Below are 115343 nucleotides of genomic sequence, written 5' to 3'. Positions count from 1 at the left end.
GATGTCGGTGTTCAGGTGCGGAGAAACGAACAAAGCGAATCGGCACATGATCAACGCCGATAAACTCACCTTCCTCACGCTGCGACCAAAATCTCAACAGTTCACCGGTAGCGAAAGCTGAAAACTGTGCTTCTCGCGTTAACAGGCTATGGTGATACGGCATCATCACATGTCTCCGGCACGGGCCAATACCGCTAACAGAAAGGCTTTTTGAAACACCAATATCGGCGTATTGTGACATAAAAAATCGCATGGAGCGATTTTCAACGTTGCAAGCAATGACCAACACTATTTAGAGAGTATACGTAAATGACCTTAGACTGGTGGCTGACCTATTTACTCACCACAATCATTCTTAGCCTCTTCCCCGGCCCCGGTGCGATTAATACAATGAGCACGGGTATCAGCCATGGTTACCGTGGTGCGATCGCATCCATCTGTGGATTACAGGTCGGTTTGGCGATACATATTGTCCTAGTCGGCATTGGGCTTGGCGCACTGCTTGCCAAATCCATGCTGGCATTTGATATTCTCAAATGGCTGGGTGCCGCTTATCTGATCTGGCTGGGTATTCAGCAATGGCGCGCCGCTGGTGCACTGGATTTGCAAGCCATCGCCAGCGCAATACCGCGCCGCCGACTCTTTAAACGCGCCGTTCTGGTCAATCTGACCAATCCGAAGAGCATCGTTTTTCTCGCCGCACTGTTTCCACAGTTCATCATCCCCCATGAACCGCAAGCCGCACAGTATCTGGTTCTGGGCATTACGACCGTAGCAGTCGATATCGTAGTAATGATTGGCTATGCAACACTGGCGACACGTATTGCTGGTTGGCTAAGAGGTCCACGCCAGATGCGTACATTGAGTCGGCTATTCGGTTCAATGTTTATTTTGATTGGCGCCCTGTTGGCGACGGCCAGAAAAGCCTGACATATTTGACTGCCAGTTTCCTCTTTGCCCCCGCTCCATCGCAGATGGAAAAGTAGGCGTTATCGCATGGCTGGAACGTGTATTCAACCATGCGGTAAGAGGCTAGCTGTCTACTTCTTGTGTTAAAACTGCGAGTATTAAAAACTATGGGTATTAAAAACTGCGGACATTAAAAACCGCAGGCATAGAAATATTAGCGCGAAAAGATCAGATGTAGGCCAAATCCAGTAAACAAAATACCCGCCACGCCATCCACCCATTTTGCCATACGTTGATAGCCACGACGCATTGCAGGTAAGGCGAAGACCAATGCCACCAGGCTGAACCACATAAACGTTTCAATGGTAATCAGTGCGAAAATCCCCCAGCGCTCCACGCTGCCAACGCTGTCGCCGACAAAAAGGGAAAATACGCTACCAAAGTAAATCAGCGCTTTCGGGTTAGCCAGATTCGTCAACAGCCCGCGAATGAATGTCTTACCACGTTGAGGCAACACAACGGCGCTTTCCTGTGTGGTTTCCAACTGTGCTTTACGGCGTGCAGAACGCAGCATCTGCCACCCCATCCAACACAGATACGCTCCACCGCCAAGGGTGATCGCACTATGCAGCCACGCCATTTGCTGAAGCAACAGATGTAAACCAAGTAAAGCCACCGCCGCCCAAACGACGACACCTAACGAAATACCCAGCACCCCCATCATCGCTTCACGGCGAGAGCGGCTTGCCGCCGTTTGAGAGACAAAAAAGAAATCCGGCCCCGGACTCATCAGCGCGATAAAATGCACCAGTGCAACAGTCAGAAACAACATGTTATTTTCCTGTTTTTCAATATGTTAAAAAATACTGTGCAACACGACTACTCATCACCATTATCAACATGATCGCGAATCATGGTCATGAAAGGCGAACCAAAACGTTCCAGCTTGCGGTGACCCACACCGTTAATGTTGAGCAGTTCACCAGCGGTAATCGGCATCAGTTCAGCCATCTCCAGCAAGGTGGCATCGCTGAACACAACATAAGGCGGGATATTCGCTTCATCGGCAATGGACTTACGCAATTTACGCAGTTTGGCAAACAGTTTGCGATCGTAATTGCCACCGTAGGATTTCTGGCTGACACGTGGTTTAAGGTTAATGACTCGCGGCACAGCCAACTGCAAAGGCTGTTCGCCACGTAAAACGGGACGCGCCGATTCCGTCAACTGCAAAGCCGAATGCATCGCAATATTCTGGTTCAGCAAACCAAGATGAATCAATTGGCGCAGTACGCTAACCCAATGTTCTTGCGATTTCTCGCGCCCAAGACCATAAATCGGCAATTTATCATGGCCGTATTCGCGAATACGTTGATTGTTCGCCCCGCGTAACACCTCAACGATATACCCCATCCCAAAGCGTTGCCCTACACGATACACACAGGAAAGCGCTTTTTGCGCATCAACCAAACCGTCGTAGCGTTTGGGCGGATCGAGGCAAATATCACAGTTACCACACGCCTGCTGGCGACCTTCACCAAAATAGTTCAATAAAACCAGACGTCGGCACGTTTGCGCTTCCGCAAACGCCCCCATCGCATTCAGCTTATGGCGCTCAATGTCCAATTGTTGCCCGGCAGGTTTTTCTTCCAGACAACGACGCAGCCAAGCCATATCCGCCGGATCGTAAAAAAGTACCGCCTCAGCAGCCAGCCCATCGCGTCCGGCACGCCCCGTTTCCTGATAGTAAGATTCGATATTACGCGGAATATCAAAATGCACCACAAACCGCACGTTTGGTTTGTTGATGCCCATCCCGAATGCAACTGTCGCCACAACAACCTGTAGGTCATCACGTTGAAAGGCTTCCTGCACCTGAGCCCGACGCTCATTATCCAGTCCGGCATGGTAAGCCGCTACGCTCAACCCACGGCTTTGCAAACGAGCGCTGATATCCTCTACTTTTGCCCGGCTGTTACAGTAAATAATACCGCTCTTGCCGCGCTGGCCCTGAACAAACATCCAAAGCTGATCGAGTGGTTTGAATTTCTCCACCAGCGTATAGCGAATATTGGGCCGATCAAAGCTGCTGACCTGAATGAGCGGCGACTGAAGATCAAGCAACCGGGAAATGTCGCGCCGTGTGGTCTCGTCTGCGGTTGCCGTTAATGCAATAACCGGAAGATGGGGGAAATAGTGTTTAACCTGCCCCAATGCACGATATTCCGGGCGGAAATCATGGCCCCATTGAGAAATACAGTGCGCTTCATCAACGGCAATCAGGGAGGGCTGCCAATGCACCAGATGATCGAGGAAGCTGTCTGTCGTCAGACGTTCCGGCGCAATATAGAGCAGCTTGATTTGCCCGCTACGACATCCCGCCATCACTTCAAGCTGTTGCTCGCGCGTCTGGGTCGAATTCAGGCATGCCGCAGCAACGCCGTAGGCCTGAAGCTGATCGACCTGATCTTTCATAAGAGAGATAAGCGGCGACACAACCAGCGTCAGACCATCCATCACCAACGCAGGTATCTGATAACAGAGTGACTTTCCGCCCCCTGTCGGCATCACAACCAGACAATCCTGACCGCCGATCGTCGCGTTAATGATCGCTTGCTGACCCGGACGGAACTGCTGGTAACCAAACGTCTCCCGCAATACCTGAACCGCAAGCGCTTCCTTATTCAATACTTCCGCCGTAGACACACGTTCCCCAATCCGATAACACCAAACAGGCGCTATTTTCAGCGTCACCCGCTGAAACTGCAATGTTTTAAATGACAACGCCCCATGTTATGCGAGCGCCACTGAGAAATGTCCTGTATCCGCAAGATGGCGCAGATAAAAAACGGTCAGATCGTCACGCAGGTCAGAACATATCGTTCAGCGTGATGCCAACGCCAAAACGTGTCTGCCGATGGTCATAATCAATGAGAGACTCTCCATATCCGCTGAAAACTTTGGTATAAAATCGCACATGCTTCGTTAATGGGTAACTCCACCCCAACTCACCGCCACCATAACCACTATTCCAGTTATAACGACCTTCCGCGCTAAATACGCTATCGCCCCAGACATAACCAATGCGTAAACGGTAATGCCCCATGTATTTCGTGATATCCGGATTATCGTCATTACTGTCTGAAAAACGAAGCCACGGCTTCACATCTACCTGCCAGTTGCCATTTTGCGCCATCAGACGGGCATACGCACGATTCCAGCTACGCGATGTTGGTTCAGAACGGCCATTAGATTGATGATTGAAACCAACCTCAACATCACGTAGCGTCCAGCCAGCAAGCGTATAATCTGTCGCCCATCCCAAAAAAACCTGTGGTTCATAGTTGGTTTCGCGAAAAGGAGAAGACTCGCTTTTATTGGATAACTGCCACCAGGATCGCTGCGTATAGGAAGCACCCAATAAAGAATTGTCACCGAGAATACCGCGCCAAATCGGGAACCCTAGGCTAATCTGAAAATTCACTTCATCCTTACGAGCCTCATTACCCCAGTTGTAGCTCTGTATTGCCGTTTTATTGATATCGCTAGTATAGGTATACAGAAGGTAGTTACTTTCATAAGGATTGAGGACAAACGGACTTTCATGTTCTTGTAACAGACTGGCGATAATGCTGCCGCGCACGGCGGGCTTATCCTGCCCTGACGCAATTTGAGCTTCCTCTGCATGAGCAGACGCCGCCAGTAACGCAACCAACATCCCGACTATCTTGCGCATTCACTTTTTCTCCAAGAGCATTCACGATCGCAGTGCCAAGATTGGCAATCAGTATCAGTTCAAAAATAACATTTTACACGGTTCACCCATGTTTGAGTCGGCGTTAGGTGTTTTCTCAGTTATTTCTGGAAAGAAACAAAATAGCTCCATATATTAAACAATAAATTAACTTTTATATTTTTATCATCGCCTCTTCAGGTAGGAAACCATGTCCAATACACCCTCTACGCAAGGCCGGGTTTCACATCAGGAAACCGTTTTAACTCGCGAAAGCGTTCGCCAACTTGTTGGTGATATCTTCATTTACAAAATGCCCTTTAACGGTGAACTCGGGCTTGAGCTACAAGAATTTGAAGTCGATCACGCGATACTGACATTTGCTCGTCAGGACAAACTGATCGGCAATGTTCTGCAAAAAATTTTGCACGGCGGCGTCATTGCCGCAGGGTTGGATGTTGCCGCAGGTTTGGTTTGCGTCGGCAACACACTGCTGCGACACGAAACTATCAGCGAACAAGAATTTCATCACCGTCTCTCACGAATGGGAACTATCGATATGCGCGTCGATTACCTTCGCCCTGGCCGTGGCGATCATTTCACCATAACGAGTCAACTATTGCGTGGCGGCAACAAAATCGCAGTCGCCCGCGCTGAATTACACAATGAAAAAGGTTTACACCTTGCGAGTGCCACTGCGACCTACATCGTCGGTTAACCGATGGATGAAAACACCACTTATTTTAAGTAGAATAGAGCGTTTCCCGCCTCCGTCATCGAGTCACCCATGAATGCTCAACAAACCCGTAAAGGGATCTTTTTCGCCCTTGGCGCTTATTTTATTTGGGGAATTGCACCGGTTTACTTCAAATTGCTGGCTCATGTTCCACCCAACGAAATACTGACTCACCGTATCATCTGGTCATTTTTCTTTATGCTGATCCTGCTGACTATCAGCCGTAAGTGGCGTCAGGTTCGCTATGCTTGCCGTAACGTCAAACATTTACTGCTACTGGCCCTTACTGCCGTACTGATTGGCGGCAACTGGTTACTCTATATTTGGGCGGTGAATAACAATCATATGCTGGAAGCCAGTCTGGGATACTTCATCAACCCACTCGTTAACGTGATGCTGGGGATGTTGTTTCTGGGAGAACGCTTTCGTCGTCTGCAATGGATCGCCGTCTTATTAGCGGTGGTTGGTGTGCTGGTACAGTTGTGGACATTCGGTTCACTCCCCATCATTGCGCTAGGGCTTGCCTTTAGTTTCGCACTATACGGTTTACTGCGTAAAAAGATCGGGATTGACGGCCAAACGGGTATGTTGATCGAAACATTGTGGCTGTTACCAATGGCGATCATCTACCTGTTCTTTATCGCGGAAAGCCCCAGCAGCCATCTAGAGAACAATGCCTTATCACTGAATTTGCTGTTGATCGCCGCGGGTATCATCACCACGGTACCGTTACTGTTTTTCACGGCAGCCGCGATGCGATTACGCCTCTCAACGTTAGGTTTCTTCCAATACCTCGGGCCGACCATGATGTTCCTGCTAGCCGTGATTTTCTACGGCGAAACCATGGGCAGCGACAAACTGGTGACATTCGCCTTTATCTGGAGTGCATTAGCCCTGTTTATTCTGGATGCGCTGTATACGCAACGTAAGCTACGCCGCCTTTCCGTTACACCGCACCAGATACCACACGACGCGAAATAAAGCGTGATAAAAGCGGGCTAAAGAGCAGGGTCGAAAATAATCTCAGCGTTTGCATCGCAATGACAAATGCCATATCGACCCTGCTGCCTGCCGCGATAATGGCTATCGAATCCAACCCGCCGGGGCTGGTCGCCAGATAGGCCGTCAACATATCCACAGGCAGCATCCGCGTGACGCCCCACGCCATCGCACCGCAGAGCAGCATCAATCCGACGATCGAAACCATCATGTGTGGCAAGGTTCGCAACGCCAGAAAAAATATCGGACGGGTAAAGCAAAGCCCGACGCTCCAGCCAATAAAAGCATAAGCTAGCGCCAACAGCCATTCTGGCGTGACCAGATGTAGAATTCCCGTTGCATGTAGAGATGAGCCAACGATCATCGGCCCTAATAACGCACCGGAGGGGATACGCAATCGCCGCCCCACCCACGCGCTACCAAACGCCACGCCCAGCGTCGCCAGGAAACGCCAGTCCAGCGACGGGAACCAAACCAGCATGGCATTATTTTCAGCGGCAGCATCCCCGAGGCTCAGACGTGCAACGAATGCCGCCGCCGCCGTCACCATCAACACTCGCAGATACTGCATAAAAGCAACCAGCCGCACATCCGCGCCAAATTCAGCCGACATCGCAACCATTGCAGACGCCCCACCGGGAGACGCTCCCCAGGTTCCAGTCGTACCAGGCAGCTCGCTATACTTCACCAGCAACCAGCCGGAAATCCCACTGGCAGCCAACGTCGCCAGTAGAATAAACAACACCAACGGCCATTCACTGACTAACGGGCTAAGAATAGAAAAAGAGAGACTCTGTGCAACCAGACACCCCAGTACTGCATTGCTACCAGCAAAACAGACCGGCGGGATACGGATAGTGGCACCGTTCACCCCCATCACTACACCAACTAACATGGGGCCCAGCAATAAAGCTGCTGGAACATGGTAAACCTGTAGCCCGAATCCCAAAACCAGTGAAACCGACAACAGAATTCCCCATTGCACCAAGGGGGCAACCCTTTTCATCCACACAACCCGTTTTTATCGATAAGACAAGAGGCCTCATTCTAAACAGAATCAGACGGGGAAAAATATGGTTATTATCATAAGGTGATAGAAAAACAGCGAACGAACAACACCACGTCATCCGTTCGTCGCTAACGGCAGATTACAGCCAGTTTTTACGTTTGAAATAAAGATAAGGGGCCAGTCCTGCGAGGATCATCGCCACAATCGCCGCTGGATAACCAAAGCTCCAATGCAGCTCCGGCATAAATTCAAAGTTCATACCATAGCTGGACGCTACCAGCGTCGGCGGCAGGAAGACAACGGACACCACCGAGAAAATTTTGATAATCCGGCTCTGCTCGATGTTGATAAACCCCATCGCGGCCTGCATCAGAAAGTTAACCTTCTGAAATAAGGATTCATTATGTGGCAACAGGGATTCGATATCGCGCAGGATCTCACGTGCCTGCTCCAGTTGACCTGACGGTAAGCGAGCTTTACGCACCAGAAAGTTCAATGCACGCTGGGTATCCATCAAACACAATCGCACCTTCCAACCCACGTCTTCCAGTTCTGCCAATGTGGAAAGTGCTTCGTCATATTCCTCGCCCTGACGCCCTTCCATAATCACGCGGCTGAGTGATTCCAGATCGCTATAGATGTTCTCGATCTCATCGGCCAACTGCTCAATTTTGGTTTCGAATAAATCCAGCAACAGCTCATAGGCATTGCCATCCACCAACGTTTGATTACGCGCCCGCATGCGATACAAACGAAATGCGGGCAGTTCGCGCTCACGCAACGTATACAAACGGCCATCGCGGATAGTAAACGCTACCGTGGCATTACCAGCGTGATCTTCCGCATCTTCAAAAAAGAAGAAGGAGTGAATGTGCAAACCATCTTCGTCTTCGAAAAAACGCGCAGATGCTTCAATGTCTTCCAATTCTGGCCGGGTCGCCAGACTTTGTCCCAGTTCCTTTTGTACTTTCTCACGCTCATCGTCCTCTGGTTCGATTAAATCGACCCAAACAGACGCGGTGAGATCATCGGAGTCATCCAATTCCAGACGAGATAAACGGCAATTATCCAGTTTAAATGCGCTCAGCATAGGCCATAGCTCCCTTGCAGTAACAGAGATGGACAACGCGATTGAAGCACAGAAACAAAGGTGAGCATGTCACCGGCAGGTTTCAGTCCGTTCGACGGAACTGACTCGTAGCGACATGAATAACATCGCTGACAACCACGAAGGCTATCAGCAAAACAACGGAGATAGCCTTAGAAGTTGTACCTAATGAGCAGGTTATTGAGCCAGTATCGACTGGGTGTGTCCAAGGCGTAGGTCCTCCGGGAATAATGATGCGCGCATGTTACGCCGAGATGAAAAAGACTTCAACTTTAAAACCAAGGCTGAAATACGCTCCCTCTGTCAAGATAGTTGCCCCTCTCAGTGGACTTAGGCTGCTTATTTTTCCCGCTCCGTTCAGCCGGAATGCCTGTTCACCCCACATACGCCTCCGTCTGCACTTGATTTAAATTCGAAATACTCACCCATAAAGGTAATCACTTCTGACAAATTAAAATTCCTGATGTTTTTATCGTCTATGCATTTCCACCAGTATGACAAGGCTAGCTTTCTATCTTCATCCGTTATTAATCCGCCTACATATTTTTTCGTTATTCTAATGGGATTATTATCCCCATCGAAATCTATATTCAACAAATCAGTCACTTCAATTAAAAAATTCAGATACAATCTAACCGATAAGGTTTTATCATCTGGCCATCTAATCAAACCAATGCTTATATACCCGTCATACTTCAAGTTGCCTGTGCGTTGGCTGCGTTCAGTCACCCGAATCACTTACTCAAGTAAGCTCATCGGGATTCCTTCGCTTGCCGCCTTCCTGAAACTTGAATTATTTTGGGTATAGTCACCTAACAATAACTCCAAAATATTTAAGTGTATCGTTACAAGATATAATACACTACTTTTGCTGTATGATGTCCAGCCCCTAAAGGCGCTATCTGGAAGAATCGGGGTTCATGACTAGGGTACCCATCACTGTTACCGTGGAGCGGGGAAGGATAGTGATTGAGACCAGGATTAACCTCTGAGCATTGAACTAAAAAACTGGTAAAAATAGCCGAAAAGATCGTGGGTTCGCTCCCTGCTTATTATTTTATAACCGAATAGATTCTTTTATTTCGTTTTTGTTCTCTTTTGATGGAGAGAAGGATAAATATATTTTATTGTCAATTTTTTTAAATCCCACAGAATAATTCCCTGGAGAAAGATTTATAAAACGACCCGATACACTGTTTATGTCATCTGGTTCTAAATCACCACCGGTAGTATCCTCACCCGCGCCAATAAATATATTTCCGGAAGGGGAACTTATGTATGCAGAGCCATTATAACCGTTTAAAGATTCAACAACATTTATAGAATATTCGCCATCACTACCTAAATTTAAAAAAATAGCATTCCCATTATTGATCTCATCTATTTCATCATCTTCGATACTCCACCAATCTGGAGTATCAGTGATGCGATGTTTAAGTGATTGTAAATCAAATATAACCACTGTAGCTGTATCAGTGAAAATCTTGAAGCTAATATTCATTTCATGCCTCAATCAAATATTATCGCACTTATTTTATCGCAAGGTTGAAAAACAGTGCAGGGCTTTTAGTCAACGCGCTTGCGTCAACATGACCGACTTTCATATCACCTCATCTTACCAGAGATGGGGAATGGTGGGCTTTGGCTCCAAAGCTATGAGTGACATGACGGAAATGGCGCTACACACATGCGTTATACCGTCCCCAGAAAACCCACCATCCGTAGCAGATAACCGCCATCAACCCCAAAGAATAAGCGACGGCTTTGAAATAATCTCTTAAGAAAAAATCACGGATGAAGACAATCACGAGAGGCATACCGAAAATCACCATTAATACCGGCCCGGTGATATCTTTCATATTGTCTTCCAGAGGCAACTCACACACCGTTCCCCCCGCCGGCTCTAGCATCCAGTCATATTCTCCAATACTAAAGATATTCATAAAGAAACACGTCATAAGGAAATAACCGATGACGGATAATCCCTCAACTAACCTGTTTTGAGCCGCTTTCATCCGTGACCATCCATCTTTATATCTATACGGTCTCCAATCTGGCATAGGCGGCGACCAGCCACTTAATCCCCTGCCCCTGAAAAGCGACCTGAAGACGACAGTGATCGCCACTGCCCTCCAGATTCACGATCGTCCCTTCACCGAACTTACTGTGCCGCACACGCTGCCCTAGCGTATAGCCGCTGTCGTTCTGATTAACTGGCGTGCCAAGCCGCTGGTGATTTACCGGTCGTGCGACGCTGGCCCGCAAACGCACTTCTTCAATGCATTCTGCAGGCAATTCGCCCACAAAGCGAGAAGGACGATGATAAGCCTCTTTACCATATAAACGACGGGATTCCGCATAGGTCAGCGTGAGCTTTTGCATTGCCCGGGTGACCCCCACATAAGCCAGCCGACGCTCTTCTTCCAGCCTGCCGCCCTCGTCAAGCGACATCTGGCTAGGGAACATGCCTTCTTCCATTCCGACGATAAAGACCTGAGGAAACTCCAGACCTTTCGCCGAGTGTAGCGTCATCAACTGCACCGCATCCTGATTGGCGTCAGCCTGACCTTCACCCGCTTCCAGCGCCGCATGCGATAAGAAGGCTTGTAATGGCATCAAATCCTGATCTTCTTCCTGATAGCTAAACTGACGCGTTGCAGTAACTAACTCTTCCAGGTTTTCTACTCGCGCTTGCCCTTTTTCGCCCTTTTCCTGCTCATACATTCCCCACAAACCGGAATCCTTAATTGCCCGGTCTGTCTGTACATGTAAAGGCAGTTCAGACGTTTCATAAGCTAACGCATCAACCAGCTCAACAAAGCGTTGTAACGATGCGGCGGCACGGCCTGCCAGCACCTTGTCCTGTAATAACAACCGTGTGGATTGCCAAAGGGTGAGTTGTCTGTCACGAGCCGTTTGACGCACCACATCCAGCGTTCTGTCGCCAATGCCGCGCGTCGGCGTATTCACCACTCGCTCAAATGCCGCATCATCATTACGGTTAGCGATCAGACGAAGATAGGCCAGCGCATCTTTGATTTCCTGGCGTTCAAAAAAGCGCATTCCGCCGTATATGCGGTAAGGCATATTTTGCTGTAACAGCGCCTCTTCCAACACGCGTGACTGGGCGTTACTACGGTATAAGATCGCGCTGTCGCTCAGAGAACCGCCATTTTCCTGCCAGGCCTTAATTCTATTGACAACGAACCGGGCTTCATCCAACTCATTGAACGCGCAATAAAGCGAAATTGGCTCGCCTTCAACACCGTCCGTCCATAAATTTTTCCCCAGTCTCCCACCGTTGTGTTCGATCAGCGTGTTAGCCGCTTTGAGGATATTGCTGGTTGAACGGTAATTCTGTTCCAGTCGGATCGTCTCTGCACCGCTGAAATCCTTCAGGAATAGCTGAATGTTCTCAACCTGCGCGCCACGCCAGCCATAAATAGACTGATCGTCATCACCCACGATCATGACTTTGGCACTCTCGCCAGCCAGCATTCGAATCCACGCGTATTGAATGCGGTTCGTGTCCTGAAACTCATCCACCAGAATGTTGGTAAATCGCTCACGGTAGTGGTTCAAAACATGTGGCTTGTTCAGCCATAGCTCATGCGCACGCAGCAGTAATTCAGCAAAATCTACTAGCCCGGCGCGATCGCAAGCTTCCTGATAGGCCTGATAGACCCGCTGCCAGGTTTGCTCTACAGGATTACCATAGCTTTCAATATGTTGAGGCCGTAACCCTTCATCTTTCTTCCCGTTGATGTACCACATCGCCTGACGCGGCGGCCACTGCTTTTCGTCCAGATTCAACGCTTTAATCAGACGCTTGAGCAATCGGAGCTGATCGTCGCTGTCCAAAATCTGGAAATCCTGCGGTAACCCCGCATCCATGTGGTGCGCCCGTAACAGGCGGTGAGCCAAACCGTGAAAAGTCCCGATCCACATGCCGCCCTGACTGGTACCAATCAGTTGGTTGATGCGATGACGCATTTCCGCGGCCGCTTTATTGGTAAACGTCACCGCCATGATGGAATAAGGGGAACAATTCTCAACGGATAGCAGCCAGGCAATGCGATGCACCAATACGCGGGTTTTACCACTGCCAGCACCGGCCAACACCAATAAATTACTGCGCGGTGCGGCTACCGCATCACGTTGTTTGTCGTTGAGGCCATCAAGCAGTTCAGAAACGTCCATAGATACCGGTTATCCGTTGACGGGAAACCGTGCCATCACAAAGAAGACACCTTCCCACTGGTTATTTATACAGATGAGTAGAACGATTATAGCAACGCTGTCAGCGATGCCAACCGTGAAATTTCGATATGGGGCAGCAGCCGGGCATCATCACTTTGCATAAGATTCCCTTCCCGCAAATTGATCCAACATGCCTTCATGCCGCAACGCACTGCGCCGCCGACGTCCGTAGTAAGATCATCCCCTACATGCAGAATCTGCGCCAAAGGGAGATCGAATTTTGCCGATGCAAGATGATACATATCATCAAACGGCTTTGAACGCCCATCCGGGCCTGCGCGGAGAATAAAGCTGAAATACTTCTCCAATCCAAACAGACGAGGTTCCGCATTCCCGTTGGTGATCGCTGCCAGAGGAAAACGCGCGGCTAACGCGGTTAACGTGAGATGAGTTTCCTCCGTCACATGGATTTGGCTGCGCCAATGCGCAAAATTCGCCATCGCCGCTTTCGCGCCTTCCAACGCTTCATCAGCCTGCAAACCAACGTTTCGCATCATCAATTCAACGGTACGGCGTCGCCATTCCGTGACATCGTGATAAATCTCTGGTTCCTGCGAACGTAGTTCATTGCGCAAACGCTGAAAATCACTCACCTGCACATCACATAACGCCGGATGATACTGCTGTAAAAAATTCACCGACTCCCGTTCTGTTCGTCGAATCACGTCATGATTGTCATACAGCGTGTCGTCTAAATCGAACGTAATCGCACGGATTTTCCCCAGTGGCCGGTAAAAATGCATCAGGTTTTTCCTCGTTTGGCGCGTGGATGCGCGGCATCATACACCGACGCTAAATGCTGAAAGTCCAAATGGGTGTAAATCTGGGTTGTCGAAAGATTTGCATGCCCAAGCAACTCCTGTACCGCACGTAAATCGCTGCTGGACTCCAACATATGAGTGGCGAAAGAGTGCCGTAATTTATGTGGGTGGACATGACTGTTAAGGCCTTGTTTTATGCCCCACTCCGCAAAACGCTTCTGCACGTTGCGCATGGAAATGCGTCGTCCCTGATTAGAAATGAAAATAGCGTCATCCTCTGGGCCAAACAACTCGCGCTGCGCCAGCCAGTGTTCGAGCCAGATGACAGCAGTTTTCCCCATCGGTAGCCGACGCTCTTTACTTCCTTTTCCGATCACCCACACTTCACCCGTATCCAGATTAATATGCTGGCAATCCATACCAACCAATTCGGCCAAACGTAGCCCAGCACCGTACATGACTTCCATCATGGCGCGATCGCGCACCGCCAGCGGATCGTTCAGATCGATATCCAGCAAGCGATTCATTTCATCAACGTCCATATTCTTAGGCAAATGACGCCCCGCCCGTGGCGTGGAAACGCCTTTAGCCGGATTCGCACTCAGCTCGCCACACGAGACCATCCAATCGAGGAAACTACGCAACGCCGATAGCCTCAACGCCAGACTGGACGCATGCAACCCCTCTCGTTTACTGCGAGCCACCACCGAGCGAACACCCGCAGCATCCAGCGTTTTCCAATCCGTGACGCCAATAGCCGATATCATCGAAATCGTGGCAGACAACTGGCGGGCATAGCTGGTCTGCGTCAACGGGCTTAGCTGACGTTCCACTTTCAGATAACGCAGGAAATCATCCACGCGGAGCTGCAAAGGCGTATCGGGCGAACCTGACTGACTCATACCCGTTCGACCCAGCGTTCCAGCATCGCTGGCAGCATGGTCGCCAACTGCTGCAATAACACCGTTCCCATCCCATCCTGATAGTGATGCGTATCGCGACTGCTGAAAATCAGTAGTCCCAAATCATGACGTTCACCCATGAGCGATAACGCGACCGATCCTACCTGCTTGGCCTGCGGCAACAGCATCAGTAGTTCAGGCCCGTTCAGGCTGCCCAGATAATGATTGGATTGACCAAACCGTTGGATTCGCAAAGGTTCGAACAGCGTCCGATTCAAAGCAAGATGAGTAAAATCAGAAGGCGCGCCAATACGCCATTTATCACTGAACAGCCGAACGGATGCCCCCGCCAACCCTAGCTTACGCGCCCAGCGTTGAAGCCGATCAAGCATATCCAATAGGCTATCCGCAGCGGCCAACTCCGTTTGCAAACTGAGCAACCGTTTAAAGAGCACCTCGTTTGCACCAGCCTGTTCCATTAACAACGTAATTTCTTCTTCAAGCTGGGTAATATGGTTTCGTTGTCGGGCAAGTTGCCACTCGACCAACGACACGGTTCCTCGAACCGGGTGCGGGACACGCATTTGCTCGACAGGTCGGGCATTACGGATAAAAAAATCCGGATTCTGTTGCAGGAACTGCAAAACCATCTCGTCACTGAGTGCGATTTGGCGCTCTGCCTGCTCCTCGACATTCTTCATAAATGAATAAATCCATCGTAAACATGCGTTGCTGGGCCAGTCATAAACAGCGGGTGCCCCGGCCCATCCCAGTGAATATCCAGATCGCCGCCGGGCAGCGATACACGAACCTGTGCAGAGAGCAGATTTTGCTGTATCCCCACCGCCACTGCAGCGCATGCACCGCTACCACAAGCCTGTGTTTCGCCTGCGCCACGCTCATACACGCGTAAACGGACCGTATCGCGATCGACTACCTGCATGAATCCGATATTAGCACGTTCTGGAAAACGCTCATGACTTTCCAGCAAAGGCCCGATCCCTTCCACGTTCGCCGTATCGACATCATCAACCTGAATCACGCAGTGAGGATTCCCCATGGACACTACACCACACAGTATGGTGTGTTCTCCTGCACGCATGATGTAGGTTTTCTCCGCTTTTACTGCCCGAAACGGAACCTGCTGCGGTTCAAAATTAGGCTCACCCATATTGACGCGAACCAATTCATCATCAGTAACGGAGAGAATCATACGTCCCGTTTGGGTACTCACGGCAATATCACGCTTGTTGGTCAGCCCTTTCAGACGAACAAAACGAGCAAAACAGCGAGCGCCATTGCCACATTGCGCCACTTCACTGCCGTCAGCATTGAAAATGCGGTAGTGGAAATCCAATTCGGGATCGTAAGGCGGTTCAACCACCAAAAGCTGATCAAACCCAACACCGCAATGCCGATCTGCCAAACGCCGGATCAACTCGGGGGAAAAATAAACATTCTGCGTGACAGCATCAACAACCATAAAATCGTTGCCTAAGCCGTGCATTTTAGCGAACTGCATGATCCTGACTCCGCTAGCTTAACCAGGCGCGGTAAAAATCTATCCCGACATTTTTCCTGTTGTCGCACACTGCGTACGGCGAAATCTGTCGGGTATATCGTGACCAGTTATAAAATAATAATGATGAGTGGACACACCGTCACGCTCTAACGTCGCATGGAAACTTTTTGATGTGGTGCCTGATTCGCATGTTTCTCAACGCCTGTCGATGCGTCTTTCTCGTCTGGCGGCATATAAAGCGGCCCTTTTAAGCCGCAGCCAAACAGGCTGAGCAGCGATAACGCCAGAAAAAACTGACGAAATACCTTTTTCATAACATTAAGACCTGTGATTCATACTCGTATGCTCTCTATAATCGCAGGTGGATCATGAAAATCAATAGGAATCGAAAATGAACGATAGCGAGTTCCACCAATTGGCCGACAAATTGATGGGCCAGTTAGAGCAAACACTGGATCAATTTGATGGCGATGCGGATATCGATTATGAAACCAACGGCGGCGTCATGACACTCGCTTTTGAAAACGGGAGCAAAATCGTGATTAACCGTCAGGAACCTATGCATCAGGTGTGGCTGGCGACCAAAGCCGGAGGCTACCACTTTAATTATCAGGATAGTCGTTGGATATGCGATCGTAGCGGCCAGGATTTTACCACGCTGCTATCGGAAGCGTGTACGGCGCAAGCGGGCGAAGATATTCGTTTCGACTAAGCACGACGCCAACGCTAGGTAACGCTGGCGAATGCAAACCGGATGATATGGGCAACTAGTCAGACCGTTTTCGGGCGAAGGCCAACAGTAACGTCATCAGCAGCAGTACACCGATACCAAACACATTCACTAGCGGCCAGCCGCTAGTGAGCGCCATCATGCTTCCGGCCGACAAAGACGCCAGCGCATTGGGAAAATAAATCGCCAGCGAGTTAATGCCCTGTAATCTGGATTTATGCACAGAATGAGTAAAGGTATTCAGCATGAACGTGCCGCCGTTGAACATGAAAGCCCAGCCGATACCGAACATAATCAGTGCGATCAGGAAATTCCAGAACGCCAGCCCACTAAGGGCGACCAAAACACCGATCACATTACAAAGAATGCCGGTCACAATCACCTGCGTGGCGCTCATTCGCTTCGCCAAAAACACCAGTAATAGGGCTGGGGCATACATTGCAACAAAGTGCCACTGAAGCACCGTCGCACTACTTTCTACAGAGAAGTGATGCTGGTGCATCGCCAACGGCGCAGAGTTCATCAGTAGCGTCATGACGACAAAACCGACCATGCAACTGGCGGTTCCCAACATGAAAGCACGACTCTTCAGGATGGAAGACAGCGATGCCTCATTCTTATCCGCTGCGGCAACAGGAAGAAGATGAGGTAATCTCAACCCCAGCAACAATAGTGACGTCACCGTGCAGATGCCCGCCCCAGCGATGAAACTGCCAAAAAAAGGGTACGTCGACCACAGTTGAGCCGATTGGCTCGCCGCAAACGGCCCGAGAAAGCCCCCCAAAATGCCGCCACTGATCACCCATGAGATTGCGCTGCTTTTTTGCTGGTTATCCGTAAAAATTTCAGCCGCTGCAAAACGATAGTATTGGTTAAACGCGCAGGACATCCCCAGCACAAACGTAGAAAACACAAACAGGATAAAGCTGTGCAGCACTATCGCCAAAGCGGCCAGCAGACAGCCACCTAACCCTAATAAGGAACCAATGATGAATGCGTTTCGTCTGCCATATTTTGCCATCAATGATGAGACCGAATAAATCATCAGCGCAGCACCACAAACGGTTGAAGTAATCGGCAAGGTCGTTAACAACGGGATCGGCGTCATCATCACTCCCACCAGCGTGGAAGAGAGGGTCATTAATGAAATGATGCTTCCCGTTAGCCCCTGGCCTAATGCCAGCAATATCAGATTTCTTCGTTGCAAGGCATCCATAGTGAAATCCTTTTCTAAAGGAGGAGAAAAGCTATATTTGGGTTTAAAAACGAGGAATGTCAGCGAATTACAATATCTGTAATCGCTGTTTTACCACTAAAGACGCCCCTTCCGCCGCTGGCGTAATACATAAATGGGAAAGCGCGCTGCTACGGAAAGGTATCACCTGAGCACGGCCATCCAACTGTACAATCTGATAAAACTGCGGCAGGTTGAAATTAATAAAGCTCGAACCATAGGTAAAGCGATCGTGAGACGAAGAATAGAACCGGCTAACATCACGCACCAATTCTTCCTTACTGCCTTCACAGTGATGATAAACTTCAACCCGATTGGATTCATCCAGAATATAGATATTAAAACCCTGATTTTCATTCAGATCTTCAAAGAAGAACTGGATAATCCCTTCACTGGCTACACCGTCTACCACCGGGGGCAAATGCACATGGTTGGTTTCAACCTGAACCGGTAGCCCTTGCAGCTTGTTGTTAGAAATCGCGCCATAGAACTCGACGGCGTTTTCCAGCTTCTGCACGGAAACGCTGAGGCGCTCAAAGAACAACCCCCAGGTTTGTCCGGCCACTTTAACCGCTTTGAAACGTCCCGGCTCCTGACGCGTACTGGTTAAACGCAACTCAATACATTCTGATACCAACTGCTGAACCCGAGTCCGAATCAGACCACGCAAATGCTGGCTATAGCAGAAAACTTCCAGAGACTCAGGCAGCGCGGCATCCTGATGCATTTTACCCAGAATGGTTTTCAGCGCTTCCAGCACCGCTTGTTCACCGCTGAAGTGCAAGGTACGAACTTCATTCCATGAGTTGCGATACAGTAAGTCGATGCTGCCGACCAGACACTGCTGCTGTTGACCGAAGCTGAAAACATCCAGTTGGCGGAAATCAAAATGCACCACCTGATTACGGAACGCCGCCGTCGGATCGTGTTCCAGATTGACGATAATCGCCAGATGGCGAATCTCGCAGGGGCTGTACAACGCTTTCGGCGTTGGGGCAGGCAAGCGCAGTGGAAAGTGGCTTGATACATCGTCAACCAATGCCTGTAACCGATTAATATCACACAGCTCATTGCCCTTGATATACAAACGCGTACTCGGTGCCAGCAGCCCATTAAAATAGGCCCAGGCCACCAGTTTGTTCAGATAGCGGTTATATTCCAGCGGTTGGTGACTAATAATGGCATCCATTGACGGCGCCTGATTGTAGAGATACCACCCAGAGCGATTAGCACGCCCGGCAGGAACATAAATAAACGTCAGGTTCGGTTCGGATAAATCAGGTGAAATCTGCGGATTCAGCAGCGTGACTTTACCCGGCAACGCCTCAAATGCGGCGTAAAGTTTACGGGTTAATACACCGATGTCCTGTGGGCTGGCGCTAACACTCAGGTTATTACGACGAGCAAAGCGGATCAGGTTACGGTAAGTCTGCATCATGGCATCAAGCAATTCGTTATGTGCTTCACGTACTCGCTCGATCTTCCAGTTGGCCCGATTATCCAACATCGCCAGATGTTCCGCACTCCATCCCCATTCTTGAACCAGTTGGCTCAAAATCTGGCGACGCCAGCCTACGCACGCGCGTTCCCGAGATAACTTTTCACAAACTTTTAAATAAAAACATCGACGGGCCAGATCCAGACGCGTCAGATCGTTAATTGCCACCAGATAATGCGTCACCCGCTCCAACATCATGCAGTAAGGATCGAGACCAAAAGAAACGATCTCGCCTTTATGCAGGCGCTTTTTAATATCCATTGAAAGCAGGTGCGTATCCGGGTATTCCCAGGAATAGGCTTCTAGCAACAGCGTTTTCAGCACTGCTTTATAAGGGGAATCAATACTTTTATAGAGTTGCCACAGGCTGGCACCAAAATATTCTTCCGCCGAGAGCGTACTTAACCCGCCTAAATCCAGCCATTCGTTGGGCGCCAGCGCCCCTTGGGCATACAATGATAAAACGTATTCGTCGTAGTTTGATTCTTCTTCTACTGGCACCATGTTCCACAGAATACGTTTGCCCGCCATGCGAACAGCCGTGCGATAGAACTCATCCAGTAACAAAATATGCTGTGTAGATCCGCAATCTTCGCCGCCGAGGCTACCGCTTTCGTTATGACGGAAACGGTTTTCATCCATCACGAAGAAACTGACATCAACACCTTGTGCGGCGGCCCACTGTTCAAGCAGCGTACACTTTTGCTGTAACCGCAAACGCTCTTCATTATCAAGCCAGGACTGGTGACAAACCCAGATATCCAGATCGGAACTACAGCTCTGCCCAATGGAAGCGGTGCTGCCCATAGAGTAGACGCCAGTAATGGGTAACTCGCCTTGTTCATGCGAATTCTCCAACTGACCCCATCTTAATTCGATGTTATCCAGGTAGTGCTGTTGTTTTTCATCGGGCGTGTAGAAACAGATGCCGTGCGGAACCTTGCCGTCAAGGTAGCCTGGCATCAACGGGTGATGATGATGTAATAAAATCGGCAGAAGACTGTAGACCTGCTGAAAAGCGGGCTTCATTGCTCCCAGAGCACGGTCAACACGCAGTTGGTTGATCGCATCCAGTCTTTGCTTCAAAGTCTCGATGTAGAAGTACAAGACGTCTCGCCTGATTGTCCCAGTGCCTAGAAAAAACCCCGTATTCCAAATTTGCCAATGATGAAATTAGAAGAATGTTTGGCAAAATATTGCTGGAAACGTGATCAATTTAACACCTTGCTGATTAAGCGTAAAGAAAGTAAAGAAAGTTAGATTTATCTCACTTGCTTTCATTGCGTTTTTTCCTGTACGAAACCAGCCCGACTTCTCATCTCCACCTTCTTGCGCAATCCCGGGATTCACCACTCCGACCTGGTTTTAAAGGCGCACCGCGAATGTCTGTTACCTGACACTCGCGCACCATCAATGATACGATGGTGGAAAATGATAAAAACGGTATCAAGCATGTTAGACAATATTATTAGAATTGCCACCCGACAAAGCCCGCTTGCATTGTGGCAAGCACAATATGTTCAACAGCAACTGATGCACTTTCATCCCACGCTTCAGGTCGAACTGGTGCCAATGGTGACCCGTGGCGATGTCATTCTGGATACCCCGCTGGCGAAAGTTGGCGGCAAAGGTTTGTTCGTCAAAGAATTAGAATTGGCGTTGCTGGAAGGACGCGCTGATATCGCTGTTCACTCCATGAAAGATGTTCCCGTCGAGTTTCCTGAAGGGCTGGGGTTGGTCACGATTTGTGAGCGGGACGACCCTCGCGATGCCTTTGTTTCCAACCACTATGCCAGTCTGGATGAATTGCCCGCAGGCAGTTGTGTGGGCACGTCCAGCCTGCGCAGGCAATGTCAATTGCGGGCCAGACGGCCTGACCTGATCATTCGCGATTTGCGCGGCAACGTGGGTACTCGACTGTCAAAATTGGATAACGGCGAGTACGACGCCATTATTCTGGCTGTCGCGGGTCTAAAACGATTGAAACTCGATAGCCGTATACGCAGCGCACTCAGTCCAGAAATGTCATTGCCGGCTGTAGGTCAGGGCGCGGTAGGGATCGAGTGTCGTCTAAATGATGCGCATACCCGTCAATTGCTCAAGCCGCTCAATCACACGGCGACCGCGGCTCGGGTTCAGGCCGAACGCGCCATGAATTTGCGTCTGGAAGGCGGATGTCAGGTGCCTATCGGCAGCTATGCTGAATTACAAGATGATGAGTTATGGCTCCGTGCACTGGTTGGTGCACCAGACGGTAGCCAGATCATCATGGGCGAACGCCGCGGAAACATTGCCGATGCTGAAAAAATAGGCATTTCATTGGCGGAAGAACTGTTAGCAAACGGGGCCAAAGCAATTCTTCAAGCCGTCTATCAGGAAGCGTCTTCATCATGACCATCCTGGTGACGCGTCCGTCTCCGGCGGGCGAACAACTGGTAACCCGCTTGAGGAAACTGGGTTACAGTGCCTATCACAGTCCGCTGATTGAGTTCGCTCCCGGCAGAGAACTCAATCAGTTGCCCGACATGCTGGCAAACTTGCGCCCCGATGATATGGTATTTGTGCTCTCACAGCATGCGATAGCGTACGCCAATCCGCTATTGGTTCGCTCTGGGGGCGGTTGGCCCGCGGCGTTGTCTTATTATGCAATAGGCCGAACCAGTGCGTTAGCCTTACATAAAGTCAGCGCACAACCCGTTTCCTATCCTCTGGATCAAGAAACCAGCGAAACATTATTGCAGCTCCCCGAACTTCAGCATGTTAATGGCAAACAAGCGCTATTATTACGAGGTAATGGTGGCCGGGCGTTGCTGGGAAACACTCTCGGTGAACGCGGAGTCAACGTCACTTACTGTGAATGTTATCAACGCAGCGCCGTACATTACGATGGGCTGGAGCAGAGCCGACACTGGCAGCAAGCTGGCATTGACAGGCTAGTGATCACCAGCGGAGAAATGTTACAACAGATCTATAATTTAGTTCCTGATTACTATCGAATGTCCTGGCTACTTGAATGTCAGGCGATCGTCGTCAGTGAACGTTTGGCAATACAGGCCCGCCAACTCGGCTGGCACCGTATTCGAGTTGCCGATAACGCCGATAACGATGCGCTCGTTCGCGCACTACAATAAACCTGATCATGGGATGTACCATTATGACGGAACACAATACCCCAACAGCCCCCTCTGAAGAGGTTGCCGCGCGGGTTGAGCCCGCTCATCAACAACAGGATGCCGCACCGCAACCGACCAAACGGACAGGAACGTTGCTGGGGGTTATCGCGATTATTATCGCATTGGCACTTAGCGGTGGCCTCTATTACCACGGTCATCAGCAAGCGCAGCAAGAATCAGCGACCATTCAACGTTTGGAAGCGCAATTAGGCACACTGCAAGCACAGCAACAACAAGAGCGCCAACAGTGGCAAAACGCCCAGCAGCAGTACGCCAAAATGCAGGACGCGGCCGAACAACGTCTTAATACGCTGACGCGTCAATCGGATGAGTTGCGTGAGAAACTGTCGACCTTATCTAATCACGACACCAACACCTGGCTGCTGGCACAGTCTGATTTTCTGGTAAAGCTGGCCGCCAGAAAGCTCTGGAGTGATAAAGATGTTACGACCGCTGGTGCATTACTGAAAAGTGCGGATAACAGCCTCGCGGAGATGAACGATGCCAGCGTGATCGAGATTCGCCGGGCGCTAACCAATGACATCAGCACACTGGCCAGTGTCAGCCAGATTGACTTCGATGGCATTATTCTCAAAGTAAACCAGTTGACCGATCAGGTGGATAATCTGCAATTGGCCGATATGAACACCGATGACGCGCCAATGGATGAACACAGTTCTGAGCTCTCCGCTTCGCTGAATGAATGGCGTCAAAATCTGACTAAAAGCTGGAACAACTTTCTGGCCGATTTCATTACTATTCGTCGCCGGGACAGTACAGCAGAACCGCTATTAGCGCCCAGTCAGGATGTTTACCTGCGTGAAAATATCCGTTCTCGCCTATTGGTTGCAGCTCAAGCCATTCCACGCCATCAGAACGAGGTGTACAAACAATCACTGGAAACGGCGGCAACATGGGTAAGAGCGTATTTTGACACAACCGATCCCACGACCCAGGCGTTTCTCGATCAGTTGGATGAACTGAGTCAACAATCGATATCAATGGACGTGCCTGCTGAATTGCAAAGCCAGCCGCTACTGGAAAAACTCATGCAGACAAGAGTTCGCAACTTACTGGCTCAGACGCCAGCGCCCCAACAGGAGGGTTGAATATGCTGAGAGTCTTGTTGCTATTTCTGATTCTGGTTGCCGGTGTCGTGCTCGGCCCGATGATGGCGGGTCACCAGGGTTACGTATTCATCCAGACAAGCAACCACAACATTAGAACCAGCGTGACAGGATTGGTCATTATGCTGGTCCTGTTGTTCATTGCTTTACGGGTTATCGAATCCATTATCCGTCGGATTTTCCGTACCGGAGCCCGGACGCATGGCTGGTTCCTTGGCCGCAAACGTAGCCGCGCCAAAAAACAAACCAAAGCCGCATTGCTAAAACTGGCGGAAGGCGATTACTTACAGGTCGAGAAATTGCTGACCCGCAATGCCGATCATGCAGAACAACCCGTGGTTAACTATCTCCTGGCGGCGGAAGCCGCTCAGCAACGTGGCGATGAATTCCGTACCAAACAATATCTGGAACGGGCTGCTGAAATCGCCGATACCGATCAGCTACCGGTAGATATCACGCGAGTGCGTATCCAATTGGCTCGCAATGAGGATCACGCTGCACGCCACGGCGTTGATCGCCTGCTGGAAGTCGCGCCGCGCCATCCTGAGGTTTTGCGTCTGGCTGAGCAGGCATTTTTGCGAACTCACGCCTACAGTGCGCTGCTGGACATCCTGCCTGCGATGCGCAAATTGCCCACTAATAATGAGGAGCACGTGCAGGCGCTGCAACAGCAAGCCTATATTGGTCTGATGAATCAGGCCATGTCAGATGGCGGTAGCGAAGGCTTAAAACAATGGTGGAACAACCAAAGCCGTAAAATTCGCACTGAGGTGCCTGTACAGGTGGCCATGGTTGAGCATTTGATTGAGTGTGACGATCACGATACCGCGCAGAAAATCATTCTCGATGGGCTCAAGCGCCAATACGATGAACGTCTGATATTACTCATGCCACGGCTAAAAACGGGTAATCCCGATCAGCTTGAGAAAATGCTGCATCAGCAAATCAAGCAGCAGGGAGCCACGCCATTGCTGAATAGTACGCTGGGTCAATTACTGATGAAACATGGCGAATGGCAGCAGGCTAGCGATGCTTTCCGTGCAGCATTGGAACAACGTCCCGACGCTTATGACTACGCATGGCGAGCCGATGCGCTGGATCGACTTCGTTTACCCGAGGATGCCGCGCAAATGCGCAGAGAAGGTTTGTTGCTTACCTTGCAACAACCATCGGAGTAAACCGCTCGGGGCTCCAATCGGAGTCCCGAGGTTAATATCCCACCGCCACCATCGTCATATTCAAACTACAGACCATATTCAAACAACAGACCAAAAAAAACGCTTACCGATAAACGGTAAGCGTTGAAAATATCAGGTCTATAAGACAATAGTCTGGTGCCTCACTCAACGTTATGTCCGAAAAGGCCCGATGAAGATAATCAAACCTTCATCTGGAGTTGGACGATAGGCACCTCAAAATGGCTCTGCGTCATTCCCAGGATTATGAAGCCGAAGCAAACATAGGAGGTGGAATGAGCATCTACAACTGAATTTAAGCACGAATCATGCCAAAATACAAATTCCAGATATCGCTGCCACTTAAAATCCGCTAACAATTTAATAATTAATGACTTTTTAATTCATTAAAGACTATCTTATCGCCATGTTTTACCCATCAAAAACGAGAGGTTACTCACAAAAAATGTCGTGATTAAGAGACGAATTATACGAATAAAAAATATAACGTTATTTATCAAATAATTAAACGTCTCCATTTTGAGACAAAATAAATGGCAACTGTCTTCAAATCCCAACAGAAATATCAATCCGTCCTTTTGTCCCTCATCACCACAGGCATGAATCAGATTTTTCTTAACATTTCTTTTTTAGAACGGTTGTACCCAATGTCCCGAAGCGACTTCATCATATTGCACAAGCGGTATCACGGCATTTGGCGGATAGATTGGGCTAACAATCTCAGTATTATCAATCGTGCCCATCATCTGCCGCCGAGTAGGATCGGGAATCGGCACGGCGGCCATCAAACGGCGAGTATAAGGGTGCTGTGGTCGGTTAAAAATGGCTTCACGCGAACCTGTCTCGACAATCTGCCCACGATACATCACGGCGACCCGATGGCTAAAACGCTCGACGACGGCCATATCATGTGAAATAAACAGGTAGGCCAACCCCAGTTTCTCCTGTAGATCGAGTAACAGATTGATTATCTGCGATTTCACTGACGCATCCAACGCCGATACTGACTCATCGGCGATCAACAGCGCTGGTTGCAGGATCAACGCTCGTGCGATACAGATACGCTGCCGCTGCCCCCCCGAAAACTCATGCGGATAACGGCTAGCCATGGCCTCGTTTAAACCGACCAGCGTCAGTAGTTCAGCCACTCGTGCTCGCGCCTGACGTTTGTCGCCCAACCGATGCACCAAAAACGGCTCGGCGATCGCATCACCCACCGTCATACGACTATTCAGACTGGCATAGGGGTCCTGAAAGACCATTTGCACCGATTTACGCCAATCGGCCAGCTGTTTCTTTCCACCAACTAACGCCGGATGTCCATTCAACCATACCTTTCCGGCAGTGGGCGTCACCAACCCCATCAGCGTCCGACCGATCGTCGATTTACCACAGCCTGATTCACCGACTAACGCCAACGTCTCCCCCGCACGTAACTGGAAAGATACCTGTTCCACGGCATGTACCCTTCCCACCAAACGGGAAAAAAAACCACGTCGAATCGCGAAACGCGTCGTCAGATTTTGCACCTCCAGCAGCGGGGGTCGATCGAAAACCACAGTCGAAGCGCTGGGTTCTACCGTCGCAATCTGTCCATTTTCCGGATTCACCGCTGGGTAACGCAGTGGCTGCGCAATGCCATCCATTTGCCCAGGCAATGGCACAGCAGCCAACAACGCTCGCGTATAGACATGTTCTGGCGTCGTGAACAGTTGCGACGTCTGATTAAACTCGACACTGCGTCCCCCTTTCATCACCAGGGTGCGATCGGCGATTTCGGCCACCACCCCCATATCATGAGTAATAAACAGGACGGCCATCCCCTCTTCGCGTTGCAGCGTTTTCAGCAGGGACAGAATCTGAGCCTGAATCGTGACATCCAACGCGGTCGTGGGTTCGTCGGCAATCAGCAGCTTAGGCTGTCCGGCTAATGCCAACGCAATCATGACGCGCTGGCGCATACCGCCGGAAAGCTGGTGAGGATATTCATGAAAACGGGCATCAGCCGCGGGGATACGCACCTTTTTCAGCAGTTGTATCGCTTCCAACTGGGCTTCTCGCCGAGATAAAGGGCGATGTAACAGCAAAGCCTCGACTAATTGGAAACCAATGGTAAAAACAGGATTCAAACAAGGTTCCTGAAACACCATCGCAATGTCACTGCCGCGAATTTGCCGCATCTGATCCGCATCCAGTGCCAGCAGTGACCGTTCGCCAAGGCGGATTGTTCCGCGGATCCGCGTCCTGTCCGGCGGTAGCAGTTGCATAATCGCCAACGCGGTTACGCTCTTGCCCGACCCCGACTCTCCAACCACCGCCACGGTTTCCTGTGCGCCGATATCAAACGACACCTGGTGTACAATAGGCAGCCAGTGGCCATCCTTACGAAAAGCGACGTCCAGATTGTTAACTGACAACACGGGCTGCATACATGGCCTCATTACGATGAAATAACACAATCAATCATTAACGGCTGCGGGGATTAAGCACATCACGTAACCGATCGCCGACCAAATTAATCGCGGCAATCACAATCAGCAGCGCAATGCCAGGGTAGAAACAAATCCAGTATTGCCCCGCCAACATGTACTGATAACCGCTGGCAATCAGTAGACCCAGACTGGGTTCAGTAATCGGCACACCCAGCCCCAGAAAAGACAGCGTCGCCTCCAATGCAATCGCACGCGCCACTTGCACAGTGGCAATCACAATCAGCGGCGGCAGACAATTTGGCAACAAATGACGAAATAAAATGCGACCAAAAGGAATGCCCAAGCAGGCTACTGCGTCAATGTACTCTTTACGGCTTTCCGCCAGCGCGGTGCTACGGGCTGCTCGAGCGTAGGTTGCCCATTCGACAATCACCAACGCCAGCACCACGTTAACCACGCTCTTACCCAGAAAGGCCAATAGAATCAACGCGACCAGAATAGAAGGAAACGAGAGTTGCAGATCCACCAACCGCATAATCGCGTTTTCTGTGCGCCCCCCCATCCTTGCAGCCAGCAGGCCCAGCGTCACACCCAGCGACGCGGCAGCGAATGCAGACAAGACGCCGACACCAAGAGAAATACGCAATCCATATAAGATCGCCGATAGCATATCCCGGCCTTGATCATCAGAACCTAGCCTGAAGGTAAATCCCTCTGACGTCACGCTACCGGGCGGTAGCTGCCCGTTCATGATATCAAGCTGCATCAAATCGTAAGGATTCTGGGGAACCAGCCATGGCGCCAACAGCGCCAGCATAACCAACAGCAGCAATACCGCCAGTCCGAAAACCGCCAACGAGGATGCCGAGTAATGTTGCCAGAATCGACGCAAGCCGCTACGTCGCCCCCGACTGGTTTGCTGTTCATTCCGCAATGCGTCAACCATCAGGATTTCCCCTGTTCTCTCAGCCGCACACGCGGATCTAATAGGGTATAGACAATATCCACGACCAGATTAATCCCCACAAATAGCAGCACAATCATCATCAGATAGGCGACGATTACCGGACGATCGAGCACATTGATACTATCAATAATCAGTTTGCCCATTCCCGGCCAGGCAAAAATGGTCTCCGTCACAACAGAGAATGCGATCACCGAACCAAACTCCATCCCTATGACTGTCACCAACGGAATCAAAATATTCTTCATCACATGCACCGCAACAATGCGCCAATAGGGTAATCCCTTCGCCTGCGCCAGACGGATATAATCCTGCGGCAACACTTCTTGTACACCTGCTCGCGTCAGGCGTAACAACAGCGCAGCTTTAAACAGCGCCAGATTGAACGCGGGCAATAGCAGATGTTGTAATCCGTCCAATGTCAAAAATGACCAGGAGGCTCCGAAGAGTTGTACTGTTTCACCTCGCCCACCGCTGGGCAGCCAACCCAGCCAGACAGAAAACAGCATGATCAGCATCAGACCGACCCAAAAAGTGGGCAGCGAAAATCCCAGAATACTGCCTGCCATAATGGCTTTAGCGAGCTTACTATCTGGCTTCAAACCAGCGTACAGCCCGAGCGGAATTGCAATCACCACCGCCAGCAGCATCGCGCATACCGCCAGTTCCAATGTCGCGGGCAGACGCTGCCAGATGACCTGTAATGCTGGCAGATTGAAAACATAGCTAGTACCTGCATCGCCATGCAGCAACCCTCTGACAAAGAACAGGTATTGTTGCAGCAGTGGTTTATCCAGCCCTAAATCGCGGATCAAACGCTGACGATCGTGTTGGTCGGCGTCCGCTGGCAACAAAATATCCACCGGATTACCGATCACATGCAGCGCGGCAAAGACGATAACCGTCATCGCCAACACCACCAACAGCGCTTGAAAAATACGTTGTAGTAATGAATTAAGCATTTTTACGCGTCTCCGCTCGGCGACACTGAGCCAGCGTTCTGGCGTGAAAACAGGGAGATATCCCCTAAATCTGTCTTGAAGTATGACGGGCACCACCGTGGGCTATTTGCCGCACAACCGAAAGTGAGACGAGTGAAAAATCGCCCGCAACGCTTGGCCGCACAGCAAATAATACATTTGTATACCATCAATAAAACGATTCTATTGGTGGTATACAGACACGACAAATATAAAAACCAGATAAGCTATGCCCGTTTTCTGCTTAACGCATCGAAAGGCTTAGCCGTAGCGACTTGAGTGGATGAAGGGAAATGGCGTTGACTGCTTAAAAATCCCGTTGGCTCAAAATCCCCAGACGAGCGCGATAACCATTTCTGATGTGTTGACAGGCAGCCTCCTGCGCCGCATCTCGATCGCGCCGCGCCAGTGCGTCAACGATCAGTTGATGCTCCTTTTTAGCTTCGGTGCGCCGCTCCGATAAATCATAAGTGGTGCCACGTAACAGCGATAAATGAATGCGCAGATTATCCAGCATTTCATTCAGGTAAGGATTGTGCGTCGCACGATAAATTTGTCGATGAAACAGTCGGTTGTGATCGTGCAGTTGCTTACTGTCAACGATATGCTGCTCCGCGTTGACCATCTCCTGTAACAAGCCGATCTCTTCCTCAGAGGCCGATGTCACAGCAAGTTCAATTGCCAGACGCTCTAACCCTTCACGCACGGCAAACAGTTGGCGCAATCGTTCGTAACTGATTTGCGCAATCATCAGGCCACGCTGCGGCCCCGGTTCTACCAGCCCCAATGTTTCCAACCGGTGTAATGCTTCACGAATCGGCGTGCGGCTTAAGCCAAACTGCTTCGCCAACCGGGCTTCCTGTAAACGTTCCCCCGGCAATAATTCTCCTCTTTCGATAGCGGCTATCAGGGTATCAAACGGCGACAAAGCGGCCTCACGATCGGTCAATTTTAAGTTCATAATCCATCAATCAATGATTTAACAATATAATCAGGCGTACACCAAAGCAGGCCATAGAACCAACCAATCCAACAGAATGGTTCAAATACCGGGATGACTGACGCCAGTGAGGTGAAAACATTTCAAGTTTGCCCGACATCGCGCCGTTGGCAATATCCTGTAATGCTTATTTTGTTCTTAACTTAGCTAAAAAGCATCTTTGCGCAGGCAATTTCTGTTGTTATTCTGCGTTATCTACAACGGTATACAATTGAATGCAAAAAGCGACCACGCGTGTTCTCTGGCATTGAAGCTATCTTCATCGTTAACGTCATCGCGTTTTCGCGTAAGGAGTCACTACGATGACCACCACCACTACCCCCGCCTCTTCTCGCGGAGAACAGCTTAGCCATTTTATCAGCCATGCTTCCCAGCTTGCCATTCCAGATTCGGTTCTACACGAAGCCAAACGAGCTCTGATTGATTATCTTGGTGTCGCACTGGGCGCAGCCAACGATGGTGCCGTACAGGCGGTACGTCAGATGGCTAAGCGCTGGAATTCACAAGGCGATGCACAAATCTTTCTTGACGGAAAAACCACGCCAGCCCTGGCCGCACTGATTAATGCCACCATGGCGCACGCCGCCGACTACGATGACACCCATCCGGCTGGAGCCGGGCACCCAAGTGGCCCTTGCTGGTCTACCGCATTGGCGATGGCACAGGCTTACCAGGCCGATGAGCGCTCAACATTGATCGCCTTTATTATCGGCTTTGAGGTGATGGCGAAGCTGGGGGGAGGCTGGGTTCCCGGTGTGGGGCGAAACTTACAACGACGCGGTTTTCACCCCACCTCGGTAGTGGGTCGTGCAGGTGCCGCAGCCGTTGCAGCATCCATCCTCAAATTAACGCCAGAACAGATTGCCAACGCACTCGGCGCAGCTGCCACCATGATGGGCGGCCTCCAGAAATCATCCGGTACACACGGCAAGCCCTTCCACGCAGGTAAAGCTGCAATGGACGGTATCATGGCTGCCGAACTGGCTGCCGAAGGTTTTACCGCCGCGCACCACTTTTATGAAGCGGACGGCTGGGTAAAAATCTTTATTCAGGACGGTAGTGCAGACATTCCTCCGCTGGATTTCGGCCATACTTGGGAATTACTGACTAACGGCTACAAACTCTACGCCAGCTGTCGCGGCACCCACGCCTCAATAGAAGCCGCTCGTAGCTTATACCCACGTCTCAAGGGTCGGAAGATCAAACGGATCCATGCCAAAGTACACCCGATGGGGATGGTTAACGCTGGCATTCCCAATCCCAAAACGCCATTAGAAAGCAAATTCAGTATCCCTCATTGCATCACGCTGGCCCTGAGTGGTTATGCATTAACCGATACCGATTTCACCCAGCAAACTGTTGACGATCCGCTTCCGCGCCAACTATTGCCACTGTTAGAGATCGATGCCATCGAGGGCCAGTCGGCCAGTTCCGCCTTTATTGATATCTGGCTAGAAGACGGTGAACAGTTGCATGGTGAAACACTGGTCTACCGTGGACATGCTCAAAATCCGCTTACCGAAGCGGAGCTGCGCGCAAAATTTGATACGCTGACGATCCCTGTATTAGGCGCAGTCAACAGCGACAAACTCTATCAGGCCGCCGCCAATTTTGAGCAACCGGGCTCGCTCGCGATCATCACAGAACTTCTGGCCGGACGGACGTAAGCCATCGTCAACAGCCTAAACACGATAGTCTGGTTAGTATCCGCTAACCAGACTTTACTCCCTTGCTTGTATAGAGAATTCGTTTCATGACTATTGCCCGTCAATTCGCTCATAACCTGCTGGCATTTTCCCGCCAGACCTTTCCTTCCGATGCGCTGGCCCAAGCTCGAACCGCAATCATTGATACCCTGGGGGTAACACTGGCTGGTGGAATACAAGACGGCGCAGAAAAGCTTCGTGCGGTTATTGTCCCCTCAGCGGCAACAGGAAACAGTCGGGTATTCGGCACCGAGCTACGCCTCAATGCACTTGATGCTGCCCTATTGAATGGAACATCCGCACATTTACTGGATTTCGATGATTCCAACTCCTGGCTACACGGCCATATTTCCGTCGTCGTTCTGCCTGCGTTACTGGCGCTGGCGGATGAGCATCAATCCAGCGGTGAGGAGATTTTACGCGCTTATTTGTCCGGTTATGAAACCGCCGTTCGCATGGGACAAACCGTGAGTCCCTTTCAGTATCGTCACGGCTGGCACCCGACCACCTCGGTTGGCATTTTTGCTGGCGTCGCGGCCTGTGCAGTGCTGCTCAATCTCAACGAAGAGCAGACGGCAACCGCATTATCGATTACCGCGTCTCTGGCCTCGGGCATTAAGTCCAATTTTGGCAGCCAAACCAAATCACTGGCGGTCGGCCATGCCAACCGTAGCGCAGTCATGGCCGTATTGCTGGCGCGTCAGGGATATACCGCCGGACAAACGGCGTTCGAACATCATCATGGTTATTTCAACGTCTACAACCGTGAACCGGAAAATTATGATGCGACGCCACTGACTACACCGTGGGATGCGCCTTCCCATATCCTCGATCCAGTCAAAGGCAACAACTTTAAATATTTCCCTTGCTGCTACGCGATCCTCTCACCACTGGATGGCCTGTTGGCGCTACGTGAACAAACCAAACTCCCCGCTGATCAGATCGAACGTATTCAGGTTGCCGTACACCCGATCCGTTTCCCACATATCAATATACCGCGGCCCAATATCCCGTTGGCTGGGAAGTTCAGCCTACATTACTGTATTGCTCGCGCCTGGGTCAGCGGCCAGTTAACGCTGGACGACTTTATTGACGATGTGATATTTAACGATCCGGTCACCAATGCGCTGATGGCAAAAGTAGAACTGATCTGCCACGATGAGAGCACGACACACACGGCACAAGTCACCGTCGTCAGTCAGGATGGTCAACAGATTACCCGCCACGTCGCCGGAGCATTAGGTTCCAGCGCGGACAACCCTCTGCCGGAAAATCTGATCGAGCAGAAGTTCCTCGATTGCGCCAGCCAAGTGTTGTCCCCGACTGCGGCATCTGCGCTGTATCAACGCTTATTACGGGATGATTTTCTCTAGGCACTGACCGTCAGATAAAAGAGAGAATCGGTACGAGGGGCCACAACAGCCCCTCAGCACCTTTCATCACACAAGTTCCAGGGAAAAATCGCCCCACGTTTATCACGAGATCGCCGACTATGCTCAATTTGATCCCACCAGAAATTTCGCCGCTCTTTGCCGGCATACTGGTGTTTTGTAGTTTCCTCACCTCGGCGCTGACTGCCGCATTAGGATTAGGCGGCGGTGTTACCCTGCTGGCTATCATGGGGTTAGGGATGCCAGTCAGCAGCCTGTTGCCCGTCCACGGCATTGTGCAACTCGGTTCAAATTTGAGCCGAACGCTGATTCAACGCCTGTACGTTGTATGGCCGCTGGTTCTGTGGTTTTTTATCGGTAGCGTAGTGGGGATCGCCCTTGGCGCACCGGTCGCGGCATGGATACCGGACAGCATTGCGAAAATCGCACTGGCGCTGTTTATTCTGTGGTCAGTGTTTCGCCGACGTGGCCCCGCGAAAAAAGTGAATCGACTTTATTTCATTTTCGGCGGTGCCATCACCAGCCTCGGCACCATGATTGTTGGCGCGACGGGGCCATTGGTTGCCGGGTTGATCAGTTCACAAGGCATCACCAAACAGCCGTTAATCGCCACACACGCGACCTGCATGGTGCTACAACATAGCCTGAAAATTCTTGCGTTTGGTCTGATGGGGTTTGCCTATGCCAGTTGGTTGCCCATGTTGATCGCCATGATTGCCAGTGGCGTACTGGGCACTGTGCTCGGTACCCGACTGTTAGATAACCTGCCGGAAAAGTTATTCCGTACCGCTTTTCGTCTGACGATGGCGTTTCTTAGTGCGCAGTTAATCTGGCAGGGCATCACCGGACTCTTGTCTTAACCCGCGACACCGCGCCCGATACGCTATGTTCGGGCGCAGTGCAAATCAGTACCAGAACAAGTTTAGCCTTGCGTGCGACGCAATAATCGCGTCGCAGCAGCATCCACCTGATGATGCGCATCCAAAACCACATGATAGACCTGACGCGCCGCCGCCGGGCTGACATACCCCGCCAACACATCCTCTGCTACACGTTGCGGGTCGCGCTCAGTCGCATCGCCATAACCTCCCCCACCGGGCATATCAATCACGACCCGATCGTCGGCGGGGATCGGCTGCATCCCTTTTGCCTTCAACACCGAACCAGAAGCCAGCGCCACGCGGCCCGTCATACCACTAGCGCCGCCTGCATAGCCTCTGGCTGGGTGATCGACCCGATCAAAACGCGCATACAGCGTTAGCGGAACCGGATAGCGATTACCAATAATCATGGTTTGACCTAATCCACCGCGAAATCGTCCGGCACCGCCGGAGTCCTGACGCAGCGATTTTTCCCAAACCACAACAGAAGTCATCGCCTCAGTAATTTCAACCGGTACGTTACGTACGCCAGAAGGAAACGGCGTCGCCGACAGGCCATCCAACGTCGGACGCGCACCCGCACCGCCGCTGTGGAAACTGGTGACCATAAACGCCGGGTGATGCTCACTGCCAGCGGCGGCTAAACGCACATTCCACAAACTGCCCGTGCTTTCCGCTGGCGCACGGTCAGGTAACGCCTGCTGGAAACAGCCAAAAATCAGATCGGGCAAAAACATGCCAATCAGCGAACGCGCCACTACCGGACGCGGGAAAGCGGCGTTGGCAATACAGTCTTCAGGTGCCGTCAGGGTGATACAACTCAGCGTTGCAGCATTATTCGGCAACGCGGGCGCAATCAGGCTCTTCACACCAAACGCCGCATAGGCCTCGGTATAACACAACGGGCAGTTAATACCGTAAATCGATGGCCCCGATGTACCGGTCATATCGATCCGTACCCCGGTTTCATCAACGGTGACCGTTGCCACCAGATCTACCGGTTTTTCATAGCCGTCGATACGGATAGCGTTACGCCATGAACCGCGCGGCAGTGACGCGATGGCTTCCATCATCGCCTGTTTGCTATGCGCCAAAATCTCGTTGCCGACAGCATCGATATCTTCTAATCGATATTCATCCATGATTTTCTGTAAGCGCCGTCCGCCAATATCGTTACAGGCCATCAGTGCGAACACATCGCCTTCCACCTGAACAGGCTCGCGCACATTGGCTCGGATAATTTGCAGCAGGCTTTCGTTTACCCGGCCACGCTCCGCCAGTTTCATGATGGGAATAAACAATCCTTCGCCGTACACCTGTTTCGATTCTGGCGACGGCCCATTACCGCCAATATCCACCACATGGGTAGTACAGGCGAACAACGCCACCACCCGCGCCTGACGGAACACGGGCGTAACCACCGTGATATCGGAGAGGTGTCCGGTTGCTTTCCACGGATTATTGGTGATCAACACATCCCCTTCCGCCAGCGTCGCTAACGGATAATCCGCCAGAAAGTGACGGACTGAACGAGCCATCGAGTTAATATGGCCCGGTGTGCCGGTTACCGCCTGAGCCAGCATGTCTCCCTGCGGTGAAAAAATGCCAGCAGAAACATCCCCCGCTTCACGCGTTGAAGTGCTGAATCCTGCGCGGATCAGGCTGCGGGCCTGCTCTTCTACGGCAGCAATCAAACGACTCCAGATAATCTGTAACTGAATGGACGCGGTAGCCTGACTCATACATGTTCCTCCCAGGTCAGAATAATTTGTTGCAGCGTATTTACCGTCGCGTTGAACCCAACAGGCACCAGCGTATTGGTTTCCGCCTCCGCGATAATGGCTGGCCCCGCGATCGACATCCCTGGCTGCAAGGTATTCCGATGATAGATAGCGGCGACCGACTGACGCATTAGTGCCAAATCGATCAAGGGTTGATGTCCGACAGCGGTCGGTGTTGCCGTCGGTGTGGGAAGATCGGATGGGGGTAAAGCGGCGTCTATCACTTCCGATAAACGCAGCGTCCAGGTCAGGCACTCAATCTCCATGCCAGGAATAATGCGGCCAAAGTGGCGAATATATTCCTCTTCAAAACGCTGGCGCAGCAAACCCGTGTCCTCAGCCTGAAACGATTTTTCGGGTAGCACGACCGCAATTTCATGCCCCTGCCCGCGATAACGCATATAAACAGTTCGTGTTTCCTGCACCGGGCGTTCCGGTGCCAATGCCAGATATACCGTTGCTTCTGCTTCATGGCGCAGATCAGTGAAAATCTGGTTGACCCCGGCCGCATCGAATCCATTCAACGCCATAAGGTGCGTGCGCACGACTTCGCTGGCCACCGGCGCCAGCAAAAAGCCGTGTGCCGACCCCACCCCCGCCCCTTTCGGGATCACAACCCGACGTATCCCCAGTTTCTGAGCGATACGCGCGGCATGCAGCGGAGCGGCACCGCCAAACGCAATCATGGTACGCCCTTCCAACTGCGCACCGCAGTCGGTGGCATGTACGCTGGCGGCGTTAGCCATGTTTTCATCCACCACTTCCACCATTGCCATCGCGGCAATTTCGCCATTCTCGTCCTGCTCATCCGAAACGTGCTGCCGCAAAGCCGCTATTGCACGATCCTTATTCAACGCGATCTTACCGTCGGCGAATAACGCCGGATCGATTTTCCCCAAGACCAGATCGGCATCGGTCACCGCCGGGCGTGTTCCACCACGATCGTAGCTGGCCGGACCCGGTTCAGATCCGCAACTTTCCGGACCAACCGCCACCCGATGCAACGCATCACGGTAGCCGATCGACCCACCGCCCGCGCCGATCTCAACCATATCGATCACCGGAATACGTAGCGGCATACCGCTCCCTTTTAAGAAACGATAGGCGCGTGCAACTTCCAGTTCTCGCCCATATTGCGGTTGACCGTCGTCAATCAAAACCAGTTTGGCCGTTGTCCCTCCCATATCGAAAGCAATGGCCTGCGCAATATTGAGTTGCCGCGCCACATGCGCCGCCAGTACCGCACCGCCAGCCGGACCAGACTCCACCAGCATGACCGGAAAGGCACAGGCTTGCTCCAGCGTGGTCAAACCGCCGCTGGACATCATTAGCATAATCTCCCCACCAATCCCCAGCCGGGCCACACCTTGCGCCAATCGATGTAAATAACTGTCCATAATCGGCTGCACATACGCATTGGCGCAGGCGGTAGATATCCGTTCATATTCCCGGATTTCAGGGCAAACCTGGTGAGATAACGTAATTTTCAGATGGGGCAACGCCTGCTGTAACAGTTCGCCTGCTCGTTGTTCATGACGACCATTGGCGTAGCTATGCAGGAAACCAATCGCAACGGCATCAATACGTTGTTCAATCAGTTGCGGGATCAGATCTCGAACAGACTGTTCATCCAGCGGCAATAGTTCGCTACCATCCGCCGCCAGACGTTCTCGCACTTCCAGCCGTAAATGGCGCGGCACCAACGCGGCGGGACGTTGCATATACAAGTCGGACACCTCAAAACGGTGCTCGTGTGCAATCTCCAGCGTATCGCGAAAACCTGCCGTGGTAATCAGCGCCACTCTGGCACCTTTGCGTTCAATTAGCGCATTCGTGGCTAGCGTTGTGCCATGAATAACCAAGCGCACCGCTTGTGCCGCTACCCCGGTTTGCTTAAGCAAGTCAGCCATTCCGTCCAACACCGCCCGTTCCGGTGCCTGATGTGTCGTAAGATATTTGGCTGACGTTACCGTGCCGTCGCTCTGTTCCAATACAATGTCGGTGAACGTGCCACCGATATCGACGGCAAATCGTGTACCTTTGTTTAACATGGCCCTGCCTTGTCGTTATCGTGATCGGGTGATGGATGTGTAAATAAAAAGGGGATCGAACAACCGCTATTCGCTGTCCAATATTGCCAACGCTATCCGCGTCAAGGCGGCGACGCCGCTGACAATACAGCCTTCATCAGGCTGATAATCCGACGTATGCACGCGGTCGTTTCGACCCGGCTGCGATGAGCCAACGTGTAATCGAAACCCTGGGACGCGCTCGGACAACAGTGCAAAATCTTCTCCCCCCATACCGGGCGATACAGGATCAATGACCGCACCAAACTGCGCACGTACCGCCCGATCGGCTAATGCGGTCAGCCCGATGTCATTGACTGCGGCGGGAACACCTTGCTGATAATCCAGTCGACAGGTAACCCGATGGCTTTGTTCCAACGCCAGACACAGGCGACGCAGCGTTTGCGCCGCTTGCTGTCGCGCCGTTTCACTACGCGCACGGACAGTACCCTGCAAACGTGCCTGACCTGGAATAATATTTGCCGCGTGACCAGACTGAAACGATCCCAACGCCACGGCGCAAGCATCCAGCGGATCGATCTCATTACCGACAATCGCTTGAATCTGCATCACCAACTGCGCCCCCGCGACTAACGCGCTACGCGCCTGAAAAGGCCGGGCTGAATGGCCGTCTTCACCTTCGATCACGATCTCAAATCGATCCGACGATGCCGTCGTCGCGCCAGCCATTACCCCAAAGCGCCCCACGTCCAGAGACGGACGATTATGAAACCCCAGAACATAATCCACTTGCGCCAAGACACCATCGGCAATCATCGCCGCAGCGCCTTGAAAGGTTTCCTCTGCTGGCTGAAACATCAACCGAACCCGCCCTTTCAACAACGATGCACGTTGATGCAATAACATGCCGACCCCAAGCAGAGTGGCACAGTGCAGATCGTGCCCACAGGCATGCATCAGCCCCGGTCGCTCACTGCGCCAGGCGAGTTCATTGATTTCCTGAATCGGTAACGCATCCATATCCGCGCGAACCAGCAGCGTTTTCCCCTCCTGACCGCCATCAATATCGACAACAAGCCCTGTCTTGCCGATACCGCCGCGAACCGTCATGCCACGATCGCGTAGCGCATTGGCAATCAGTTGCGCGGTTTGCACCTCGTCAAATGCCAGTTCGGGGTAGCGATGCAGTTCCCGTCGTAGGGCAATTAACTGTGGTTGCAATGTCAGTGCGGCGGTCATCAGAGATTGCGCCAACGCGTCGGGTTGCCATTCCGCTCCCGCCGCGCTTGGTCTGTCAGGTGACACTTCCTGAAAAGACATTTATTTCATCACCTTATATCGTCATTTCAGTCGCCAGAGTTCGTTCATCCGTTCGCCCTGGGTAGGTTACCGGCTGACGTAGCGCCCAAACGTTAATCGGGTAATAGAGCGGAATAATGGCCACATCGTCGATAGCCAAATCGGTTGCCTGCGCAAACAATGCCTGACGTTTGGTGTCATCAAGGGTCACCAACCCTTGTTCCAGCAATTCGTCAACCTGCTTATTGCTGTAGCGAACACGGTTAGTCGCACCGAAACCACGCGTTTTATCGTAACTATGCAGTACTGATTTCAACGCCGGAGAGGCCTCGCCGGTACCCCCCCCAAAACCAACCAGGAAGAAGCTGAATTCACTGCCTTCACTACCACCGGAAACCCGTTTATAAAAAATGCTGCTGGGCATGGCATCAACCTGAACTGAGATACCAATACGTGTCAGCATCTGTGCTACTGCCTGTACAACGGCGGCATCACGAATGAAACGATCGTTCGGCGCATGCAATGTTATTTGGAAACCATTTTGGAAACCAGCATCGCTGAGTAATTGTTTGGCTTGTGCCACGTCAGCCAGTCTCAACGGCAGGTTAGGGCTATGGCCAAAAATTCCCGGTGGAACGAGTTGTGTCGCGGGCTGCCCGTTGTCTTCCAGAATGCGTGTGGCGATAGCCGCTTTATCAATCGCGAGCGAAAATGCCTGACGGACGCGCCGATCAAGAAATGGATTAGGAATCTCGCTACCATCTTTGGCACGAATAAACGGTGACACCGCGCGTGACTGATCGAGGCTCAAGAAAATGGCACGATTGGTGACGCTACGCGTTAACGCAATGCCGGCGGTTTTACTCAGACGAGCCAGATCCGTCGGCGGAACATTGTCAATCACATCCACATCACCAGACAGCAGTGCCGCAACCCGAGCGCCCGCCGCCGGGATCGGACGGATAATCACTCGCCGCCAGGCTGGCTTTGCTCCCCAATACTGCTCATTGCGCTCCAACACTACCCGATTACCCGGAATAGATTCCACCAATCGGTACGGCCCGGTTCCGACCACCGCTTTACCGCTGTTGTAATCGGCGCTGGTCGCACCGTTACCCACCCGATGGGAAATAATCGACACCGTACTTAGCTCATTAGGGACGATAGGGTTAGGTGCCTTCGTGCGGATACGAATCTGACGATCGTTGATTTTTTCCACCGTTTTATCACCCAGATAAGCCCGCATGGAAAAAGGCGCACCCGGCACATTTTGCGCACGCTCATAGGTGAAAAGCACATCGTCGGCCGTGAACAAATCACCATTGTGGAAATGAACATCAGGACGGAGATCAAACTCCCAGGTCAAATCATCAATGGCTCGCCAGGCGGTTGCCAGACCAGGCTGTGGATTTTGCTGTGCATCGGGATACACCAGTCGATCGAACAGATGGGTCGAGAGCGAGGCATTCGCACTGACGGTATGCCAGTGCGGATCTAACGATGAGGGCTCGGTACTGAAAGCCAGCGTTAATGTTCCATCCCGCTGTGCCGCCCACGCCGAACCAGGAAAAATGGCACCGAGTGGTAATAATGTTGACGTCGCCAGTGCAGCCATTCCGCCAATAAACGTTCTTCTTTTGATATTCATAATAGGATTACCCCGGTTTGCTAAGAGCCTAACGAAAAAAAATAACAGCTATCGCCCGCTAAAAATAAATAGGGTCTGAGACAGATATTAGGTAGAAATTTAATCCCGCATAAAGCATAAAAAAAAGAAAAGCAAAGCTATTTTTTAGATAAAGATATATTTGAGAAGATCAATAAAAACGAAAATAATAAAAAAAACGTACCAAAATAAGACGCCACGATAAAAATCAGTGGCGAAAAAATGTGCGATAAAAAGACAAGCGACATCTGTAGCTAACGTCCCTACTGACATATATCCATTATTCTTCTTTACATAGTCAAATTTGCTATTTGTCATTTCATCCCAAGACTGAGAACATTGGTATACAAAGGAACACATAAAATAAAAACACTTATTTTACAGTACATTAAACAGAAATAGCCTGCTATAAGGACTTTTCATGCTGAAAAAATCATTTGTCGGGGCCATCGTCATACTCATGGCGTTAGGGAATGCCATACTGCCCGCACATGCGGAAACGGCGGCTTCTGGCCATGGCGAAACGCTGAAGAAAATCAAGGCCAGAGGGGAGCTCATCTGTGGTGTCCACCCTGCGCGGCATGGATTTTCCTCAATCGACAGCAAAGGGCAATGGAACGGACTGGATGTGGATTATTGCCGTGCGTTAGCCGCTGCCGTATTTGGCGATGCCAGTAAAGTCCGTTTTGCGGCATTGTCTACTGCGCAGCGTTTCCCGGCGATTCAATCCGGTGAAGTGGATGTTTTATCGCGAAACATCACCGCCGACCTGTCGCGCGATACTTCGCTGGGCCTGAATTTCGCCCCGCCAACCTTTTACACCGGAACCGGGTTTATGGTGCGTGCGAATGCAGGGGTGAAGAAAGTAGAAGATCTTGATGGCGCGACGGTCTGTATCACGCCAGGCAGCAGTACCGAGCGCAACGTGGCACAAATTTTTGCCTCGCGGAAGCTGCATTACACCCCGGTCGTTATCGAAAATAACAAAGAGTATGTCGCCGCTTACTTGTCGGGACGCTGTGATGTCATTGCCCGCGATAAAGTCGCTTTACCCGGCGTTCGGACATTCGATGCGGAAAATCCTTCCGACCATGTGATTTTGCCAGGTATTTACTCGAAAGAGCCGCTGGCGATGGCTGTCCGTCAGGGGGATGATCAGTGGTACGACATCGTCAAATGGGTGGTTTATGCCACTTTCAATGCCGAAGAAATGGAAGTCAGCCAGAAGAATGTCGACGACAAACTGACATCAACCGATCCTGACGTACAGGGATTGCTAGGCGTCACCGGTGATTATGGTCAGAAGCTGGGGCTAGACAACAAGTGGGCTTATCACGTCGTAAAACAGGTGGGTAATTACGGCGATATCTACAACCGTTATTTCGGCCCAGAGACGCCAGCGCCACTCGATCGCGATCTGAATAATCTCTGGACAAAAGGTGGTTTGTTATACGGTTTACCGATCCACTAACCGCTGATAAATAGGCCCGATGGTATTCGGGCAATGTTCCACTGAAAATATCCCCGATGATTGCATTGTCGGGGAAATCATATATTTCAGAGGATGCGTTATTGCCTGAAATCAGACAAAAATTAAGCATGAAATCATCGAAAAAAATAACTACCACATCCTTGTCACGTTTATTTATGACAGAGCCGCTTAGCCGTAACGATATGTTTTCAATACTGCTAAATAAGACGTTTCGATCCTGGTTTTATCAAATCCTACTCGGCTCGCTCATTATTTTATTCAGCTACTGGCTGTATGATAACGTCGTGAATAACCTACGTTCGCAAAATATTGCAACGGGTTTCCGGTTCCTGAACCATACGGCGCAGTTCGCCATCGGCGAAAAACTCATCGATTTTACCCCTCGTGATAGCTACGCACGGGCCGTTATGGTGGGGTTACTCAACACCCTTTATGTCACGCTTTGCGGTATCATTCTCGCCACCGTTCTTGGTTTCGCTGTCGGTATTGCGCGGGTCTCTCGCAACTGGTTACTCGCCAGACTTGCCGGGGGATACATCGAAATCATGCGTAATATTCCGGTCATTCTCCAGGTGATCTTCTGGTCGGTTGTCATCCGCAACCTCCCCTCGCCACGCGAGGCCATTGAGCTGGGCAATCTGGGGTTTCTCACTAATCGCGGATTATTTTTCGTGCAACCCTCCGCACACACGGGCTGGCTGTGGGTTATGCTTGCAGTATGTGCCGCGTTGGTCATCAACCTGATACTCGCACGCGTAGCGCGTTACCTGCGTGAGTACCATGGCCGCACATTACCGATTGGCCGCCTCTCTTTGGCACTGATGATCGGCATTCCCTTGTTGACATGGTGGCTTTCCGGCAGCCCGTCACAGCTCGATCGCCCCGTCCTGAGAGGGTTCAACTTTCAGGGTGGTTTCACCATCAGCCCTGAATTCACCGCGTTGTTATTAGGCATTGCGCTCTATTCATCCGCTTTTATTGCAGAAATTGTACGCGCGGGTATCCAATCCATTCCCAAAGGTCAACTGGAGGCTGCCCGTGCATTGTCATTTTCACCCTGGCATATGATGCGTTACATCGTCATCCCACAGGCTATGCGCGTCATCGTTCCCCCCCTTACCAGTCAATTCGTCAGCTTGTCTAAAAACAGCTCGATTGCGGTCGTTGTGGGGTATCCGGAACTGGCCAATATCAGTAACACGCTGATGAATCAAACGGGTCAGGCGTTGGAGGTGATCGCCATCATGATGGTGGTTTACCTGACCGTCAGTATCGTCACGTCGCTGTTGATGAATATCTTTAACCGCGTTGTTGCGCTCAAAGAGCGTTGAGGTATACGTATGTTAACTCCGGCTTTGCCACTCACCGCCGTTACGCCGAGGCTGCGTACATCCCTATTGTGGTTACGACGCCATTTATTCAGTAGCGTACCGCAAACCTTGCTAACGCTGTTATTGCTGGCGTTCCTGGTAATAATCGGTGAAAAACTGATCCGCTGGGGCGTTATCGATGCCGTCTGGCAGACAAGCAATCCTGATGTTTGCCGGGCGGCCGCAGGTGCCTGCTGGGCCGTCATTACCGAGAAACATCGGCCCATTTTGTTCGGGCTCTACCCTTATGACCAGCACTGGCGTCTGGTGATTGCCATGCTGATTTGGTTTGTGGTACTCGGTTTATCGCTAATGCCGCGATTTTGGCATTCCCGAATCCTGCTCCCCTTGTGGACTGTCGCCGTCATCGTGATAGCGATCTTGATGAGCGGCGGCGTTTTCGGTTTGACTGACGTTCCCTCGACAGAATGGGGCGGGCTACCGCTCACCATCTTATTATTTAGCGGCACCGTGGTCATCGGAATGCCGGTTTCCGTTCTGTTAGCGCTCGGTCGTCGTTCACCCCTGCCGTTTTTACGCGGACTCTCGGTCATTTTCATCGAATGTTTACGTGGCGTACCGCTCATTACCATTCTGTTTGTCGCGGTTAATATTTTTCCGCTGTTCCTGCCGCAGGGAATGGAAATTAATAAACTGGTGCGCATCATCATTGGTATTGCCCTGTTCTTTGCCTGCTATCAGGCGGAGGTGATTCGCGGTGGGTTGCAATCCGTACCACGCGGGCAATATGAGGCCGCAACCGCACTCAACCTGGGATATTGGCATACCACGACCAAGATCATCCTGCCGCAGGCATTGCGCATTTGTTTACCGGCAATGACCAACCATATTATCGCCGCGATGAAAAACACCTCGTTTGTCATCATTATTGGGCTGTTCGATATTCTGACCGCAACAACATCGGTCATGCAGGACCCCTTATGGCGACGCTATTACATTGAAACCTATATTTTTATTTCGGCTATCTATTTACTGTTCGGCTTTTTACTTTCCCGTTATGCGCTGTGGGTAGAAAAGCGTATTGATGCCAGCCGTAACCCTGAAACACATAACCACGGAGCGTTGTCATGAGTAGTTCACTTCCCGCCGAGCCAGTGATTGAAATCAAATCCGTTAGTAAATGGTATGGTGACTTTCAGGTACTCAATAACGTCTCGCTGAATGTGGCAAAAGGAGAGCGTGTCGTAATCTGCGGCCCTTCCGGTTCCGGTAAGTCCACGCTGATTCGCTGCATTAACCGACTGGAAGAACACCATCAGGGGCAAATTTTGGTTAATGGTATTGAGATGAATGACAATCTCAAGAATATCAATCGGATCCGCCTGAGCATTGGCATGCTGTTCCAGCAATTCAACCTGTTCCCCCATCTGAGCGTACTGGATAACCTGATCATCGGCCCGACGTTGGTCAGGCAAATGAAAAAGCAACAAGCAACGGAACTGGCTATGCACTATCTGGAAAAGGTGCATATCGCTAATCAGGCACATAAGTTCCCACTCCAGCTATCGGGAGGACAGCAGCAACGCGTGGCGATCGCGCGTGCCTTATGTATGCAGCCGGAAATTATGCTGTTCGATGAACCCACCTCGGCGCTCGACCCGGAGATGATCAAAGAGGTATTGGATGTCATGCTGGATTTAGCGGAATCAGGGATGACGATGATCGTCGTCACTCATGAAATGGGATTTGCGAAAACCGTCGCCGATAACGTGATTCTGATGGCTGACGGCAGCATTGTTGAATCTGCGCCGCCGCAAACCTTTTTCAATATGCCATCACACCCACGGACCAAACAGTTCCTGGATCAGATACTAAGCCATTAATCTCGACGTGCTGTTGTCTCACGACAACAGCCTGCCATTAATGCGTGTTTAACTTTTTCTCCAACTGCCTTGTGATACGAGAAATCGGGTAGCAGTAATAGAAGAAAAACATCAGCAATACGAAATAGACCAAAATCGTGAAATCAATACGAGCCACGGTATTGCTGGCAATGGTTGCCATATCCACCACATCATGTACCCCAACCAACGAAGCCAACGACGTACTCATGGTAATGCTGGCATAGAGGTTCATCCATGGCGGCAGCATACGCCGAACGCACTGCGGCAAAATGATATAGCGAAAAATCTGGTTACGGCGAAATGCCATCGACTGCGCGGTTTCCCATTGAGCACTGGGGATCGACTGCACCGCTCCGCGAAAAATCTCCGCAACGATAGCGCTGGCTGGCAGACCGAGGCCAATGACTACTTTGATCCAGTCAGGGAAAGGGATATACCAATGCATCAGAACGATTTCAAAGGGAAACACGTAGGTCGTAAAGTAAATTAACACCAGCACCGGAGCATTGCGAAAAGCCTGAACCCAACCATGCGTAACCGCTCGCAACAGACGTGAAGGTGCCAACGATAGGCTACCGATAACCAACCCCACCAACGTTCCCAGCAGCATGGCGAGTGCGCTAATTCCGATATTGACCCCCAATCCCTGAAACAAAGAAGGTAGCCAGCGCCACAGTTGTACCACGGCAAACGGCGCACTCTCCGTCACCGCCCAAAGTGCATTAATCACAACAACGGCCAGCAGGACAATCACCCAAAAATCGGATAACACGGCTCCGACAAGGGGACGATACCCATTCGGTAACGGGATATTTCTCACCGCGATTTCATTGACCATAACCCGGCATCCTCAAACGATTTTCCAGCCACCGCCCACTCACGCTGACTAACCAAGTCAATACGGCGAAATAGATCAGAATAAGCAGAATCAGCTCCAGTACATTGTCACGCTGTGACCAAATCATGATGGATTGATAGGTCACATCGCCCACGGCAATAGCTGACGCGATTGCCGTCATTTTCACTAAATCGACCAGATTATTGATGAGCGAAGGAAGAGAAAAACGCACCGCCAACGGTAGCTGTACATACCAGAAAATTTGCCTGCGACTGAATGCCATGGAGCGAGAGGCTTCCAACGTAATCGGCGGTACGGCTTCAATACCCGCGCGCAATGCTTCGGCATGGAACACGGCCTTATGTATTGATACCACCAGCACAACCCACATCAGTGGTGAAATGGGGCTACTTCCCTGACCAATATGCTGACTAATCAGCATATTGAGCACCAGAAAGGCACAGTATAATTGCACCAGCGTTGGCGTATTGCGCACCAGTTCAACAAAAGTACCGATCGGAGCGGCCAGCCAACGCGACTGACTACTCAATCCCGCCGCCATCACCACGCCAGTCAGTAGACTGAAAGGTATCGTCAACAAACACAGCTCGAGGGAAACCGCCATACCGCTAAGAAACGCGGCACGATCAACCGGATCCAGCACAAATGAGTAATTCAGGCCCAGCGGCTTGAAAAATGCCACCAGTTCGGTCAAAAGAAACTGAATCATCGCCGCCCCTTTGGTATCACACTGCCACCGCCTTCATCGTTTCGTCTCTTCATCTTTCATCATTTTCCGAAACACATCAGGAAGCGGGTTCTGGCGGTGCCGCATCGAACTCACCCCGTTGGGCTTTCGTATTGGCATCGCGGAAATATTCGTCCGGCACGCCGTAACGCTGCCCCAGTTGCAATAACGATCCGGAACGATGCCAATCGTGAATGACATCATCGACAAATTTGCGAGTATCCGCTTCCCCCCGTCGGGTCCAAATCACCGTGGGCGACGGAATTAATTGGTCTGGCGTTCCTATCCGATAATCCTGCCACTGTGATGCGCTCTCTCCCACCAACACCTGGCGCATGGCTGGCGAGATATGAACCGAGGCGTCACACGTCCCGCCTTTCAGCGCCAGCAACGACTCGGGGATACCACGGAAACCTTTGACGATCGCACCAAGCTCTTGTAGCGGGCGGGTAAAATTACTCCCTTGAGACACACAGGCTACTTTGCCTTTTAAATCCTCCCAGCGTTGTACCTGACTGTCTTTACGCACCAATGCTGCCCCACCGACCAGGTTATAAGGCGTCGGCGCATAGCTAAGTGCTTCACTACGTTCCTGCGTCCACTGGATATTCGCTATCAGCAAGTCGACTTTCCCAGACTGCAAGAACTGCACTCGCGTGGACGCCGTGACCGGCACGACCTCTAATTTAGCGCCTAAGCGCTGAGCAATATCCTGCCCTAGGTCGGTCTGAAACCCGCTGATTTTACCGGTTGCCTGATCGAGGAACCCAAACGGTGGTTCAGGCCCATCAACACCAACAACCAACTTACCGCGTGCCTTGATCTTATCGAGCGTGGCATCAGCCTGGCTGATTGAAGAAACCAATGGCATCAGCGTAAGAGCCAGTACCGCACGTAAAAAAAGATTTTTTTTCATCATATTCATATTCCCTGTAGTCACCCAACCCGCCCGATATGTGTCATCTCGGCGAGCTTGAAAGTTATATCTATCAGCGACTCGCGGTGCTGAATTTGGTATGTAATTCCTGTAATGCAGGCTGAGGTGGCGTAATGCCCAGCCGTTTTTCTGTTTCAATCAACCAGCCTGTGCGATGCCAGGATTGGACGATACGATCGACAGCGGCGATGGTGTCGGCCTCACCTTTTCGCGTCCAGACGACGGAATCAGCGGGTAAGATCTCTGCGGCAATCGGCGCATGATAGTCAGCCCACTCTCCGCTTTTACGTACCAGCGGTTGCAGCAGGGTAGAATCATGAACGGCCGCCACACACTGTCCCCCTTTCAGGGCTAGCAATGAATCTGAAGAGCTTTTGTATCCTTTAGGTTCGGCGCCATAGTCCGCGACCAGAGGACGGGTGAAACTGCTTCCCTGAGAAACGCACACGGTTTTACCACGTAGATCCTCCCAGCGGGTGATGCCGCTATTGCGCAGCGTTAAAGCCGTGCCGCCGACGCGGTAAAACGGTGTCGGAACATAGCCCAAATTCTGGGCTCGCTCCGCATTCAACTCCATGGACGCAATCAATAGGTCCACCTTACCGGCGATTAAAAACTGAGCGCGAGTCGCGGTTTGTACCGGGACTAAATCAACCTCAACCCCCAAATCGCTAGCCAATTGCCGTGCCAACTCCGGGTTCCAGCCAATTAACTGCTGAGTCGTGGGATCGATAGAGCCAAAATCACCGCCATTAATCAAAACACCAATGGCAACGTTGCCGCGGGAATGTATTTTGTCCAACGTCGCATCTGCTTGGACCATTCCCGATACGGGCAATACCAGCGCTAATGAAATAAGCCATTTTTTCCACGATATTTTTTGATGTTGCTTATTATTATTCATCCGGTGCTCTCATCTTCCATTACGTTAAAATAATAAAAATATCATTCATGGATTCCCACATACTGTGAAATCATTATTTATGCTATGAATAGCGAATATTCCGCTAAATAATTTAAACTCAGCCATAGGGGGAAATATATTCCGATGTATCCACTAAGGTGGTAATCGCGTGAACCGATAACGACCAATATCTATACACGGATAACGTTATTCACTTATCACTTTTACCGCCAGTGCCCGATCATCATCATTCAGCCTGACACCTTCTGTCATTCGCTTATAATAAGAATGACTCGTATTCAACGCACCAATAGGGTTATGTGCCAACACCCGATCTTTTACAATAAGATAGGTAACCGGTGCTTCAGAGTGTTTAATAAATAACGAATCATGGCCGACACACAGCCCGCTAATCACATTCAGATCCGTCTTTTCCTGATTACATAATTCAGCCTGCATGATTGGATTACACATCGCCTCATATTGGCCTGGCTGGATTTTGTCTTGTTCATCAATACCAACATTTCCCTTATCTTGTGCGCCCACTTTACACAATACGCCAAACGCCTTTAGACCATTGGCCCGCAGAATATCGGCAAAGATGCGATTCTCACGAATCAACCCGGCACAGGAAGCGATACCAATTTTTCTCGCGCCTATCTTTTTAGCAAAAACAATAATTTCTTCTACCCGCGTCAACTGACCGTAATACTGCCCTTCAACCTGTGCAGAAGCATGCATAATCTTTTCTACCAGCGGATCGCTGGTATATCTGACCAGGCTATTCTGTAGCAGGCTATCATTACCCTGTGCCGTCGTCAGACACTTCCTCGGATATTCACTTTCCTGAGTCTGGCAGTTAAGAAAATTACATTCTGTACAGCTGAATTTATTGGCCACGGTACAACCCCGTTATGCAATCATGAGTATCCCTGTAAATTAAAGGGAAAATAACAAGATTGAAAACCAATGATTTCTCATATCAATAGCATGAAAATAAAAATGACACCGTAGGATGCTATGCTAAAAAACGGTATTAAATATTAATTTTAATCCTATTGAAAAAAGACGATTTTATTATCTGATATTGTCGTTTGACTCTACATTTGATCCATGAAGAGAATAATCATTCGGTACCGAAAATATAAATAGGAAATTGGCTACGTCGATTTAAACACTGTTTGCTGCGACCTGTCAGAGCGAGAGTGTGGTAGCCGATGAGTATTGCCAACGCACATACAACTTGAAGTATGACGGGTATACCCAAAATAATTCGAGTTGCATGAAGGCGGCAAGTGAGGGAATCCCGATGAGCTTACTCAGGTAAGTGATTCGGGTGACAAATCTGCCAGGAGCAGATTTGAACGCTGCTTGCAGCGGCCCCAACGGGGCGAGGCTCATGGATGAGCCGAGTAATGAGCGCAGCCAACGCACAAGCAACTTGAAGTATGACGGGTATATATCAATTCATGAAAAAGGAATCCCCATGTCTATAGCATCTTTTCCAACCACTTCTCCGCCACTTCAATCACTCACACCACAGGAATTACTGGCCAGACTCAATACCGCGGAGGAAATCGCCCTGATAGACGTTCGGGAACACGGACTCTATACCCAGGGCCATCTGTTACTGGCGGCCAATGCGCCACTATGGCGACTGGGATTACTCATTGGTGATTTAGTACCACGCCGCTCAACACCGATCGTTTTGATCGATGAAGACGGTTCATTGCTGGAAGAGGCTGCCGACCGACTTCAAAGGCTCGGTTATCATCACCTTGCTCTATTGAGTGGTGGAACACTGGCTTGGCAAGCTGCCGGACTGGAAATTTTTATCGATGAAAACGTACCCAGTAAAGCGCTGGGAGAAATCATTGAGGTCACGGCGCATACGCCGAACATTTCCGTCAACGAACTGCGCCAACGTCAGGCTAACGGAGAGAACTTAATCATCGTCGATGGACGGACGCCGGAAGAGTTCGAAAACTTCAGCTTGCCCGGTGCCTACAATGTCCCCAACGGTGAACTGCCTTACCGTATCCGAGAGTTGGCTCCCGATCCCCAGACGCTGATCGTCGTGAACTGCGCCGGTCGTACACGCAGCATCATCGGTGCACAAACGCTTATTGATGCAGCACTGCCTCATCGTGTCGTTGCATTAACCAACGGCACGATGGCATGGCTGCTGGAAAATCAGCCTCTCAATCAGGGAAAACAAACGACGCTGCCTCAACCACGCGACGAAAACCTGCAAGCGGCTCGTCAGCAAGCGTCTCAACTGGTACAGCGGGCTGGGATCACCACGCTGAAGACGTCCGATCTAGTCGGATTACGTTCCGATCCCAATCGTACGCTGTATCAATTCGACACGCGCACCCATGACGAATATCAGGCCGGACACTTACCGGGATTCCGCTGGGCCCCCGGTGGACAGTTAGTGCAGGCGACCGATCGCTTCGTCGCAACGCGTGGTGCGCGTATTGTTCTGGCTGACTGGGACGGTGTACGCGCCAGGCATACCGCCGTATGGCTAAAACAACTAGGCGGATTTGATGTTTTTCTCTATGAGCCAGCAGCACATGAGGAACAAGAATCAGGGCCGTCGTCACCCCATGTACTGCACGATACGACATTGGCACCTGTCGATGAGATCTCACCACAACAGTTGCACCAGCGATTAGAACAACGGGCAGCACAGGTTATTGATGTAGATGACAGTTTACGCTTCATACGCCAGCATATTATCGGCGCACGTTTTATCGCACCGCATCGCCTGACGGAATGGCTACCGAAACCAGGAGACGCCGATATTCAACACCCGTGGGTCTTAACATCCAGAGACGGTGTTCTGGCTAAGCTGGTGGCGAGCGAATTACAGCGTTATGCGATCAACGTTATCGTGCTAACGGGCGGAAATCAGGCTTGGTTTGACGCCAATCTACCGACAGAAAGCGGAAACGATGCCATTCTGACAGGCGAGGAAGACCAGCGGCTCAGCGGCTATAACGTTAGCGACCTTGTCAGGCGCAACCAACTGTTTCAGGATTATCTGGATTGGGAAATTGGCTTAGTACAGCAATTGAAACGCCCCGGAGGCGAGTTATCTTTTAATCTGCTGTAATGTCTACCGACGTATGTGAAATACGATAACACCCGCCTTAGCGCGGGTGTTCGTTTTAGGAAAGGTGGTGACTTCTCTCGTTACTACGGTTAACGAGCCACGTGAATATTTTCAGCACTACGCGCTCTTTTTGACCGGTTTCATCTGTGTCGCGTTGTAATTACTCACTTTTCCGGTTTGTGGATCGATAGCCACTCGTCGCACCAACGTCTCCAATGGCCGACCGTACAAGTGTAAATGTCTGGTAGTTTGGTCTCCGGTGACATGAATGCTATGGATATCATCCGGCAAAAAGGCAAGTGGCTCTCCAGGTCGAACAACCACTTCACGCACGAGTCGTAAATCCGCTTGATCGGGTTGGCTACCGTCATCAGAACGCTGGTAAATACGGTTTAATTCCTCTCCATCAACGGCCACGATCACGGCCCAGGTTGTGTGATCATGCGGTAACGTATTCTTGCCGGGTAACAATGAGTTGAGATACAACGCCAGATCGTCATCACCATCCTGACTGTTTAACCGGTAATGCGTGGAAGGTTCGGTCTCTTCCGTTGGTGGCGGAAAATCCTCAAGGCTGAATAAATCACGCTGCGCTGCCAATTTTGTCAGACGATTTGTGATCTTATCCAAAAGCGCCCGAGAGAGTTCCTCCTGAGCCAAAATTGCCCGGATATCATTCAGAACAGCGCTCACCGCCTGTTGACGTTGTGTGACGTTTATTTCCGCAGATGCCATTGTCTTTCTCCTGTTTTTATAAGACCCGGCTACGTTCAGGCACAGAAAAACACCGTCTGAAAATGAACCGGGATAATCTAAAATCTGAAACCAAGCGTTAATCACCAATATCCGGCAACGGAATATCACCGCTAAAATCAGGGAGCTGATAGCCGCGCTGAACAGCAGGCCGCTCTGCCAGACGCAGATACCAGTCACGGACATGGGGATAGTCGTTCAGATTGATACGGTGATAATGAAACCTTGCGACCCACGGCCACAGGGCGATATCGGCGATAGAATACGCATCCACTACCGTTTTTCGTCCTGTAAGGTGTTGATTCAACACGCTGTATAGCCGTTCTGCTTCAGCGTGATAGCGCTGTTCCGCATAAGCAGATTTACCGGGGAAATAATGTAGAAAGTGATGGGCCTGGCCGAGCATGGGGCCAACGCCGCCCATCTGCCACATGAGCCATTGCAGGGTGCGATAGCGTTCACTGCCTTCTGGCGCGAGCAAGCGACCAGCTCGATCGGCGAGATAGATCATGATTGCGCCGGATTCCATCAGCGCCAGACCATTATCATTATCAACAATCGCGGGAATTTTACCGTTGGGACTGATCGTCCTGAATGCCTCGCGATGCTGCTCGCCTTTGCCAATATCGATGCGATGTATTCGATAAGGCAAAGCCAATTCCTCAAGCAGGATCGATATTTTGCGCCCGTTGGGCGTATTCCAACTATAGAGATCGATCATGCGCTGATCCGTCGCGCATCAGCCAGCAAAGGATGTTGACGTAGCACACCAGCTAAGCGGGTTATCCCCAAACGGATTTGATCTTCACTCTCCAACGCAAAACACAGGCGTAACCAATTTTTTGCCGCTTCACCCTCGACAGCCCAATCAGGGCCAGGATTAAATTCCACCCCCACCGCGGCCGCAGCTTTTACCAGCTCGCGGGTATCCACGCCGTCCGGTAGCGCAAGCCACAGGAAAATACCGCCTTTTGGTAACCAGAGTCTGACGCTTTCTCCCAGCTCCTCCCGTATTGCCGTGACCAATACCGCCAGTTTGTGCGCCAGCATTTCACGCAGACGGGCCACGTGCGTATCAAAATGAGCAGAGAAATACTCAGCAACAATGAGCTGATCGAGGGCTCCCGTACCGCCGTCCGCTTTCAGCGACACCAGTTGGCGCAGGATCGTCGGAACGGCGCTGAGGTAGGCCACGCGTACCGCCGGTGCCAGCGTTTTGGAAAAAGAGCTAACGTGAATGACCTGTTGTGGACTGAGTGCATACAGCGCTGGCGGTATGTCATTTCCCGACCAGACAATATCGGCATAGCACTCATCTTCAACGATCAACGTATGGTAGCGCGCAGCCAACGCAAGCAGCTGATGTCGACGTTCTAACCCAAGGATCGCCCCGGTCGGGTTTTGCACGGTAGGGATGGTATAGATGAATTTTGGCGTCACATGGCGGTTTGCCAGATCGTTGAGGATAGTCGCCAACGCATCAATCCGTATCCCTTCATCATCCAGCGGAATCGCAACAATATTGACCTGCCGACCACGTAATTTCCGTAGTGCGCCAGCATAGGAGTACGCCTCCACCAGCACGGTATCTCCCGGCTCCAGCAATAAGCTGTTCACCAGATCTAATGCCGGACCGGAACCGGATGTGATCAGAATATCGTCGATGCCGACGTTAATCCCCCGAGCCGTTAGTTTCTGGCTGACAAAACACCGCAGATATTTGCTCCCTTGCGGCCCATCACCCTGATTGTAAATTGCCAAACCGCGTCCTTCGCGCCGGATAACGTTCTGCGCTGCGCTGGCCAATTCTTCCAGTGGGATCAACTCCGGCGCATTGTGTCCGGCATTGAAAGTAAAATCGGCCATACCTTGCCAAATGGGGGTTGGCTCAGGCAGACCAGAGCGAAACAGTGGGCTAGCATCGAATGGTATAGTACTCATCATTTCATTCCTGAATAACAACGAATACTTGTTCTTATCGCAATCTATTTTTGCTCACAAATAAATATAAGAGCTATATATTCTCACTAAATAAATAAAGCATCTCCTGACGTTTAGTTATCTACAAATAACGATTGGATTTTGAAAACAATAGCCATATATCATTTATACCTATTTAAATCTGAATTAAGTATTTAGTTTTTACCTTCATTTTGCTTTTAATAACCTCAGTTCATTTTTTATGATATCCATCCTGTCTATCCCCTACGGGTCATGATTTCGTTATGTAAAAAATACCATCAGTGTTGCGTTACATTACGGATGTGGGGCGATCGGCTTAGAGCCTATCCCAGTAGGCGTTATTGGTGCAGTCAGTTTGGACACGGACAGCGCGGAGAAACCGGAGCGTACACGTAGTACGTGAGGATTTCGAGCACTGCCCAGGTTCAAAATGGCAAATAAAATAGCCCTAATGGGATAGGCTCTTCGTACTGGAATATATATGGGAGATTTAGATATGGTATCGATGCCAATACCGGCCCAGCATATACCGTGGGCAAACACCGAACGGGTTCTGGTCCGAATCAACGACGTCCATCTGACTCTGGGTAATACTGCCGTATTGCAGGGTATTGATTTGCAGGTTTCTCAAGGAGAGGCGCTGACCATTATCGGTCCGTCTGGTTCAGGGAAATCATCAATTTTACGTTGCATTAACGGGTTGGTGACGCCCCATCAGGGAGAAATATTTATCGGGGATACCGGTGTACATTTATTGAGAAATGAAAATGAACGTATCGCATTACGCAAACGTATTGGCTTTGTTTTTCAGCAATATAATTTATTTCCCCACCTTACCGTGTTGGAAAATTTAATGATTGGTCCAATTCGAATCCTGCATCAATCCAAAGAGCAGGTAAAAGCGCGAGCGATGGCATTATTGACACGCGTGCGATTGGAAAACAAATATAACAGTTATCCGGGTGAACTTTCTGGCGGTCAGCAACAGCGAGTCGCCATCGCACGGACACTGACCATGGATCCAGAACTGGTGTTATTCGATGAAGTCACATCGGCACTGGATCCAGAAACAGTCGGTGAAGTATTGGCGGTGATCCGAGAATTGATTAGCGAGGGCATGACTTGCATCCTGGTTACCCATGAGATGCGCTTCGCACAAGAGGTTAGCGATCGTGTCGTGTTTACCGAGCATGGTCGTATTATTGAACAAGGCACACCGGAGCAAGTGTTTCATCATCCGCAGAACCTGCGAACCCACGCCTTTATTAATGCGTTACGCACCTGAGATAACGGCGCGGAGAGAAAAGGTGCGTTAACCATTTTATCGTTTCTGTCTCAAACAGTTAGCGGTTTGGCATATTAACTGTCGCCAGATAGAGACACAATAATGGTGAAAATATTAATTCAATGAATATCAATGGGTTATTCGTCACTCTTTCGCGACAATACACAAAATTATGCCGGCATGACACCGGCATAGGAAATGAGTTTACCGCGAGCTTAACCGCTCCAGGCTTTGCTTCGCTACCTGATACAAATAGTGCGCGGTTGGGAACAACGCCCGATCGTCCACACGGAATTTTGGGTGATGCAGCGCATACGGACCGCCAGAACCCACCATCATGAACGTACCGGGTAATTTCTGCTGATAAAACGCGAAATCTTCGCCAATCGGGCTGGCTTCAACACGTCGCGCTTCAAACCCTTCGTCATTCGCCACGTTTAACGCAAACTCAACCCACTCGGCAGTATTCACAACCGATGGCGGGCCTGCATGCCAGATAAACTCGATTTCTGCACCAAAGGTACTGGCAATGCCCGCAACGATTTGGCGGAAACGGGCTTCAATCAGGTCACGCACATCCTGACTAAAGGTACGCACGGTTCCCTCGACATAAGCGGTATCAGGAATAACATTCCAGGTACTGCCGCTGTGCACCTGGGTAATTGAAACAACGGCATTGTTATCCGATGGCACGCTACGGCTGATAATGGTCTGCACCGATGAAATCAATTGGCCCAGAATAATAATCGGATCGTTACCCTCATGCGGTTTTGCCGCATGACAGCCTTTTGCCGCAATTTTGATTTCAAAACGGTCTACACCCGCGGTTAATGCGCCATCTTTACCGCCAATCACCCCCACAGGCAGCGTTGGATCGTTATGGATACCAAAAATAGCCGCCGCATTATCCAATGCGCCCGTCGCAATCACTTCCGGCGCGCCTAATCCCGTTTCTTCGGCTGCCTGAAACAGGATACGCACGGTTCCCTTGAGTTCGGGCTCAATTTTCTTCAACAGAATCGCCGCACCTAATGCCGCAGAGGAATGGAAATCGTGACCACAAGCATGCATTACCCCTTGGCTGTTTGAGGTAAATTCCACACCAGACTCTTCTTCAATCGGCAGGGCGTCAATGTCAGAACGAACAATTACCAACGGGCCGTCTTGTAAACCACCGACTTCTGCCACCAAACCCGTTTTCAGCGGCAGGTTAAGAATGCGAATCCCTTCTTTGTCCAAAACGTCCCGGATCTTGCGGGTCGTTTCAAATTCCTGGTTCGAAAGTTCAGGATGACGATGCAGGTCGTGTCGGAATGCCTGAATAAACTGAGCCAACGGCTCATGCTGAGGTGCTATTTTCATTACTGCTTCTCCACATTGATCTGCCCTGTTTACGCGTGTGCAGGCTTGCTACCGTCCGTCAGGGTCCTTCTTTTTTTTCAGTTAGATATCGTATTCAACCGGCTCTGGCATTTTGGTCAGTTGCCGTAAGAAACGCTGTGTTTGTGGATTATCAGAAAAACTGATCACTTTTTCTGCTGGCCCTTCTTCAACAATATGACCGTCAGCCATGAAGATCACGCGATCGGCGACTTCCTTCGCAAACTGCATTTCATGGGTCACAATTACCATGGTGGTATTATTTTTGGCTAGTTTCTGAATAACCTGTAGCACTTCATGAACACGCTCGGGATCCAGCGCTGACGTTGGTTCATCAAACAAAATCGCTTTAGGATCGACGGCCAGCGCCCGCGCAATACTCACGCGCTGCTGCTGTCCACCCGATAATGTCACCGGATACTGCGCAGCCTGTGGCAACAGCCCTACCTGCTCCAGCAATGCCAAACCAATCTCATCGGCCTGTTTCTTCGGCATCTTTTTCACCACAATTAGCGCTTCTGTGACGTTCTCCAGCGCAGTCTTGTTTTTGAACAGGTTGTAATTCTGGAATACCATCGCCGTCTGACGACGCAATGCATAGGCTTCTTTGGTCGAATAGCGGTTCGTATTCAACAGTTGTTCACCGATCTTGATCGTGCCGGACTCCGGCGTTTCAAGCAGGTTTAAACAACGTAGCAATGTCGATTTACCCGAACCAGAAGGGCCGATAATCGCTACCACCTCGCCTTTCGCGATATCCAGGCTGATATTGTTCAGCACCACCTGATTGCCAAAGCTTTTAGTGAGATTCTTTACACTAATCATGTCAGCCCCTTATCGCTGTAGCGAATGATTCAGTTTCTTTTCCAACTGCTTTTGCAGCCAGGCATAAACAATGATCACCAGCCAGTAAATCAGACCTACAACCAGGAAGGTCTCAAAGAAACGTAATGATTCGGCGGCAATCATCTTGCCTTCCGCAAACAGTTCAGAAACGCCCAGCGCAAACGCAACTGACGTATCTTTAATCAGAGAGATAAACGTGTTGCCTGTCGCTGGCAGCGCATTAAGCATGGCCTGCGGCAACACAATACGGCGATAAATCTGTGCTTTGTTCATCCCGATGGACAACCCGGCCTCCGTCTGGCCAAAATCCACCGAGGCCAATGCTGCACGGAAGATCTCTGCCATGTAAGCCGATGTTTTCAGACTAAAACCAATAATGGCTGCCGTCATGGCATCAAGGTTGGAAAGTCCAGGGAAAAGCTGCGGCAGGCCGAAATAGATGATAAATAGCTGAACCAGCGAAGGAATACCGCGGAATAACGAGATATAGAGTTCTACCACTTTTACCACGATGATATTTTTAGCTTCACGTACCAGCGCAAGCACCAGTCCGATCACCATAGCAAATAGCATCGATACCACAGCAAGCAGCAGCGTAGTGGGTAAATAGCTTAATACCTGGGGAAATACCTTTAGCAGGTAGGCGAGATCGATATTCATGAGTCATACCATTGATACTGCCATCATGCGATAAACACCGCATGATGGCATTAAGATTGTCGTGAATACATCACGAATTACTGAGCAGAAGGTGGTACCGAAATATCTTCACCGAAGTACTTAACCGCCAGCGCTTTCAGGCGTCCATCAGCACGCATTTTGTTCAGTTCTTCATCAAACTGTTTACGTAGCGCATCGCCCTGTTCGTTTTTATGGAACGGGAAACTTACCTCTTCAACAACCAGAGAGCTACCGACCAGTTTGAACGGCAAATTACGTTTGTTGATTTCTGCCAACAGAATAGGACGGGAATTGACATACCCTTCGACACGTTTAGACAACGCATCATTCATCGCACCATCACGCGTTTCGTAAGTACGAATCGTCACGCTGCCATCAGGAAAGGCTTTTTTCAGGTTGTTGACATGGTTAGACCCCAGCACGCCAGCGACCGTTTTTCCTTTAAGATCGTCCAGCGTGTTAATCGCTGCGTTATCTTTGTGCGTCACAATCTGGCTACCATAGTAGCTGTAAGTCTGCGCAAAGTTGTATTTTTCCTGACGCGCGGGGGTGATGGCCACCACGTTAGCCACGGTATCCAGTTTACGCGCTTCCAGTTGCCCCATCAGGCCGCTGAAGTCTGCCGTAACCCATTCAACTTTGTAATTCAGATCGTTGGCAATGGTTTCCGTCACTTCGACGTCAAAACCCACTAATTTATTATCTTGCTTGAAACTACTGGGATAACTCTGGCCAGTTGACCCCACCTTCAACACTTTCTCACCTTTGGCCGTATCCTGAGAATCACAGCCAGCCACAAGAAAGGCAGTCGTCAACGCTAAAACGGACAAAGTTAATTTTTTCGTTATCATTTTCATGCCTCTCATTTTGAATTTCTTTTTTTCCATTGATCGTAACGTTGGTCATCCAGGACTTTTTCCATCCAAATCGTCAGATGGCCTTTCCCCAGATAGGTCTGTCCGACCTCCTTGAAACCATGATGTTTATACATCTCGATCAACCATGGATGATTTTGTGCCGTGCCCAATGACACCGCAGGTGCTTTAAGCTGAGCAATTAACACATTCTGCTCAAGCCAGTTCATCATCTGCTTACCCAAACCCTGTTTCTTATAGTCAGGGTGTGTGGCAAACCAGCCCAAATGCGGCAACCCAAAGGGCCCCGGTTCGGGTCCCCATGGATAGCGGATCGTGAATGAAGACACCATCGTGCCATCTTTCTCCATCACATATACGCCGTGAGATGAAATATGGTTGCGAACCATTTCAATGTCCGCATGTGCGGCAGAGAAATTGATGCCTAACTGGCGAATCGGTTCAAACGCCGCCAGCGCGAGTGCTAGAAACGCTTCGTCGTCGTCCAGCGTAATCTGGCGAAATACGGTGCTCATCATTTTGCCTTTTACGCAGGTAACAGACCGGAGTTATCCGCATAGCGGATCACATCGTCCACTTTCTGAGGCGCACTGCCCAGATAATTCGCCGGATTCAGCCATTCTTCCAGCTCGGCAGACGTCAACTGTTCCGATAATACCGGATGGGCCAGCAAGACGGACTTAAAGGGCTGGTTGTTCTCGAATGCCGCCATGGAGCACTCATAAACCAGGTGATGAGCCGTCTGTTTGCCTAAACGTTTACCAATCTCGAACATCACTTTTTCAGAGAGCAACAAACCGTTTTGCAATTCCAGATTCGCTAGCATCTGTTTTTCATTGACAGACATGCCACGCAGAATACCCAGCGCGTTCTGTAGCTGTGCAGACAGGTAAATATTGATTTCAGGTAGTGCGATCCACTCAGCACGCCAGCTCATCGCATCACGCTCATGCTCCACTTTCATGGATTCATGGATCAACGCAGCGCTTTTGAGCACCGGCGCGGTCAAGCTTGCCAACCCTTCCAACGCCGCAGGGTTACGCTTATGCGGCATCGTCGTTGAACCAATCTTACCCTCAGAGAAAGGCTCTTCGATTTCATTGATTTCGGTACGCATCAGGTTATACAGCTCATTACCTATCTTGCCCAACGTACCGCTAATCAGTACAACTACCGAAGCATATTCGGAAAAACGATCCCGGGCAGACTGCCAGCCGATGTTTGGCGTATTCAACCCGAGTTTATCCAGCGTCAGGCGCTCAATTTCCGGCCCTTTATCGCCAAAAGACGCATAGGTGCCGATCGCACCATTGATGTTCCCAACCAGAACACGCTCTTTAATCTCGCTTAAACGCTCAAGGTGGCGAACGCACTCATCCAGCCAGACAGCAAGTTTGAAGCCAAACGTGGTGGGCAACGCCTGCATACCATGGGTACGGCCCGTCATGAGCGTGTACTGATGTTTTTTCGACAGACGCTTTAATTCAACCGCGAGCAGTTGAGTATCGCGGAAAACGATGTCAAAGGCGTGTTTTAACTGTAGAACCGTCGCCGTATCCACAATATCTTGCGTGGTTACGCCGTAATGGATAAATTCGCCAGCCGCACCGCATTGTTTCTGGATCGCGGTAATCGTCGGCATCAGAGAATGTTTCATTCGGACGGCATCTTTGGCAATGTCTTCCACATTCAACGTACTGGCATCGGCCTTTTCTGCAATCGTATTTGCGGCATCCTGAGGAATAACCCCCAGCTCACCTTCGGCCAGCGCCAGCGCAACTTCCACTTCAACCTGTTTTGTCAGACGACTATGTTCTGACCACACATCCCGCATTTCGGGCGTGCCAAAATTATTCCCTATAAGAAGAAAATCAATCAGATGTGATGCCATAATTTACTCGTTAGTATTGGATTTATCAGGCGGGGTTTATATCGTCTTTTGAATTCTTAAAAATATAACATGCAGGAATTAACGTACTTATACCTTCGGGATCTAACATATAACGAAAAGTTAGTTATTAGGTGAGAATTTTTTAACATTTACATCCATACATGCCCGTTATCGCACTCCATTCGGTGCATGAGAGGCATATCACCCTACCCAGCGCTTCACCGTTTCCAGCCACTAAAATAAAATCGTCCAATATCGGTTTGAACATGCCTTGATAGTTCGTGGGCTTGACGTACAGACGAAAAAAAAGCACATCTTTCGATGTGCTTTTTTTTTGAATTGGTCGGCGAGAGAGGATTCGAACCTCCGACCCACTGGTCCCAAACCAGTTGCGCTACCAAGCTGCGCTACTCGCCGAATGTACTACTCACTACTTAAGCATCACTGATGCTTCGTTTGTGTTTGGTGCGAAGAGAGGGACTTGAACCCTCACGTCCGTTAAGACACTAACACCTGAAGCTAGCGCGTCTACCAATTCCGCCACCTTCGCATAACCATCAATCACAAACTTGAATCTGGGGTGGCTAATGGGACTCGAACCCACGACAACTGGAATCACAATCCAGGGCTCTACCAACTGAGCTATAGCCACCATCACCACTCGTTACTACATTTTACAGCTACTACTTGTTACGCGGTACTTCCTTTACGGGATACTTTCTTTACGAAGGTAAATGTACCACCGCAGCTCTTGCACACAACTTAATGGTGCGCCCGACAGGATTCGAACCTGAGACCTCTGCCTCCGGAGGGCAGCGCTCTATCCAGCTGAGCTACGGGCGCTTAGCGCCGTTGCGGGAGGGGATACTACGGATTTAACGAGTGCCTGTCTAGTGCTTTTTTATCGAAATGATGTGTTTGCTTATGCTTTGCTCATTTCAAGTTAAATAACGTACAAATCCGTTTTCCCCTCCGCCAAAAACTACGGTTTCACGTTGGTTGCCGCTGTTTTTTTACCCAATCCCAGGACAAAATACCCTAAGCTAACGCTGATTAAAAATGCCATGCCAACGATTAATGACATTCGCGTATCAACATTAATGTACATTCCCACCAAAACACACAGCAAAAATGCCATCGTCAGATAATTTACCCAAGGGAAAAGCACCGATTTAAAAGGATGGTTCACCAACGCCGCACGATGTTGTTCACGAAAACGCAGTTGGCTAATCAGCACAACAAACCAAGGCACCATGCCCGGCAACACGCTGGCGCTATAAACGTAAACAAACACCTTTTCCGGATTAGGAATAATGTAATTCAGTAACGAGCCAACCATCAGGCAGAGGATCGATATCGTTACGCCCGCAGCTGGCACACCGCTGGCCGTCACTTTCCCCAACCATGCCGGTAACTGACGATTATTTGCCAGTGAATACAGCATGCGACCACAACTGTACATTCCGCTATTACAACCAGACAACGCGGCAGTGAGCACCACAAAATTAATGATCCCCGCCGCAGTGGTAATGCCGATTTTCGCGAAGGTTAAAACGAATGGGCTACCGGACGTCCCAATCTCATTCCACGGAAAGATTGTCACAATCACAAAAATGGCACCCACATAAAAAATCAGAATACGCCATAAAATATTATTGATCGCCCGTTTCAGGGTGACCTGGGGGTTCTTCGCTTCACCCGCCGTAATGCCAACCAACTCAACGCCCTGATAGGAAGCAACCACCAGACATAGCGCAAACAGCAGCCCTTTCCAACCGCCGGCCAGGAAGCCGCCGTGCTCAGTAAGGTTAGTGAACCCCGTCGCTTGTCCATGATTACCGAAGCCAAAGAAAATCACACCCAAGCCAACAATAATCATCACAATAATCGTGGTGATTTTAATCATTGCAAACCAGAACTCGATTTCGCCGTACAACCGTACTGCCGCAAGGTTTGCGCCAGCAACGAGCACAACGGCAGCGATCGCGGGTATCCATTGCGGCAATTCGGGGAACCAATATTGAACATAGACACCGATTGCCGTGATTTCGGAAATCCCAACCGCCATCCACATAAACCAATAGCCCCATGCGGTGAGATAACCAAAAAACGGATTCATATATTTATGGGCATAAACGGCGAAAGAACCGGCGACAGGTTCCAGATATAACATCTCGCCCATTGAACGCATGATGAAGAATACGAAGATCCCTGCAACAATATAGGCCAGTAATACTGATGGTCCGGCCCATTTAAGCGCGCTAGCCGCGCCCATGAAAAGCCCGACGCCGATCGTGCCCCCCAAAGCAATCAGCTCAATATGCCGCGCTTCCAAACCCCGGTGGAGTTTTTCCTGTTTTACATCTTCTGCCATAGATCCTCTGTCTTGAACTTAATATGTTGTGTTGATCCCGGCTATGACCGGGTTTTTGTTGTTATCAGCCGCCCACACGCAAGCGCATCCCGGGCGCTCTCATCGCGCTAGCGCGCCGTAAAGAGAAATAATGTGAATGGGAATGACACATCAGGTCTGACTAACGAGCAGCCGATAGGATTCTGTATTTCTTATCAATTGGCAAACTGGCAATTAAAATCGAATAAGAATAATAAAGCAGTTTTATATACTAATAAGTAAGATGGGAGCGAACGATTGTCGCTCCACCGAGGAAAACTACAGGCGACCGCTGTAATGATAGGCCAGATACTTCAAGAGTTTTAGCTGTCGGAAAAGGCGACTCGGTTGAGACAACAGACGATAAAGCCACTCTAATCCCAGATTCTGCCAGGCCATCGGGGCCCGTTTCACCAATCCGGTAAAGACATCATAGGTTCCGCCCACCCCCATATATAACGCATCAGGGTAGTGGCTACGGCAATCACGCATCAAGATTTCCTGTCGCGGCGACCCCATTGCAACAGTGACAAGTTGCGCTCCGCTGGCGCGAACACGTTCAAACAAGGCATCGCGCTCTGCCGGAGGGAAATAACCATTCTGACTACCGACAATATTGACGTTCCACTGTGCTCGTAGTTTCGCTTCCGTTTGTGTTAATACGTCCGGCTTACCGCCAACCAGAAACACCGGAGTACCCTCCTGACCAGCCCGCTGCATCAGTGCTTCCCATAAATCCGCCCCTGCAATACGGCTGACATCAGCCTGCGGATATTTACGCCGAATGGAACGAACAATGCTGATCCCATCAGCGTATTTGTATTCGGCTTTATCCAACAAAGTGCGCAGCGCGATATCTTTTTCAGCGGTTAAGACCTTCTCCGCGTTAATCGCCACTAGCGTACCGGTTTTCACGTGCTGACCAGCAAACAGGTAATCAACAAATTGCGCCATGTGGCGAAAACCATGGATAGATAACCCACGAATCGAATATTGTGGAATAACCGTTTTCTCTTCCATTCTTCATCCTTTATGGCACGCTACGCGTCGGTGAGGTTGCCGTCGGTGCCGTTGTCGGCACAGCGTGTGCCCTGCCAGGCAATATGCGCTGCCGGATCAAACCCGCGCTTTCCAATAGCCAATATGCCAGTTTTGCCGCCAACAGGCAGAAACCGAAAATGAGGCAGAAAAACACCACTCGAGAAACAAATGCATCTACGCCTTCTCGCGCCAAAACAATAATGTTAAATATCGCACCAAAACAAAAGGCTTGCAGAATCGCTGACTTATAGCGATTACCGTCGTTTTTACCCAATGCGTAAATCCAATCGAACCACTTGATAATCAGCCCAACTCCGATCGCCCCAAGTGGAATAAAGAAGACGCCGCCCATCACCACTAGCGACCCCAAAAGCGTGGGAGAAATCGCCAGTCCGGAATGATTATTCAGTACCTCCCAGGTAAAGTAATTCGCGCTGTTCAGTACCAGATTCGGGCGTTCAGGCCATAGCCAGGAAGGGATATACACATAAAAATCACGAGCAATGGGGGACAGCCCCTGGAAATCAATATTGTCGTAGTTCTGCCACAACAGTGCCAGATTCTCCCACGGAGAAAACGTATCGCGCGTCAAATACAGGAAAGTATAGAACGCCTCATCACCACTCACGTCCATGCCATAACGTTTCAAAGCCAGCCAGAACATGCCCATAACACCAAACACGCCAGCCACCACTAACATCCACAGCGTTATCCAACCACGCACAATACCGATGAACAGGAATAACGCGAACGCAATGATCACATTGGCCCGCGTTCCCCCAACGATGACATAAGTCAACATGCCAAATGCAACCGTTCCTATAAGAAACAGCAGCCAGGCTCGCTGCGTCTGGCGCAGGAAATACACCACTAACATCGCGGGAATAAAAAAGTAGAAGAAACGCTTCAAGGCCACACCGGAAACGTCGCTTGAGAAGATCTGGCTGTATGAACGCAGTTTGAACAACAAAAATCCGTTATTGAGGAAGAAAATACCGACCGTCACGATCGCAATCAGCGCCAGTAATCCCCAGGTCAAATGGGTTTCGACCCGATTCATGGTCAGAAGAGGGGGCCGTACCACGGTGCTTTTCTTGAACAGCCGTGTTTTATAGCTAACGTAATAGATTGCATAAAACGCCGTGGCAGACAGCATGGCCTGTAACAGGTATTGCACCGGCACGACATCAACATCAAAACGGAACACCAGAACACAGGTAAACGGAAAACCGAAATAAAATGTCAGGAAGTACAGCAGGGAAAACAACACATTAAAATTAAAACGAACCCGGCGGAACTCCTGCCAGGTTAGCGTCAAAATAAAAACGACCGAAATAAGGTAAACGACAAACAGTCCACCAAATTGTCCCAGCGTCATGTTGATTCTCCCGCCGCCAGCATCAACGCCTGCCGCCACCCCGCCAGATAATTAGGATTAAAGAAGGCAATTTGGTGCTTATCCACCGACGCCAGCTGCCGTTGGGCCTCTCGAACCAACGCTTCATCCAGATTATCGCCATAAAAAAGGACGGGTAGCCCTTGTTGTGTCAGATCTTGCCAGAACGGATTCTTACGGCTAATCACAAACGGAACGCCAAACTGGATAAGCAGACATAACGTGCCAATACCCTGCTGACGATCAAAAATAAAATAGCCTAAATCACAGGTGCGCAGCATATTCAGATAATCATCAAATGCCAGCGGCTCCTTCAACAGTTGGAAATGCTTCACACCAAACAATGCCAACCCTTCTTTTTCGACCTGCGCAATATAGGACGTATTGTTTGCCGGATAGCCCATCGGCACGATCACCCGTACATTCGCGCCAAGCTGTTGATGGATAGCACGTAGCGCTTCCTGATGGCGATTTGAATGGTCACCAGAATTGCCGACCAGAATCGTCAATGGACCCGCCAGTGGTTTATTCACCTCAATTCCCGTCAACGCCGGGTCCATTCGCGTTGGAAAGTAAAGTAAAGACGTGGGTACCTTGGGGTGTCGCTGTTGATACCATGCGATATCCCCCTGCGTCGCGAAAACATGCCCGACCCGATTCTGCGCCATACGGCGCATCAGATAGAACAAACGATACTTCCATCCACTGGCTTCCTCATACAAATCCGCGCCCCAGATATGCCAGGAAACCTGCGAAGGTTTAATTTGCCCCGTCAACAACGCGATCCACAGCATCGGATTAAATTGCCCATGCCAAAAGAAACGCACATTTCTATCCGCTTTTGCTTTCGCGATAACAGCCTGTGCCAACGCCTTTTTGCCAGCATGGGTTTCGATATCAAGAGCAGGAAAATCAGCCTGCGGTAATGTGCCCTGAGCCGCAACCATAAAGTGACCGACATGTGCGCTCGGCAGTTCGGCCGACAACACATCGTTAAAAAAACGCAAAACGGTCTGGTTATGATGGGGAATATCAGATCCCAGGACATGAATCAGTATCGTCATGTTCGCCTACGGTAAATAATGAATACGCAACAACAAAGCAAAAAATAGACCAAATACGTCGCCATATAGGCCTGCGCCGCCCCCAATGCGCCATGCAAAGGGATCAACCAATGAGCAAACCCAGTCAGCAAGAGAAACTGGCTCACTTCCGTCAACAGATAAAAACGCAACGCCGCTTTGGCTATCACCAGATAACCAAATACGTAAGCGCCCACTTTCATGACATCCCCGACTAGCTGCCAGGCAAACAGATCTCGCATCGCGGTAAACTGGCTGGAAAACAACAGCCAGATCGCAACATCGCGCAACAACCAGACACACAGGCTGATCGCGGTCACGACGGGAAGCACAAACTTCAATGACCGAACAATTTCTTGCGTCAGTCGCGCTTTATCCGTCAGGCGCGAGAGCGTCGGCAGCAAATAAACGGTAAACGATGCCGTGATAAATTGTAGATACGCATCAGAAATACTGCTGACGCCCTGCCAAATACCAACGTCATCCCAGCTATAATGCTCGGCCAACAGGTTACGCATCATGATATAAGCAACTGGCAGCGTTACCGCCGTCATCAACGCCATCAGCGTAAACTTACCGAGATGACCGGCAATTTCTTTATCCCAGGTCGGTTTGAATGATGACCATGAGAGCGGCGTTCGCCGCAGCATTAGCCATCCTGCGGGCAAGATGACCAGAGCGGGAACCAGCGCCAGTCCGGCTAATGCGCCACGGTATCCACCCAGCGTGAAGCAAAGCCAATAAGCCGCAAGCCCGATGACACTGCCGCTGATAACGGATAGCGCATTCCCGATAGCGTCGCGATACCCTTTCAGGATCGCCAAAAACAGGTTGGCGTAAGCAATGCCCATCTGGATAAACGCCAATGCCCGCACAACATCCCGATAGTCATCGTGTCCAAATAAAGCGAGAGCAATTGGCGTTGCCGCAAACAAAAAAATAGCGGCCAACAAGGTGGAAAATACCAGCACCAGTACAACCGCCGTACCGAGCAAAGGCGTTAATCGTTCCGGTCGCTGCTGATATTCCGCAACGTACTTCGTGACGCCGTTAAAAATACCGGCTCCGGCCAATACGCCCAGAACGGTGATCAACTGACGAAAATTACCCGCCTGCCCGACACCGCTAGGCCCAAATGTCACCGCCAATAGCTTGACGACCACCAACCCCACGCCAATTTTTATCAGCGTGGAACCTGCCGTCCAGAGTGATGCTTTCGCGAGCGACATATCAGGAGAAGAAGCTCAATATCGTATTGATCACCGTGCGCTGATTGACGTCAGACAGGTTGTAGAACAGCGGCAAACGAACCAAACGTTCGCTTTCCTGCGTGGTATAGCGATTTTCGCCGGAAAAATAGCCAAACTGCTGCCCCGCCGGACAATCATGTAACGGTATATAGTGGAAGACCGTCATGATTTCAGCCTCTTTCATGTAGCTGATAAAGGCACTGCGGTCTTCTACGTCACGTAGTTTGATATAGAACATGTGCGCATTGTGAATACAACTGGCGGGGACCGTCGGTAAAGTGATACGCCCGGCTTCCTCTAGCGATTTAAAGGCGGCATAGTAGTTTTGCCACAGGCGTAAGCGGCGTTCATTAATCGGTCTCGCGGCCTCAAGTTGCCCCCACAGGTAAGCGGCCTGAATATCCGCCATCAAATAGCTGGAACCAATATCGCGCCAGGTGTATTTATCCACTTGACCACGGAAGAACTGGCTGCGATTGGTACCTTTTTCACGCACAATTTCCGCTCGCTCAACCAGCTTAGGGTCGTTGATCAGCGTCGCGCCACCTTCTCCACCCGACGTGTAATTTTTGGTCTCATGAAAGCTAAAGCAACCGATATGTCCAATCGATCCCAATACCCGGCCTTTGTAGCTGGACATCATGCCCTGCGCAGCATCCTCAACCACAAACAAATCGTATTTTTTTGCCAGCGCCATAATCGTGTCCATCTCACAGGCCACGCCCGCATAGTGAACAGGTACGATAATGCGTGTTTTGTCGGTAATGGCGGCCTCGATTTTCGTTTCATCGATATTCATGGTATCCGGACGAATATCAACAAACACAATCTTTGCTCCACGTAACACAAAGGCATTCGCCGTCGATACGAAGGTATAACTCGGCATGATGACCTCATCGCCGGGTTTGATATCCAGCAAGATCGCCGCCATTTCCAGCGATGCCGTACAGGAAGGCGTCAAAAGCACTTTTTTGCTGCCAGCATAGTGCTCCAGCCACTGCTGACAGCGACGGGTAAATCCACCGTCGCCGCAGAGTTTGCCGCTGCTCATCGCGGCCTGTATATAATCGAGTTCAGTCCCCACAATCGGGGGGGCATTAAAAGGAATCATGGGATCACCTGTATAACCAGTAAGCCGTGCTCTCAATCCGGGCACCGCAACGAAGATAGAGACGAATTGCCGCCACGTTGCCCATTTGTGTTCCAACCCATAAACGTCGTATTCCACGTTCACGGCACCACATTTCGGCAACCGCCATCAGTTGTGCACCGACACCCCGGTTCGTCATACCGGGAAAAACACCCAGTAGCCCGATACGGGCGTCCGTATCATCAATACGGCGTAGCGTGACCCATCCTTGTGGATTGCCAGTCGCATCCTCTACCAGCAAGCAAGCGTGATCGAACGTACCGCGCACCGCATTTTCAATCCACTGAGCATAGAAACGCCCGCTATCCTCGCGCTGATACCACGGGGTACGAAAACGACTCAACGCAAAAACACGCGATGCCGTGTCCCTTAACGCGGGGATATCGTCAGACGTCGCTTCCCGCCAGCGCGGTAGCGGCGTAGCGGTGGTCGTTGGATGCAGCGGCAAACTGAGATCCACCTCGCCCTCCACCAACCGGAAGCCCAAATCGGCCAATGAATCCGCCAGCGCCAGATTATCTGCGGCGATTTTAGCCTGCGTCAGCGTAAACGTGTTCAGCGTCTCTGCGGTCAGAACCGGTGCCAAAGGCGAAAAATTCAACTTACCGCTCTCGAGCTGGAAAAAATCACTTTCCCAGCTTAGCGGGTCAACTGTGGCGCGGATGGGGTCGTTTCCTGCGGATATTAGCCTGGTCATCGTCTACGCTCGTCTGTTTTCCGCTAGATGGCACAAGATGTTAGTCGTTCAACCCTAAACGTTCGCCGGTATAGGAACCGTCCTGCACACTACGCCACCATTTCTCGTTATTCAGATACCATTCGACGGTTTTTCTCATGCCTGTTTCAAACGTCTCTTCTGGACGCCAGCCCAGCTCCCGTTCAATTTTATCGGCGTCAATAGCATAGCGCATGTCGTGGCCAGGGCGATCTGTCACATAGGTAATCAGGTCCCGGTAGTGTCGAACACCGGCAGGCTTGTTCGGTGCCAGTTCTTCCAGCAAATCGCAGATGGTCTGCACGACTTCAATATTTTTACGCTCGTTATGACCGCCGATATTATAGGTTTCCCCCACCTCACCTTTAGTCACCACGTTATAGAGCGCCCGAGCATGATCCTCGACGAACAACCAATCACGAATCTGGGCACCATCGCCATAAACCGGCAGAGGTTTACCCGCCACCGCATTGAGGATCACCAGTGGAATCAGTTTTTCTGGGAAGTGGTAAGGACCATAGTTGTTAGAACAGTTGGTCACAATCGTCGGCAAGCCGTAAGTACGCAGCCATGCCCGCACAAGGTGGTCGCTGGATGCCTTGGACGCCGAATAAGGGCTGCTTGGCGCATAAGGTGTGGTTTCCGTAAATAAATCATCGGTACCGTGTAAATCCCCAAAGACCTCATCGGTAGAAATATGGTGAAAACGAAACGCCGCTTTGTCGCTGGCATTCATTCCCAACCAATAGTGACGCGCCGCTTCCAGCAAAGTGTAAGTGCCCACTATGTTGGTTTCGATGAACGCAGCAGGGCCGTCAATCGAACGGTCAACGTGGCTTTCTGCGGCCAGATGCATCACCATCGCAGGCTGATAATCGCTAAACACCCGATCGAGCGCGGCACGATCGCAAATATCCACCCGTTCAAACGCAAAACGATCGCTGTTCGCAACCGGAGCCAAAGAAGATAAGTTACCCGCATAGGTCAGTTTATCCACGACGACAACACTGTCCTGTGTTTGGGTCAAGATGTGTCGGACCAGAGCTGAACCAATAAATCCCGCCCCACCGGTAATCAAAATACGTTTCAACGCCATACTCCTTTGGTGTCAACCACCCAATCTTGTTTAATCTCTTCAGGGCTAATCGCTTTAAACTGGCGGTGATCGACCAGCATGACCAGTACGTCGGCATCACGTAATGCTGTTGCGATGTCAGTCAGTTGAGCATGACCCGCCAGCACCGCTGGTAGCTGTTTTACATTCGGCTCGACGGCCAACGTGGTGCCAGCATGCCATTGGGCGATCATGTCGGTTATTTCAACAGCCGGGCTCTCGCGTAAATCATCAATATTCGGTTTAAATGCCAGCCCAAAACAGGCCACCGTGACTTCGCTCGCACGTTTGTCTGTCTGTGCCTGATAATTCGCCACGGCCGCTTTCACCTGATCGACCACCCACAATGGCTTGCCATCATTGACCAGTCTGGCCGTATGAATCAGCCTCGCCTGCTGCGGGTTTTGCGACACAATGAACCAAGGATCAACGGCGATGCAGTGACCGCCGACGCCAGGACCAGGCTGTAGGATATTGACGCGTGGATGGCGGTTTGCCAATCGGATAAGTTCCCATACGTTAATATCTTGTTCGGCACAAATCAGCGAAAGTTCATTGGCAAATGCAATGTTGACATCGCGGAAACTGTTTTCCGTCAATTTGCACATCTCAGCGGTTCGGGAGTTAGTAACTACACACTCACCTTCAAGAAAGATTTTATACAGCTCACTTGCTCTCGCTGAACAAACGGGCGTCATGCCGCCAATGACGCGATCGTTCTTAATCAGCTCGACAACAACTTGTCCCGGTAAAACACGCTCAGGACAATAGGCTATATTGATATCGGCATGGTCTCCCGCTTGCTGCGGGAACGTGAGATCGGAACGCACCTGGGCCAACCACTCGGCCATTTGCTCCGTGGCGCCAACGGGTGAGGTCGATTCCAAAATCACCAAATCCCCTTTTTTCAACACCGGGGCAATTGACTCGGCAGCAGATTGCACATAAGCCATATCCGGCTCATGATCGCCTTTAAAGGGCGTGGGAACGGCAATCAAAAACGCATCTGCGGCAACCGGTTTGTTTACGGCGCTCAAATAACCATTTTCCACCGCCACTTTTACCAGCGTGTCTAAATCCGGTTCGACAATGTGGATCTCACCCCGATTAATGGTTTCTACCGCTTGCTTGTTGACATCAACACCCACCACTTTCTTTTTACGAGAAGCAAAGGCGGCAGCGGTTGGTAATCCGATGTAACCCAACCCAATAACGGAAATTGTGTCAAAACTCATAGTGTCACCTGATAGCTTTTAGCGTGGACGGCAATCTGTTCACGTTTTAAGAACGGTTAATCTTGCACATGCACAGGCAGGCGCAAGTTTTTCAACGCTTCAATAATGCGCTGACAAGCCAGGCCGTCGCCGTAGGGGTTATGGGCCCGGCTCATCATTTGGTATTCATTTTCGTCAGTCAAAAGCCGGGAAATGGCATCCACAATTTTTGTGACGTCAGTGCCAACAAGCCGGACAGTCCCAGCCTCTATGGCCTCTGGACGTTCCGTTGTTTCACGCATCACCAGCACTGGCTTACCTAACGATGGTGCCTCTTCCTGAATGCCGCCGGAATCGGTCAAAATCATATAAGAACGGTTCATCAGATAAACGAACGGCAGGTAATCCTGCGGCGCAATCAGCATCACATTATTAATGCCGCTCAAAATGCGGTTAACTGGCTCTCTGACATTCGGGTTAAGGTGTACGGGATAAACAATTTGTACTTCAGGATGACGTCTGGCGATGTCGGCCAGCGCACTACAAATACGTTCAAAACCGCCGCCAAAACTTTCGCGTCGGTGTCCGGTAACCAGAATCAATTTCTTGCTGGCATCCAGAAACGCATATTGTTCGTCCAAATGGCGACTCAAATCGGCATTACCAATAATGCTATCTCGCACCCAGAACAACGCATCGATCACCGTATTTCCCGTCACCACAATCTGTCGATCGGACAAGTGTTCGCGCAGCAGATTCTGACGCGCATTTTCCGTTGGCGCAAAGTGGTACATCGCCAAATGCCCCGTCAGTTTGCGATTTGCCTCTTCTGGCCAGGGAGAATAGAGGTTACCGGTGCGTAACCCCGCTTCGACATGTCCAACGGGGATGCGCTGGTAAAACGCAGCCAGACTGGTGGTCAATGTGGTCGTGGTATCACCATGTACCAAAACCAAATCGGGTTTAAACTCCGCCATCACGGGCTCAAGCCCGGCTAAAATACGACATGAAATTTCACTGAGGCTTTGCCCCGGTTGCATAATGTCCAGATCGTAATCCGGCGTGATATTGAACAAACGCAGCACCTGATCCAGCATCTCCCGATGCTGGGCTGTCACGCAAATTCTTGATTCAAAGGCTTCATCCTGAGCCAAGGCATGAACCAGCGGCGCCATTTTAATGGCCTCCGGCCGGGTGCCGAAAACAGTCAACACTTTCACGGTGAATCTCTTTAATCAGGTTAGACGCAGATTTTTCCTGCGAATCAGACGTTAATCAGCACACTGATCAACGTGGACGGCGTACTAAAGCAAAGCCCGCACCCACTAACGCACCAATCGCGCCCCACATCACCATCAGGAATGCACGACGTGGGCTATCACGTTTCACCGGCTCTTCGGGCGTACGCAGGTAGCGGTAAGTCTGGAAATTAGCGTCAAGCGTAGGCCCGACATTTAACGTGGTAAGCATGGCGCGATTCTGATCATAATCGAGATCGTAGTGCGGTCCGCTGGCTTGTAAGGATTCCAGGCGAGCCTGCAACATTGGCCTTCCCAGCAAAAACATCTCCGATGCGGGCAACTCATCCGCTGGCGTGTCCGTTTGGCTACGGCTAATACCTTGCTGTTGGGCAATTTTCAGCGCCTGTTCGACACGGAGAATCTCACGTTCATAAATCGCCTTGGCTACCGCTTCCTGACGCTTAATCTGTGACTTGATAAAAATGGTTCTGGCCGCCCATGCCCCCGTGATTTCTTCGTTCAGATAACCCGCCGCCTGTCGGCTGGCAAAAACCACATATTGACGAAGTAGAGTATTGGCGTCAGCAGACGTTTCTGCCACCAGTTTCACCGTGTCGCTGGTCTTCTTAGCATCATCATGTGGGGTAAACCGAATGTTATTCACCAACTCGTCCAACAAGGCGGCATCTGCTTTGACATCGCCCTCCTGACGCTGCTTGTAATAATCCGTCTGCAACCAGAAATCCCGGCGCGTGTCATATGCGGCCAGTTGCATGATGAATTCATCGTAAACATCGGACGAAATCGAGGGTTGATCGGATTGCGGAACAGAAAAAGATTTTGCATCCAGATTGCGAAGAAACTGTTGCTGCGAATAGTATCCACCCAGCATATTTACCGTCGGTTTATCCGTAATCGCTGTCGCGCTCCATTCCTGCTTAACCACATAGGAATAAAGTAACGCAGTGATACTAAACAATACGGCAATCGCAATAATCCAGGGCTTGCCACGCCACAGCGCGTAGATCAAACCACGGATATCCAACTCATTATCAACAGCGCTATCTCTGGTAGACAGGTTCTCTGATTTCATTACTTCCCCAACGTTATTGGTCAAGGCAGCTGCTTTTGTTCATCAGCGTGCCGCATACGACGTTTGATTCGCTTGATAAAACGAGCCACCCGCCATGCGCGTTTTAGGCAGTAGCCATAGAGTAAAAATGTAAGCAAAAACAATGCCAACATAACCCATTCTGGAACAAAAGAGAGATATTCGCCAATCACACCAATCGCGGCTAATAATGCAGCCGCTAACGTAATCAACACGAAAGCCTGTCGAGAGGTAAAACCCGCTCGCATCATTAAATGGTGGATATGCTGACGATCGGGCGAAAATGGGCTCATCCCTTTACGTAACCGACGGTACATAATGGCAATCATATCAATCAGAGGGATCGCGATAATCCATAGTGCGGTGACGGGATTGATCGGGTGTTGCTTACCCTGAGTGGTTTGAACGAGGATCCAGATAGCCGTAAAACCAATCATGGTACTTCCGGCATCCCCCATGAACACTTTGAAACGCTTACCGAAAACACCAAGATTCAACAGAATGTAGGGCAATGTGGCTGCAATCATGGCGAAGCACCATAGTGCCAGATTCATATGACCACTGAGGTAGAGCAATATGCCCATCGCGCCAAATGAGACGCAGGATAATCCTCCCAGCAATCCGTCAATACCATCCACCATATTGAAAGCATTAATTGCCGCCCAAACCGCAAATAGCGTCACCAGATAGCTAAACGGACCCAGCCCCATTTGCCACGGCCCCAGAATATGTCCAAGACTGTGTAACGAAAGCCCGGCAAACCCCATCATCGCTGCCGCCACACAGGCTTGAACGATCGCACGGATTTTTACGCTGATATCAAACCGATCGTCCAATGCGCCGACGAAGACCAAAACGCCAGCACAAAGTAGATAGAGTCGAAAATTGGGAATGTAGTAATCGGTGATAAGAAAGGCGAAGCACATCCCCGCGTACACGGAAATACCGCCCACAAGAGGAATCAACCCTTGGTGCCGCTTACGGTAATTGGGACGATCGACCAGCCCTATTTTTTTCGCCACCTGGCGAGCCAAAAACAGGAAACCCAGAGAAAACAGGAAAATGATTAATAATTCGGTACTCATAGTGAGTAAATTCACCGTTCACAGCCTCGCAGTGGCTGCTCAATATATAATCGGTTTACACCTTAAAGACTATAAGCGCGAGTGTCTCAGACGAAAAGTATAATCTAAAAGGAACGCGGTTTATCCCCGTCATACCTTAAGTGACATATTTTATACCCGTCATACTTCAAGTTGCATGTGCGTTGGCTGCGCTACTCGGCCCGTCGTGGGCCTCGCCCTAAAGGGCCGCTGCAAGCAGCGTTCAAACCTGCCTCTGGCAGATTTGTCAGTCACCCGAATCACTTACTCAAGTAAGCTCATCGGGATTAGATGAGAGACATCCTGTCTCTCACCGGAGGCCAGCCGTTGGCTGGTCAAATTCGTTCCCGACGAATTTGTCCTTCGCTTGCCGCGTTATTCGGCCTTATGGCCTCACCCCTTCGGGGTCAGCGCAAGCGCTGTTCAAAAACGTTTTGCCGTTTTTGTCCTGAAACTTGAATTATTTTGGGTATATTGGCTTTTCCGACGGCTTGTCCTCTGGTTGCCGGATCCCGACATAAAAAACGCCACGACCCAGCGTGGCGTTCCCCGAGTTCGTCCGTGATTTATGAACGCTTCATCATATCGAAGAAGTCGTCGTTGGTTTTCGTCATCGCCAACTTATTAATCAGGAATTCCATCGCGTCGATCTCACCCATTGGATGAATGATCTTACGCAGGATCCACATTTTTTGCAGCTCTTCAGACGTTGTCAGCAACTCTTCTTTACGGGTACCGGAACGGTTGTAATCAATCGCAGGGAAAACGCGTTTTTCAGCAATCTTACGTGCGAGATGCAGTTCCATGTTACCGGTGCCTTTAAACTCTTCGTAAATGACTTCGTCCATTTTCGAACCGGTATCCACCAATGCGGTGGCAATGATCGTCAGGCTTCCACCTTCTTCTACGTTACGCGCCGCACCAAAGAAACGTTTTGGACGATGCAGGGCGTTAGCATCCACACCCCCGGTCAATACCTTACCGGAAGCCGGAACCACGGTGTTATAAGCTCGCGCCAGACGCGTAATGGAATCCAGCAGAATAATAACGTCTTTCTTATGTTCAACCAGACGTTTCGCTTTTTCGATGACCATTTCAGCCACCTGAACGTGGCGGGAAGCCGGTTCATCAAAGGTTGAAGCAACCACTTCACCCTTAACCAAACGCTGCATTTCCGTCACTTCTTCCGGACGTTCGTCAATCAGCAATACCATCAGTACGCAATCGGGGTGATTGTAAGCAATGCTCTGCGCAATATTTTGCAATAGCATGGTTTTACCCGCTTTTGGCGGCGCAACAATCAAACCACGCTGACCACGGCCAATAGGTGCGGCCAAATCCAGTACGCGAGCTGTTAAATCTTCAGTTGAACCATTTCCGCGCTCCATACGCAAACGAGAATTCGCATGTAAAGGGGTAAGGTTTTCAAACAGGATTTTACTGCGGGCGTTCTCGGGTTTGTCGTAGTTGACTTCATTCACTTTCAACAGAGCAAAATAACGTTCGCCTTCTTTCGGCGGGCGGATTTTCCCTGAAATGGTGTCACCAGTACGAAGGTTAAAACGGCGGATTTGGCTGGGAGAAACGTAGATATCATCAGGACCGGCAAGGTAGGAGCTGTCTGCAGAACGGAGGAAGCCAAAGCCATCCTGCAATATCTCCAGCACGCCGTCGCCGAAAATATCCTCGCCACTTTTCGCATGCTGCTTGAGAATGGCAAAGATAATATCCTGCTTGCGCATGCGAGCAAGGTTTTCCAGCCCCATATTTTCGCCAAGAGTAATCAACTCAGAAACCGGCGTATTCTTTAATTCGGTAAGATTCATAGTGGTGGGTTCTTTAAACTCGGGGTAAATCTCGAACTATTAACGTGAATGGTATGGCAGGGTCATCCATGCCTCTATTATCACCTTCAATCACCAGATAACGTCTATTGCGTTCTTTTACATACGCAGAATCTGCACAAGACGACCGTAAGGGATTCAAAGGTACATAAACCAGTTATTTAAAACCATTAGATTGCCCAAACCAGATTACGAACATTCTTATAAACCAATGTTTGTAAATCAACGACTTTCTGATTTCGACACGGAATAATACTTTAGATTCAAACTTTCAGGCTTAAGCTTAACGGCTTAAACATAGGTAAGTACGATATGCAGTGCTGATGAATCTAGCACGCTTCCTGACGGGCGGCAAGCAGTCAATAGAGAATTACTCACGTTAATACCACCCGCAGGAATGAAGAAGAATTACAAATTGGCAGTCAGGAATTCTTTTAATTGTCCTTTAGACAGTGCGCCTACTTTGGTTGCGGCCACTTCGCCATTTTTGAACAGCAGTAGCGTAGGGATCCCACGGATGCCGTATTTAGGTGCTGTCGCCGGATTTTCATCGATATTCAATTTGGCCACCGTGAGTTTGCCTTCAAACTCTTCTGCCACTTCATCCAGAATAGGAGCGATCATTTTACAGGGACCACACCACTCAGCCCAAAAATCAACCAAAGTTACGCCTTCAGCCTGCAATACTTTCGTATCGAAACTGTCGTCAGTCAGGTGAATAATTTTATCGCTCATATTTTACTCCGCAGGATTATGTCTACCTTGTTGGTGTAGCATTAAGCAAAACCAACAACAAGGTTGACTTTATTTCACTGGATACGCTTTCGTAAAGCAATAGTTAGCTGATATTCTACCACACTATGAGCAAAACACACTTAACAGAACAGAAGTTTTCCGACTTCGCCCTGCACCCGCAGGTTATCGAAGCCCTTGAAAGCAAAGGGTTTCATAACTGTACGCCCATTCAGGCGTTAGCATTGCCACTGGCTTTGTCAGGGCGTGATGTAGCAGGTCAGGCGCAAACCGGTACTGGCAAGACGCTGGCTTTTCTCGCGTCTACTTTCCATTATTTGCTTTCTCACCCGGCAAACGCTGAGCGTCAAACCAATCAGCCACGAGCCTTAATCATGGCGCCGACCCGTGAATTAGCCGTACAGATTCACTCTGATGCTGAGGCGCTTTCTCATTTGACAGGGCTGAAACTCGGTCTGGCTTATGGCGGCGACGGCTACGACAAGCAGCTCAAGGTGCTGGAAAACGGTGTCGATATCCTGATCGGTACCACAGGTCGCCTGATTGACTACGCCAAACAGAACCATATTAACCTGGGCGCGATCCAGGTCGTGGTGCTGGACGAAGCGGATCGTATGTACGATCTCGGCTTTATCAAAGACATTCGTTGGTTGTTCCGTCGTATGCCGCCCGTAACGCAACGCCTGAATATGCTTTTCTCCGCAACGCTGTCCTACCGCGTCCGTGAACTCGCGTTTGAGCAAATGAACAATGCGGAATATGTGGAAGTCGAGCCAGAGCAAAAAACCGGTCACCGCATCACGGAAGAGCTATTTTACCCCTCCAACGAAGAAAAAATGCGCTTACTCCAGACGCTGCTCGAGGAAGAGTGGCCGGATCGCTGCATTATTTTTGCCAACACCAAGCATCGTTGCGAAGACATCTGGGGCCATCTGGCTGCCGATGGTCACCGCGTTGGCCTCTTGACAGGTGACGTCGCGCAGAAGAAACGTCTGCGTATTCTGGATGAATTCACCAGCGGTACGTTGGATATTCTGGTTGCAACTGATGTCGCGGCCCGTGGCTTACACATTCCCTCCGTGACACACGTGTTCAACTACGATTTACCCGATGATTGTGAAGACTATGTACACCGCATTGGTCGTACTGGCCGCGCGGGTGAAAGCGGTTTTTCCATTAGTCTGGCCTGTGAGGAATATGCGCTTAACCTGCCTGCGATTGAAACCTATATCGGCCATGGCATTCCGGTCAGCAAGTACAATAGCGATGCGCTACTCAACGATTTACCGGCACCAAAGCGACTGACTCGCCCGCCACGTTCTCATAGCGGTCCGCGCAGAAATAATGCGCCACGTCGCAGCGGGGCTCCGCGCAACAATCGTAAACGGCCGGGTTGAACGCACATGCTAAGCGCCTCTTCACTTTATGCCGCCATTGATCTCGGTTCTAACAGCTTTCATATGTTAGTCGTCCGGGAATCGGCAGGCAGCATTCAGACGCTGGCAAAGATAAAGCGAAAGGTTCGTCTTGCCGCAGGATTGAATAAAGAGAATCAGCTATCGCAAGAAGCGATGCAGCGAGGCTGGCAGTGTCTACAACTCTTTGCAGAACGATTGCAGGATATCCCAAAGGAACAAGTGCGCGTTGTTGCAACCGCAACGTTGCGGTTGGCCACCAATGCCGATGCATTTCTACAACGGGCGCAGGATATTCTGGGGCTACCGGTTCAGGTCATCAGCGGAGAAGAAGAAGCCCGACTGATTTATCAGGGTGTCGCTCACACGACAGGTGGACCGGAACAGCGACTGGTTGTCGATATTGGCGGTGGCAGCACGGAGCTGGCAACCGGAGTCGGAGCCAAAGCAACAAAGCTTATCAGCCTGCCGATGGGCTGCGTGACCTGGCTGGAGCGTTATTTTAGCGATCGTAATCTGGAAGCCGGCAATTTCGAGCGAGCCGAGCGGGCCGCCCGTGACATGCTACGTCCCATCGCGGCTTCTCTGCGTGAACAGGGTTGGCAGATTTGCGTTGGTGCGTCGGGTACCGTACAGGCGTTGCAGGAAATCATGGTCGCTCAGGGCATGGATGAATATGTCACGCTGACCAAACTCCAGCAGTTAAAGCAGCATGCGATTCAATGCGATAAGCTGGAAGAATTGGAGATAGAAGGCCTGACGCTGGAAAGAGCGTTGGTTTTCCCCAGCGGGTTGGCGATCTTGCTGGCAATCTTTCAGGAACTTGGCATCACAACCATGACGCTGGCTGGCGGCGCACTACGCGAAGGCTTGGTCTACGGCATGTTGCATCTTCCGATTGAGCAGGATATTCGTCACCGTACCGTGCATAATTTGCAGCGCCGTTACCTATTGGATAGTGAACAAGCCAAGCGGGTTGCTGCACTGGCGGATAACTTTCTACAGCAGGTTGCTCGAGACTGGCAACTGGATACACGATGTCGTGAACTCCTGCAAAATGCTTGTCTGGTACATGAAATCGGCCTTAGCATCGATTTCCGCCAATCCCCGCAACATGCGGCCTATCTTATCCGTCACAGCGATCTTCCCGGTTTTACCCCTGCACAAAAGAAGCTTCTGGCTACGTTATTACAGAATCAAAGCAACCCTGTCGATCTGGCTCCACTCAGTCAGCAAAACGCCTTGCCAGTGATACAAGCACAGCACTTGTGCCGTTTGCTGCGACTGGCGATTATTTTTGCCAGTCGCAGGCGCGATGATACGCTACCGGCGGTACGCTTGCGTGTCGAAGGGGAAAATCTGCGCGTTATTCTGCCTGCCGGATGGATGACTCAGCATCCGTTACGTGCCGAAGCGCTGGAACAAGAGAGCCGCTGGCAAAGCTATGTTCACTGGCCCTTGATACTGGAAGAAGCATCCCGGTAAGCGATGAGCGGCGAAAACAATAGGGGAAGGAAATAGCAACGACGCTATTCCCCTTTGGCTTTCGCCAACTGTGCACGAATACTCGCCAGATGACTTTGCCCTTTTTGCATCCGCTCCTGGGCCGTCACTACCTTTCGTTCCGTCTCCCACAACAAATCATCCTGTGGTAACTCAAGTAAAAAACGACTGGGCTCCGGACGGACAAGCTCACCATACTGACGCCGTTCCTTGCATAGAGTGAAGATCAGTTCCCGCTGCGCACGCGTAATACCGACATAGGCCAGACGGCGTTCTTCATCAACATTGTCTTCATCGATACTACTTTGATGCGGCAGCAGCCCTTCCTCCATTCCGACCAGGAAAACATAGGGAAACTCCAATCCTTTAGAAGCATGCAACGTCATTAACTGCACCTGGTCCAGCTCTTCCTCACTTTCTCCACGTTCCATCATGTCCCGTAAGGTGAAACGGGTCACAACCTGTGTCAATGTCATGGGCTCATCCAGATCCGACCCTTCCAGCATTTCGGTCATCCAGCTAAAAAGCTGATTAACGTTTTTCATCCTCATTTCTGCGGCTTTAGGGCTGGGCGACGTTTCATACAACCAACTTTCATAATCCAGCCCATGAATGAGATCGCGGACGGCAATGACCGGCTCCCGCTCGGCCCGACGCGCAATATCCGCCAGCCACTGGGTAAACCGTTGCAGTGATTCCAATCCACGTCCGGTTAGCGATTGTGTCAGTCCCAAATCGAAACTGGCATTAAACAGGCTTTTGTTACGTTGGTTAGCCCATTCACCTAGCTTCTTCAATGTCGCGGGGCCAATCTCACGCCTCGGTGTATTAACGATACGTAAGAAGGCGCTATCATCGTCTGGATTCGTTAACACCCTCAGATAGGCCAGTAAATCCTTGATCTCGGGACGAGAAAAAAATGACGTACCGCCAGAAATCCGATAAGGAATCCGGTTTTGCATCAGCATTTTTTCAAACAGTCGTGACTGGTGATTACCGCGATACAAAATGGCGTAGTCGCCATACTGCGTCTTCTTAATAAAGTGATGTGCAATCAGCTCCCCCACCACACGCTCAGCTTCATGATCCTCATTATTCGCCGTTATCACTTTCAGCTCATCGCCGTAGCCAAGTTCGGAAAACAGACGTTTCTCAAACACATGGGGATTGTTGGCAATCAAAATATTAGCCGCTTTCAGAATACGACCGGAAGAACGGTAATTTTGCTCTAGCTTGATCACTTCGAGCGCAGGAAAATCCTGTTTTAGCAGGACCAGATTTTGTGGACGCGCACCACGCCAGGAGTAAATAGACTGATCGTCATCGCCCACGACGGTAAATCGGGCCCGGCTGCCTACCAGTAATTTCACCAGTTCATACTGGCTGGTATTGGTGTCCTGATACTCATCCACCAGCAAATAGCGCAAACGGTTTTGCCAACGCTCTCGCACGTCATCATTACGTTTGAGCAACAAGGTGGGTAACAAAATCAGATCGTCAAAATCCAGCACGTTACAGGCGCGCAGATGGTCGTGATAGAGCGAATAACAGTGAGCGAACAACTTATCGCGCTCAGAACGCGCCATCGCTGCCGCACCGGACGGATCGACAAGATCGTTTTTCCAATTTGAGATCATTGACGTTAATTGCTGCAACAGCGTTTTATCATTTTCCAGCCATTGCTCTGTCAATTCCTTCAATAACGCCATCTGATCTTGATCGTCAAACAGGGAAAAATTCGCTTTCATTCCCAGAGCCGCATATTCACGTTTGATGATTTCCAGCCCCAACGTGTGAAAGGTTGCGATCACCAGCCCACGCGTTTCTTTACGGCCCAGCGTCTGCGCGACACGTTCCTTCATTTCACGTGCCGCTTTGTTGGTGAAGGTAACCGCCGCGATATGCCGGGCCTGATAACCGCACTGGCGGATTAAATGAGCAATTTTATTGGTAATCACACGTGTTTTACCCGAACCGGCGCCCGCCAGAACCAGACAAGGACCAGTAACAAATTCGACGGCGTGCTGTTGGCTGGGATTTAAACGCATCACTCTTTTGCTCACTCATTAAACGGAAAGGAATTGTAGCAGAAAGCAGGGTCGATCTTGAGTGAGGATTATCCCCTGACGAGTCCCGCCACAAACGCGAGGATGCAAGAGAAAAGGAGCATTAAATATGCGTCCGCTATTCAGGAATGATCCACATATTGCGTCGCAAATGTTACATTGCGCGCAAGAATCTCTCGCTTAAATCAAAGGTAACAATATGGCAAATACCGCAGCAGCACTACACATTCTGGTCGATACCGAACAACAGGCCAACGACATTCTGGCACAGTTGGAACAAGGGGCTGACTTTCAGAAACTGGCACAACAATATTCGACCTGCCCATCGAAACGTAACGGCGGTGATCTCGGTGAATTCCGCAAAGGCGACATGGTTCCGGCCTTTGATAAAGCGGTATTTTCTTGCGAATTACTGAAGCCGTTTGGACCGGTGAAAACCCAGTTCGGCTACCATTTGATTAAAGTGTTATATCGCAACTAGTCCCCCAACGATTCATCTTGTCGGGAATGAGGCCGTTGATAAAAAAGCGCCTCATTCCCGATAATCTGTCGGCTAAGCGCTTGTTCCCAGTGGGCGATATTGGTACAGCCGGACACATCAACGCGACACCTTCCCGAGATTGCGGCATAATCTCCTCCGCTTCAATTTGACCCGATACCGTCAATTGCAATATTTCAGGCGCGTTCATGTCATTTTCGAGGCGTTCGAGGTAGCTGAAAATAGCCTGTTTGATAAACCAGCGCGACGTACGATCGATTCGTTGTGCCACATCCTTAAGACGGTCACGCATTGCCGCGTCGAGTTTTACCCCATCGTGGTAGAGCCCATGCACGACATCCTGCCATTAAAAAGGACACTCGGGTGAACGAGCAATATCCGTCGGGTTGCCACATTGTGCAACGCGGTTCACAGACGGCGCTATAGCCATCGATAATGCCTACTGCAGTGCTTCGTTCCGGCCAGCAGGGTAAAGACAAAGACCTATCGCCACCGGCAAGGGTGGGCGAATAATAATGAAAGCGGAGAGTTGAATGACAATAAACACACCTACGCTGGTGACGTTTCTGGTATATATTTTCGGGATGGTACTCATTGGCCTATTTGCCTATCGCGCCACCAATAACTTTGGTGATTACATTCTGGGTGGGCGCAGGATGGGAAGCGTGGTTACCGCACTCTCCGCGGGCGCATCGGATATGAGTGGTTGGCTCCTGATGGGGCTGCCGGGGGCCGTTTTTATTTCCGGTGTTTCTGAAAGCTGGATCGCTATTGGGCTAACGCTAGGTGCCTATTTAAACTGGAAACTCGTGGCAGGCCGTCTGCGTGTCCATACCGAAGTCAACCATAATGCGCTCACCTTACCCGACTACTTTACTCACCGTTTTGAAGACACCAATAAGTTACTGCGCGTCATTTCTGCACTGATTATTCTAATATTTTTCACGATTTACTGTGCGTCTGGCGTCGTAGCCGGTGCTCGTCTGTTCGAAAGCACCTTCAATATGAGCTACGGTTCAGCATTATGGGCAGGCGCTGCCGCGACCATCGCCTATACGTTTATTGGCGGATTTTTAGCCGTAAGCTGGACTGATACCGTACAAGCCACCCTGATGATTTTTGCTCTGATTTTGACGCCAGTGATGGTGATCCTGTCGCTGGGCGGCATTGACACCTCCTTGCTGGTGATTGAGGCGAAAAATCCGGCCAATCTGGATATGTTTAAAGGGATGAATGTCATCGCGATTATTTCGCTGATGGGCTGGGGACTGGGTTATTTCGGGCAGCCGCATATTCTGGCGCGCTTTATGGCGGCAGACTCTCACCATACGATCCGTAGCGCACGCCGTATCAGCATGACCTGGATGATCCTGTGTCTGGTTGGTGCGGTAATGGTCGGTTTCTTTGGTATCGCCTATTTTACTAATCATCCAGAACAAGCTGGCAGCGTCTCACAAAACAGTGAACGAGTGTTTATTGAACTCTCCATGCTGCTGTTCAATCCGTGGATTGCTGGCGTTCTGCTATCAGCGATTTTGGCTGCGGTGATGAGTACCCTAAGCTGCCAATTACTGGTGTGTTCCAGCGCGATCACCGAAGACCTCTATCGCCCCTTTCTACGTAAAAGCGCCACGCAAAAAGAACTGGTATGGGTCGGTCGGGGAATGGTGCTGCTAGTGGCGCTCATTGCTGTCGTACTGGCTGCAAACCCGGAAAACCGTGTACTGGGGCTGGTAAGCTATGCTTGGGCAGGCTTTGGCGCTGCGTTTGGTCCGGTCATCCTTATTTCCCTGCTCTGGCCGAGAATGACACGTAATGGTGCGCTGCTGGGCATGTTGGTGGGGGCGATTACCGTCATCGTCTGGAAACAATACGCATGGCTGAATTTATATGAAATCATCCCAGGTTTCCTGTTTGGTAGCCTGACGATTTTTATCGTGAGTTTGCTCGATCGTGCGCCATCAAACGCGGTCATAGAACGTTTTAATAAAGCGGAAACCGAATTCAAAACCGTTTAATCTCATCAGGCGCAGCAAGCTGCGCCTGCCATTGGTTACCTTCTTGATTATCCTCCCAGCTTTTTCCTCTGGCTCTTATCACGCTTAACACGACTACCGTACAAACATCAAAATGATGTGATCTTAATCACTACAGCCTTCTCAATTTCCACTTTGAAGTGGAAAACAACTCGCTACAAACCTTTCTTCCCTACAGGTACTGTGCATTCAACCCCTTTAATCAAATACGACATGTGAATAACGGAGCGGTAATGAACGAAACCGGGAGTCGTGAAGCAAAGCACAGTGAACCACTTGCCGATCGCATGCTGGTATGGATCGGCGAATTACTCAACCGCCACAACATCGTCCCAAACGCAGTACAGCAACAGATGTTGGTTTCCCATGTACGCGCCATGGCGCACCGCTCAGTAACCGGTGAACCACTGCCGGATGTAGAGGAAAGTTTGTTCGAAGAGATATCGGCCGACTCAATGCGTCTGGCGCGTGAAGTCGTAAGGGAATTTGGCAATCTGCCCGACGAAGAGGCCTGGCTGCTGTCGGTCCACTTCGAAGTAGCAAAAGAGAACCTTTAACCGTGAGGAGTGAGTGATGGAGAAAATTATCGTAGTCATTGGCGATCGTTTGGGAAAAGGTCAGAAAGTCGCGGCGGGCGTCGAAAAAGCAGGGGGACGCTCAGTTGTCGTACCGGGTATGGCCGCAGACATGAAACTCGGCGATGTGATGAAAGCGGAAAATGCCACTTTTGGTATCTCCTTTTGCGGTAGCGGAGGAGCAGGTGCCATTACCGCACAGAATAAACACGGCTACAAAGCCAGATACGGCATGCGTTCAATTGAAGAAGGCGTCACCGCGATTAATGACGGCTGCAACGTGCTGGGTTTTGGCTTTATGGATAAAGAAGAACTGGGTGAACGACTGGTCGAAGCCTGGAAGAAAAAATACGGTGTCTGACCATGAAAACGCAATTTACCACCACGGTAAGAGTTCAAGGTAAGGGGAGCAGCAAGGCGGGCGTCTTTGCCGATGCGTTGAACCATGTGCAAGCCGCCGTGATGAAATCATCTCCCCATATTTTACTGCGTATTGAGCCACAGGATGTGCAGGTTGTTTATGCGCGTGAAACGGTGCGTAAAGAAGCGTTTTTGTTTTTCTTTCTGCGCCGAGAACGACGTTCATTCAGCGTAGAACTGGATGTTACCGTCAACGTAACCGCCATTAATCTCGATAACGTGGATTTCGTCACACAAACCTGACGGTTCCGCTAATGAACAGATCGAAATGAATGGTTCAACATGAAAGGACTGGCTGATGTTTTTAATCATATTAATAAAATCGCTCGTCATCGGCGCACTGGTCGGCGTGGGTGTCGGCGCTGGGGCTGCACGTATGTTCCACGCACCCACCACTCAGGGAATGGGCGCATTTCGTACTCTGGGTGAACTCAATTCCTGTGAGGGCGATCCCGCCTCCCACTTCTCCTTCGGACTTGGGTTTTTCTTCAATGCCTGGGCGTCATCCGTGGCGGCAGGGGCTTTCACGCAGGACGTTGACCATCGCATCATCCCCAACTGGGGGGCTGCCGCTTTAATGGTGAAAAACCGTAACGTAGGGGAAACGCTGCACGATCCGAAAAAAATGGCGATTGCCTGCGGCATCATCGGCATGATTGTCGTGACCTTCCTCAATCTGACGGCCTCTTCCGTACCCGCAGCCTTGCAGGTCACTGCGGTGAAAGTGCTGGTTCCCGCTGCCAATTTACTGGTCAACATCGTCATGCCGGTCATTTTCTGGCTGGCAGCCATTGATGCAGGTAAAAAATCAGGTTTCTGGGCAACCGTATTTGGCGGCGCAGCTCAGCTCATTATGGGCAACGCCGTACCAGGATTGGTGCTCGGTATTCTGATCGGTAAAGGCGTGGAAGAGAGCGGCTGGAACCGCGTAACCAAAGTCATGATGGTCGCTATTGTCGCGCTGTTCGTCCTGAGTGCCTTCTTCCGCGGTTTTGATATGAAGATGATCGAATCCTTCCACCTGACGGTACCAGATTGGCTGGCAAGTATTCATAACGCAATGAGCGGAAAATAACAGGGGCCAATGATGAACGAGAATAAAGGTTTTTGGTATGCCGATTGGTCATTTCCAATTTTTGTCGGCCTACTATCCTCTGGCGTCTTCGCCGGTACGCACATGTACTACCTCTACGGTATTGGCGCGTTCAACGAAGTCGCATTTGTCTCCATGCTACGTGCGGGAATGGATACCGGCGTTTATGGCGCGGTAGCCGCGTTTGGCGCGAGTTTTCTGTTCGCCCGTATCATTGAAGGCTCTCTGGTAGGGATTCTGGATATCGGCGGCGCCATCCAGACGGGGGTGGGGCTGGGTGTTCCTGCCTTGCTGCTCGGCGCAGGTTTCGTGTTTCCGGTGGCCAATTTTATCGCATCGCTCATTACCGGTTTGGTGATTGGTCTGGCTATCGGTTACGTCATCATTCTGGCGCGAAAATTCACCATCAACCAGAGTGACTCTACCTACGGTGCGGACGTGATGATGGGGGCCGGTAATGCATCCGGTCGATTCCTCGGCCCGTTGATCATTCTCAGCGCCATGACGGCCTCCATCCCGATCGGGGTCGGCTCTCTGCTTGGTGCCCTGCTTTTCTACCTGTGGCAGAAACCGATCACCGGTGGCGCGATCCTCGGCGCAATGCTGTTTGGCTCATTTTTCCCGGTGGCTATCAGCTAATTTTACGGGCGTCGATACGCCCGTTATAACAGGAGACTGACATGTTTGATTTACTCCTGCGCCGTGCGCGGCAGGCCGATGATACGCTGATTGATATCGCGATTAAGGACGGGCGTATCGCTGCCTTGGGAGAGGTCAGCGAAGTTGCACACAAGACATACGATCTCCGCGGAGAGCACTATGTCAGCGCAGGCTGGATTGACTCCCATGTGCATTGTTACCCAGCATCCCCTATTTATCATGATGAACCGGATAGCGTGGGGATCGCCACTGGCGTCACCACCGTCATCGACGCAGGCAGTACCGGCGCAGACGATATCGACGATTTTTATCGCCTGACACGTCAAGCTGCCACTGACGTTTATGCCTTGCTGAATATTTCCCGCATTGGCCTGATTGCCCAAAATGAACTGTCCGATCTGGCACAGATTGACAGCACGGCTATCCACGATGCCATCACACGCCACCCACGTTTTATCGTGGGTATCAAAGCGCGCATGAGTAGCAGTGTGGTGGGTGATAATGGCATCACGCCATTACAGCGCGCCAAGGCCATCCAACAGGAAAATGGCGATCTGCCGTTGATGGTGCATATCGGCAACACGCCGCCGAATCTGGACGAAATCGCGGCATTACTCACATCCGGCGACATCATTACCCACTGCTATAACGGCAAACCGAACCGTATTCTGACGCCAACCGGGCAATTACGTGCTTCCATGTCACACGCGCTTGCTCGCGGCGTCAGACTGGATGTCGGGCACGGTTCCGCCAGCTTTAGCTTTGAGGTGGCTAAGCAAGCGATAAGTCAGGGGATTCTTCCGCACACCATCAGCTCGGACATCTACTGCCGCAACCGCATCAACGGGCCAGTACACAGCCTGGCTCAGGTGATGTCCAAATTTCTCGCTATCGGTATGTCGCTCCAGCAGGTCATTAACTGTGTGACGAGCCACGCGGCGGATGGATTACGTCTGACGCATAAAGGGCGATTGGTCGTAGGACTCGACGCCGACCTGACGGTTTTTGACCTGAAGCGTGAACCAACGGTGTTTACCGATAGTGACAACGACCTGCTCCAGACAGAGCAAATTTTGGTTCCGCTGGCTGCCATTCGGGCAGGAAAGGCGTTTCTGACCCAACACGGGAGTGTTTTACATGCCTTCGATTTATGAAAAATATCATTTAAAACCGGTTATTAATGCCTCTGGGCGCATGACGATACTGGGCGTATCCACCCCACGTCCAGAGGTGGTGGAAGCCGTCAGCATTGGCATGAATCATTACTTTGAAATGAAAGAGTTGGTAAATAAAACTGGCGATTACCTTGCGCAGCGATTAAATGTGGAAGCTGCAACGGTAGTATCCTGCGCTTCCGCAGGTATCGCACAATCGGTAGCCGCCGTTCTGGTGAAAGACAGTGACTGGATGCTAGAGAATCTGCACGTTACCCCCATTGAAAACAACGAGATCCTGTTGCCAAAAGGCCATAACGTCAACTTTGGCGCACCGGTCGGCACAATGGTCGCGCTCGGTGGCGGCAAAGTAGTGGAAGCAGGCTATGCCAATGAATGTTCCCCACAGCAACTTGCCGCCGCCATCACCGAAAAAACGGCCGCCATTCTCTATATCAAGTCACATCACTGCGTACAGAAAAGCATGCTCAGCGTGGAACAAGCCGCCGCTGTCGCACATGAATATCACCTGCCACTGATCGTGGACGCCGCAGCTGAAGAAGACTTATGCCGTTATTATCAAGCGGGCGCAGATCTGGTCATCTACAGCGGCGCGAAAGCCATCGAAGGCCCCACCAGCGGACTGGTCATCGGTAAAAAACGCTATGTAGAGTGGGTTAAACGCCAGTCTAACGGGATCGGGCGAGCCATGAAGATCGGCAAAGAAGGCATTTTGGGTCTGACCTGCGCTATTGAACATTATCTTACCGCTCAAAAAGAAAGTGGCGCACAGATGGTGGAAAAGATGACGCCTTTCATCAACCAGCTCAACACGCTTAATGGCGTGTCCGCCCGCGTAGTATGGGACAGTGCCGGGCGCGATATCGCCCGCAGCGAAATCAAATTTGACGAAGCGATCACCGGCATTGCCACTGGCGATGTCGTCAATGCCTTAAAACAAGGTCAATACGCCATTTATTTCCGTGGCTACAAAGCCAATGAAGGCATTATCGAGGCCGACGTGCGCAGCGTTACGGCTGAACAACTGGACATTGTGTACCACAGCATTCGCAATGTGCTGAATCAGGAGGAAAAGGCATGAAGTTGTCCCCAAATTTTTATCACGATCGCGTCTGTCTGAATGTACTGGCAGGCTCAAAAGCAAACGCCCGAGCTATTTATGACGCCGCCGAGGGCCATGTACTGGTTGGTGTACTCTCTAAAAATTACCCTGACGTCGCCAGTGCGGTCGCCGATATGCGTGAATATGCCAAACTGATTGATAACGCGCTGTCCATCGGGCTAGGCGCAGGCGATCCCAATCAATCGGCGATGGTGAGCGATATTGCTCACGACGTACAACCACAGCACGTCAATCAGGTGTTCACCGGGGTCGCAACCAGCCGTGCACGACTCGGCCAATATGATACGGTCGTCAACGGTCTGGTTTCACCAACGGGCAAACCCGGCTGGGTAAAAATCTCAACCGGCCCGCTGAGCAGCCAGGCGACAGAGGGCATTGTGCCGATTGATACCGCGATCGCCTTATTGAAGGACATGGGCGGCAGCTCAATTAAATATTTTCCGATGGGCGGATTACAGTGTCGCGATGAATATCGGGCAGTAGCCGATGCCTGTGCACAGCATGACTTTTGGCTGGAACCCACAGGAGGTATCGATTTGGACAACATTGGCGATATTCTACAAATTGCGCTGGATGCAGGAGTAAGCAAAATTATCCCCCACATTTATAGTTCAATTATTGATAAAGCCAGTGGCGATACCCGACCAGACGACGTTAGCACCCTGCTTGCCATTGTGAAGCAGCGAGTATTGTGAAACGGCGAGAATTGTGAAACGGCGGGTTGCGTCGTCAGCAAGAGAAAAGGAGAACCGAGTGCAATTTCCCAATCAGCGTTTAACGCGGTTGTTTGATATGTTGCAAAACGAGACGCTGCCTCAGGATGAACTGGCGCAGCGCTTATCGGTCTCCACACGGACGGTTCGCGCCGATATTACCGCGCTTAACGCGTTACTGGCATGCCACGGCGCTCAGCTTGTACTCAGCCGTGGTAGTGGTTATCAGTTAAAAATTGACGATCCGACACGTTATCAGGCGCTACAGGAAACCCATTCGCCGCCACGACGTATTCCACGCTCTTCACAGGCACGTATTCACTTTCTGATGGTACGCTTTCTGACCTCTGCATTTTCCTTAAAACTGGAAGATCTGGCCGAAGCGTGGTTTGTCAGTCGAGCTACGCTACAAGGCGATATGGCAAGCGTGCGCGAATGGCTAGAACGCTATAATTTGACCATTCAAACGCGCCCACGTCACGGCATGAAGCTGTTTGGCGATGAAATGGCGATCCGCACTTGTCTCACCGATCTGCTGTGGAGCCTTCCCCCGCAGGATAGCGATATCACCGAGGAAGCGCTCACGCCCGGTGTACTGTCTCACCTAACGGATATCCTCCATGATTGCTTTAGTCGCTACCGCATTCGCCTGACCGATGAAAGTGAACGCTTCCTACGGCTCTACTGCGCGGTTGCCTTACGACGAATAGGCGAGGGTTACCCCTTACCAGAATTTACCGCCGACGAGGTGGATGACAATGTGCAACACGCGGCGCAGCACATCACGGGGACACTACAACAGCTGTCGGGCAAAATGCTCTCAACCGCCGAGGAAAACTGGCTAAAAATCCATATTGCTTCACGCCAGATCCAGGACATCGCCCCCAGTACGATCAGCGCTGACGATGACGAAGCGCTGGTCAATTACCTGTTGAGCTATATCAATACCCACTATAACTACAATATGGTTAACGATGAGCAATTGCATGCCGATTTGCTGACACACATTAAAACCATGATCACTCGCGTGCGTTATCAAATTAATATCCCCAATCCGTTACTGGATAACATCAAGCAACATTATCCCATGGCCTGGGACATGACGCTGGCTTCCGTATCGAGTTGGGGAAAATATTCGCCTTATACCATCAGTGAGAACGAAATTGGCTTTCTGGTACTGCATATCGGGGTGGGTCTGGAACGCCATTACAATATTGGTTATCAGCGACAACCTCGCGTACTGCTAGTCTGCGACACCGGTAACTCCACGGTAAGAATGATCGAAGCGCTATTATTGCGTAAATATCCGCAAGTTGAAGTTACGCGTACCATGACGCTACGTGATTACGAACTCAGTAGCGCCATCGATGAAGATTTCGTGATCGCCACCGTTCGTGTGACGGAAAAAGATAAACCCGTGGTGATCATGACGCCATTTCCCACCGACTACCAGTTGGAACAAATTGGCAAACTGGTACTGGTCGATAGAACACGACCATGGATTTTGGAAAAGTATTTCGACGCCGATCATTTTCGCATTATCAATCAGCCGATGAGTCAGCAAGCACTCTTCGAACAACTGTGCCATCAGTTGAAAAAAGAAGGCTATGTCGATGCCGATTTCTTTCCCTCCGTTGTCGAACGCGAATCCATCGTCAGTACTATGCTCGGCGAAGGTATTGCACTCCCCCACTCATTAGGATTACTGGCGCGGGAAACGGTGGTTTATACCGTATTGGCTCCACAGGGAATTCAGTGGGGTGATGAAACGGCATATGTCATTTTTCTGCTCGCTATCAGTAAAAATGAATATGAGGAAGCCATGGCGATTTACGATCTCTTTGTCACGTTTCTACGCGAACGAGCCACACCACAACTGCGTGATAGCCGGGATTTTGCGGAATTCAAGTCCGTGGCGATACGCTGCGTCAGCCGATTTTAACCGATACCGTCCAACCGATATAACCTGCCTGTAAACTACACGCACACCAACAAAAAAAGCACAGCCTAATGCTGTGCCTTCTTAGTAAGAACCAGAAGAGGGATTAACCCGCAACGGCGATACGTTTCATATCCGTCATGTAGCCACGCAGTTTACGACCTACGGCCTCAATGGGGTGGTTACGGATCGCTTCGTTAACATCACGCAATTGCGCGTTGTCAACATCCGTCGCGGCAACCGTTTTACCCAGATCGCCTGGTTGCAGGGACGCCATGAATTTCTCTTTCAGCAACGGTACGGCTGCATTAGCAAACAGATAGTTACCGTATTCTGCCGTATCAGAAATCACTACGTTCATTTCATACAGACGCTTACGTGCAATGGTATTCGCAATCAGCGGCAGCTCATGCAAGGATTCATAGTAAGCGGATTCTTCGATAATCCCCGCGCTAACCATCGTTTCAAACGCCAATTCAACACCGGCTTTCACCATGGCAATCATCAGCACGCCGTGATCAAAATATTCCTGTTCAGAAATCTTACCGTCGAACTGCGGTGCGTTTTCGAATGCCGTCTTACCGGTCTCTTCACGCCAAGTCAGCAGTTTTACGTCATCGTTCGCCCAGTCAGCCATCATACCACTGGAGAATTCGCCAGAGATGATGTCATCCATATGTTTCTGGAACAGCGGCGCCATGATGCCTTTCAGTTGCTCAGACAGCGCGTAAGCACGCAGCTTCGCTGGATTGGACAATCTATCCATCATCAGCGTGATACCACCTTGTTTCAACGCTTCGGTGATGGTCTCCCAGCCGAACTGAATCAATTTTTCTGCGTAGGCCGGATCGGTACCGTCCGCCACCAGTTTATCAAAGCTCAGCAAAGATCCCGCCTGCAACATACCACACAGAATGGTCTGCTCACCCATCAGGTCAGATTTCACTTCCGCAACGAAAGAGGATTGCAGTACGCCCGCACGATGACCACCAGTCGCCGCAGCCCAGGCTTTAGCAATCGCCATCCCTTCGCCTTTTGGATCGTTTTCCGGATGAACGGCAATCAGTGTCGGAACACCAAAACCGCGCTTGTATTCTTCACGCACTTCCGTACCCGGACACTTCGGTGCCACCATCACAACGGTGATGTCTTTACGAACCTGCTCACCAACTTCAACAATATTAAAACCGTGAGAATAACCCAGGGCAGACCCTTGTTTCATCAACGGCTGAACCGCCTGAACCACAGCAGAGTGCTGTTTGTCTGGCGTCAGGTTAACCACCAAATCCGCCTGCGGGATCAGCTCTTCATAGGTGCCCACCGTAAAACCGTTTTCCGTCGCTTTACGCCATGATGCCCGTTTTTCCGCAATCGCTTCAGCGCGCAGCGCATAGGCGATATCCAGACCGGAGTCACGCATGTTCAGACCCTGATTCAGACCCTGAGCACCACAGCCGACGATCACCACTTTTTTCCCTTTCAGGTAGCTCGCTTCATCGGCGAATTCATCACGTCCCATAAAACGACACTTGCCTAATTGCGCCAGCTGCTGACGCAGGTTCAATGTGTTGAAATAGTTAGCCATGTCATGCTCCGTATACGGTTTTGTTTGTCAGTTATTCAGAAAAGGATTCCCGTCAGATGGGAATTCACTATGACCCCATCATATGACAGGAAATGCGTTGCTTAAATTGATATATTAACAACGTCATATTGCAAGATCTGCAAGGTAAAAACGAGGCTCGCATCGCATGGATTTACGTGATCTTAAATTATTCCTGCATTTGGCAGACAGTCGGCACTTTGGTCGTACTGCCAAAGCGATGCACATCAGTCCGTCAACACTGTCACGACAAATCCAGAGACTGGAAGACGATCTCGGGCAAACGCTGTTTCAACGTGATAACCGGACCGTGCAACTCACCGACGCGGGGGAACACCTCAAGCAGTTTGCCCAGCAAACGCTGTTGCAATATCAGCAACTCCGACACGCCATTGGTCAACGCGGGCCGTCACTGAGCGGGGAGTTACGTATTTTCTGTTCGGTAACAGCAGTATATAGCCACCTGCCCCCGATTCTCGATCGCTTTCGGGCCGAGCATCCGCTGGTGGAAATCAAGTTAACCACCGGTGATGCCGCTGACGCCGTGGAAAAAGTACAGTCAAACGATGCAGATCTGGGCATCGCTGGACACCCGGAGACATTGCCCACCAGCGTGGATTTTATGCCTATCGGTAAAATTCCACTGGTACTGATTATCCCTGCGCTACCGTGTCCGGTGCAGTCTCAGATGAAAGTGTCCTCTCCTGATTGGGCACAGATCCCCTTTATCCTGCCGGAGCATGGGCCAGTGCGTAAACGCATTGACGTCTGGTTTCGCCGCCATCACATTACTAACCCGCAAATTTATGCCACGGTATCTGGACATGAGGCAATGGTATCGATGGTCGCGCTGGGTTGCGGTATTGCACTCATTCCGGATGTGGTATTGGAAAATAGCCCTGAACCCGTGCGCAATCGTGTTTCTGTGTTTGCCGAACAGGCGATGGAGCCATTTGAGCTCGGCGTGTGTGTACAGAAAAAACGGCTCAGTGAGCCGCTTATCGCCGCGTTCTGGAAAACGCTTGCGGATAAATCATGAGTACAGCGAACCTCGACAGATAAATTGCAGCGCGATTAGCCAGCGTAGGCTGGCTCCAGTAATAGTTCCCTATTTTTAACCGAATGACCTCATTCCTCGCATGACTGGTGTGACTACATCTATCGCTCAGAAAGCTCAACCAGTTGACGAAATAAACGCGTCAGGCATTTTGTTTTGCTACGGGCCAAGATATAGCGAGAAAATTTACTCATCTGAAAAAAGGTTTTATCACCAAAACCATCGATGATTTTAAATCTGTATTTCCCATCACTAAAAGTGTAAACAATATTCTTACAGTGAAGAGAATTAATAATAACGTTGGTCGTCATAAACCAAGATAACAGCACATTAAGCTGATCCAGTTTTTCTTTATTCAACTCACCCGCTAACGCAAGATCATACAACGTCGGCGCAATGTCGCCATTCTGGTCTGTTTCTTTGCGAACGATCTCACCTAGCCCCAGATTAGTTTCGACATACCCTTTGATAGTCTGAATATATTTTTGATCCTCTAACGATTTAGCCGTGCATGCCTTAATTTCCAGCCGCATTTCGCGTACTTTACTGCGGTATTTTGGAATACTTGGGATCACGACCTTAATGATTAGAGCATCATCATCGGGATATTGATAAACAAGCCTATCATTTCCTTTTGCCAGAAAATGTTCATCGGCTAATGTTATAAACGCACACATTCAATCTCATCCATGACTGATTAAATAGAAGAGACAGTACCTCTATCCAACGTCAAGGGCAGCGATAAATGCATCTCGTTGATGCTCTATTTACTCTATTACGACACTATTGCCACACTACCGCTCAAACCATTTATCCATGGGGAATGGTTTCGTAACAGATTCCGTTTCCTGAGCCGCTTTCTTCATCGTTTCGATTTTCATCAAATAGTGATAAAGCGGTTCAAGCTGGGTAAAACCCTGAGCGAGCGTCTTCACCAAATCGCCGGAGAATAGCGCTTCCATATCATTACGGGTACAGATTGCCGCGAAAGATTTGCGATTGTACCAATCGGCCAGTTCCGGTGCCTGATCCTTCACCAATGGCCGCTTGTAACTTTCCCCTTCCAGCGTAAAGGTATCCTTCAGACATCCTGCAACATCAAGAAATCCCTGTGGGTTGCCGCTCAAGGTCTGTCGGAATAAGTCCATCGTCTGCCGTGTCGCGCTGTAGTAACCCAAACCGTAACGCCAAAAATCGGGCGTAATTTCAAAAAAATAGACCGGTGCATCCGTCCAGTCTTTCCGGGTTCGCTTGAACGTCAGCCACATGTGGCTGCGATAGCGAGACTTATCATGCGAGAAACGCGTATCACGGTGAATACGGGATAGCGTTTTACCAATAGCGGGTCGCGTCTCAAAATGATCGTCGATCTGTAACATGGTCAGGCTGAGTTCATCAACCAATGCCCGGAATGGAGCAACGAGTTGTTCGTCGTAAACGATACGATGCTCATCAAACCATTCTTTGTCATTGTTTTGGCGGACTTGCAGCAGGAACGTCAACCCTTGCTGAGAAAAACCATTGAAATACGATGCCATCACGCTCTGTCATCCATGCTGTCTAAATAATGGTATTAAAGATAACGCTCCCATGGGGGAAATACCACAGGGAACCTATTTGAATGCGGTTTAGCAATGCCAATAAGGCAAGATCCATAGAAGGCCAAATAACGAACACAGCCAACGCACATACAGCTCGAAGTATGACAAGTAGAGTTATTTTGCATTGAGAAGTAATAGACAAATAACCATAATATTTGACTTAATTTAGAACATGCTACCGTTGTCAATATGTTAATATTGCGCCGATTAAATTTAGTAATTATTAACCTATCCCCTAAATAATTCGAATTGCATGACAATAGTGGGGCGAGGCTCATGGATGAACCGAGTAATGAGCGACGCCAACGCCGCAGGCAACTTGAAGTATGACGGGTATAAACGATCCCTAATGAGGTAGTGGTATAATGAAGGCAACATTCAAACTTGGGTTAATCTGTCTCGCTGCACTTTCTGTTTCTGCCTGTGATGATTTAGATCCAACAAGCCAGAAAGGCGTATTTTCTTACAGTAACCCTACCACCAATAATATGACATTCAAGGTTGATGGGAAAAGTTATGATGTATTGCCAGGCCATAAGGATACCCTCAAACTTTCACCAGGTGAGCACAAGTTAGAAAACAGTAAAGGTGATACCTTTTCATTCATGGTTTTTGATAATAATAATGGCGGGATCATTAATCCGGAAAACCACGTTTATTACACATTATCAGAAGTTTATGCGGTTGAAGGAAAGGAAAAAAGTTTCAAACCGGCTACTTATGAAATCACGATTAATGGCCATCAATTAGAGATGAGCGCCAGAAGTGCAAACGCCTCTGTCATTGATGCAAATATGTTTAAATGCAGCTATGGACTGGGGGAACCTTTCCCTGAATCAATTACTACCCGTGACAAAAAATCAAACGGCAATATCCTATCTAAATGTTTTGATAAACCAGAGCTGATTAAATACATTGCCGATCAGTACGGTGAAAACCTTGCCGTTAATTCCCCTGATGGTGAAAACAAAGATTCGATCAACATGGCTTTTAGCTATGATATCCCTACCACAAACGGGCTTGATCCCAAAATCCAAACGCAGGCAGAAAAGCTGGTAAGCTTATTAAAACAGTTAAAGGAAACCAACGATGTTGGCATCCATAAAGAGTTGTACAAACAATATAGTGATATTCAGTCCGATTTGATAAAAGCATCAGTGAACAGCGATCGCTCTAATAACACCTTAGAACAGAGAGAAAAATACAACGATTTTTCTCGCCAAGCGGGCGTTTTAGTCAGCTATGGTATTTGGGCTAAATAACTGAGCGTAAATATTGACAAAAAAGGCCATTGCAAAATGGCCTTTTTTACTTTTGATACGCAATATCATCTCAGCGAATCCAGCGTGAGATTGTCAATAATGCCAATCTCACGCCGCAGGCTATGCTTTCGCCAAATAACCTATATTTGACAACATGACCTACCCCGCCAAAAAGAAACGGAAAGCCGGGTTGTGCGTTTCATCATGACATTCATAGCCCAAAGCCTGTAGATGCTGCTCAAACTCGGGATCTTGCTCATCCAGTTCGAACGCCGCTAATACACGACCAAAATCCGTACCGTGACTGCGATAATGGAACAACGAGATATTCCAATGCGTACCCAACGTGTTGAGGAATTTCAGCAACGCCCCTGGTGACTCTGGAAACTCAAAGCTATAGAGACGCTCCTGTAACGGTTTAGAAGGGCGTCCACCGACCATATAGCGAACATGCAACTTCGCCATTTCATCATCGGACAAATCCACCACTTCATAACCATCAGCAGACAGCTCTGCGATAATTTCCTCACGCTCAACGTAGCCTCGCGTCAGACGCACACCGACAAAAATGCAAGCATTCTTGGCATCCGCATAGCGATAGTTAAATTCCGTGACTGAACGACCACCTAGTAATTGGCAGAACTTAAGGAAACTTCCCTTTTTCTCTGGGATCGTCACCGCCAACAGGGCTTCGCGCTGCTCACCGAGTTCACAACGTTCGGAGACATAACGCAGACCGTGGAAGTTCACGTTAGCGCCAGACAAGATATGCGCCAGGCGTTCACCTTGAATCTGGTGCTGTTGAATGTACTTTTTCATCCCCGCTAACGCCAGCGCACCAGAAGGCTCTGCTATCGCTCGAACATCTTCAAACAGATCCTTCACCGCTGCGCAAATCGCATCGCTATCAACCGTGATGACATCGTCCAAATATTCCTGACACAACCGGAACGTTTCATCACCAATACGCTTAACCGCGACGCCTTCGGCAAATAACCCCACGCGAGGAAGATCGACCGGGTGACCCGCATCCAACGCCGCCCGCAGGCAGGCAGAATCCTCGGCTTCTACGCCAATGACCTGGATCTGCGGCATCAGTTGCTTGATCAACACCGCGACGCCGGCGGCTAACCCACCGCCACCGACGGGCACAAACACCCGGTCCAGATGCGCGTCTTGCTGCAACAATTCCAACGCCAGCGTTCCCTGACCGGCGATCACCGCCGGATGATCGAACGGCGGCAGGAACGTCATATGCTGTTGCTGTGACAGCTCAATCGCTTTGGCCTTTGCCTCATCAAAGTTGGCACCGTACAGCAACACTTCGCCACCAAATCCCCGCACGGCGTCAACTTTAATATCGGCAGTTGCCACCGGCATGACAATCAGCGATTTGATGCCAAGCTTACTGGAAGACAACGCCACACCTTGCGCATGATTGCCTGCTGAGGCAGTCACTACGCCATGTGCTTTCTGCTCATCACTCAGCCCGGCCATCATGGCATACGCGCCACGCAGCTTGAAGCTGTGTACGGCATGTCGATCTTCACGCTTAACCAAAATGACATTACTCAACCGTGAAGAAAGCTTGTCCATTTTCTCCAGCGGGGTGACTTGAGTGACTTCATACACCGGTGAACGCAGGATCGCCCGAAGGTATTCCGCGCCCCCCGGCGCGGAAGGAAGTGGTTGTGATACCGCCATTAGCATTAGCCTCCCAGCTTGCTCTTATCGCGCACCGCCCCTTTATCCGCGCTGGTTGCCAAACTGGCATAAGCGCGTAGCGCAAACGAAACCTGACGATCGCGATCGTGCGGTGTCCAGGCGGCGTCGCCTCGCGCCAGTTCAGTGTCACGGCGGTTGGCTAATTCATTTTCCGCCACTTCCAGCACGATGCTACGGCTTGGGATATCAATGGCAATCATGTCACCATCCTGAACCAGACCAATCGTCCCACCATTCGCTGCTTCCGGTGAAGCATGCCCAATCGATAGACCGGACGTTCCTCCAGAGAAACGACCATCGGTAATCAGCGCACAACTTTTACCCAGCCCCATCGATTTGAGATAGGTGGTGGGATACAGCATTTCCTGCATTCCCGGCCCGCCTTTCGGCCCTTCATAACGAATCACCACGACGTCGCCAGCGACCACTTTGCCACCAAGAATGGCTTCAACAGCATCATCCTGGCTTTCGTACACTTTCGCTGGACCACGGAAAATCAGGCTACCTTTATCAACACCAGCCGTCTTGACGATACACCCATCTTCGGCAATGTTGCCGTACAGAACAGCCAACCCGCCATCCTGACTGTATGCGTACTCACGAGAACGAATACACCCTTCCTGACGGTCTACATCCAAAGAATCCCAGCGGCAATCCTGAGAAAATGCTTTCGTCGTGCGAATACCCGCAGGGCCAGCGGAATACATCTTCTTCACGCTGTCATCATGTGTCACCGTTACGTCATACGTTTCCAGTGTCTGTGACAGAGTCTTACCCAACACATTATTCACATCGCGATTCAATAATCCCGCACGATCCAGCTCACCCAGAATACCGATGACCCCACCCGCACGGTGTACATCTTCCATATGATATTTCTGCGTACTCGGTGCGACTTTACACAGGTGAGGAACCTGGCGTGACAAACGGTCGATATCTGCCATCGTGAAATCGATATCGCCTTCCTGCGCCGCCGCCAGTAAATGCAATACCGTATTGGTGGACCCACCCATCGCGATATCCAACGTCATGGCGTTCTCAAATGCCGCTTTATTGGCAATGCTACGCGGCAATACGCTTGCGTCATCCTGTTCGTAATAACGCTTAGCCAAACCAACAATGCGTGACCCCGCATTCAGGAATAATTCTTTACGATCGGCGTGTGTCGCCAAAAGAGAACCATTACCCGGCTGAGAAAGCCCTAACGCTTCGGTCAGACAGTTCATTGAGTTTGCCGTGAACATCCCCGAGCATGAGCCACAGGTTGGGCAGGCAGAACGCTCAATTTGTTCACTATCGGCATCGCTGACATTGGGGTTTGCCCCCTGAATCATCGCATCGATCAAATCCAGTTTAATGAGTTGATTGGAAAGCTTGGTTTTACCCGCTTCCATCGGCCCGCCGGAGACAAAAATGACAGGGATATTCAGGCGCAATGATGCCATCAACATTCCCGGGGTGATTTTGTCGCAGTTGGAGATACACACCATGGCATCAGCACAGTGGGCATTCACCATATATTCCACTGAATCGGCAATCAGTTCACGAGAAGGCAGAGAATAGAGCATGCCGCCATGCCCCATGGCAATGCCGTCATCAACGGCTATCGTATTAAATTCTTTTGCAACGCCGCCGGACGCTTCAATTTGCTCGGCAACAAGTTTTCCCAAATCACGCAGGTGAACGTGACCGGGAACAAATTGGGTGAATGAGTTAACGACCGCAATAATGGGTTTACCAAAATCGTCGTCAGTCATTCCGGTGGCGCGCCACAAAGCTCTGGCCCCGGCCATATTACGGCCGTGCGTGGTTGTGGCTGAACGGTACTTAGGCATGCTCTTATTACTCCAATAATAACGTAATGGACGACAGCGGAACGAACCATCGTCTGATTTTATCTCTAGTAATTAACGGTTTACTGGATCCAACCAGCCCCACTTATCTTCCGTTTCACCCGTGAATAGGCCAAAGAACGCCTGCTGCAATTTTTTCGTGACCGGGCCGCACTTACCAATACCAACCTGAATACCATCAACACTGCGAACCGGCGTGATTTCTGCGGCAGTGCCAGACATAAAGACTTCATCTGCCAGATACAGCGATTCACGCGACAGCACCTGTTCACGGATTTCAAAGCCCAGACCTTTTGCCAATTTGATAATGGCATCGCGGGTAATGCCCGGTAGTGCAGAAGAGGTAAACGGCGGCGTGAAGATAATGCCATCTTTCACTTCAAACAGGTTCTCTCCCGCGCCTTCAGACACGTAACCATGAACATCCAGCGCGATCCCTTCCTGATAACCGTGACGGCGCGCCTCACTTCCTACCAGCAGAGAAGACAGGTAGTTGCCCCCCGCTTTTGCGGCGGTCGGTATCGTATTCGCCGCTGCACGATTCCAGGATGACACCATGGCATCAATCCCCTGGTCCAGCGCTTCTTCACCCAAATAAGCGCCCCACGGAAATGCCGCAATGATGACATCAGTTTTATAGCCGTCTGGCGGATTCACACCCATGCCGACATCGCCAATAAAGACCAGCGGGCGAATATACGCACTGGCCAGATTATTTTTACGTAGCGTTTCACGACACGCTTCCATCAACTCTTCAACACTCTGCTGTAGCGGCATACGATAGATCTTGGCGGAATCATGCAAACGCTGCATATGCTCACGATGGCGAAATACAACCGGGCCTTTATGCGAGTCGTAACAGCGGACCCCTTCAAACACGGAAGTACCATAATGCAATGCATGCGACATCACATGGACTTTCGCCTCTGCCCACGGCACCATTTCACCGTTAAACCAAATGTAGTCTGCTTTCTTTGTCATTTTTTATTTCCCTTACGTTGTACGTTAAGCACTGATCTGCTGTGTTGCCGCCATCGGTTGAATATCAACATCGGAGATATCGAGTAATTTACTCAACTGCGCCGACAATAAATCTACCGGACGATGACTGGCAACGGTCAGTTCAATATTAATATGTTCATTATTTGTCGTCTGTACCATGTTCATGGCGCAGACCTTAAAACCGCGGTGGCGGGTAACGCGTAAAACACGTTCCAAAACTTCGGGGCGGAAACGTGCCTGAATGGAAAGCTGATGATGCATCATTCTATTTTCTCCAATACTGATATTCGGTTTAGCCAGCCATTACTCGGTTTTATCCAACATCGTTTCATTACCGGCACCGGGTGGAACGAGAGGCCAGACGTTTTCATACTCATCGATGGAGACATGCAGTAAGTAAGGCCCCTGGCTGTTAAACAGGGCATCCAATGCAACATCAATCTGGTCTTTACGCGTGATACGTTGGCCGGGGATATCAAAAGCGCTTGCCAACGTCAGAAAATCGGGGTTATCGGAGAGATCGGTTTCACTGTAACGCTCATCAAAAAACAACTGCTGCCATTGTCTCACCATGCCTAAGCGTTGGTTATCCAGCAAGACGATTTTTAGTGGCAGCCGTTTTCGCTTGATGGTGCCCAACTCCTGAACATTCATCATGAAAGAGCCATCTCCCGAAATACAGATGACCATGTCTTCCGGACGGGAAACCTGTGCGCCAACGGCGGCGGGGACACCGAACCCCATCGTACCCAACCCGCTGGAAGTGATGAAATTTTCTGGCCGGCTGAACGTCATGTGCTGAGCGGCCCACATTTGATGCTGTCCAACATCTGTTGTCACTACCGTATCTGCGCTCATCCGTTCAGAAATGGTCTTTAACAACGCTGGCGCATAAATGGCCTGGCCCGGATGGTCATAGCGCCATGGATACTCGGCTTTCATCATCGCTGCTTGTTGCAGCCATTCATCAATCTTCAACGTCTGTTGCAATGCGGGCAACAGCGCGTTCAAGTCACCCTGTAATGTCACGTTCGCCTGACGTAGCTTACTCAGTTCTGCCGGATCGATATCCATATGGATCACCTTGGCATGTGGAGCAAACGTACTCAGTTTCCCCGTCACACGATCGTCAAAACGGGCACCGACTGCGATTAACAGATCGCATTCCTGTACCATCAAATTGGCTGCTTTGGTGCCGTGCATACCAATCATTCCCAGATAGGAAGGGTGCGCCGCATCGACAGCCCCTAATCCTTTCAACGTGACGACCGAAGGCATACCGGTAGTGGATAAAAACTCACGCAGAGCAGGAACCGCGTGCGCCATACCCACACCACCACCCGCATATAACACCGGTTTTTTAGCGTGCGCCAACATGTCACGCGCTAATTCAATATTCTGAGCGGGAAAATCAAAGTGATTATCAACAGGCGCAACGTGTGGGATAAAATCGCCGACAGCCAGTTGAATATCTTTGGGAATATCAACCAGAACCGGACCGGGACGACCACTGCTGGCAATCGCGAACGCCTCGGCCATAACTTCAGGCAGAGACTCCAGTGACTCAACCAGGAAACTGTGCTTTGTACAGGCAAGCGACAATCCTAAAACGTCAATCTCCTGAAAGGCATCAGTCCCTATCAATGCCGACCCAACCTGTCCCGTGATCGCAACAACGGGAACAGAATCCAGCAGAGCGTCGGCCAGACCCGTGATCAAATTCGTTGCGCCGGGGCCGGAAGTTGCAATACAAACACCCACTTTCCCTGTAGCGCGAGCATAACCAATCGCGGCCATCGCAGCACCTTGTTCATGACGACACAACAGGTGTTTTACGCCACCATCATAAAGCGCATCATAAACGGGCATTATCGCCCCACCGGGATAACCAAATACCGTTTCCACGCCCTGTGCTCGCAACGCTTGTACCACCCACTGAGCCCCATTCATAGTTATTTCCCCGACATCTTATGGGAATAACAGAATTTTATGCTGACATTCATTTTCTGTTCCCTTACGTTAACTATTACGCCCAACAAAAAACCCCCGACCTTTCGGTGCGGGGGTTTTCTTGAATTCGGGCTTGATTTTTAAGCCATTCTTCGTCCAAGTGCTGCCCCGCACGGTGGGATAATAATCACCACCACGCTAATCACGACTAGGCTAATCACTAGGGATAGGGCTTTCATAAATAGGTTGTTCAATCATCTATTGTCGAACGAATGCCTACAGAGTTATCACAGTCAGCCGTATGATGACAACATTTTTTTATATTATTAATTTTCAACCTTACGGTGAAAACATAAAAAAATAGAGTTGAATCATAGGGTAGAGCGTCATCTCTCTATTTTCATCCATTCACCAAAAATGATGAGAGCAGACAGATAAGTTAAACATGGCAATGCAGATCGCATGAATGACGCAAGCGAATGCAAAAAAGCATTTTTCTTCGATACGGCCTCGCAAACCCATCATATCCCCCTCCCTTCCAAAACAGCGATAACGCATCATGTCGCCACGTACAAAAGGGGGAAAGAATGTCACTGGCGGTCACCTATACCCGGGCGATGATAGGCATAGAAGCACCGGGAGTGTACATCGAGGTACACATCAGTAATGGATTACCCGCATTAACACTGGTTGGCTTACCAGAAACCACCGTTAAAGAAGCACGAGACAGAGTACGTAGTGCGCTCATCAACTGTGGTTTTACCTTTCCGGCCAAACGGATAACCGTCAATCTGGCTCCAGCAGATCTGCCCAAAGAGGGAGGGCGTTACGATCTCCCTATCGCGCTGGCGATTTTGGCCGCTTCAGAGCAGATCAATGGAGAGAAGTTGAGTCGGTATGAGTTTCTGGGAGAATTGGGGCTATCCGGCACGTTACGCGGCGTCAATGGCGCGATTCCGGCTGCGCTAGAGGCGATAAAATCCGAACGTCAGTTGATTTTGCCCGAAGACAACAAACTGGAAATGGCACTGGTTCCTCAAGGTGAAGCACTCATGGCCGGACATTTGCTACAAGTTTGCGCGTTCTTACAGGGTGAGGAGGCATTACTCCACAGTCACGATGTCCCTCCACTAACAAAATTCGATGATGACGCTCCCGACCTTCAAGACATCATTGGGCAAGAACAGGCTAAACGGGCGTTAGAAATTACAGCCGCTGGTGGTCACAATTTGTTGTTGCTCGGCCCGCCGGGCACAGGGAAAACCATGCTTGCCAGTCGGCTTGGCAACCTGATGCCGCCGTTAAGCGATGAAGAGGCCTTGGAAAGTGCAGCGGTAAATAGCCTGATTAACATTGATGTCACGATGAAACACTGGCGAGCGAGGCCCTTCCGTGCCCCACACCACAGTGCATCCATGACGGCATTGGTCGGCGGCGGTGCCCTCCCCAAACCAGGAGAAATATCGCTTGCACATAATGGCATTTTATTTCTGGATGAACTTCCCGAATTTGAGCGACGTGTATTGGATTCACTACGAGAACCACTGGAATCCGGTGAAATTATTATTTCCCGTACCCGTGCCAAAGTCCGCTATCCGGCGCGGGTGCAGCTCGTTGCCGCCATGAATCCAAGCCCCTCAGGCCATTATCAAGGCGTCCATAACCGATTGCCTGCGCAGCAAGTGCTACGCTACCTCAGCAAACTGTCCGGTCCGTTTCTTGATCGTTTCGATATTTCTATTGAAGTGCCGCTATTACCTCCCGGCGTTTTACGCCAACAGCGTATTCAGGGAGAAAGCAGCGCGGTTGTCAGGGAACGAGTGTTGTGTGCAAGACAGAGACAAATTCATCGCGCCAGTAAAATTAATACACTACTGAAACCAAATGAAATTGAGAAATATTGCCGACTGGCAGGGGAAGACGCGGCCTATCTGGAAGAAGCGATGAGCAAGCTGGGGCTATCCGTACGCGCCTGGCACAAAATATTGAAAGTAGCCCGAACCATTGCCGATCTTGCCGACCAAGCCGATATCCAGAGAAAACACCTTGCAGAAGCCCTAAGCTACCGCTGCATGGATCGTCTACTCATACAGTTGCATCGGAACCTTGGCTGAAATACTCTCGCATCGATAATCGAGCCAGAGACAACCACTTGTGTTTAGCCATTTTAGCCACTAAGGGATGAGCACGGCATTCTGTTGTCGGCGTAAAAATGGGGCTTACCGCCCCATTCTCTTACTAATCATCACTTTCGGTGTATTCTTCGACCGTATCCATCTGCGGTTTTCCGCCGGACAACGTGTGGAAGCGTTTAGGACGACGAATACGATCTAAATATTTAGACCATATCTTTTCCTTATCCGTCTCAGCCTTACGTTCACCTCGGCACATTGCAACAAACAGAACCTCTTCTTCGGTAACCGGTTCACGTTTGCCCAGATCGAGTTCATTAAAGGCATAACCATGGCGTTCCAGCACTTGTGCTTCTTTAATTGTAAAGTCGCCGTGTCGGGAAAAACCGCGTGGATAAAATTTGTTATCAAAAAAACGATTATTAGTAGAGAAGCTTTCCGCCATCTTACACGCTCCTAATTCTTCTATGGTCGTGTTGTTTATGGCGCGGAGTATTAGATAGGCTTGACATTGTGTAAAACAAAACATTTAAATCATTACGACAAAAATTTTTGGAGATGGGCGTGGATAGCGAATTACTAAAAACCTTTCTGGAAGTCAGCAGGACAAGACACTTTGGCCGTGCCGCAGAATCGCTTTATCTGACACAATCAGCCGTAAGTTTTCGCATTCGTCAGTTAGAGACCCAACTTGGTGCAAATTTATTTACTCGTCATCGTAACAATATCCGTCTGACACCTGCTGGAGAGCGGCTTCTACCCTACGCAGAGAGCCTGATTGGTACCTGGCAGATTGCCAAAAAAGAGGTCGCTCGTTCTCAACAACACAGTCTCCTGTCCATTGGTGCGACCGCGTCATTATGGGAAGCATACCTCACACCCTGGTTACAATCGCTCTACCAACAACGACCATTATTACAGTTAGAGGCCCGCATCGCGCTGCGTCATTCATTGGTAAAACAACTCCATGAGCGCCAATTAGATTTGTTGATTACGACAGAACAACCCAAGATGGAAGAGTTAGCCAGTCAACTATTGGGCAATTTTTCACTCTCACTTTTCACATCGGCAGAGAATGAAAATAACCAGGCGTTGCCTTATATCAAACTTGAATGGGGAGCCGATTTTCATCAGCAGGAAAGTCGATTGCTGCCTAGCGAGCAGCTTCCTGTACTCACAACCACATCCGCATACCTTACCCAACAACTGTTAACGACCACAGGTGGCTGCGCATTTCTACCCAGCCACTGGCAACACCTTTATCCTCATCTGCGGGTGTTGGAGGACACACTTCCTGTCGTTCGCCCCTTCTATGCCGTCTGGTTGCAAAACAGCGATCAACAGGCGCTCATTCGCCAATTGCTCAAAACCCCAATTGCGCTGTCAGCATAGCTAATCGGTTATTTAAGCACGCCTGGTCAACCAGAACGTGCTCAATACTTTTTGCAACCCAATGAAAACCAACAGCAGGAATCCAATGACAATCTTTGTCCACCACGAACTCAGTGTGCCATCAAATGTGATATAGGTTTGGATGAGCCCCTGAATTAATACGCCAAACAGCGTCCCCAGTACCGTACCAACGCCACCAGTAAGGAGTGTGCCACCAATCACAACCGCCGCAATCGCATCAAGCTCCACACCGCTAGCAGCCAGTGCATAACCCGCGGAGGTATAGAGTGAAAAAATAATACCGGAGAGAACAGCAAGTGTGCTGGACAACATGTAGATATGGATAGTTGTTCGTCGTACAGACACTCCCATCAACTCAGCAGAATAGCTACTGCCGCCAATGGCATAGACTCGATTGCCAAAGCGGGTGCGGTGTGCCAGTACAATACCGATCACAACCACAATAAGCATAATTAAAGCCAGAAAAGTAAAGCGACCGCCGCCAGGTACACGCCATGCCAAGCTCGCCAACTGCGTATAAACAGGATGGTCGATAGGTATCGATTCTTCCGATACAATAAAACTCATACCACGTACAAAAAACATCCCTGCCAACGTGATAATAAAAGCGGGTAGTTTCATCGTATCAATGATCCATCCCATGAAAGCGCCAAACATCGCGCCCATCACCAATGCAATCGCAAATGCGGTAAAGGGATCTATCCCGTAAGTTCCGATCAGCTTGGCTAACAACACGCCGGTAAATGCGATGACAGACCCTACAGACAGGTCTATCCCTCCCGATAAGATGACAAAGGTCATCCCTACGGCCACAATGCCCAGGAACGCGTTATCGGTCAGTAAATCAAAGAAAACCCTCGAAGAAGCAAACCCTGGGAATTGACTGACACAGAACAGATAACCAACAATAAATACCACCATGGTCATCAGCAGGGGAAAATTTCGTTTCAACATTATCCGAACCTCCTGAAAATAGAGCGGAATGAGAAACGCGGCGATTGCATGATCAAGACGACCAGCACAACCAATGCTTTCAGCACCAGATTAAACTCAGGCTGGTACCCTGAGAGTAAAATACCGGTATTCATACTCTGAATAATGAGTGCACCAATGACAGAAAGTAGTAAATTGAACCGCCCCCCTAGCAAAGATCCCCCACCAATAACCACTGCCAGAATCGCATCCAGTTCCAGCCAAAGGCCCGCGTTATTCGCATCCGCGCCCCGGATATCGGCAGTGACAATCACCCCCGCTACCGCAGCACAGAGACCACAGAGAACATAAACCGTCATCAGGACCAACTTGGTACTGACACCAGCATTACGAGCAGAACGTAAATTAATGCCGACCGATTCAATGAAAAGCCCCAGCGCACTTTTGCGAGTCAGCAACCAAAGCAACAGCAACATTGAGCAGGCAATAATGACGGGCATTGGCATATAGAACAGCGAACCGCTCCCAATCTTAGCCAGGCCAGCATGGTCAAAAGTAATAATTTGGCCCTCAGTAATGAGCTGGGCGATACCGCGCCCAGCGACCATCAACATCAGAGTCGCCACAATCGGTTGGATTTGCAGGATCGCCACCAGAAAGCCATTCCATAACCCACATAACGCGCCAACGGCTAAGGCGGCACACAGAACAAATGGGAGTGCATACCCTTGTGCTGTGAGCGTTGCTGCCGTCGCGCCAGCAATTGCCATCACTGCCCCAACGGATAAATCAATACCTCCCGTCGCGATAACCAGTGTCATACCCAATGCCAACAGCGCAACGGGGGCACCACGGTTCAGAATATCGATCAGACTACCGAACAAGCGTCCGTCCTGTACGTGCAAAGAAAAAAAGTTGGGTGCAACCAAACTGTCAATCAGCAAGATGGCTATCAAGGCAAAAAGCTGAGGCATTCCCTTCGAAAACGTCCAGCGAACTTGCCTGACAGGCTGAGCTTTCATGTCTGTCATTTACGACTCCTTATTGCACCGCTATCGCTTGCATAATCGCTGCTACCGATATTTCATCGTGGTCCAGATGAACGATGTGCTGGCGATCGCGTAGAACAACAATGCGATCGGCATAACCCGTCAGTTCCTCCAGCTCCGAAGAGATCACTAATAAGGCCATACCTTGCTCACACAATTTCTCAATGAGCCGTATGATTTCAGCATGTGCACCAACATCAATACCGCGTGTTGGCTCATCCAGAATTAAAAAGCGAGGTTCGGTCGCCAGCCATCGCGATAGCAAAACCTTTTGTTGATTCCCGCCAGATAAGTATTGAATTTCCTGCTCAGGACTGGGAGTACGGATACCAAGCAGTTGGATAAAACGTTCGGCGATGCGAGTTTGCTCTCGCAGAGAAATCGGTTTCAACCAACCTCGTTGTGCCTGGAGCGCTAGAATAATGTTCTCCCGTACCGTTGCCGCGCCCACGATACCATCCGTCTTACGATCCTCAGGGCAGTAGCCAAACCCCAGCTTTCCTGCTTTGCGTGGCGCACGTATGTTCACCCGCTTACCATCAACTCTGGCTTCCCCTCTGTCGGGCGTCTTAATACCAAAGATAAGCTGTGCCGTTTCGGTTCGCCCCGAACCGAGTAGCCCGGCCAAACCAACAATCTCTCCAGGATGAACAGAGAGATCAAAGTCATTAATCAAACCACGTCGGCCGTACTGTTTGAATTGCACAACCGGATAGTTAGTAACGCGATTATGCTCGCCACGCTTGAGTAAATTTTCATCAAAGCTGTGTCCAAGCATCATTTGTACCAGCTCAATACGCGGTAATTCGCTGGTCGGCAACGTACCAACTAATTTCCCATTACGTAATACGGTAATACGATCGCTAATACGGTAGACTTGATCAAGAAAGTGCGTGACGAATATCATGCCAACGCCCTGGCTACGTAGCTGCCTTAATATATCCAGCAGCATATCGACTTCTTTAGCATCCAAACTCGCCGTTGGTTCATCAAGGATCAGAACTTTGGCAGAAAGATCTATTGCTCTGGCTATGGCTACAATTTGTTGAATGGCAATTGAATAATTTCCCAATTGCTGGCTGACATCAATATTCAAGCCATAATTTGATAATAATTTTTCAGCCTGGTTGATAATACGCTTCTGATCAACAATACCAAATCGCGTTGGCTCACGACCAATAAATAAGTTTGCTGCGACCGATAAATTCGGTAATAAATTAACTTCTTGATATACCGTGCCAATACCTAATGATTGAGCATGCGCGGTATTAGTTGGGTTAATAGGCACACCCTCAAGGATAATTTCTCCAGCGGAACAACGATAAACACCTGTTAGCGCCTTGATTAGAGTGGATTTCCCTGCTCCATTCTCTCCTAACAGAGCAACGACTTCTCCACTATCGAGCGTGAAGTTGACGCCATCCAACGCCTTTACTCCAGGAAACTCAACGCTCATGCCTCGAATATCTAATAACCGTGCAGTTTCCATCTGTTTCACCTATACAAGAACCCAATATGTCAGGAGTTGTCCGTCATACTTCAAGTTATATATGAGTGAGTTTGCTACCTTCCTGCAAAATAAAATCTATTGGCTAATCGCTGGTAATGGCGAGTGAATACCCGCCATTATGAGTATTAATAACCCAGATCTTTTTTAGCCTCATACTCCTGCTTTGCGGTATCTTGCAATAATAATCGAGATTCTGTCTGAATAAACTTCTCCGGTTGCTTCCCTTCCTTTTTCATTGCCAATAATGCATCAAATGCAGGACCAGCCATATTTGGTGTTAATTCAACTGTTGCATTTGCTTCACCATTCATCATGGCTTTGAAAATATCAGGCACACCATCAATAGAGACCACTTTTATTTGTGATCCTGGTTTTAATCCCGCTTCCTTAATAGCCTGAATTGCACCAATAGCCATATCATCATTATGAGCATAAACAGCACAGATATTTTTTCCGTTCTGCTCTGCTTTAATAAAGCTTTCCATGACTTCTTTACCCTTACTACGGGTAAAGTCTCCCGACTGAGAACGTATGATTTTTACTTCAGGCGCAGCAGCGATACCATCGGCAAACCCTTTCTTTCTATTTATCGCCACGCTGGCACCGACCGTTCCTTGTAGCTCAACAACATTACAAGGTTTGCCTGCCACTTCCTTCACCAACCATTCCCCTGCTACCTTTCCCTCATAAACGCTATCAGAAGCAATGGCCGCGATATACAAAGAAGGGTCGTTCACTTCGATCGTTCTATCGAGTAAGAACACCGGAATATTTGCCTCTTTAGCTTCCTGCAATACGGGAGCCCAACCTGTAGCGACAACAGGGGCAATAAAGATGGCATCTACACCTTGTGCAATGAACGATCTCACCGCTTTAATCTGATTCTCTTGTTTCTGTTGCGCATCAGCGATTTTTAACGTTATGCCACGCTTTTCAGCCTCAAGTTTCGACACTTTAGTTTCCGCAGCACGCCACCCAGACTCAGAACCTATCTGGGAAAAACCTACCGTCAACGGTTTTGCCTGCGTAGCACCACATAGTGCCGCACTAACGGCAACAGCTATCAGTAAACGTCTGTACATATTTAAACTCCTTCTGTGTAGTCTTACCGCTACCTAGTCAGATTTCAGGTACAGCATAACGCTACAGATTCGTGCTATAGCGCTACCGGTGTGATATTCACAACTACCCTGACAAGTGAATGCAACCTGATGGCATATGCTAGGAGGCTATTCCTGACGTTCAGGTAGTAATTAGTTTTAGTGCAAATATCAAACAAGTTGGATGAGCAAGGTCACAACCTGGCATTACGGTGATTTTGTACATATTTACAGCTAAACGAGCACGATCCTAAAACACAAGATCAAGTATCACTATTGATTCAATAACAATGTATTGAATCGATCAGAGCTTCATTTCAGGGGAATAACTGGGAAAAGATTGGTAGCAGCAACGAGACAGGATTGAGGATAAATACAAACAAAAAAAACCCTTCACAATATGTGAAGGGTTCTATTTGGCAGGGGCGGAGAGACTCGAACTCCCAACACCCGGTTTTGGAGACCGGTGCTCTACCAATTGAACTACGCCCCTAAATAGGGTGGCGGAACGGACGGGACTCGAACCCGCGACCCCCTGCGTGACAGGCAGGTATT

At 50.2% G+C, this 115343-nt stretch carries 103 protein-coding genes, 5 tRNA genes and 1 pseudogene (1 of these 109 running past the window's edge); 35 read left to right on the top strand and 74 right to left on the bottom strand.

Going from position 1 to position 115343, the window contains the following annotated elements:
* Nucleotides 1–166: the start of a lysophospholipase L2 gene (gene pldB, locus ACKPVM_RS07975; RefSeq protein ID WP_409308423.1), read on the bottom strand. 830 nt of this gene lie to the left of the window's left edge; 166 of the gene's 996 nt are visible here — the first part of the coding sequence; the start codon lies at nucleotides 164–166; the stop codon falls past the left edge of the window.
* Between the two features lie 143 nt (nucleotides 167–309).
* Here pldB and rhtB point away from each other — a divergent pair, with 143 nt between their 5' ends.
* Nucleotides 310–930 carry a homoserine/homoserine lactone efflux protein gene (gene rhtB / locus ACKPVM_RS07970; RefSeq protein ID WP_409308421.1) on the top strand — a complete coding sequence of 207 codons (621 nt, stop codon included), beginning with the start codon at nucleotides 310–312 and terminating at the stop codon, nucleotides 928–930.
* Between the two features lie 193 nt (nucleotides 931–1123).
* Here rhtB and rhtC read toward each other — a convergent pair whose 3' ends face one another.
* The 3 genes from rhtC to pldA all read right to left on the bottom strand — a co-directional run bounded on the left by rhtC (nucleotide 1124) and on the right by pldA (nucleotide 4645).
* Nucleotides 1124–1741, bottom strand: coding sequence for a threonine export protein RhtC (gene rhtC, locus ACKPVM_RS07965; protein ID WP_409308419.1), 618 nt, complete (start codon nucleotides 1739–1741; stop codon nucleotides 1124–1126).
* Between the two features lie 47 nt (nucleotides 1742–1788).
* On the bottom strand, nucleotides 1789–3615 hold the full coding sequence (gene recQ / locus ACKPVM_RS07960) for an ATP-dependent DNA helicase RecQ (protein ID WP_409308652.1): 1827 nt from the start codon (nucleotides 3613–3615) through the stop codon (nucleotides 1789–1791).
* Nucleotides 3616–3778: 163 nt separating this feature from the next.
* A complete protein-coding gene (pldA, locus tag ACKPVM_RS07955) occupies nucleotides 3779–4645 on the bottom strand; it encodes a phospholipase A (protein ID WP_409308418.1) in 867 nt (288 codons plus the stop codon).
* A gap of 208 nt (nucleotides 4646–4853) precedes the next feature.
* On the opposite strand from pldA, the gene ACKPVM_RS07950 reads away from it, so the two are divergent.
* Together ACKPVM_RS07950 and rarD are read left to right on the top strand one after the other, a co-directional pair.
* Entirely contained in the window at nucleotides 4854–5360 is a 507-nt protein-coding gene (locus ACKPVM_RS07950; protein ID WP_409308417.1) for a thioesterase family protein, read from the top strand.
* A 69-nt stretch (nucleotides 5361–5429) separates the two neighbouring features.
* Nucleotides 5430–6359, top strand: coding sequence for an EamA family transporter RarD (gene rarD / locus ACKPVM_RS07945; protein WP_409308415.1), 930 nt, complete (start codon nucleotides 5430–5432; stop codon nucleotides 6357–6359).
* Here the strand turns inward: rarD and ACKPVM_RS07940 are convergent.
* The 3 genes from ACKPVM_RS07940 to ACKPVM_RS07930 all read right to left on the bottom strand — a co-directional run bounded on the left by ACKPVM_RS07940 (nucleotide 6325) and on the right by ACKPVM_RS07930 (nucleotide 9223).
* Nucleotides 6325–7383 carry an AbrB family transcriptional regulator gene (locus ACKPVM_RS07940; protein WP_409308413.1) on the bottom strand — a complete coding sequence of 353 codons (1059 nt, stop codon included), beginning with the start codon at nucleotides 7381–7383 and terminating at the stop codon, nucleotides 6325–6327. The genes rarD and ACKPVM_RS07940 overlap by 35 nt on opposite strands.
* 142 nt (nucleotides 7384–7525) lie before the next feature.
* Nucleotides 7526–8476 (bottom strand): magnesium/cobalt transporter CorA, encoded by a 951-nt coding sequence (gene corA / locus ACKPVM_RS07935; RefSeq protein ID WP_409308412.1) that lies wholly within the window; start codon nucleotides 8474–8476, stop codon nucleotides 7526–7528.
* A 375-nt stretch (nucleotides 8477–8851) separates the two neighbouring features.
* Entirely contained in the window at nucleotides 8852–9223 is a 372-nt protein-coding gene (locus ACKPVM_RS07930) for a hypothetical protein (protein WP_409308410.1), read from the bottom strand.
* Nucleotides 9224–9396: 173 nt separating this feature from the next.
* On the opposite strand from ACKPVM_RS07930, the gene ACKPVM_RS07925 reads away from it, so the two are divergent.
* The gene (locus ACKPVM_RS07925) at nucleotides 9397–9486 is read left to right on the top strand and encodes a SymE family type I addiction module toxin (protein ID WP_409308651.1); all 90 of its coding nucleotides are present in this window, start codon (nucleotides 9397–9399) and stop codon (nucleotides 9484–9486) included.
* Between the two features lie 65 nt (nucleotides 9487–9551).
* On the opposite strand, the gene ACKPVM_RS07920 is transcribed toward ACKPVM_RS07925, so the two are convergent.
* The 8 genes from ACKPVM_RS07920 to lptM all read right to left on the bottom strand — a co-directional run bounded on the left by ACKPVM_RS07920 (nucleotide 9552) and on the right by lptM (nucleotide 16253).
* Nucleotides 9552–9995, bottom strand: coding sequence for a DUF6386 family protein (locus tag ACKPVM_RS07920; protein ID WP_409308408.1), 444 nt, complete (start codon nucleotides 9993–9995; stop codon nucleotides 9552–9554).
* 178 nt (nucleotides 9996–10173) lie between these two features.
* Nucleotides 10174–10509: a DUF2645 family protein gene (locus ACKPVM_RS07915; protein ID WP_409308407.1), complete on the bottom strand. Its 336-nt coding sequence runs from the start codon at nucleotides 10507–10509 to the stop codon at nucleotides 10174–10176.
* Between the two features lie 22 nt (nucleotides 10510–10531).
* The gene (uvrD, locus tag ACKPVM_RS07910; RefSeq protein WP_409308405.1) at nucleotides 10532–12694 is read right to left on the bottom strand and encodes a DNA helicase II; all 2163 of its coding nucleotides are present in this window, start codon (nucleotides 12692–12694) and stop codon (nucleotides 10532–10534) included.
* Between the two features lie 86 nt (nucleotides 12695–12780).
* Entirely contained in the window at nucleotides 12781–13497 is a 717-nt protein-coding gene (gene yigB / locus ACKPVM_RS07905) for a 5-amino-6-(5-phospho-D-ribitylamino)uracil phosphatase YigB (RefSeq protein ID WP_409308404.1), read from the bottom strand.
* Nucleotides 13497–14417, bottom strand: coding sequence for a tyrosine recombinase XerC (gene xerC, locus ACKPVM_RS07900; protein WP_409308402.1), 921 nt, complete (start codon nucleotides 14415–14417; stop codon nucleotides 13497–13499). The genes yigB and xerC overlap by 1 nt, the downstream gene beginning before the upstream one ends.
* On the bottom strand, nucleotides 14414–15118 hold the full coding sequence (locus ACKPVM_RS07895) for a DUF484 domain-containing protein (protein WP_409308401.1): 705 nt from the start codon (nucleotides 15116–15118) through the stop codon (nucleotides 14414–14416). The genes xerC and ACKPVM_RS07895 overlap by 4 nt, the downstream gene beginning before the upstream one ends.
* Nucleotides 15115–15939 carry a diaminopimelate epimerase gene (gene dapF / locus ACKPVM_RS07890; protein WP_409308400.1) on the bottom strand — a complete coding sequence of 275 codons (825 nt, stop codon included), beginning with the start codon at nucleotides 15937–15939 and terminating at the stop codon, nucleotides 15115–15117. Before dapF ends, ACKPVM_RS07895 begins: the two co-directional genes overlap by 4 nt.
* A gap of 146 nt (nucleotides 15940–16085) precedes the next feature.
* Nucleotides 16086–16253: an LPS translocon maturation chaperone LptM gene (gene lptM, locus ACKPVM_RS07885; RefSeq protein ID WP_409308398.1), complete on the bottom strand. Its 168-nt coding sequence runs from the start codon at nucleotides 16251–16253 to the stop codon at nucleotides 16086–16088.
* Nucleotides 16254–16330: 77 nt separating this feature from the next.
* Between lptM and cyaY the strand changes: the two genes are divergently transcribed.
* Nucleotides 16331–16651 (top strand): iron donor protein CyaY, encoded by a 321-nt coding sequence (gene cyaY / locus ACKPVM_RS07880; protein WP_409308396.1) that lies wholly within the window; start codon nucleotides 16331–16333, stop codon nucleotides 16649–16651.
* A gap of 55 nt (nucleotides 16652–16706) precedes the next feature.
* On the opposite strand, the gene ACKPVM_RS07875 is transcribed toward cyaY, so the two are convergent.
* Together ACKPVM_RS07875 and ACKPVM_RS07870 are read right to left on the bottom strand one after the other, a co-directional pair.
* Nucleotides 16707–17885, bottom strand: coding sequence for an MFS transporter (locus ACKPVM_RS07875; protein ID WP_409308394.1), 1179 nt, complete (start codon nucleotides 17883–17885; stop codon nucleotides 16707–16709).
* 67 nt (nucleotides 17886–17952) lie between these two features.
* Entirely contained in the window at nucleotides 17953–20508 is a 2556-nt protein-coding gene (locus ACKPVM_RS07870) for a class I adenylate cyclase (protein ID WP_409308392.1), read from the bottom strand.
* 345 nt (nucleotides 20509–20853) lie between these two features.
* Here ACKPVM_RS07870 and hemC point away from each other — a divergent pair, with 345 nt between their 5' ends.
* Genes hemC through hemY form a run of 4 tightly spaced genes read left to right on the top strand, consistent with a single transcriptional unit; the run spans nucleotide 20854 to nucleotide 24879 of the window.
* Nucleotides 20854–21795: a hydroxymethylbilane synthase gene (gene hemC / locus ACKPVM_RS07865; protein WP_409308390.1), complete on the top strand. Its 942-nt coding sequence runs from the start codon at nucleotides 20854–20856 to the stop codon at nucleotides 21793–21795.
* Nucleotides 21792–22532, top strand: a complete 741-nt coding sequence (gene hemD, locus ACKPVM_RS07860) for a uroporphyrinogen-III synthase (protein WP_409308389.1) — start codon at nucleotides 21792–21794, stop codon at nucleotides 22530–22532. The genes hemC and hemD overlap by 4 nt, the downstream gene beginning before the upstream one ends.
* Before the next feature lie 23 nt (nucleotides 22533–22555).
* Nucleotides 22556–23683: a uroporphyrinogen-III C-methyltransferase gene (gene hemX / locus ACKPVM_RS07855; protein ID WP_409308387.1), complete on the top strand. Its 1128-nt coding sequence runs from the start codon at nucleotides 22556–22558 to the stop codon at nucleotides 23681–23683.
* A 2-nt stretch (nucleotides 23684–23685) separates the two neighbouring features.
* Nucleotides 23686–24879, top strand: a complete 1194-nt coding sequence (hemY, locus tag ACKPVM_RS07850; RefSeq protein ID WP_409308385.1) for a protoheme IX biogenesis protein HemY — start codon at nucleotides 23686–23688, stop codon at nucleotides 24877–24879.
* A gap of 647 nt (nucleotides 24880–25526) precedes the next feature.
* On the opposite strand, the gene ACKPVM_RS07845 is transcribed toward hemY, so the two are convergent.
* From ACKPVM_RS07845 to ACKPVM_RS07830, 4 genes are all read right to left on the bottom strand, one after another.
* The gene (locus ACKPVM_RS07845; RefSeq protein WP_409308384.1) at nucleotides 25527–27326 is read right to left on the bottom strand and encodes an ABC transporter ATP-binding protein; all 1800 of its coding nucleotides are present in this window, start codon (nucleotides 27324–27326) and stop codon (nucleotides 25527–25529) included.
* A gap of 37 nt (nucleotides 27327–27363) precedes the next feature.
* Nucleotides 27364–28275: an ABC transporter permease gene (locus tag ACKPVM_RS07840; RefSeq protein WP_409308382.1), complete on the bottom strand. Its 912-nt coding sequence runs from the start codon at nucleotides 28273–28275 to the stop codon at nucleotides 27364–27366.
* On the bottom strand, nucleotides 28275–29255 hold the full coding sequence (locus ACKPVM_RS07835) for an ABC transporter permease (RefSeq protein ID WP_409308380.1): 981 nt from the start codon (nucleotides 29253–29255) through the stop codon (nucleotides 28275–28277). Before ACKPVM_RS07835 ends, ACKPVM_RS07840 begins: the two co-directional genes overlap by 1 nt.
* 325 nt (nucleotides 29256–29580) lie before the next feature.
* On the bottom strand, nucleotides 29581–30234 hold the full coding sequence (locus tag ACKPVM_RS07830; RefSeq protein ID WP_409308378.1) for a GntR family transcriptional regulator: 654 nt from the start codon (nucleotides 30232–30234) through the stop codon (nucleotides 29581–29583).
* Nucleotides 30235–30575: 341 nt separating this feature from the next.
* Here ACKPVM_RS07830 and ACKPVM_RS07825 point away from each other — a divergent pair, with 341 nt between their 5' ends.
* From ACKPVM_RS07825 to ACKPVM_RS07815, 3 genes are all read left to right on the top strand, one after another.
* The gene (locus tag ACKPVM_RS07825) at nucleotides 30576–31940 is read left to right on the top strand and encodes an MmgE/PrpD family protein (RefSeq protein WP_409308376.1); all 1365 of its coding nucleotides are present in this window, start codon (nucleotides 30576–30578) and stop codon (nucleotides 31938–31940) included.
* A gap of 86 nt (nucleotides 31941–32026) precedes the next feature.
* Entirely contained in the window at nucleotides 32027–33352 is a 1326-nt protein-coding gene (locus tag ACKPVM_RS07820; protein ID WP_409308374.1) for an MmgE/PrpD family protein, read from the top strand.
* Between the two features lie 119 nt (nucleotides 33353–33471).
* Nucleotides 33472–34230, top strand: coding sequence for a sulfite exporter TauE/SafE family protein (locus tag ACKPVM_RS07815; protein WP_409308372.1), 759 nt, complete (start codon nucleotides 33472–33474; stop codon nucleotides 34228–34230).
* 62 nt (nucleotides 34231–34292) lie between these two features.
* Here ACKPVM_RS07815 and ACKPVM_RS07810 read toward each other — a convergent pair whose 3' ends face one another.
* From ACKPVM_RS07810 to ACKPVM_RS07795, 4 genes are all read right to left on the bottom strand, one after another.
* The gene (locus ACKPVM_RS07810) at nucleotides 34293–35993 is read right to left on the bottom strand and encodes a hydantoinase B/oxoprolinase family protein (protein ID WP_409308370.1); all 1701 of its coding nucleotides are present in this window, start codon (nucleotides 35991–35993) and stop codon (nucleotides 34293–34295) included.
* Nucleotides 35990–38083, bottom strand: a complete 2094-nt coding sequence (locus tag ACKPVM_RS07805) for a hydantoinase/oxoprolinase family protein (protein ID WP_409308368.1) — start codon at nucleotides 38081–38083, stop codon at nucleotides 35990–35992. Before ACKPVM_RS07805 ends, ACKPVM_RS07810 begins: the two co-directional genes overlap by 4 nt.
* Nucleotides 38084–38149: 66 nt before the next feature.
* On the bottom strand, nucleotides 38150–39382 hold the full coding sequence (locus ACKPVM_RS07800) for a M20 metallopeptidase family protein (RefSeq protein ID WP_409308366.1): 1233 nt from the start codon (nucleotides 39380–39382) through the stop codon (nucleotides 38150–38152).
* A gap of 13 nt (nucleotides 39383–39395) precedes the next feature.
* Complete coding sequence (locus ACKPVM_RS07795; RefSeq protein ID WP_409308364.1) at nucleotides 39396–41009, bottom strand: ABC transporter substrate-binding protein; 1614 nt, start codon at nucleotides 41007–41009, stop codon at nucleotides 39396–39398.
* Nucleotides 41010–41448: 439 nt separating this feature from the next.
* Here ACKPVM_RS07795 and ACKPVM_RS07790 point away from each other — a divergent pair, with 439 nt between their 5' ends.
* The 4 genes from ACKPVM_RS07790 to ACKPVM_RS07775 all read left to right on the top strand — a co-directional run bounded on the left by ACKPVM_RS07790 (nucleotide 41449) and on the right by ACKPVM_RS07775 (nucleotide 45733).
* Nucleotides 41449–42498, top strand: a complete 1050-nt coding sequence (locus tag ACKPVM_RS07790; RefSeq protein ID WP_409308362.1) for an amino acid ABC transporter substrate-binding protein — start codon at nucleotides 41449–41451, stop codon at nucleotides 42496–42498.
* 176 nt (nucleotides 42499–42674) lie between these two features.
* On the top strand, nucleotides 42675–43850 hold the full coding sequence (locus ACKPVM_RS07785; protein WP_409308360.1) for an amino acid ABC transporter permease: 1176 nt from the start codon (nucleotides 42675–42677) through the stop codon (nucleotides 43848–43850).
* A 9-nt stretch (nucleotides 43851–43859) separates the two neighbouring features.
* Nucleotides 43860–44981 carry an amino acid ABC transporter permease gene (locus ACKPVM_RS07780; RefSeq protein WP_409308358.1) on the top strand — a complete coding sequence of 374 codons (1122 nt, stop codon included), beginning with the start codon at nucleotides 43860–43862 and terminating at the stop codon, nucleotides 44979–44981.
* Complete coding sequence (locus ACKPVM_RS07775; RefSeq protein WP_409308356.1) at nucleotides 44978–45733, top strand: amino acid ABC transporter ATP-binding protein; 756 nt, start codon at nucleotides 44978–44980, stop codon at nucleotides 45731–45733. The genes ACKPVM_RS07780 and ACKPVM_RS07775 overlap by 4 nt, the downstream gene beginning before the upstream one ends.
* 37 nt (nucleotides 45734–45770) lie before the next feature.
* On the opposite strand, the gene ACKPVM_RS07770 is transcribed toward ACKPVM_RS07775, so the two are convergent.
* The 5 genes from ACKPVM_RS07770 to ACKPVM_RS07750 all read right to left on the bottom strand — a co-directional run bounded on the left by ACKPVM_RS07770 (nucleotide 45771) and on the right by ACKPVM_RS07750 (nucleotide 50081).
* Nucleotides 45771–46592 carry an amino acid ABC transporter permease gene (locus ACKPVM_RS07770; protein WP_409308354.1) on the bottom strand — a complete coding sequence of 274 codons (822 nt, stop codon included), beginning with the start codon at nucleotides 46590–46592 and terminating at the stop codon, nucleotides 45771–45773.
* The gene (locus tag ACKPVM_RS07765) at nucleotides 46582–47322 is read right to left on the bottom strand and encodes an amino acid ABC transporter permease (protein ID WP_409308352.1); all 741 of its coding nucleotides are present in this window, start codon (nucleotides 47320–47322) and stop codon (nucleotides 46582–46584) included. Before ACKPVM_RS07765 ends, ACKPVM_RS07770 begins: the two co-directional genes overlap by 11 nt.
* Before the next feature lie 76 nt (nucleotides 47323–47398).
* Nucleotides 47399–48259, bottom strand: coding sequence for a transporter substrate-binding domain-containing protein (locus ACKPVM_RS07760; protein ID WP_409308351.1), 861 nt, complete (start codon nucleotides 48257–48259; stop codon nucleotides 47399–47401).
* 70 nt (nucleotides 48260–48329) lie between these two features.
* Nucleotides 48330–49181: a transporter substrate-binding domain-containing protein gene (locus ACKPVM_RS07755; protein WP_409308349.1), complete on the bottom strand. Its 852-nt coding sequence runs from the start codon at nucleotides 49179–49181 to the stop codon at nucleotides 48330–48332.
* 207 nt (nucleotides 49182–49388) lie between these two features.
* Nucleotides 49389–50081 carry a DUF1847 domain-containing protein gene (locus tag ACKPVM_RS07750; RefSeq protein ID WP_409308348.1) on the bottom strand — a complete coding sequence of 231 codons (693 nt, stop codon included), beginning with the start codon at nucleotides 50079–50081 and terminating at the stop codon, nucleotides 49389–49391.
* 586 nt (nucleotides 50082–50667) lie between these two features.
* Between ACKPVM_RS07750 and ACKPVM_RS07745 the strand changes: the two genes are divergently transcribed.
* Nucleotides 50668–52302 carry a rhodanese-like domain-containing protein gene (locus ACKPVM_RS07745; protein WP_409308346.1) on the top strand — a complete coding sequence of 545 codons (1635 nt, stop codon included), beginning with the start codon at nucleotides 50668–50670 and terminating at the stop codon, nucleotides 52300–52302.
* A gap of 117 nt (nucleotides 52303–52419) precedes the next feature.
* On the opposite strand, the gene ACKPVM_RS07740 is transcribed toward ACKPVM_RS07745, so the two are convergent.
* The 3 genes from ACKPVM_RS07740 to ACKPVM_RS07730 all read right to left on the bottom strand — a co-directional run bounded on the left by ACKPVM_RS07740 (nucleotide 52420) and on the right by ACKPVM_RS07730 (nucleotide 54999).
* The gene (locus ACKPVM_RS07740; RefSeq protein ID WP_409308344.1) at nucleotides 52420–53037 is read right to left on the bottom strand and encodes a cysteine dioxygenase family protein; all 618 of its coding nucleotides are present in this window, start codon (nucleotides 53035–53037) and stop codon (nucleotides 52420–52422) included.
* Between the two features lie 97 nt (nucleotides 53038–53134).
* Nucleotides 53135–53776, bottom strand: coding sequence for a glutathione S-transferase family protein (locus tag ACKPVM_RS07735; RefSeq protein WP_409308342.1), 642 nt, complete (start codon nucleotides 53774–53776; stop codon nucleotides 53135–53137).
* Nucleotides 53773–54999: an aminotransferase-like domain-containing protein gene (locus tag ACKPVM_RS07730; protein WP_409308340.1), complete on the bottom strand. Its 1227-nt coding sequence runs from the start codon at nucleotides 54997–54999 to the stop codon at nucleotides 53773–53775. The genes ACKPVM_RS07735 and ACKPVM_RS07730 overlap by 4 nt, the downstream gene beginning before the upstream one ends.
* Before the next feature lie 571 nt (nucleotides 55000–55570).
* On the opposite strand from ACKPVM_RS07730, the gene ACKPVM_RS07725 reads away from it, so the two are divergent.
* Nucleotides 55571–56302 carry an amino acid ABC transporter ATP-binding protein gene (locus tag ACKPVM_RS07725; protein WP_498044272.1) on the top strand — a complete coding sequence of 244 codons (732 nt, stop codon included), beginning with the start codon at nucleotides 55571–55573 and terminating at the stop codon, nucleotides 56300–56302.
* A gap of 204 nt (nucleotides 56303–56506) precedes the next feature.
* Here ACKPVM_RS07725 and ACKPVM_RS07720 read toward each other — a convergent pair whose 3' ends face one another.
* The 24 genes from ACKPVM_RS07720 to trxA all read right to left on the bottom strand — a co-directional run bounded on the left by ACKPVM_RS07720 (nucleotide 56507) and on the right by trxA (nucleotide 79363).
* Nucleotides 56507–57664, bottom strand: coding sequence for a M20 peptidase aminoacylase family protein (locus ACKPVM_RS07720; RefSeq protein WP_409308338.1), 1158 nt, complete (start codon nucleotides 57662–57664; stop codon nucleotides 56507–56509).
* Between the two features lie 81 nt (nucleotides 57665–57745).
* The gene (locus tag ACKPVM_RS07715) at nucleotides 57746–58507 is read right to left on the bottom strand and encodes an amino acid ABC transporter ATP-binding protein (RefSeq protein WP_409308336.1); all 762 of its coding nucleotides are present in this window, start codon (nucleotides 58505–58507) and stop codon (nucleotides 57746–57748) included.
* Nucleotides 58508–58516: 9 nt separating this feature from the next.
* Nucleotides 58517–59188 (bottom strand): amino acid ABC transporter permease, encoded by a 672-nt coding sequence (locus ACKPVM_RS07710; RefSeq protein WP_409308334.1) that lies wholly within the window; start codon nucleotides 59186–59188, stop codon nucleotides 58517–58519.
* A gap of 77 nt (nucleotides 59189–59265) precedes the next feature.
* Complete coding sequence (locus ACKPVM_RS07705) at nucleotides 59266–60060, bottom strand: amino acid ABC transporter substrate-binding protein (protein WP_409308332.1); 795 nt, start codon at nucleotides 60058–60060, stop codon at nucleotides 59266–59268.
* Between the two features lie 11 nt (nucleotides 60061–60071).
* Nucleotides 60072–60599: a GNAT family N-acetyltransferase gene (locus ACKPVM_RS07700; protein WP_409308331.1), complete on the bottom strand. Its 528-nt coding sequence runs from the start codon at nucleotides 60597–60599 to the stop codon at nucleotides 60072–60074.
* A gap of 11 nt (nucleotides 60600–60610) precedes the next feature.
* Entirely contained in the window at nucleotides 60611–61975 is a 1365-nt protein-coding gene (gene purB / locus ACKPVM_RS07695; RefSeq protein ID WP_409308329.1) for an adenylosuccinate lyase, read from the bottom strand.
* 340 nt (nucleotides 61976–62315) lie between these two features.
* Nucleotides 62316–62392, bottom strand: a tRNA-Pro gene (locus ACKPVM_RS07690).
* Between the two features lie 46 nt (nucleotides 62393–62438).
* Nucleotides 62439–62525 (bottom strand) — tRNA-Leu (locus tag ACKPVM_RS07685).
* A gap of 26 nt (nucleotides 62526–62551) precedes the next feature.
* A tRNA-His gene (locus ACKPVM_RS07680) sits at nucleotides 62552–62627 on the bottom strand.
* 114 nt (nucleotides 62628–62741) lie between these two features.
* Nucleotides 62742–62818, bottom strand: a tRNA-Arg gene (locus ACKPVM_RS07675).
* 139 nt (nucleotides 62819–62957) lie between these two features.
* Nucleotides 62958–64349 (bottom strand): bifunctional threonine/serine APC transporter ThrP, encoded by a 1392-nt coding sequence (gene thrP / locus ACKPVM_RS07670; protein ID WP_409308327.1) that lies wholly within the window; start codon nucleotides 64347–64349, stop codon nucleotides 62958–62960.
* A 297-nt stretch (nucleotides 64350–64646) separates the two neighbouring features.
* Nucleotides 64647–65387, bottom strand: a complete 741-nt coding sequence (gene wecG, locus ACKPVM_RS07665; protein WP_409308325.1) for a lipopolysaccharide N-acetylmannosaminouronosyltransferase — start codon at nucleotides 65385–65387, stop codon at nucleotides 64647–64649.
* 10 nt (nucleotides 65388–65397) lie between these two features.
* Nucleotides 65398–66786 carry an ECA oligosaccharide polymerase gene (gene wzyE, locus ACKPVM_RS07660; RefSeq protein WP_409308323.1) on the bottom strand — a complete coding sequence of 463 codons (1389 nt, stop codon included), beginning with the start codon at nucleotides 66784–66786 and terminating at the stop codon, nucleotides 65398–65400.
* Nucleotides 66783–67868: a TDP-N-acetylfucosamine:lipid II N-acetylfucosaminyltransferase gene (locus ACKPVM_RS07655; RefSeq protein WP_409308321.1), complete on the bottom strand. Its 1086-nt coding sequence runs from the start codon at nucleotides 67866–67868 to the stop codon at nucleotides 66783–66785. Before ACKPVM_RS07655 ends, wzyE begins: the two co-directional genes overlap by 4 nt.
* Entirely contained in the window at nucleotides 67865–69115 is a 1251-nt protein-coding gene (gene wzxE, locus ACKPVM_RS07650; RefSeq protein ID WP_409308319.1) for a lipid III flippase WzxE, read from the bottom strand. Before wzxE ends, ACKPVM_RS07655 begins: the two co-directional genes overlap by 4 nt.
* A 1-nt stretch (nucleotide 69116) precedes the next feature.
* Nucleotides 69117–70247 carry a dTDP-4-amino-4,6-dideoxygalactose transaminase gene (gene rffA, locus ACKPVM_RS07645; RefSeq protein WP_409308318.1) on the bottom strand — a complete coding sequence of 377 codons (1131 nt, stop codon included), beginning with the start codon at nucleotides 70245–70247 and terminating at the stop codon, nucleotides 69117–69119.
* 4 nt (nucleotides 70248–70251) lie between these two features.
* Nucleotides 70252–70983, bottom strand: a complete 732-nt coding sequence (gene wecD, locus ACKPVM_RS07640) for a dTDP-4-amino-4,6-dideoxy-D-galactose acyltransferase (protein WP_409308317.1) — start codon at nucleotides 70981–70983, stop codon at nucleotides 70252–70254.
* 40 nt (nucleotides 70984–71023) lie between these two features.
* Nucleotides 71024–72097 (bottom strand): dTDP-glucose 4,6-dehydratase, encoded by a 1074-nt coding sequence (rffG, locus tag ACKPVM_RS07635; protein ID WP_409308315.1) that lies wholly within the window; start codon nucleotides 72095–72097, stop codon nucleotides 71024–71026.
* Nucleotides 72088–73350, bottom strand: coding sequence for a UDP-N-acetyl-D-mannosamine dehydrogenase (wecC, locus tag ACKPVM_RS07630; RefSeq protein ID WP_409308313.1), 1263 nt, complete (start codon nucleotides 73348–73350; stop codon nucleotides 72088–72090). The genes rffG and wecC overlap by 10 nt, the downstream gene beginning before the upstream one ends.
* 56 nt (nucleotides 73351–73406) lie before the next feature.
* Complete coding sequence (wecB, locus tag ACKPVM_RS07625; RefSeq protein WP_409308311.1) at nucleotides 73407–74549, bottom strand: non-hydrolyzing UDP-N-acetylglucosamine 2-epimerase; 1143 nt, start codon at nucleotides 74547–74549, stop codon at nucleotides 73407–73409.
* A 67-nt stretch (nucleotides 74550–74616) separates the two neighbouring features.
* Nucleotides 74617–75663, bottom strand: coding sequence for an ECA polysaccharide chain length modulation protein (wzzE, locus tag ACKPVM_RS07620; RefSeq protein ID WP_409308309.1), 1047 nt, complete (start codon nucleotides 75661–75663; stop codon nucleotides 74617–74619).
* A gap of 20 nt (nucleotides 75664–75683) precedes the next feature.
* Complete coding sequence (gene wecA / locus ACKPVM_RS07615; RefSeq protein ID WP_409308307.1) at nucleotides 75684–76781, bottom strand: UDP-N-acetylglucosamine--undecaprenyl-phosphate N-acetylglucosaminephosphotransferase; 1098 nt, start codon at nucleotides 76779–76781, stop codon at nucleotides 75684–75686.
* A gap of 569 nt (nucleotides 76782–77350) precedes the next feature.
* Nucleotides 77351–78610 (bottom strand): transcription termination factor Rho, encoded by a 1260-nt coding sequence (rho, locus tag ACKPVM_RS07610; protein ID WP_409308305.1) that lies wholly within the window; start codon nucleotides 78608–78610, stop codon nucleotides 77351–77353.
* Between the two features lie 426 nt (nucleotides 78611–79036).
* Nucleotides 79037–79363: a thioredoxin TrxA gene (gene trxA / locus ACKPVM_RS07605; protein ID WP_409308304.1), complete on the bottom strand. Its 327-nt coding sequence runs from the start codon at nucleotides 79361–79363 to the stop codon at nucleotides 79037–79039.
* A gap of 125 nt (nucleotides 79364–79488) precedes the next feature.
* On the opposite strand from trxA, the gene rhlB reads away from it, so the two are divergent.
* Both rhlB and ppx read left to right on the top strand, forming a co-directional pair.
* Nucleotides 79489–80778 carry an ATP-dependent RNA helicase RhlB gene (gene rhlB, locus ACKPVM_RS07600; RefSeq protein WP_409308302.1) on the top strand — a complete coding sequence of 430 codons (1290 nt, stop codon included), beginning with the start codon at nucleotides 79489–79491 and terminating at the stop codon, nucleotides 80776–80778.
* Between the two features lie 6 nt (nucleotides 80779–80784).
* Nucleotides 80785–82281, top strand: coding sequence for an exopolyphosphatase (gene ppx, locus ACKPVM_RS07595; RefSeq protein ID WP_409308300.1), 1497 nt, complete (start codon nucleotides 80785–80787; stop codon nucleotides 82279–82281).
* Between the two features lie 44 nt (nucleotides 82282–82325).
* On the opposite strand, the gene rep is transcribed toward ppx, so the two are convergent.
* A complete protein-coding gene (rep, locus tag ACKPVM_RS07590; RefSeq protein ID WP_409308649.1) occupies nucleotides 82326–84347 on the bottom strand; it encodes a DNA helicase Rep in 2022 nt (673 codons plus the stop codon).
* Between the two features lie 217 nt (nucleotides 84348–84564).
* Here rep and ppiC point away from each other — a divergent pair, with 217 nt between their 5' ends.
* On the top strand, nucleotides 84565–84846 hold the full coding sequence (ppiC, locus tag ACKPVM_RS07585) for a peptidylprolyl isomerase PpiC (RefSeq protein WP_409308298.1): 282 nt from the start codon (nucleotides 84565–84567) through the stop codon (nucleotides 84844–84846).
* A gap of 130 nt (nucleotides 84847–84976) precedes the next feature.
* Here the strand turns inward: ppiC and ACKPVM_RS07580 are convergent.
* Nucleotides 84977–85194 (bottom strand): annotated as a pseudogene (locus ACKPVM_RS07580) (hypothetical protein); the annotation flags it as partial.
* 203 nt (nucleotides 85195–85397) lie between these two features.
* Between ACKPVM_RS07580 and putP the strand changes: the two are divergent.
* The 10 genes from putP (at nucleotide 85398) to ACKPVM_RS07530 (ending at nucleotide 94601) form a co-directional block, all read left to right on the top strand.
* The gene (gene putP / locus ACKPVM_RS07575; protein WP_409308297.1) at nucleotides 85398–86882 is read left to right on the top strand and encodes a sodium/proline symporter PutP; all 1485 of its coding nucleotides are present in this window, start codon (nucleotides 85398–85400) and stop codon (nucleotides 86880–86882) included.
* A 233-nt stretch (nucleotides 86883–87115) separates the two neighbouring features.
* Entirely contained in the window at nucleotides 87116–87457 is a 342-nt protein-coding gene (locus ACKPVM_RS07570; protein ID WP_409308295.1) for a glycine dehydrogenase, read from the top strand.
* A 16-nt stretch (nucleotides 87458–87473) separates the two neighbouring features.
* The gene (locus tag ACKPVM_RS07565) at nucleotides 87474–87836 is read left to right on the top strand and encodes an SFCGS family glycine-rich protein (RefSeq protein ID WP_409308293.1); all 363 of its coding nucleotides are present in this window, start codon (nucleotides 87474–87476) and stop codon (nucleotides 87834–87836) included.
* Nucleotides 87837–87838: 2 nt separating this feature from the next.
* Complete coding sequence (locus ACKPVM_RS07560) at nucleotides 87839–88138, top strand: DUF4312 family protein (RefSeq protein WP_409308291.1); 300 nt, start codon at nucleotides 87839–87841, stop codon at nucleotides 88136–88138.
* Between the two features lie 55 nt (nucleotides 88139–88193).
* The gene (locus tag ACKPVM_RS07555; protein ID WP_409308289.1) at nucleotides 88194–88970 is read left to right on the top strand and encodes a DUF4311 domain-containing protein; all 777 of its coding nucleotides are present in this window, start codon (nucleotides 88194–88196) and stop codon (nucleotides 88968–88970) included.
* 12 nt (nucleotides 88971–88982) lie between these two features.
* On the top strand, nucleotides 88983–89627 hold the full coding sequence (locus ACKPVM_RS07550; protein WP_409308648.1) for a DUF4310 family protein: 645 nt from the start codon (nucleotides 88983–88985) through the stop codon (nucleotides 89625–89627).
* 41 nt (nucleotides 89628–89668) lie between these two features.
* On the top strand, nucleotides 89669–90802 hold the full coding sequence (locus tag ACKPVM_RS07545) for an amidohydrolase/deacetylase family metallohydrolase (RefSeq protein WP_409308287.1): 1134 nt from the start codon (nucleotides 89669–89671) through the stop codon (nucleotides 90800–90802).
* Nucleotides 90786–91904, top strand: a complete 1119-nt coding sequence (locus ACKPVM_RS07540) for a DgaE family pyridoxal phosphate-dependent ammonia lyase (protein ID WP_409308285.1) — start codon at nucleotides 90786–90788, stop codon at nucleotides 91902–91904. Before ACKPVM_RS07545 ends, ACKPVM_RS07540 begins: the two co-directional genes overlap by 17 nt.
* Nucleotides 91901–92641 (top strand): 2-dehydro-3-deoxy-phosphogluconate aldolase, encoded by a 741-nt coding sequence (gene dagF, locus ACKPVM_RS07535; RefSeq protein WP_409308284.1) that lies wholly within the window; start codon nucleotides 91901–91903, stop codon nucleotides 92639–92641. Before ACKPVM_RS07540 ends, dagF begins: the two co-directional genes overlap by 4 nt.
* Before the next feature lie 58 nt (nucleotides 92642–92699).
* On the top strand, nucleotides 92700–94601 hold the full coding sequence (locus ACKPVM_RS07530) for a BglG family transcription antiterminator (RefSeq protein WP_409308283.1): 1902 nt from the start codon (nucleotides 92700–92702) through the stop codon (nucleotides 94599–94601).
* A 103-nt stretch (nucleotides 94602–94704) separates the two neighbouring features.
* Here the strand turns inward: ACKPVM_RS07530 and ilvC are convergent, their stop codons facing one another.
* The gene (gene ilvC, locus ACKPVM_RS07525) at nucleotides 94705–96183 is read right to left on the bottom strand and encodes a ketol-acid reductoisomerase (protein ID WP_409308281.1); all 1479 of its coding nucleotides are present in this window, start codon (nucleotides 96181–96183) and stop codon (nucleotides 94705–94707) included.
* 166 nt (nucleotides 96184–96349) lie between these two features.
* Between ilvC and ilvY the strand changes: the two genes are divergently transcribed.
* Complete coding sequence (gene ilvY, locus ACKPVM_RS07520; RefSeq protein ID WP_409308279.1) at nucleotides 96350–97240, top strand: HTH-type transcriptional activator IlvY; 891 nt, start codon at nucleotides 96350–96352, stop codon at nucleotides 97238–97240.
* 119 nt (nucleotides 97241–97359) lie between these two features.
* Here ilvY and ACKPVM_RS07515 read toward each other — a convergent pair whose 3' ends face one another.
* A complete protein-coding gene (locus ACKPVM_RS07515; protein ID WP_409308277.1) occupies nucleotides 97360–97935 on the bottom strand; it encodes a YrbL family protein in 576 nt (191 codons plus the stop codon).
* A 117-nt stretch (nucleotides 97936–98052) separates the two neighbouring features.
* Nucleotides 98053–98796 carry a DUF2461 domain-containing protein gene (locus ACKPVM_RS07510; RefSeq protein ID WP_409308647.1) on the bottom strand — a complete coding sequence of 248 codons (744 nt, stop codon included), beginning with the start codon at nucleotides 98794–98796 and terminating at the stop codon, nucleotides 98053–98055.
* A 428-nt stretch (nucleotides 98797–99224) separates the two neighbouring features.
* Here ACKPVM_RS07510 and ACKPVM_RS07505 point away from each other — a divergent pair, with 428 nt between their 5' ends.
* Complete coding sequence (locus ACKPVM_RS07505; RefSeq protein ID WP_409308275.1) at nucleotides 99225–100121, top strand: hypothetical protein; 897 nt, start codon at nucleotides 99225–99227, stop codon at nucleotides 100119–100121.
* A 159-nt stretch (nucleotides 100122–100280) separates the two neighbouring features.
* Here ACKPVM_RS07505 and ilvA read toward each other — a convergent pair whose 3' ends face one another.
* The 6 genes from ilvA to ilvL all read right to left on the bottom strand — a co-directional run bounded on the left by ilvA (nucleotide 100281) and on the right by ilvL (nucleotide 106890).
* Nucleotides 100281–101825 carry a threonine ammonia-lyase, biosynthetic gene (ilvA, locus tag ACKPVM_RS07500; protein WP_409308273.1) on the bottom strand — a complete coding sequence of 515 codons (1545 nt, stop codon included), beginning with the start codon at nucleotides 101823–101825 and terminating at the stop codon, nucleotides 100281–100283.
* A 5-nt stretch (nucleotides 101826–101830) separates the two neighbouring features.
* Nucleotides 101831–103681 (bottom strand): dihydroxy-acid dehydratase, encoded by a 1851-nt coding sequence (ilvD, locus tag ACKPVM_RS07495; RefSeq protein WP_409308271.1) that lies wholly within the window; start codon nucleotides 103679–103681, stop codon nucleotides 101831–101833.
* A 72-nt stretch (nucleotides 103682–103753) separates the two neighbouring features.
* Nucleotides 103754–104680: a branched-chain amino acid transaminase gene (locus ACKPVM_RS07490; RefSeq protein WP_409308269.1), complete on the bottom strand. Its 927-nt coding sequence runs from the start codon at nucleotides 104678–104680 to the stop codon at nucleotides 103754–103756.
* Nucleotides 104681–104704: 24 nt separating this feature from the next.
* Nucleotides 104705–104965: an acetolactate synthase 2 small subunit gene (gene ilvM / locus ACKPVM_RS07485; protein WP_409308267.1), complete on the bottom strand. Its 261-nt coding sequence runs from the start codon at nucleotides 104963–104965 to the stop codon at nucleotides 104705–104707.
* 39 nt (nucleotides 104966–105004) lie between these two features.
* A complete protein-coding gene (ilvG, locus tag ACKPVM_RS07480) occupies nucleotides 105005–106651 on the bottom strand; it encodes an acetolactate synthase 2 catalytic subunit (protein WP_409308265.1) in 1647 nt (548 codons plus the stop codon).
* A gap of 140 nt (nucleotides 106652–106791) precedes the next feature.
* Nucleotides 106792–106890 (bottom strand): ilv operon leader peptide, encoded by a 99-nt coding sequence (ilvL, locus tag ACKPVM_RS07475; RefSeq protein ID WP_071531109.1) that lies wholly within the window; start codon nucleotides 106888–106890, stop codon nucleotides 106792–106794.
* Nucleotides 106891–107238: 348 nt separating this feature from the next.
* Here ilvL and ACKPVM_RS07470 point away from each other — a divergent pair, with 348 nt between their 5' ends.
* Nucleotides 107239–108765 carry a YifB family Mg chelatase-like AAA ATPase gene (locus ACKPVM_RS07470; RefSeq protein WP_409308262.1) on the top strand — a complete coding sequence of 509 codons (1527 nt, stop codon included), beginning with the start codon at nucleotides 107239–107241 and terminating at the stop codon, nucleotides 108763–108765.
* A gap of 124 nt (nucleotides 108766–108889) precedes the next feature.
* On the opposite strand, the gene ACKPVM_RS07465 is transcribed toward ACKPVM_RS07470, so the two are convergent.
* Nucleotides 108890–109228, bottom strand: a complete 339-nt coding sequence (locus ACKPVM_RS07465) for a MaoP family protein (RefSeq protein ID WP_409308260.1) — start codon at nucleotides 109226–109228, stop codon at nucleotides 108890–108892.
* Between the two features lie 119 nt (nucleotides 109229–109347).
* On the opposite strand from ACKPVM_RS07465, the gene hdfR reads away from it, so the two are divergent.
* A complete protein-coding gene (gene hdfR / locus ACKPVM_RS07460) occupies nucleotides 109348–110175 on the top strand; it encodes an HTH-type transcriptional regulator HdfR (RefSeq protein WP_409308259.1) in 828 nt (275 codons plus the stop codon).
* A 12-nt stretch (nucleotides 110176–110187) separates the two neighbouring features.
* On the opposite strand, the gene yjfF is transcribed toward hdfR, so the two are convergent.
* The 5 genes from yjfF to ACKPVM_RS07435 form a co-directional block, all read right to left on the bottom strand.
* Nucleotides 110188–111150 carry a galactofuranose ABC transporter, permease protein YjfF gene (gene yjfF / locus ACKPVM_RS07455; protein ID WP_409308257.1) on the bottom strand — a complete coding sequence of 321 codons (963 nt, stop codon included), beginning with the start codon at nucleotides 111148–111150 and terminating at the stop codon, nucleotides 110188–110190.
* Entirely contained in the window at nucleotides 111150–112160 is a 1011-nt protein-coding gene (gene ytfT, locus ACKPVM_RS07450; protein ID WP_409308256.1) for a galactofuranose ABC transporter, ATP-binding protein YtfT, read from the bottom strand. The genes yjfF and ytfT overlap by 1 nt, the downstream gene beginning before the upstream one ends.
* Before the next feature lie 10 nt (nucleotides 112161–112170).
* Nucleotides 112171–113667 (bottom strand): galactofuranose ABC transporter, ATP-binding protein YtfR, encoded by a 1497-nt coding sequence (gene ytfR / locus ACKPVM_RS07445; RefSeq protein ID WP_409308254.1) that lies wholly within the window; start codon nucleotides 113665–113667, stop codon nucleotides 112171–112173.
* Nucleotides 113668–113813: 146 nt separating this feature from the next.
* Complete coding sequence (gene ytfQ, locus ACKPVM_RS07440; RefSeq protein WP_409308252.1) at nucleotides 113814–114770, bottom strand: galactofuranose ABC transporter, galactofuranose-binding protein YtfQ; 957 nt, start codon at nucleotides 114768–114770, stop codon at nucleotides 113814–113816.
* Nucleotides 114771–115205: 435 nt separating this feature from the next.
* Nucleotides 115206–115281: transfer RNA gene (locus tag ACKPVM_RS07435), tRNA-Trp, on the bottom strand.
* Between the last annotated feature and the right edge of the window lie 62 nt (nucleotides 115282–115343).

The sequence above is a fragment of the Pectobacterium hainanensis genome, assembly GCF_046237015.1.
Lineage (GTDB): Bacteria > Pseudomonadota > Gammaproteobacteria > Enterobacterales > Enterobacteriaceae > JBJYIN01.
The sequence above is the reverse complement of the archived record's forward strand: the minus strand, read 5'-3'. Positions and strand labels throughout refer to the sequence as shown.

What these genes read in the sequence shown, in the direction of transcription:
- ppiC (WP_409308298.1), top strand. Translation starts at nt 84,565, where the DNA reads ATGGCAAATACCGCAGCAGCACTACACATTCTGGTCGATACCGAACAA.
- hemX (WP_409308387.1), top strand. Translation starts at nt 22,556, where the DNA reads ATGACGGAACACAATACCCCAACAGCCCCCTCTGAAGAGGTTGCCGCG.
- wzxE (WP_409308319.1), bottom strand. Translation starts at nt 69,115, where the DNA reads ATGTCGCTCGCGAAAGCATCACTCTGGACGGCAGGTTCCACGCTGATA.
- trxA (WP_409308304.1), bottom strand. Translation starts at nt 79,363, where the DNA reads ATGAGCGATAAAATTATTCACCTGACTGACGACAGTTTCGATACGAAA.
- ACKPVM_RS07740 (WP_409308344.1), bottom strand. Translation starts at nt 53,037, where the DNA reads ATGGCATCTGCGGAAATAAACGTCACACAACGTCAACAGGCGGTGAGC.
- ACKPVM_RS07815 (WP_409308372.1), top strand. Translation starts at nt 33,472, where the DNA reads ATGCTCAATTTGATCCCACCAGAAATTTCGCCGCTCTTTGCCGGCATA.
- ACKPVM_RS07830 (WP_409308378.1), bottom strand. Translation starts at nt 30,234, where the DNA reads ATGAACTTAAAATTGACCGATCGTGAGGCCGCTTTGTCGCCGTTTGAT.
- hemC (WP_409308390.1), top strand. Translation starts at nt 20,854, where the DNA reads ATGTTAGACAATATTATTAGAATTGCCACCCGACAAAGCCCGCTTGCA.
- ACKPVM_RS07940 (WP_409308413.1), bottom strand. Translation starts at nt 7,383, where the DNA reads ATGAAAAGGGTTGCCCCCTTGGTGCAATGGGGAATTCTGTTGTCGGTT.
- ACKPVM_RS07755 (WP_409308349.1), bottom strand. Translation starts at nt 49,181, where the DNA reads ATGAATAATAATAAGCAACATCAAAAAATATCGTGGAAAAAATGGCTT.
- ACKPVM_RS07825 (WP_409308376.1), top strand. Translation starts at nt 30,576, where the DNA reads ATGACCACCACCACTACCCCCGCCTCTTCTCGCGGAGAACAGCTTAGC.
- uvrD (WP_409308405.1), bottom strand. Translation starts at nt 12,694, where the DNA reads ATGGACGTTTCTGAACTGCTTGATGGCCTCAACGACAAACAACGTGAT.
- ACKPVM_RS07705 (WP_409308332.1), bottom strand. Translation starts at nt 60,060, where the DNA reads ATGATAACGAAAAAATTAACTTTGTCCGTTTTAGCGTTGACGACTGCC.
- ACKPVM_RS07565 (WP_409308293.1), top strand. Translation starts at nt 87,474, where the DNA reads ATGGAGAAAATTATCGTAGTCATTGGCGATCGTTTGGGAAAAGGTCAG.
- ACKPVM_RS07805 (WP_409308368.1), bottom strand. Translation starts at nt 38,083, where the DNA reads ATGTTAAACAAAGGTACACGATTTGCCGTCGATATCGGTGGCACGTTC.
- wecG (WP_409308325.1), bottom strand. Translation starts at nt 65,387, where the DNA reads ATGGAAGAGAAAACGGTTATTCCACAATATTCGATTCGTGGGTTATCT.
- ACKPVM_RS07820 (WP_409308374.1), top strand. Translation starts at nt 32,027, where the DNA reads ATGACTATTGCCCGTCAATTCGCTCATAACCTGCTGGCATTTTCCCGC.
- ACKPVM_RS07470 (WP_409308262.1), top strand. Translation starts at nt 107,239, where the DNA reads ATGTCACTGGCGGTCACCTATACCCGGGCGATGATAGGCATAGAAGCA.
- ACKPVM_RS07950 (WP_409308417.1), top strand. Translation starts at nt 4,854, where the DNA reads ATGTCCAATACACCCTCTACGCAAGGCCGGGTTTCACATCAGGAAACC.
- rarD (WP_409308415.1), top strand. Translation starts at nt 5,430, where the DNA reads ATGAATGCTCAACAAACCCGTAAAGGGATCTTTTTCGCCCTTGGCGCT.
- ACKPVM_RS07795 (WP_409308364.1), bottom strand. Translation starts at nt 41,009, where the DNA reads ATGAATATCAAAAGAAGAACGTTTATTGGCGGAATGGCTGCACTGGCG.
- ilvL (WP_071531109.1), bottom strand. Translation starts at nt 106,890, where the DNA reads ATGAAAGCCCTATCCCTAGTGATTAGCCTAGTCGTGATTAGCGTGGTG.
- yigB (WP_409308404.1), bottom strand. Translation starts at nt 13,497, where the DNA reads ATGCATTTTTACCGGCCACTGGGGAAAATCCGTGCGATTACGTTCGAT.
- ytfT (WP_409308256.1), bottom strand. Translation starts at nt 112,160, where the DNA reads ATGACAGACATGAAAGCTCAGCCTGTCAGGCAAGTTCGCTGGACGTTT.
- ACKPVM_RS07555 (WP_409308289.1), top strand. Translation starts at nt 88,194, where the DNA reads ATGTTTTTAATCATATTAATAAAATCGCTCGTCATCGGCGCACTGGTC.
- rhlB (WP_409308302.1), top strand. Translation starts at nt 79,489, where the DNA reads ATGAGCAAAACACACTTAACAGAACAGAAGTTTTCCGACTTCGCCCTG.
- ACKPVM_RS07775 (WP_409308356.1), top strand. Translation starts at nt 44,978, where the DNA reads ATGAGTAGTTCACTTCCCGCCGAGCCAGTGATTGAAATCAAATCCGTT.
- ACKPVM_RS07490 (WP_409308269.1), bottom strand. Translation starts at nt 104,680, where the DNA reads ATGACAAAGAAAGCAGACTACATTTGGTTTAACGGTGAAATGGTGCCG.
- wecC (WP_409308313.1), bottom strand. Translation starts at nt 73,350, where the DNA reads ATGAGTTTTGACACAATTTCCGTTATTGGGTTGGGTTACATCGGATTA.
- ACKPVM_RS07780 (WP_409308358.1), top strand. Translation starts at nt 43,860, where the DNA reads ATGTTAACTCCGGCTTTGCCACTCACCGCCGTTACGCCGAGGCTGCGT.
- ACKPVM_RS07770 (WP_409308354.1), bottom strand. Translation starts at nt 46,592, where the DNA reads ATGGTCAATGAAATCGCGGTGAGAAATATCCCGTTACCGAATGGGTAT.
- hemY (WP_409308385.1), top strand. Translation starts at nt 23,686, where the DNA reads ATGCTGAGAGTCTTGTTGCTATTTCTGATTCTGGTTGCCGGTGTCGTG.
- ACKPVM_RS07810 (WP_409308370.1), bottom strand. Translation starts at nt 35,993, where the DNA reads ATGAGTCAGGCTACCGCGTCCATTCAGTTACAGATTATCTGGAGTCGT.
- ACKPVM_RS07540 (WP_409308285.1), top strand. Translation starts at nt 90,786, where the DNA reads ATGCCTTCGATTTATGAAAAATATCATTTAAAACCGGTTATTAATGCC.
- ACKPVM_RS07875 (WP_409308394.1), bottom strand. Translation starts at nt 17,885, where the DNA reads ATGGATGCCTTGCAACGAAGAAATCTGATATTGCTGGCATTAGGCCAG.
- hemD (WP_409308389.1), top strand. Translation starts at nt 21,792, where the DNA reads ATGACCATCCTGGTGACGCGTCCGTCTCCGGCGGGCGAACAACTGGTA.
- ACKPVM_RS07920 (WP_409308408.1), bottom strand. Translation starts at nt 9,995, where the DNA reads ATGAATATTAGCTTCAAGATTTTCACTGATACAGCTACAGTGGTTATA.
- ACKPVM_RS07735 (WP_409308342.1), bottom strand. Translation starts at nt 53,776, where the DNA reads ATGATCGATCTCTATAGTTGGAATACGCCCAACGGGCGCAAAATATCG.
- ilvM (WP_409308267.1), bottom strand. Translation starts at nt 104,965, where the DNA reads ATGATGCATCATCAGCTTTCCATTCAGGCACGTTTCCGCCCCGAAGTT.
- ACKPVM_RS07760 (WP_409308351.1), bottom strand. Translation starts at nt 48,259, where the DNA reads ATGATGAAAAAAAATCTTTTTTTACGTGCGGTACTGGCTCTTACGCTG.
- ACKPVM_RS07560 (WP_409308291.1), top strand. Translation starts at nt 87,839, where the DNA reads ATGAAAACGCAATTTACCACCACGGTAAGAGTTCAAGGTAAGGGGAGC.
- ACKPVM_RS07505 (WP_409308275.1), top strand. Translation starts at nt 99,225, where the DNA reads ATGAAGGCAACATTCAAACTTGGGTTAATCTGTCTCGCTGCACTTTCT.
- ACKPVM_RS07840 (WP_409308382.1), bottom strand. Translation starts at nt 28,275, where the DNA reads ATGGTTGACGCATTGCGGAATGAACAGCAAACCAGTCGGGGGCGACGT.
- yjfF (WP_409308257.1), bottom strand. Translation starts at nt 111,150, where the DNA reads ATGTTGAAACGAAATTTTCCCCTGCTGATGACCATGGTGGTATTTATT.
- ACKPVM_RS07715 (WP_409308336.1), bottom strand. Translation starts at nt 58,507, where the DNA reads ATGATTAGTGTAAAGAATCTCACTAAAAGCTTTGGCAATCAGGTGGTG.
- ACKPVM_RS07710 (WP_409308334.1), bottom strand. Translation starts at nt 59,188, where the DNA reads ATGAATATCGATCTCGCCTACCTGCTAAAGGTATTTCCCCAGGTATTA.
- ilvD (WP_409308271.1), bottom strand. Translation starts at nt 103,681, where the DNA reads ATGCCTAAGTACCGTTCAGCCACAACCACGCACGGCCGTAATATGGCC.
- ppx (WP_409308300.1), top strand. Translation starts at nt 80,785, where the DNA reads ATGCTAAGCGCCTCTTCACTTTATGCCGCCATTGATCTCGGTTCTAAC.
- dagF (WP_409308284.1), top strand. Translation starts at nt 91,901, where the DNA reads ATGAAGTTGTCCCCAAATTTTTATCACGATCGCGTCTGTCTGAATGTA.
- wzyE (WP_409308323.1), bottom strand. Translation starts at nt 66,786, where the DNA reads ATGACGCTGGGACAATTTGGTGGACTGTTTGTCGTTTACCTTATTTCG.
- ytfQ (WP_409308252.1), bottom strand. Translation starts at nt 114,770, where the DNA reads ATGTACAGACGTTTACTGATAGCTGTTGCCGTTAGTGCGGCACTATGT.
- ytfR (WP_409308254.1), bottom strand. Translation starts at nt 113,667, where the DNA reads ATGGAAACTGCACGGTTATTAGATATTCGAGGCATGAGCGTTGAGTTT.
- rho (WP_409308305.1), bottom strand. Translation starts at nt 78,610, where the DNA reads ATGAATCTTACCGAATTAAAGAATACGCCGGTTTCTGAGTTGATTACT.
- cyaY (WP_409308396.1), top strand. Translation starts at nt 16,331, where the DNA reads ATGAACGATAGCGAGTTCCACCAATTGGCCGACAAATTGATGGGCCAG.
- ACKPVM_RS07730 (WP_409308340.1), bottom strand. Translation starts at nt 54,999, where the DNA reads ATGATGAGTACTATACCATTCGATGCTAGCCCACTGTTTCGCTCTGGT.
- rhtC (WP_409308419.1), bottom strand. Translation starts at nt 1,741, where the DNA reads ATGTTGTTTCTGACTGTTGCACTGGTGCATTTTATCGCGCTGATGAGT.
- ACKPVM_RS07465 (WP_409308260.1), bottom strand. Translation starts at nt 109,228, where the DNA reads ATGGCGGAAAGCTTCTCTACTAATAATCGTTTTTTTGATAACAAATTT.
- ACKPVM_RS07655 (WP_409308321.1), bottom strand. Translation starts at nt 67,868, where the DNA reads ATGACGATACTGATTCATGTCCTGGGATCTGATATTCCCCATCATAAC.
- dapF (WP_409308400.1), bottom strand. Translation starts at nt 15,939, where the DNA reads ATGCAGTTCGCTAAAATGCACGGCTTAGGCAACGATTTTATGGTTGTT.
- ACKPVM_RS07745 (WP_409308346.1), top strand. Translation starts at nt 50,668, where the DNA reads ATGTCTATAGCATCTTTTCCAACCACTTCTCCGCCACTTCAATCACTC.
- ACKPVM_RS07550 (WP_409308648.1), top strand. Translation starts at nt 88,983, where the DNA reads ATGAACGAGAATAAAGGTTTTTGGTATGCCGATTGGTCATTTCCAATT.
- rhtB (WP_409308421.1), top strand. Translation starts at nt 310, where the DNA reads ATGACCTTAGACTGGTGGCTGACCTATTTACTCACCACAATCATTCTT.
- ACKPVM_RS07785 (WP_409308360.1), top strand. Translation starts at nt 42,675, where the DNA reads ATGACAGAGCCGCTTAGCCGTAACGATATGTTTTCAATACTGCTAAAT.
- corA (WP_409308412.1), bottom strand. Translation starts at nt 8,476, where the DNA reads ATGCTGAGCGCATTTAAACTGGATAATTGCCGTTTATCTCGTCTGGAA.
- ACKPVM_RS07790 (WP_409308362.1), top strand. Translation starts at nt 41,449, where the DNA reads ATGCTGAAAAAATCATTTGTCGGGGCCATCGTCATACTCATGGCGTTA.
- ilvG (WP_409308265.1), bottom strand. Translation starts at nt 106,651, where the DNA reads ATGAATGGGGCTCAGTGGGTGGTACAAGCGTTGCGAGCACAGGGCGTG.
- ACKPVM_RS07845 (WP_409308384.1), bottom strand. Translation starts at nt 27,326, where the DNA reads ATGCAGCCCGTGTTGTCAGTTAACAATCTGGACGTCGCTTTTCGTAAG.
- wzzE (WP_409308309.1), bottom strand. Translation starts at nt 75,663, where the DNA reads ATGAAATCAGAGAACCTGTCTACCAGAGATAGCGCTGTTGATAATGAG.
- ACKPVM_RS07510 (WP_409308647.1), bottom strand. Translation starts at nt 98,796, where the DNA reads ATGGCATCGTATTTCAATGGTTTTTCTCAGCAAGGGTTGACGTTCCTG.
- lptM (WP_409308398.1), bottom strand. Translation starts at nt 16,253, where the DNA reads ATGAAAAAGGTATTTCGTCAGTTTTTTCTGGCGTTATCGCTGCTCAGC.
- putP (WP_409308297.1), top strand. Translation starts at nt 85,398, where the DNA reads ATGACAATAAACACACCTACGCTGGTGACGTTTCTGGTATATATTTTC.
- wecD (WP_409308317.1), bottom strand. Translation starts at nt 70,983, where the DNA reads ATGACCAGGCTAATATCCGCAGGAAACGACCCCATCCGCGCCACAGTT.
- rep (WP_409308649.1), bottom strand. Translation starts at nt 84,347, where the DNA reads ATGCGTTTAAATCCCAGCCAACAGCACGCCGTCGAATTTGTTACTGGT.
- ACKPVM_RS07700 (WP_409308331.1), bottom strand. Translation starts at nt 60,599, where the DNA reads ATGAGCACCGTATTTCGCCAGATTACGCTGGACGACGACGAAGCGTTT.
- pldA (WP_409308418.1), bottom strand. Translation starts at nt 4,645, where the DNA reads ATGCGCAAGATAGTCGGGATGTTGGTTGCGTTACTGGCGGCGTCTGCT.
- ACKPVM_RS07835 (WP_409308380.1), bottom strand. Translation starts at nt 29,255, where the DNA reads ATGCTTAATTCATTACTACAACGTATTTTTCAAGCGCTGTTGGTGGTG.
- xerC (WP_409308402.1), bottom strand. Translation starts at nt 14,417, where the DNA reads ATGAGTCAGTCAGGTTCGCCCGATACGCCTTTGCAGCTCCGCGTGGAT.
- rffA (WP_409308318.1), bottom strand. Translation starts at nt 70,247, where the DNA reads ATGATTCCTTTTAATGCCCCCCCGATTGTGGGGACTGAACTCGATTAT.
- ACKPVM_RS07800 (WP_409308366.1), bottom strand. Translation starts at nt 39,382, where the DNA reads ATGTCTTTTCAGGAAGTGTCACCTGACAGACCAAGCGCGGCGGGAGCG.
- ilvY (WP_409308279.1), top strand. Translation starts at nt 96,350, where the DNA reads ATGGATTTACGTGATCTTAAATTATTCCTGCATTTGGCAGACAGTCGG.
- thrP (WP_409308327.1), bottom strand. Translation starts at nt 64,349, where the DNA reads ATGGCAGAAGATGTAAAACAGGAAAAACTCCACCGGGGTTTGGAAGCG.
- rffG (WP_409308315.1), bottom strand. Translation starts at nt 72,097, where the DNA reads ATGGCGTTGAAACGTATTTTGATTACCGGTGGGGCGGGATTTATTGGT.
- ACKPVM_RS07895 (WP_409308401.1), bottom strand. Translation starts at nt 15,118, where the DNA reads ATGAAGAATGTCGAGGAGCAGGCAGAGCGCCAAATCGCACTCAGTGAC.
- ilvC (WP_409308281.1), bottom strand. Translation starts at nt 96,183, where the DNA reads ATGGCTAACTATTTCAACACATTGAACCTGCGTCAGCAGCTGGCGCAA.
- ilvA (WP_409308273.1), bottom strand. Translation starts at nt 101,825, where the DNA reads ATGGCGGTATCACAACCACTTCCTTCCGCGCCGGGGGGCGCGGAATAC.
- ACKPVM_RS07915 (WP_409308407.1), bottom strand. Translation starts at nt 10,509, where the DNA reads ATGAAAGCGGCTCAAAACAGGTTAGTTGAGGGATTATCCGTCATCGGT.
- ACKPVM_RS07765 (WP_409308352.1), bottom strand. Translation starts at nt 47,322, where the DNA reads ATGATTCAGTTTCTTTTGACCGAACTGGTGGCATTTTTCAAGCCGCTG.
- ACKPVM_RS07545 (WP_409308287.1), top strand. Translation starts at nt 89,669, where the DNA reads ATGTTTGATTTACTCCTGCGCCGTGCGCGGCAGGCCGATGATACGCTG.
- ACKPVM_RS07515 (WP_409308277.1), bottom strand. Translation starts at nt 97,935, where the DNA reads ATGTGTGCGTTTATAACATTAGCCGATGAACATTTTCTGGCAAAAGGA.
- ACKPVM_RS07720 (WP_409308338.1), bottom strand. Translation starts at nt 57,664, where the DNA reads ATGAAAATAGCACCTCAGCATGAGCCGTTGGCTCAGTTTATTCAGGCA.
- purB (WP_409308329.1), bottom strand. Translation starts at nt 61,975, where the DNA reads ATGGCATCACATCTGATTGATTTTCTTCTTATAGGGAATAATTTTGGC.